Here is a 115,343-nt window from a genome sequence, read left to right as displayed (position 1 = left end):
GCTGAATATCCTCATGGGCACCGTTAAGTTTGATAGTTGTGGTAAGAATGTTTTTTCCTACCAAAAACAAAGCGAATAAAAACAGTAATGCGGCACTAAGCAGTGTTAACTGCACAAGCGAAAATCGTTTTAGCAAATTCACGAAACTTTCCTTATCTGGCCTCCGGCCTGTATCGATATGCAACACCACTTAATTTGCTGAAAGGTGTTTTTAGCTAAGTATAGTAAGCGTCAGGAAATCAGCGAGTTTTGCTGAAAATAATAATTCTCCTTACCAGACCGGGTGCAGAAGCGTGCTGCAGCGGTGATCTTCACAAGATGTTCGCGGGTAAATTATTTAGTATTATTTTTTCCGCGCGAAGCGCAATGAATCAATGAGTCAACCCAACAGCACTACGCAGCCGCTAAGACGAAGCGTCGCTTTCCCATTAAATCTGCTGAACAAACGCATTTTAGTACCAGCTTTGGTATTGGGCTTTTTGTTTTGGCCGCTTACCCGTGAAGTAACGACACAGGTGCTCGCTGACGCCTTTTTTCAAGTCGGCGCCTACGTTTACGCATCTTTAGCGGTATATTATTTTTGTACCCAGCGCGTTTCCACTGAAGCAATTAATCGGTTCATAAGTCGCCACCCGCTAACGGAAGTGTTTATTGCGGCGGTGCTTGGTGCGTTGCCGGGGTGCGGTGGAGCAATAATCGTCGTCACCCAATACACTCGTGGTGTAGCCAGCTTTGGAGCCGTGGTTGCCGTGCTAACAAGTACCATGGGCGACGCCGCGTTTTTATTGTTAGCGCAACGTCCGTTAGACGGGCTGAAAGTGATGGCAATTGGTATGGTAGTTGGCTCGATTACAGGGTTGCTGGTGAACCGGTTTCATAATTATCAACCAGAGTCCAACAAGCCCAATGGGAATAGTGGAGCTGATTTACCTGAAGAACAACGATTCCTGAGCAACCGTATTACACGCGTGTCTACCAAGTTTTGGCTCATAGTCTCACTGCCCGCTCTCGCTATTGCGGTGGCATTATCGCTGCAGATTAATCCGGCAGATTTTTTGCCTGTTGATGGTGCGCTGATCACCGCTGTTGGGGCGGGCATGGCGTTAATCAGTTTGCTGCTCTGGGCTATCGACGGCGAGGGAGAAGATTACGCCTCGATGACGAGCGAAGCGCCAACTTCTCAACCGCCAGACTGGAAGCGAAAAGCCGCTTTAGATACGCAGTTCGTACTAGTTTGGGTAACCCTGGCATTTATGCTTTTCGAAATCAGTATGCAGTTATTTGAGTTTGACCTGGTAGACAGTTTCCGTTCGCTGGGAGTGGGGGCTGTAATACTTGCGGTTCTGATTGGATTTATGCCAGGTTGCGGCCCACAAATTCTGGTCACCACGCTTTATCTCAACGGCGCGTTACCGTTTTCCGCCCAAATAGGGAATGCCATCAGTAACGATGGAGACGCCCTTTTTCCTGCCATTGCTTTGTCGCCAAAAGCGGCATTACTAGCAACGGTGTATTCGGGGATTCCAGCGTTTGTGGTGGGGCTGGGCTATTACTACCTGTTTGAAATGCGTTAGTGAACTAACTATGCCCGATAGGATGATGAAATTCATCACATAGTTTAGTTGTCATCCTAGTGAGAAACTCGGTAGCATGTCTATTCTTGCTGGTGTAAACCAGCGAAAAGTCGACCGGGCATCGGCTTTTTCACCACAAGTAAACCGTTCTAACCCGCGCCGACGTATCTACTGCAACCTGCACCCTTGTCTCTGACGCAGGCAATCATTATTTCGGCTTAAGTAAAGCGGGTGAAACCTATACACGAAAGTTAATGTTTGGTAAAACAACCACAATCTTATAAATGGGAAGTAAACGATGAAAAAACTAATTGTCGCCGCAACAGTACTGTTTAGTGGTTTTGCATTCGGTGAAGAGTGCGCCGCGACTATCGAAAGTAACGACATGATGCAATTCAACATGGCTGAAATGTCAGTGCCTGCTAGCTGCTCAGAGTACACAGTTACCCTGAAGCACACTGGTACTCTGCCAAAAGAAGTAATGGGCCACAACTGGGTTCTGTCTAAGACAGCTGATGCCCAAGCCATTGCTGGTGACGGCGTTGGTGCTGGCCTGGCAGCAGATTACCTGAAAGCCGGTGACGATCGCGTTATTGCATATACTAAAGTGATCGGCGGCGGTGAAGAAACGTCAGTAACGTTTGACGTAAGCAAACTGTCTGCAAGTGAAGCGTACACGTTCTTCTGCTCTTTCCCTGGCCACATCGGCGTAATGAAAGGCACACTGTCTGTTAAGTAATATGTAACGACGAAAGAAAGGTCAGGTCACTCATGGTGTCTGACCTTTTTTGATCCTGAACCCATTTATTATTTCTTCACTAAGGCGCATACTCTACCCTGCTATCAGCCCTATGCCACCCACCAGGCAGCAACTGCCTGAAATCTGTACTAAGATAAAAGTCTGTTAGCAATCCCGGTTAGTATTACTTCTTAAAGGTTTTTCCATGTTGTCCCGTTTAGTTCTTATTAAAGGCGCACTCCTTTGCGCGTCTGCGTGGTTGGCTGCACCGTCTTACGCGTCTGATATCAACTTTGATTTCAGTGGTTCCTACCGGTTACGCTATGAAACGCTACAGAATCCGATCTTTCCCGTTGATGCCAGTACGCGAAGCCGGTCGAATGATCGAATATCGTCTCGGGTGTTACTGAAAGGGCAGGCGAAGTGGGAGCACTGGAATGCAACGGTGGAAATTCAGGATTCCCGTGCATTTCTCGATGACAATGACCCCAGTTTAATGTCGTCGCAGGTAAATACTCTTGAACCACTGCAGTTTTTCTTGCGTTACAGTGACGTAAATGAATATGTGAAGTCGGTAACCGTAGGGCGTATGACGCTGGATCACGGCAGCCGCCGTTTACTGGCCCGGGGTGTTTATCGTAATACACAAAATGCCTTTGACGGCATTTCTGTTGATACAGAATACCAAAAATGGGCAATTCGCGGTTTCTACTTGCTGCCGGTAAGTCGTTTGCCGTCAGCGTCTGCACTCATCGAGGACAATGAACGGGCATTCGATAAGAGCTACAGTGAGCGCAAGTTTTTCGGCTTCTACGCCACATCACCAGACAAAGCCTGGAACCTGCAAAGTTACTGGTTCAAAGAGCGTGACGGAGCGGATTTAGCCACTCGCAATCGCGATTTGTATACCTTAGCGGCGGAGTATTCTACAACCATCGGTAATGGTTGGAAGGCCAATGCTGAACTGATTGGTCAGACGGGCACGACCCGGCAAACTACGGCTGCAGACGATATGACAGATTTGGATGTGAGAGCCTGGATGGCCCATGGTCATATTGGTAGAAAAGTGAACGATTCGACCTTTGTACGCGCAGAAATAGACTTCGCCAGCGGTGACAACAACAGTGATGACGATACTGTTCATTCCCCAGATAGTTTGTACGGTGTACGCCGGTTCGATTTTGGCCCCACCGACGTTTATCAAGGGTTTCGTCGTAGCAATATTATCGCGCCTGGCCTGCGAAGCGTCACTAAAGTCGATAAACACGAAGTTATGGTGGGCTACAAAGCCGTTTGGTATGACAAGGTGGAAGCGGGTGCTGATGACTTTATGGGTCAGCAACTTGAAGTTCGCTGGCGTTATAAAGCGCTACCAGATTTAAGATTAGAATTTGGTGGCGCTTACTTGCATAAAGGCGATGCCCTGGAAGCAGGTGATTATGCCGACGACAGTCAATTTGCCTACACCGCTTTTCTCTACTCGTTCTAAATTTTGTTGAGCGCGCAGCATTTGCTGGTTGTCATGCAACTGGTAAACTACGCGCTTCTTTCATTGACCTAGTTTTCACTTCGAGCACGTACCCTTTGGCTAATCCGACTTTGCATAATTCTGTAATGGCCTTGCGCCTGGATGAACTGTCACGTTCTACCCGTCCGTTTGTTACACGTGGGAGTCGGGTTGTTCGTTGTGATGGGTGTTTACTGCCACAGAAACAGTGTATTTGCTCGGTGCGTCCCGCGCCGGTTGCTGAAAGCGCCTTTCTTTTTCTGATGGCCAAAGGCGAGTCATACAAACCTTCCAACACCGGCCGATTAATTGCGGATGTGGCGAAACACAACTTTGCCTTCAGTTGGTCGCGAACCGAGCCGCAACCTGAATTATTGGCACTGCTAAACGACAAGCGATACATGCCAGTAATCATTTTTCCTCATGAAAACGCTGCACCTGAACGGTGTATTCATATTGCCCCTGAAGCGACAGGAAAAACCCCGCTTTTTATTATGCTCGATGGTACCTGGCGTGAGGCCGGACGCATGTTCCGTAAGAGCGCGTACCTTCAGAATTTGCCTGTTTTGGGTATACAGCCTCAGGCATTGTCAGATTACGCATTGCGGGAAGCCACAAGGGATTTTCAACTGTGTACTGCTGAAGTCGGCATTGAGGTGCTAAAGCTGGCGGGCGAGCCTGCCGCAGCAGCTATTTTGCAAGACTACTTTAGCCACTTCAGAGAAAAATATCTGGCGGGTAAACCGCATAGTAAGGCGCGAACGTAAAAATAGGCGTAGCCACAGTGAATTTTTGTGGCAAACTGAAATTGTTGTCGCAGCATGGAAGAAGTATATGACGTTATATCGCCCGTTGTTCAAGCATATTCGTAATCACACTGCACTTTTCAGTGAATTGCACCGGTACCGCGATCTGGCGGTAGAGGCGCAGGGTCTGAAAAACTATGTATTCAATAAAACCCCTAAGTTTATTGCTGCCGATGGTAGTCGTCTTACCATCGAGCCCGAGCGCAGTATTGTGATGCCTAATCTACATCACTTCCAAGGTGTTAGAAGCAAGCTCGCCAATGCCATTCCGGGCCTCTCTATGGTAGAGCACAGTGAAATTGGTTATCGCTATCCCACCGCTGCTTTGGCCGGTCTTGAAGCGCCATTTATTAAACGCATGCGCTCTGAGTATTTCCATAGAGTGGATGAAGATCGCAGTATTTGTCGTCCGGTAAACCTGTCTTACGGCATTAAAAGTCGGGGCAAGGGAGACAACCGTCAGGAGTATGAAGTGTGGATGCCCGAAGAGGCGCCTGATCAATCTCCACTGCCATTGCTCATCGACCGTTACGGTGAAGATTTACCCCATGACGTAAGAGAGTTCGTTGAACAGCCTTCACGTGTGCACGGTTGGATGGGTGTAAAACGGGCGGCATTTGAAGCCCTTTATCAGAACCCAGACGTTTGCGGCGACCTGGTTATTTGCGTAGCGCTGAGTGTTGATACGTACAACATTGGTGCGCGCCCGGATTTATCGTTTTCTCCCGAGGCGGAAAGCTCTATTGCAGTAAGCAACGCCGAACTGGAATGGGAAGTAGAAGGGTACTACGCACCGCGCAATGCTGCCTTCGACCATGATGCTGTGTGGGCCGCCATTAACCATACGTTGGAAGCCGTGAATGCGCCGCTTCGTGATATGTATGGCAACGACATTATTCCGCTCACAGAAAGTAAAACAGAGCGCATATTGTCTACCATTAAGGGATTGGGCGTAACTCGTGAGGAAATCGACGAGCTGGATTTACAGCCCTGGGAATTCCTCGCGACCGAAAGTGACCGTCTGAAAGGCCATGATCCTAGTCGTACGGTAAATCTGCTTGGTCGACTGAATCGTCTCTTCTATCAGCCAGACCGCCAATTGCCATCACTGAACTGGATGCATGATTTAATTTCCTAAGACTAGTGCTTTAGCATGCGTTGGGTGAACCAGGTTTTAAAAGCCGGCAGGTTTTCCCAGCGCAGTGCAGCATTTACCTTTACGCCGTTTTCGGCAGGCTGAGTGAAGCCGTCATCGGTCACCATGAGACTTACGCTTTCTGTGGGAAGCCATGGATGGTCGGGTAGGGCGAGATACACAGCAACGGTGTCGAAAAGCACAGACGTGCGCGCATCGAGGTAATCGGCTTTGTCCCAGGTAACTCGCTCGGCCCAAATGGGGTAAATGTCGAATAATGCAGAAAGCTGTGGGTCGTGACTGTTCTTAAGCGCTTGATACTGAATACCATCGACAAGCATGTCTCGGCATGTGTCTAGCGGCGCAATACTAATATCAGCAACATTGGCGTTTAGTACGTGTTGAAAAGCGGCTACGTCGCTCTGTACATTGTATTCTGCCACCGGTTTGTCATCGTAACCTTTGTAAATGCTGCCGTGCATGCCAACAAGTCGCATTTTTGTTGCCAGTTCTGGTGCGCGCTGTAAGACTTCGGCGATATTCGTCATGGGCCCGGCCACAATAATGGTAACAGGGTTTTCAGCGGCTTTTAGCAAACTGATAATTTCTGCGATGCCGTCTTTTTTTATATGGCCTGGGTAGGTTGTCGTTGAAAAATCGTTTATCCACGGGCGAAGAAACTCCGCCGTAGCCTGCGCGGGGCGGCCGGGAGCAACAGGAATGTCTGTTCTTTTGGAAATTTGCAGAAATTTTGCCGCTACCTTCGCTCGGTAGTGTGTATCGCCAGACACCGTTGTAATGAGTTTAAGATCCAGTTCCGGGCTTTTAAGTATAAGAGAGAGTGCAAATACGTCGTCGATGTCGCTGCCAATGTCAGTGTCGAAAATAACGGGCAAGGGTTTAGCGCTAATCAATGCAGAAAATAAACATAACGATAAAGTAAGATAAGCCCGTATCGTAAATATTGGCGAAATCATGACGTTAGCCTTATAGGTAATTGATCCTTTCTGCCCTAGAATAACAATATTATTTAAGTTGATTCAGCTTTGTTTACCCGAAAAAGCACCGGGTTAGCAGCAAAGCCATTTATCCGGAGTTCCCGTGCTTAGCGAACTATCTTTCGGTGGTATGCTTTTCAGCCCAATGGTCGTTATGATCCCGCTGGCGTTTGTCCTGTCTTTGCTCACCCGCTACGCCTTGTATGCTACCGGACTTTATCAGAAATTGTGGAAACCACCCTGGTTCGAAGTGGCACTGTTTGTGTGCTATCTGGCCCTCACGGTGAAATTGCTGGCAGGTTAAAATGCAAAAAATCATCAGAGTTATTATTACGTTAGCGGTTATCGTTGCGGCCGTCGTGTCCGGTCGCTGGGTGTGGGATCATTACCTGTATTCACCCTGGACCCGAGATGGCAAAGTGCAGGCTGATATTATTACCATTGCGCCGGATGTGTCTGGCTGGGTGACAAAGCTCGCCGTTCAAGACAATCAGCAGGTGAAGAAAGGCGATGTGATTTTTCAGGTCGATGTTAAACGTTATCAGGCTGTGGTGGACGAATTACAGGCCCAGGTTCGAAACGAAACTCTGGCACTGGAGCTGGCTCGGCACGAATTCAGCCGGCGGGAAAAATTGCATCAAAGCAACAGTATCAGCGCAGAAGAATTAGAAAGTAGCCGCATCAGTGCTGACATGGCACAAGCCTCACTGGATTTAGCCAAAGCCAATCTGGCCAGTGCGCAAATCGACCTGGAACGGGCATCCATTACCTCACCGGTAGATGGCACAATTGTGAATTTGACCCTGCGGGAAGGTAATTACGTGTCTCAGGGCTCGCCGGTGCTCTCCGTAGTCGCAGCCAACTCCATTTATGTCACCGGCTATTTTGAAGAAACCAAGCTGCCCCTTATTCATGAAGGCCAGAAAGCGACGATTACGCTGATGAGTGGCGGTAAACCCATTACCGGTACGGTGAAAAGCATTGGTAATGCCATTGCCGATACAAATACCTCTGCCAACGGGCAGTTATTGCCTCAGGTGCAGCAAACCTTTAACTGGGTTCGCCTTGCGCAGCGTGTTCCCGTGGATATCGAACTTAAGGAAATTCCAAAGGATACCCGGCTGGTGGCGGGGATGACGGCATCAATCCGGTTAGCATCAGACGGAGAGTAAATCTTGTCTCCCATTCTGGCGACTTATCTTAAGCCAAGCCGTGCGTCGTTGATTTTTGCGCTGAAAGGCGTGATCTCCATGAGTATCTCACTCTACGTGGCCATGTGGATGGATCTCGACCGCCCGTACTGGGCACTGGTCTCTGCAGTATTTCTGCAAGTGCGCCCAGAAGCTGGCATGGTGCTGGAGAAAACGGTTTGCCAAATCCTCGGAACCCTTATCGGCGGCGCGTATGCCTTACTGGTGCTGCATTACTTCAGCGGCTTCCCTGAAGTAGCGTTAACCTGTTTAGCACTCTGGCTGCTGCTGAACTCCAGTCTTTCAGCGTTCATGCGACGGATAAACTTTATCTATTTCTTTGCCATGATGTGCGTGACGCCTTGCATCATCATCCTGCTCACCATGTCACAACCGGCCACGGTAAGCAGCCAGAGTATTTTTGATATCGCCCAGTCACGGGTTGCCGAGCTGATCATAGGTTCACTGTGCGCCATGGTAGTAGCGGTATTCCTGTGGCCTCAGCGGGTAGAAAACGTGCTGGTAGTGCATGCGAAAAATGCGATTAATCAGACTATGGATTATCTTACGCTGGAGTTAGACCCCAACGGTTCCCACGAAGAGCGCCATAAGAACATCGATAGTGTTTTGCAATCACTGACAGCGCTTAACGACGACTCAAGCGCGGTGAAATTTGAAGGGCCGACGGGGCCTGGTAAGTCTCGGGCGGCCACGGTAATTTGTAATAAGGTGTTGTCGTTGATTGCGGTCGTGCAGATTTTCGGACGACTACAGCGTAATAACCCTGAACTGCTATCTGACAGCATGCAGTCGTTGCTAGGACAATTGCGTGGCGACCTTGCCCTCATCGGCAGTTTGAAGAGCTTCGATGAATGCTATGAAATTGCGCAGAAACAGCGTCGGAACTGGAGCAAACTTTTTCAGTCTCAGCCGCTGACAACGCTGGAATTCAGGCTATGTAAAACCGCTCAGGAACTGGTTTCAGATTTGGTGCTTATTCTGCGTGCCTACCGGGCGCTAGAGCAAGGTAAGCCCACTAGCCTGCGAGCAGAAAGTTTAAAACCTCACCGCGATTGGCTGGTGGCGTTGACCACAGGGTTTCGGTCCTTTTTGGTATTTAGTCTGGGCGCGGTATTGTGGGTAGGAACCGGTTCACCCGCTTCCGTTATGCTAATTATTCTACCGGTTATCTTTTCTATCATGTTTGCGCGACTTGCGCCGGTCATTGTCACCAAAGCAATAAGAGGTATTTTAATTGGTGCCTGCGTGGCCGTGCCGGTGGCTATTTTCTATGCCCTTAACCTGATAGCGCAGAGCAGTGGCGACTTTCCCATGCTCATTCTCATTCTTGCGCCGCCCTTTTTCCTGGGTTTAATGCTGCTTGCAAACCGAACTACTATCACGCTGGGCATTGGTTTTTGCATCCCCTTTGTCATTCTTGTGCAGCCCGCCAATGACATGAGTAACTCACTGTCCATTGATTTCACTGCCAGCAGCGCGCTGGCCATTTTATCTGGCATCATGCTGTTATACTGGGTTTTCAAACTGTTTGCGGGCCCTGGTGCAGAGTGGATGCAGCGGCGTTTGCTGTCTGTCACCTACCAGGATTTGCTCAAATTAGGTAGCCCTGGTCATGATGAGGAATGGTTTAACTCGCGAATGTCAGATCGCTTATTACGATTAACCAGCTATGAGCAGAATATGACTTCCGGATATCGAACCCTAACCGATCTTGGTCTTACCGGGCTGAATCTGGGGCATGTCTCCATGCGTATGCAGCGACAGTTAACTGGCGTAAGTGAGCATTCGCTTACGCAGATGAAACGCCTTTGGCAGCAAGCGTTAGCAGAATCATTTCTGGCTGCATCGAAAGGGGATAAGCGTGACCACCTTGCTGGTATTAATCAGCGCATATTGGAAAAACTGCGCTCGGAAGGCGCGCCTCAAGAAAACTTGGCTCTATTACACGGTATTTTCACCCGCCTGCATTACACGTTCCAGCGCACTGCTGACATGATCAACGACGCCAAAACGTAAATTCATTCAGAACCAAAAATGCAATTTGGTAAGGCCAAAGTGGGTTTTAGATTTGTTGGTAGGGGATTTTTGTTGTATCTTAACTAAAATTGGCATGACCAAAATGGATTGAGATATGATTGAAACATGGCGCTGGTTTGGACCATCCGACAGCATTACTCTGGAAAAAATTCGTCAGGCGGGTGCCACCGGCATTGTTACTGCGTTGCACGAAATTCCCACCGGCGACGTGTGGCCTCTGGAACTGGTTAAAAGCCGCAAGGCTGAAATCGAAGCGGCAGGCATGAACTGGGATGTTATCGAAAGCATTCCTGTTCACAACGATATCAAGAGCCGTACTGGCGATTACAAACAGCTAATCGAAAACTACAAGCAGTCTATTCGCAATGTAGGCGCAGCAGGCGTGACTACCGTGTGTTACAACTTCATGCCGGTTGTGGACTGGACCCGCACAAACCTGACTTACCAGTTACCCGATAAAAGCTATGCGCTGCGTTTCGAGTACTCTGATTTTGCCGCCTACGACGTGTTCGTGATGCAGCGCAAAAATGCAGAGAAAGACTACACGCCGCAAATGCTGGAAAAAGCCAAAGCGCGCTTCGACGCCATGAGCGAAGAAGAGCGTGAAGGTCTTGAGAAGAACATCATTGCCGGTTTACCAGGTGGTGAGGGCTCTTACGACCGCGAAGGTATTCGCGATACCATTCAACAGTTTATCGACATGGGGGAAGACGGCCTGCGCACCAGCCTGTGCGAATTCCTCGAAGCTATCATCCCAATAGCGGAAGAAGCCGGTGTGAAAATGTGTATTCACCCTGATGATCCGCCGTTCTCACTATTTGGCCTGCCTCGCGTAGTGTCCACTCAAAGCGATGCAGAACGTTTACTTAAAGCCGTAGACAGCCCGGCAAATGGCCTGACCATGTGCGCCGGCTCTTACGGTGCCCGTGGTGACAACGACCTGATTGCCATGGTAAATGCGTTCAAAGACCGCATTTACTTTGTCCATCTGCGCAATGTGACCCGCGAGGAAGACGGTTCTTTCTACGAAGCCGCTCACCTCGACGGCGACAACGACATGGTAGGGCTGGTACAGGCACTGCTTAATTGTGAATCGTCCATTGGTTGCCAAATTCCTATGCGTCCTGACCACGGTCACACGTTATCTGATGAACAGGGAAAAGAAGGCTTGAAGCCGGGATATTCGTATCTTGGCCGTCTTAAAGGTTTAGCAGAGTTGCGGGGATTGATTAGGGCGGTTTCTTATATGTCGGCAAGATAAAATAAAATGGCGCGACCAAGTGATCGCGCCGAAAATAACCCAACGGAGACGGGTTACATGAAACTTATTGAAGCAAGAAAGATTATTCTTCGGTGAGTTCTGCTGTCCAAAATGCGATATTTTTACGATTCCAAGTGTAGGTTCCAAATATCAGGTTGCCGGAATGTATGGTAGCTGGATAGGAAAACTCGCTCTCCGGTGTTTCATCTAGCGTGACTATTTCTGGCCAGCTTTTGCCATTGTCAAACGAAACTGCTGCATTAATTGGCGTGCGCACGCCGTCAGTGGGAAGGTTATTGAGCGTAAGCACCAGTTCACCTCCTGGAAGTTTGACTATATCGATACCCGAGTTGTTGCTAGGAAGTGGCGAAAGGTAAAGGGGAGACCAACTGGCTCCGTAGTCTTTCGAATCACTGCGGAAAATGACGTCTTCTGTGCTACGCGTCAGCATATGCACATGGCCAGTCTCAGATTCCCAGACTGTTGGCTGAATTGCTCCCCTGTCGGTAATACGCACATTTTCTGTCGAAATAAACGAACTGGCATACCAGGAAGTGCCCTGATTAAATGAGACATCAGCGAATACGTTCCAGTGGCCATCCTTCTCATCTGAGTTTCCAGCAAGCAAAGCACCGTTGGACAACTGTACTGGCTTAGCTCTCACCGGTCCTCTCGCAAGTGGGCTGTCCTTTTCAATTATCTGTGCTTTACCCCAGGTTTTTCCATTATCGGTAGACTTTTGCAGCCAGGTTGTCCATTTTTCAGGCGTGGGGCCAACTTTAAAAAACAGTAAAATATCACCGTTCTTTTCAGTAAAAAGCACCGGATTCCAGTGCGGTTCATCACTTATTTTGGCTACTCTAACAGGTGCCAACCAATCACCATTTTTACCGGAAGACAGCCAGATGGCGACATCAGACTTGCCCTCCGCTTCACCAGCGAACCAAGCTACAAGCAGTTCGCCGCTGGTAGTTTGCGTAATGGTTGACGCATGCACCTGCTCAAACGGCAGCTCACCGCTAAGCACAAAGCTCTGAGAGAGTATTTTAAGGTGTTTTTCCGCAGCGAGGCCTGGAAAAGCCAGCGCTGTGAGAAAAGACATGGTGAGCAAAATGGTAGTATTTCGCATTATAAATCCGGGAAAAATTTGTCGAAGCCAGATTTAGTCGCTGACAACGCCTCTACTTGAGACAGGCCATCGGGATATTCCTCTTGCTCAATCACAATCCAATCTGCACCACCGTCATTCACTGTAGCGGTAAAAATGGTCGGCCATGCAATGTCGTCCTGGCCAATGATTGGCTTAAGGCTGCTTCCTTCTGCGGCATAAGACTTAAAGTGAGTCGTGAGAACGCGCCCCGGGAAGGCTTTGACGAATTCTACTGGGCTTTTACCAGCGCCAATGGTCCAGCCCACATCCTGCTGTAAAACCACGTCTTTCGGCGTATGGTTGCCAAGGTATTCGATAAATGTGGTGTCTTGGTAGGGCGCCCATTCTTCGAGGTGATTATGGAAGCCCACTTTCATGTCTTCCTTCGCTAGTTTTTCAGAAAGCATGGTGAGGTCGTCTGCAAACGCTTGAACCTGGTCGTTGAACGCTCTTTCCTCTGATGGAATGATCAGTACACTCGCACCCAAATCGCGATAGAAAGTAACTGTATTTTCATAATCATCCATCAGGGCTTCGATAGGTACATGCGCACCACTCGCCACGAGGCCAATATCGCTCAGCCAATTTTTCAATCCGGCAGGGTCATCTGCAAATTCACCGAAATAACCCGCAAATTCAACGCCATCAAACCCCATGTCAGCGATTTGCTGAAGCGTGCCTTTAAAGTCGGTTTTCAATGCATCGCGTACGGAATAAAGCTGAACACTGATACCAGGAACCTTAGCCATTTCTGCTTTAGCAGATTGTGTTGTTGCTGATGCTGCCGGCCCTTCAGTACCAGTATTGATCTGAGGTTCTGTTTCACCGCAGCCACTTAATATTAAGCTGGCTGAAAGTGTGCCTGCGAACAACATTTTGTGGATAGTGGACTTGGTAAATCGTGTCATTAGAGTCTCCCTGCTTTAACTTCGCCGACCGCATAGTCGACGGCTCTGGCGGTAAGCGCCATGAATGTAATTGATGGATTTCCCACGCCGGATGAGCAAAAGCTCGATCCGTCAGTGACGAATAAGTTCGGCACATCGTGGGATTGATTGTAACCATTTAACACAGAATCTTTAGGATCTCGCCCCATGCGAGCAGTTCCCAATTCGTGAATAGCAAGACCCGGAGGTTGCCCCAGTACATGGGTTTTAATGTTGTTGTATCCCGCTTTGGTAAACATCCTTGTGGCTACTTCCAGTGCATCGTCTACCATCGCATTTTCATTGTCTGACCATTGGCAATTAAAGTGCAACTGCGGAATACCCCACTTGTCTTTCTTGCTGGTGTTCAGCGTGACTTGGTTTTCTCTTCTTGGCAACATCTCGCCTTGCGACTGCAACCCAATATTCCATCCACCTGGGTTGTGAAGTTTGGTTTTAAAGTCTTCGCCAAATCCGTCAGTACTTCCCATTGTTTGCCAGTCAGAACGACTGGCACTTCCAGCTAGGGCATAACCTCGTTTGAAGTTTTTGTGATAACGCCCAGGTTCGTAATGAAAGTTCGGAATATAGAGCGCAGCGGGTCGCCGACCGGTATAAAACTCATCGTCGTAACCGTCAATTGTGGCTGAAACATAAGCGTTATAATTGTGGTCCATGAGATACTGACCGAGTACACCTGAGCTATTAGCCATACCATTAGGGAAATGTTTTGACCTACTGTTCAACAACACTTGGGTACTACCGATGGTGGAGGCGCATAAGAAGACGATTTTCCCGAAGTATTCTCGTTGTTTCAGCGTGTCGCTATCGATAACTCTTACGCCGCGCAGCCGGTTAGTTTTTTCATCATAGATTAGGCTTTCAACCACGCTGTTGGGAGCAATGTACAGATTTCCTGTTCTTGCTGCTGCGGGCAGTGTTGCGCTCTGTGTTGAGAAATAAGCACCAAATGAGCATCCTTTTTGACACTCTTCACGTGCCATACAAGGTCCTCGTCCAACATCCAGATGAATTTTCTGTGGCTTCGTAAGATGCGCGCCGCGACTTATGATCACCGGCTTATCCGGTTCTTCAACGGCCATCTTGGCCACAAAGTCTTTTTCCGGCACCGTCATCTCAAATGGTGGCAGGAATATCCCATCAGGAAGCTGAGGCAAGTTCTCGATACTGCCAGCTACCCCGACAAACTTCTCCACATAGTCGTACCAGGGGGCGAGATCTTTATATCTGATAGGCCAATCATTGCCGTGACCATCCTTCTTATTCGCTTCGAAATCGTATTCACTGTAACGATAAGAATGGCGGTGCCATAACAGTGATTTTCCTCCGAGTTGATTCCCTCTTATCCAGGCAAATCCGGTATCTTTTTCCGTTGTGTAAGGATAATCACGGTCGTTGGCGAAGAAGTGTTTGGTACCATCGTGAAATGCGTAGCACCTGCGCTGTACCGAATATTGATCTTCAATCAGGTTGCGATCGACCTTCATCCTATTCGGGTATTCCCAAACTGGCTTGCCTTCCGTGATGTAGTCTTTGCGGTGCTCTACAATACGACCGCGCTCTATCATCAGAGTTTTAAAACCTTTTTCTGTGAATTCTTTGGCAGCCCATCCACCGGTGATCCCTGAGCCAATGACAATGGCGTCATAAATTTCTGAAGATTCATCAATGATCATGTCTTTGTTCATACTACGTTGATTCCTCAGTAATAAGCTTTGGAGCTGAAGGCGGAGCCCACTTTTGAAAGAGGGATCGAGCCTTTAAATCCGCCTGGGATGGGGTCGTATTTAAGCTCCTTAGTTGCGCCCTGCATGGTGGTGTAATACCCGAAGACAATCTGGCCTTTGATAAACTTAAAAGCGCTACGGTCAGCTTCAGAGAACGGTGCAGAAGCGGCTTCCAGATCGGTAAGCAGAGCTATTTGCTGTGTCTTATCGAGACCAGAAAATAGCGTGTTGCCATATTGCTTTCCGGCGTTACTGATTTTACTTAAAACGCTTAACGAAGCCTGTTGCTCCGTTTCGGAAAACACCACTCGTAGTTGGTGATCAATAAAGTGGTGGCAGTTAACGTCTGCAGCGCTTGGCGTTTTCGTTGCTGGAATGGTCAGCGCACATATCTGTCTTAGCGTTTCAAGTTCAAGAGTCGGAAATAACGGCTTATTGCTTACCGCAGTGGCTGTTACTGGCTTACTGGCCATAGCGACCGGACTCATAATGGCCGCAGCGGTGGTAGCACCACTGACCGCCGTCAGTAATTTTAATAATTCTCTTCTATTAGGCATGGTATTTACTCTTACACAAAGGACGGTGGGCGGTCATCGGCTGCTGAGCCATAATTCTTATTTGGCTTATCGCCCATGATGAATTTGAGCGTACCGCCCTTAATGACAGTGCTGTGGTCGATGTAAGTTTTGCTGTACGGCTGTCCGTTGAATGTGGCCGACTGGATATAAAATGCGCTATCAGAGACGCCTTCAGCCTCAATTGTCAGCCAGGTATTTCGGGACACCTCTAAACGTACACGGGAGAACATGGGGGTACCAAAAACATACAGTCCGGTTGTTGGGTCCACCGGATAAAGACCTATGGCGCTCATTAAATACCAGGCACTCATTTGGCCACAATCTTCATTGCCGGCGAGCCCGTCGAAAGCATTCAGATACATTTCGTCACAGATTTGCTTTACCCGTAGTTGAGTTTTGTAGTGTGCGCCGCAATAGGCATAAAGATATGCAACATGATGACTGGGCTCATTGCCGTGCGCGTACTGGCCTATCAGCCCGGAGATGTCAGATAACTCACCGTCGCTCATCTCAGATGAAGCGGTGAACAAAGCATCGAGCTTGGCTTCAAAGCCCGCTTCACCACCGAACAGTTCCATATAGTTGTATATATCATGCTGGTTTAGGAAGGTTGCCTGCCAAGAGTTGGTTTCGGTGAAGTCTCGCCACTTTGTTTGGTCGTGGCCCAATGAATCAGGGGTGAAAGGCGTTACCCAACTACCGTCCTCTTTTTTACCGCGAACAAATCCCACAGATTTGTCGAAAACATTTCGGTAGTACTTTGAACGATTTCTCAGTACTTCTGCATCATCATGCGCGCCAGCGGCATCGGCAATTTTAGCCGCTGCCCAGTCGCAATAAGCAAACTCAAGGGTGCGAGATACCGCCTCATTGTGCATATCAGCAGGTATGTAATGCATCTCTCGATAAAGACCAAAACCATGCACATCATCAACGAACGCGCGCTGGCGAATAAATTCATAGGCCGCCTTTACGTCTACGCCGGGTACCTTTTTCACAATGGCTTCAGCAAGCACTGACGCGCTGTGATACCCAATCATGGTATCCGTTTCACGGCCCTGCAATGGCCAGATTGGTGCGCCGGCAGGGCTTTGCTGACCCATTCTCACCAGGCAACTCATCAGTCCGGGAACCCGCTCGCTGCGTGTTAGTGTCAGAAAAGGATGCAAAGCTCTGTAGGTATCCCATAGGGAGTAGGTAGAGTAGTTTTCCTCACCGCGTTTTAGTTCGTGGATCTCGTTGTCCATACCACGGTAACGGCCATCCACGTCAGAAAATAATGTTGGCGCCAGCAGCGCATGGTAATGAGCCGAACTGAAAATAACTTGTTTAGTGTGGCTTTGCGCTTCGAACTGCACCCGTGATAGCTCTTTTTCCCATGCGGCAGCAGCTTCACTGCGCACCCAATCAAAGTCAAACCCGCGAATTTCCCGTTCCAAATTTTTCAAAGCGCCATCGGTGTCAACAGCTGAAATGCCGGTTTTTACAAGTAATGGAGCGTCGCCGGCATCATCAAAACTGAGCAGGGCTTTCAGATACTCGCCGTCTAATCGGTCTTTAACACCGGGCTGCTTTTCGTTGTTAGAAAAAAATGAGATATCGGCGAAAGGGCGGGAAAATTTCATTGCGAAAAAAATCCAGCGACCTCTAGCCCACTGAAATACCTGTCGTCCGCCAACTAAAGTATCGTTACCAATCACACGGAAGTGCGCATTCTTCACGCGGGTTTCGTTCTGATCGGTCCACCAGTCTTGTTGGCCGTGCACAAGGTCTATAAGAATGTGGCCGTCAGCACTTTTCGGAAAATGGTAGCGATGAATACCCGCCCGCTTAGTTGCGGATAACTCTGCTTTAACGCCGCTGTCAGTAAGCTCCACACTGTAGTAACCAGGGCTAGCCGTTTCGGTTTCACGGTTGTAGCGGGAGCGATAGCCTGCATCTGGATTGTCTAGTGGTCCGGGCTTAATGTGAGGCTTGCCAGTTTGCGGTACCACAAGTACATCTAGCATATCGGCACAACCAACACCGGACAGATGGGTGTGGGAAAAGCCCATTATAGAACCGTCTTGCTGATGGTATCCCGAGCATGAATCCCAGCCACGGTTGCTCGTGTCAGGTGACAATTGTACTGATCCAAAAGGGACAGTGGCGCCTGGATAAGTATGCCCATGTCCGCCAGTACCGATAAAGGCATTCACCGCGCCTACGGTTTTACTACCTGTAATGTAATCTGTACCAGCGCCGTTCGGGGTTTTCGCTACATTGGTTACAGTGCAGCCTGCGGCAAGAAGGCCGGTGGATGCCACCGAGCCTGCCATAAATTGTCTACGTGAAGGCATGAAGGTCTCCTATCCGAGTAAGTGCGGTTTGGTATTATGAATGTTCAGGATTAACTCACCGAAAAGTGTGTTCGCCCAGGCAAACCAGGGGCGAGTGTAGGTGGATGGGTCATCTTTGTTGAACGATTCATGCATAAAACCTGTACCAGCATCGGTGGTTTTTAGCGTGTGTAAACTCTCGGCTATTTCGATGTCATCTGACGTGGTCATCGCTTTCATGATGTGTGACATAGGCCATATTAAGTCGAGTCCGGCATGAGGACCGCCGATACCTTCTCCTTTTGTGCCTTTGAAGAAGTACGGATTGCGGGAAGACCAAATAGCGTTACGGGTGTTGCGATAAAGTTTATCCTGTGATGTTGTCGCACCTAGATAGGGCAGGCTGAGCAGGCTGGGAATGTTGGCATCGTCCATGAAAATACTGTTGCCGTATCCATCTACCTCGTATGCCCAAACTTTATTGCCGTCTGCATCTGTGATTACGGCATGTGTATGTAATGCATTTTCCACTTCATCCGCAAACGCCAGGCATTCCTGTCTAAATTTTGCGGGCAATCCAGTCGCTTCAGACATTTCGGCCAATTGGCGCAGTGAAACAACGGCAAAATGATTCGACGGTACCAGGAATGGGTACTGACAGGCATCGTCAGAAGGCCTAAAACCTGAGTGAATCAACCCAACTTTCTGAGTGGGATAACCGTAGCCGTGAAATGGCAACGTTTCAGTTGGTGTGTTGGTCACACGCTGGAAGTGATAGGGGCCTTTGTCGTCTTTGCGCTGCTGAACTCTCAGCGTTTGTACCAGGGTGGTCATTGCCTTTTTCCATTGCGGATCAAAAGGGGCCAGGTCGCCGGTTTGTTTCCAGTAGCCATGACTAAGACGCACCGAATAGCAAAGCGAGTCAATTTCCCATTTTCTTTCCGCAACGCCGGGCTTCATGTCAGTATAATCTTTAGCCGACCACTCTAGATTTGTATCGGCTGTGGGATCACGCATGAACGCATTGGCATAAGGGTCAATCAAAATAGATTGTGCATGACGGTTTATAAGGCCTCTGAATAGTTTTTGCAGCGCTGGGTCTTGTTGCACATAAGGCAAATAGGGCCAGACCTGTGCACACGAATCCCGAAGCCACATGGCATCGATATCACCGGTGATGACGAAGGTATCGTCTTTGTTATTTGCAATAGAGTGAAATACCGTGGTGTCTAAGGTATTCGGAAAGCAATTTTCAAATAGCTGTGCAAGTTTCTTGTCAGCGATTTTGGGCTTAACCTGTTTGATAACGCCTTCAACCGCATCGCTGTGAAAGCGTCTTTCAGATTTAGGTGGGCGCATAGTCGGTAACGCGCTGCCCGAGACTGCCAGGGACTGATAGACAGGAGATACAGCGCCAGCGGCGAGCATCCCTTTCAGCATTGTTCTTCTTGTAAGCATGAATATTCCTGTAAAATTGCCGTGGTTTAAGCACGGTCCCAAATGGGATTAGGGCTGCCTGTCACACCACAGCCGGAGGCTGGTTCGAGATCTAAAACTACGATTTCGTTCTCACCTTGATTCAGCCATGGAGCAGGCACGAACAGTGAACGTTGAGGGCCTACAGACCAGTAGCGTCCCAGATTACGGCCATTCACCCATACATAGCCTTTTCCCCACTCACGAACGTCGATATAGGTGTAACCTGTTTCGTCTAATGTAAAGCTGCCTTTGTAGAAAGCCGGCCCGTTCACATGTAGCTCAGAGAATTGGAGTGCCGATAGATCATCGAGAGGATAGGCCGTATGCTTCCAGCCGTTAAGTTCCTTGCTATCGAGGGACACCGGGCCAATTAAACCCTTCTGATCTTTTCCAACCCAGGGGCCATAGTTCACCCGGCCCATCACATCAATAAGCATGTCGACGGTGTCGCCTTCAGTACCCGTAATGGTTAACTCTGTCTGCTCGAAGCGGCGATCCAGTGTGCCCTGTTGGCTACCTCCCACCGTTACTATTCCATAGTCGCGGATATCTGCACTTTTGAGTATGCCTTTGCCGCTGAAAGTGAGCTGGTGTTCATAGCGCATTAAGCCATGGTCATAGCCCAGGGACTCTAATGTTTGGGGGTGTTTTTTTACGCCTATGTGCTCGGCGACTTGCGACAGAGAGGCCGTTTGGCTAAGGGGTACGCGAGGAAATCTAAGTGCCTTTTCTGGCGCAGGTTCGGGTTTAAATTGTTCCGCAGGCAGGTACTTTTGGAACAGCGCTTTAACTTTATAAAACTTTTCAGTTGGACGTCCCGCTTCGTCGATTAATGCATCATAGTCATAGCTGGAGATATCTGGCGCGAAGTGACTGTCTGGCTGAAAATTCGCGCCGGCGTAAAAGCCCCAGGATGTGCCACCGTGCAACATATAAAAGCTAATTGAAGCTTCTTGTTCCATCATCCACTCGAGGCTTTTCAACAACGGTTCGGCAGGCATCTGTGCATGGGATTCACCGAAGTGATCAAACCAACCGCCCCAAAGCTCGCCGCAAAATAATGGTGCGTCAGGTCGACGTTTACGGAACTTGGCAAATTCAAGATGAGCCTGGGAATAGGTGCCAAAGTTCATCGCCGCAGTAACACCTGGTAAGACACCGCCGTCCATCACATCCGCGCCATCGGCCGTATAAAATAGGCCGTCGAAGCCTGCGGCTGACAGTGCCTCATGCATTTGGCGCATATACTCATGATCATCGCCGTAAGAGCCATATTCATTTTCAATCTGAGTGAAAATAATTGGGCCGCCATTGGACAAAAGCAGCGGCTTAACTTCTTGCGCTAAGCGATTTAGCCATGTTTTTACAGGGCCCATATACGATGGGTCCTGGCTTCTTGGCTTTACGGTATCGCCGGTCATAAACCAGGACGGGAAACCGGAATTATCCCACTCTGCACATACGTATGGTCCGGGGCGGAGACACACCCACAGACCTTCCTCTTGCGCTTCACGAATGAAGGCCGCCACGTCCAGGTTACCGGAGAAATCGTAAACGCCGGGCGTTTTTTCATGGGCGTTCCAGAATACGCAGGTTGACACTGTGTTCAGCCCCAGGCTTTTCAGCTTACGGAAACGATCTTTCCATAGTGCTCTGGGAATGCGCGGATAGTGCATTTCACCACTTAAGATACGAAAGCGCTTACCGTCCAATTCAAAATGATCACCCACAACCTCAAATCGCCCACCTTTGGCGTTCGCTGCTAGCGGCACAAAGCCAGTGAGCAATGAGCCCAGTCCCATAGCAGGGATACTTTTTAATAGATCGCGACGTGTTGTCATCGATTGCTCCGTTAGTCTGCTGAAACAGTGGGACCGGTGATAGTGAAACTAAGGGTCTGACCGGCTGTGTCAGCGGGCTGTGAGCCACCAACAAAGAGTTGATATTCACCTGCTGTAATTTCCCGTTGCCCCGTCGCATTTACCAAACTGAGTTTGTCTGCAGGTACTGTGAAACTAATCTCTTTTGTTTCACCGGCTTGCAAAGAAACACGTTCAAAATTAACCAGTTCATGCAGTAAGCCTGTTTCCGATTCTGGCGGAAGAAGGTATGCCTGAACCACTTCCTCACCAGCGATGTCGCTCTGATTGGTAATATTCAGGGTCACAGTCAGCGGGCTGCCAGCTTGAATACTTGCAGTAGAAAGGGCAGCGTTTGAATAAGCAAAGGAGGAATAACTCAGGCCATGGCCGAAGGGGTAAAGTGCATCACCGGTGAAGTAACGGTGTGTCCGGCCTTGCATGTTGTAATCTGCAAAATCAGGTAAGTCGTTTTCAGAACGATAAACTGTAAGCGGTAACCGGCCTGATGGGTTGTATTCGCCGGACAGAATATCTGCAATTGCTCTACCACCAGATTCTCCGGGGTACCAGGCCTCCAACACCGCAGCAGCATTTTCATCAGACCAGTTAAGGGCAACAGCACTACCAGAAAGGTTAACTACAACCAGCGGCTTGTCAGTGGTCTTCAGAGCTTTGAGCAGGTTAAGTTGAGGTTCGGGCAGTGTCAGTTTGATTCGGTCCCCACGGTCAAACCCCGGGATGACTATCGACAGTTCCTCGCCTTCCAAATCAGGAGACAGGCCGGTAAATGCAACCACGACGTCCGCTGCTTTCGCTGCGGCTACGGCTTCGGCTACCTGTACTTCTGCCGGTGCCTGCCATTGCAGGCGCACCCCCCAGTCTCCGCCCTTATGAGAGAAATCTAGTTGCAGTGGTTGCGGTTCGCCGTTATCGAAATGAACCGTTGCAGATAGCGGCGCGCCTTTTTCTGGATGTTCCACTACTGGCTTACCGTCTACATAGAGAGTGAAAGCGTCATGGAAATCAGCTTTACACTCCCAGCAATCTTCCAGGTGGACGGATAATTCATAGTCGCCCGGCCCCGGCGGCACAATCATGCCCGACCAGCGCACTGAGTAGGGTTTACCCTTCAGTTCAGGAAGTGGTGAAGTGTTTTGCAAATCAAGGTTTACGGTGCGAGATGTACTTGTAGCAACCGGCTTTCCGGAAAAGTCTGTATTGGCATAATAGGTGGCGGTAAGTCCCGGCTCACCGTCAGCGGTTTTCAGGGCCGTTTCCGGAATCGCAACACCCAGGCCGTTTGCCAGGGGCGACCCCTGAGCATAAGATACTTGTTCCGCACCGAATGCAGCGCGCAATCCTTCAAGCGGCGTTACGGCGCCAGCAATAATGCCGCTGTAGTTGCCGCGCAGTGATTCGAGCAGATCGGCATTAGGGCCAATTACTGCGACCCGTGTTTCTGCTCCAAGCGGCAGGACGCCATCATTTTTCAGCAGTACCACCGATTTTCTGGCTGCTTCCAGGGCGATGTCAGCATGGGCTGCAGAATGGAGCTGGTCAGCGCCAATATTATCGTAGTGTGTTGGTTGCCCATCGATGCCCAGTTTGGCTCTGATGTTCCAGAGTCTGCCCAGCGCTTCATCGATACGTGACTCTTTCACCCAGCCTTTTTCAACAGCCTCGGTTAGTGATGCGAAGCCTGTTCCGCAGTTTAGATCGACGCCCGCGTTAATCACTTCAGCAGCATTTTGTGCCATGGATGAACGGTAGTGGTGGAACTCATTCATGTCGTACACCGCACCGCAGTCAGTCACTACATAACCTTCAAAGCCCCATTTATCACGCAGAGTACCGTCAATCAAATTCGGGTCGCCGCAAACCGGTACACCTTTGATTGCGTTATAGGCACACATTACAGAACCCACCTGACCTTCCTGAACCACTTGCTGGAAAGCCGGTAAAAAGGTGGCGGCCAAATCATAATCTGTGGCTTTTGAATCAAACCCGTGACGAATACCTTCCGGGCCTGAGTGCGCAGCAATGTGTTTCACACTGGAGATGGTTAACGGATTTTTTGGATCAGGACCTTGCAGACCCTGAACAAAATTAACGGCTAATGCACCGGTGAGTGACGGGTCTTCACCAAAGGTTTCCTGACCGCGGCCCCAGCGGGGATCCCGGAAGATATTCACATTAGGCGACCAAATTGTGAGGCCGTAGTATCGGGCGTGGGTTTGATCTTTTGGAATGCTGTTGAATTTGGCGCGAGCTTCCACACCGACCACGTTGCCAATCTCTTTCAGTAACGGTTTGTCCCAGGTGGCGGCAAGGCCGATTGCCTGGGGAAAGACAGTCGCTTCACCGGCTCTGGCGATGCCGTGAAGGCCCTCGTTCCACCAGTTGTAGCCCACTACATCCAGACGGTCGATGCCTTTGGCGACATCCTGAAGCTGTGAAACCTTTTCTTCCAATGTCATCTGAGTGATTACAGATGGTTCTTTGGTAACCATCTTTTGCTCAGATTTCTGTTCAGTACATGCTGTCACGGAAATCGCTGCGATTACGCTGGCGATAGCACTAAGTTTTAATCTGGTATGTTGCATTATTCCCTCAACATCTTAGTTTGGAAAAACGCGCCGTCTACGCGGCGCTGTTGATGTATTTATTTACGGTTGCAGTGTCACGCTGCCAATGGCGTGAAATGGGCCATCTAGAGGGGAGGCAAACAGGAAGCAGAGGTCGTGCTCACCCTGGATATCTTTCTCAAGTTGAACTGTCAGTTGATTCTGGTTAGGCGATACCGCCGGATTTTCCAACGCAACACGGGCAACTTCTTCACCGCTTTCACACTTGTCCAGATAAACAATCAGATCACCAAACTTCGATTCCCAGGGATATGATTTCACCATGTGGGCTTCGTGTGCGAGTGCGTAGTTTCGTGCCAGTCTGGCTTTATCAATTTTCATGCTCGAAATTCCGGACATTTCTGCCTCTGGATACACAAAGCAGTCATGGAAAATGTCGATATCATAAACCGGAGACTGGGCGCCGGAGTCAGCAGTAAGTGGCACACGCAGACCAAAATCACCGCCGTAGCAGGTTCTGAATTCGCCGGATACCCGGGTTCTGAGTTTTTCTTCAGTAGGCGTGTAGTTGCGGGTTTTCGCCAGAACACGACCTTGGTCATCGAAAGTTGCTGAACGCACCCGGTCACCAAAAGCAACTTTAATCGGCTTGCTGTAAAGCGGTGACGAAGCCGTAGGCTCTGAACCATCGGTGGTATAGCGGATATTTCCCGATTGCAGTTGGTTGGAAATAACCAGCTCGCCAGTGCCACTGGCTAGCATACTGTTTCGACCGTCTTTAAGGCCAAAGTCGGCAGCGTATTCACCGTCGCCAGCTACGACATTTTGCTCGTCGTATCGGGCAATTTGCTCAGGCATGCGGTCAAGAAACGATGACCAGCTGGTTTCCGTTACCGGCGTCCATGCAATTTCAGCTATGGCTGCAGCGCGTGGGAATGCAAGATATTCCAAATACCAGGGCGTCATGATGTATTCACTCCACAGATGACCCTGAACACCAAGAATATGCTGCTTTTCCTCCACGGTAAGAGCGGCAGGCGTAATATCCGTTTTGTAAATTTTTGATAGGCCCGTTACAGAGATACGCCCCGACGGATCGTCTGCACGGTGTGTGGCAAGATGATTTATGTAGAACAATGACTGAACCACATCGTGGCCTTTTTGGGCCGCTTCGATTGCGCCGCGGTTTCCACGCCAACTCATGATGGTGGTAGAAGAAGGCACATTTCCTTCTAATACTTCATCCCAGCCGATCATTTTGCGGCCATGCTCTGCCAGGTAGTTGCCTAGCTGACTCATAAACCAGCCCTGCATTTCAAAACCTGTCTCGATGCCCAGTGATTTCATTTGCGCCTGAACTTCCGGCGACGCTTCCCATTGGTCATTGGGGGCTTCATCGCCACCTAGGTGAATGTATTCGCCGGGGAATAAATCCATCACTTCATCCAGTACGTCCTTGATGAATGCCATGCTTTTTTCGTTCGGATTGAACAGATAGTAGTTAATACCCCAGTCAGCGGATACTTCAGGCTTGTCACTGGTTACACCAACGATCTCAGGGTAAGAGGCAACGGCCGCCTGGGCATGACCAGGCATATCGATCTCAGGGATTACGGTGATTTGTCTTGCCGCTGCGTAAGCAACGATTTCGCGGATATCATCCTGGGTGTAGAAGCCACCGTAGGTGCCCTGGGAGTATTCTGGGTTACCGTTCGAAGGTGGTTTACGCCACGCACCAACTTCAGTCAGCTTGGGGTATTTTTTAATTTCAATACGCCAACCTTGGTCGTCAGCTAAGTGGATGTGCAGCTTGTTGAATTTGAGTTGTGCCATTTGGTCAATAAATGACTTTACCGATTCCACAGGAACAAAGTGGCGGGAAGGATCCAACATGAGACCTCGCCAATCGAAGGCTGGCCAGTCTTCGATATGAACACCTGGAATAGTGGCATTGTTACCAAAATCTGCGTTTGAAGACGCTAATTGCGCAAGCGTAGCGATACCGTTAAATAACCCCGCTTCCGCGTTGGCGGAAATAGTGATGCCCTTTTTTGTTACATCAAGAATATACGCTTCATCAGAGGCGAGTTCTTCTTTGGTTAGTTGCAAGCGAACGCCTGCCTTGGAACAGCTTTCTTTCGTCAGTGCGAGCCCCTGGGCCTTATTCATAAAGTATTTGAGCATGTCTGCGGAAGTCTGAATATTGTCTGCGGCACAAACAGCTGTTTTTGACGTCAGGGTAAATTCCGAACCTTCATAAGCAATTTCGGCAGGCCAAGGGATCAGTGAGAGGTCCTGTTGGTCAGCGTTCGCTGCCATTGTTGTCTGACTGAACAAGGCTAGTGGTAATGCGGTTGCCAGAAGATTTTTTTGAATTTTTTTCATTTAATAACTCGAACTGGTTTTGTATTCATTGTTGCTGGTATACAGCGGAAAGGGGGCATTGCGCCCCCGAATCGGATTAGAAGTTAAAGCTCGCACCCAGTGAGAACTGACGACCATTTTTGTAAAAGCTCGTAGGAGCGATGGTCACAGATGAGTACTGGTAGTATGTTTCATCAAGCAAATTCGAAGCCTGTACGGTGAAAGAAAGGTTCTCGCTCCACTCGTAGGTACCAGAGAAGTCTAACTGCGTGTATGACGCGGTATAGTCCTGCGATGCCAAACGACCAATTTGCGTGAAATATTCACTTCGGTAGCCATAGTTCAGACGAAGCTGCAGGGGGCCTTTTTCATAGTAAGGCGTTACGTTTACTGTCAGGTCTGATAGGTAAGGCATGTAATATTCATTACTGGGTACGTCAGCATCTGCAAACGTAGCATTGGTCGCAATACCAAAGCCCCAGCCCAAATCGAACTGCCCCTGAAGCGCTAAGCCATATACTTTCGCCGCTTCAGCATTAATTGGTGACGAGATAAAGTAGGTACCTGTATTGCCTGTTAGCGTGTTGTACAGCTCTTGTTCTGTTGTATCAGTTACGATGTAAGACGATACGTCACGGAAAAAGATTTCCGCTGCAACCATGTCAGTTTCACGGAAATAATATTCAGCTGACATTTCGTAGTTGGTTGACTCATACGGCTTGAGATCAGGGTTACCGCCACCGCCAGTCAAGGTGGTATCGCTTAATTCAAATGCACCAGCAAGATCGCTGTAGCGTGGACGGGCTATTACTTTCGCTGCACCGGCTTTTAACAGGAAGTCTTCAGTTACTGAATAAACGACGTTGATAGAAGGCAGTGCTTTGGTGTAGCTGTTTGATATAGATTCTGCAGACCAGGTTTGGGAATCTGAATCATATTGCCAGAAGTCAGAAACATCTTCGGTTCTAACTACACGCACACCTACATTACCTTTGAAGTCCTCCCATTCAAAGTTACCTTGAAGGTAACCGGCAACGACGTCTTCTTTAACTTCAAATTGAGAGCCGTAGTTGTATTCGAGTGGGCCTTGAACACCAGAGTTCATCATGTCGAGAATGCCGTCTTTAGTGAGAATGGCATATTGCGTTGAGTTGCCGCCAGCTCCCAGACCATCCCATAAACTAGATGGAGAGAGTGTCCAATCCCAGTCACTCAAATCGGTCGCTTCGGTAAGATAAACGCGAGTTGAGGAGGCATCTACCCAGTTTTTGTGCGTGCTCGCTTTGGCACCAAATAGTACTTTGGTGAAAAACCCACTGGCGACGTTATATTCGAAATCAATCTGCCCATAAGTTTCTTCGTCGTTGTAAAGCAGATCGGCAATAACGCCTATTTGCAAATAGTCGTCAGTTACACCATTAACTGTCATTTCAGTTAGGTCAGTACGCGAGAAGGTGGTTGGATCTGAAGGATCGGCAACGTATTGCTGGAAGGTATGGCTTTGATCGAATTCGAAACTGTAACCACCCTGATGATGGAAATTAGTTTGATATTCAGGCGATTTACCACCGGTTGCTTTGGTATAACCCACGTTACCGGATACTTTCCAGATATCGTTTGTCCACTTACCTGCAAGGTTGTAGCTTTCTGTATCAACCTCTGATTCACGGTAGATTGGGTCTAGCTGCGCAGAATTTGATGATGTGCCGGCGATAGTTCCTGAGGTAACGATACCCTGATTAACCGTCAGATCGGTGGCATCACCACCTACCCAAGAAGCTGCTGTGTACTCAGATTGGTTGAAGTTGGTGTAGTCACCATAAATCTGCATAGTGGTGAAAGTAATTTCCGAGTCGTCACTTGGTTTCCATTGCAGTGCACCATTTAAACCAAGGCGCTCACGCTCTTGATTGAAGAAGGCGAAGTTAATACAGCAAGGTACCCGTGCATCCATTAGCTCGTTGTAAGATTCCACTGTAGGTGCAGCACCGTTGATATTGGCACCAGTCACACCTGTCACATTGCCTTCAGCATCGGTGGTAGTATCAAATGCGTTTGCGAAAATGTTGCCGCCAGAATAGCCAAAGTATTCAATACCCGCGCGGTATAGTGTTTTCTTATCGTATTGAGCGGAAAGCAGCACACCAAAGGTTTCATCATCGTTTTTCCAGCTATACAAGGCTGAATAACGACCATTACCTTTTTCAGAGCGGTCATTGTAAGAATAACCAACAGAAGCTGAAAACGTGTTCGCGTCTAAATCAAATGGTTTACGTGTATCGATGAGTACGGTACCACCAACAGACCCTTCATCGATCCAGGCTTCCGGGTTTTTAAATACTCGGGCCTGACCAATGATCTCAGGTGCCAGCATAGCGTAGTTGAAGGTTCGGCCTGATACGTCGTTGGGGTTACCACCCCAGTCTGCAGATGCGATGGCATGGCCGTCAATAAAAATTCGGTTCAGCGCAGGGTCAGTACCATGTATCGAGACTTTTTCGCCTTCACCGAATTGACGATCTACTGAGAAACCGGGTAAGCGAGAAAGTGTTTCTGCAACGTTGACGTCTGGTAATTTACCGATGTCTTCAAGTGCAATAACATCGCTGATAGTGTCATTGTCTTTTTTGAGTTCGCGCGCGCTGAATAAGCTACTACGGATCCCAGAAACTTCTATTTTCTCTACTTCATCATTATCTGGCACGTCAGTTTCCTGAGCAGATACACCTGCATGTATGCATGCACCTGTAATGAGCGTTGCGAGTAGTGTCTTTTTAAACGGTCTGAATGTGCGTGTTTTAGTCACGATGATATTCCCAATATTTATAAATATATATTGTGGAAACCGGTCATCTAACTAACCTCATCAACAGTTATCTGCTGACAGTAGATGCGAGTTTTCCCTGTATGCCCTTCAAATAAAAGAAACGTTTATTGTCCTGTTATGGTAATAAATTGGACTCAAATAGGTATCCTTTGGTTAATATATATTCACATTGGTCACATGGTGTCAATTCATAATATTTAATAATTTCGACATTTTGTTGAAATAAATAGTTTAACTTTTTGATTTTTATGCATTTAAAAAAATAATCCTCACTTTTGTTATGGATATAACCAATACTGTAAATGGTATTTCATATGCAGGTTGAAAGTATTTTTATTTAATTTTTTGTCCTTTTTTTGAACTTTATGCTTGACGGAAAGAACTATTTAGATGAAATTAAAATCAGTGGTACTAGATTGGTTTTAGACTAAAGGTGATTTTTACTGTTTGGATTGGCATTTTGACGAGCGTTACGGGTATTAACTTGCTTTAGAGTTAATACCAATTTGCGATATGCTAGCGCGTGAACAAATATTAAGCAGTAACTCTGTCGAAACTTGCCTGACTAGCGTTGCATAAAACTGGAGAGTAAGAATGGCCTTTGTCGATCTGATTGGAAAAATACCAGAAGACGATCCTTCACCTTTGTACATGAAAATACAGAAGGCGATAAAAAACGCGATTGTCAGTAAAAAAATAGCCATAGGCGACATTATTCCGCCCGAAAGAGATCTTGCTGAAGCGCTGCAGGTTTCCCGAATAACAATTCGTAAAGCCATAGACGTTCTGGTGAACGAAAAGCTGCTTGAGAAAAGACAGGGCTCAGGAACGTTTGTTGCCAATCGCGTAGAAAAGAGTTTTTTAAAAATTTCCTCCTTTACAGAAGACATGCTTTCAAGAGGGTACACGCCTCACTCGGTAATTATCTCTAAAGAAGAGGGATTGGTATCACCCATGGAATCTATGTCTTTGGGTATACCCCCGGGAGCCAGTGTTTATCGGATTATTCGCATTCGTTATGCCGATGACATCCCTATGGCGTACGAGATTGCAACAATTGATAAGGAGTGCCTCACCAGTTTAGATGCAGTGGGTGAATCCCTTTACGACGCGCTGGAAAAAGCAGGTAACCGACCAGTGCGTGCTCTGCAGCGTCTGCGAGCGATTGCATTTAAAAGTGAGGTGGCAGCGAAACTCAATATACCCGAGGGCTCACCGGGCCTTTACATAGAAAGACGTGCTTTTTTAGCGAATGGAAGACCTTGCGAATATACCCAGTCTTTCTATCGTGGCGACACATATGACATGGTTGCCGAACTTAATTACGTAACATAAACGGAGAATTCATGGACTTAAACCGACGTAAGCTGATGATCGGCTCTGTGGTGGGAACATCACTAATTTATGGGCTGTCAGCCTGTAGTTCAGTCACTGGTAAGCAGTCTAAACCAGGTAAAATCGTCGGTATTAAGCCTTTCGGTGCTTTACCTTCACAGCGCCAAAGTGATTGGCAGGACCTCGAAACCTACGCGTTTCTCCACTTCTCCGTGAATACGTTCACCGATCGCGAGTGGGGATACGGTGACGAGAGCCCTGAAATTTTCAACCCAACTGATTTTAGTGCTGCGCAAATTGTTTCCGCGGCAAAAGCGGGTGGTTTGAAAGGGCTCATCATTACGGCTAAACACCATGATGGTTTTTGCTTGTGGCCTTCAAAATACACAGACCACAGTATAAAAAGCTCGCCATACAAGAATGGTAAAGGCGATATCGTGGGAGAGATTGCCAGTGCCTGCAAACAGCAAGGCCTCAAGTTTGGTGTATATCTTTCGCCCTGGGACCGTAATCACCCCGAATATGGTCGAGCAGCCTATGTCGAGTACTATCATAATCAATTGGAAGAGCTGACTACCCTTTACGGCCCGTTGTTTGAAGTGTGGTTCGACGGCGCGAACGGTGGTGATGGTTACTACGGTGGCGCCCGTGAAACCCGAAAAATCGAAGCGGCTACCTATTACCAGTGGGATAAGGTACGTGCCATTGTCCGTCGTAACCAGCCTCATGCTGTAATGTTTGCGGATGCAGACATGGACGTGCGCTGGGTTGGTAACGAAAAAGGCATTGCCGGCGACCCGTGCTGGCCAACCATGGACCGCACGCCTTACACCATGCCCAAAGGTAACAGTGGTGTGAGACTTGGAGAGTTGTGGAACCCAGCTGAAACGAACACATCTATCCGCCCAGGATGGTTCTGGCATAAAGATGAAAACGAAAGCGTTCGCTCACCGGCTAATCTATTCAACCTCTACATGACTTCTGTTGCTCGAGGTACAAATTTGCTTTTGAACCTGCCTCCCGATCGCACTGGCCAGATTTATCAAGCCGATGTTGATTCGCTGAAGGGCTTTAAGGCCATTCTGGATAAAACCTATAAGACCAACTTTGCTGCCGATGCCAGTGTGGAAGCGTCATCTGTTGCTGCCGGTACCAGTGCTAAACGCGTGTTGTTTGACGGTGGTGTGTGGGCAGCGGATGAAAGTGACACCGCAGGCGCCTGGATCACGCTGACGCTACCCGAAGCGCGGACGTTTGATTTTATTCGTATTCGAGAAGTGATCGAATACGGCGTGCGCATTGACCAGTTTGTGGTTGAAGCTCGCGTCGCTGGACAATGGCAGGAAGTAGCGCGCAAGGTTTACATTGGTCACCAGCGCTTACTGAAACTCGATGCGCCTATAGTGGCAGACAAAATTCGTTTGAAAATCATTTCAGCAAAGGCTTCGCCAGTGATTTCGGAGATCAGTTTGTTCCGGTTACCGGAGTTTATCGAAGAGCCAAAAATTATCCGAGATCAATCAGGCATGGTCACAGTTATCAATGCCGAACCGAATCTTACCATCCTCTATTCCACTGATGGCAGCCAGCCATCGAAAGTCTACAAAAGTCCATTTCCGTTGAAAGATGGCGGCGTGGTTAAGGCACTTTCACGTAAAGGTGAAGTGGAAAGCGCTGTGACTACACAAGCCTTTGATGTGGCCCCAGTTGACTGGAAAGTGCTTGTACCTGCTGGAGGAGAGTATGCGTTTTTGCTATCGGGTGATGCAGGTTGGAGTTCGCCGGTCTACAGCGGAATGCCAGGTAAACCCATTGAGATCATTGTTGACCTGGGTAAATCCTATTCTCTAACTGGCTTTACTTTGCGCCCGGCATCGCAGAATCCGTATGACGCAGGCCCACCTGCCTATTATACAGCGTATGTTGGCAGTAAGCCGGGAAGCTGGAAAGCGGTGGCAGAAGATGAGTTCTCCAACATCGCCGCCAACCGAGGTGAGCAGAAAGTCCGCTTCGGAAGCATCCAAGAGGGTCGCTATTTACGTCTTGTATTGCCTAAGCCGGTTAAAGGCTCGAGCACTATAGCCATCGGTGGTGTCGGTATTCTGACCCGTTAAGTTGCCAATACGCTTTTGCATTAGCGCAAATCAGCGGAGAAGAAGGATACAAAAGTGACACCAAGAAAACTGTTCATGGGTATCGATGGCGGGGGAACGAAAACCTTTGCCAGGCTCGAAAATGCAAGTGGCAAATTGCTAGGCGAAGGGTTATCTGGCTCAGGTAACCCAGCACAAAATAGCGAAGTAGCGCTAAATTCGATTTTAGAAGCTAGCGCGACTGCTATTGAGGCCGCTGGACTGCCCCGAGAAGCCATCAGCGAAATATATGTGCATATGGGGTTGGCCGGTGTGTCGGTACCCAAATATGCTGAAATCGCAGCGAATTGGGAATTGCCTTTTCGAGACGCGCGAATTACTACTGACCTGCATATAGCCAGTGCCGGTGCACATGAGGGGAAAGAAGGTTCCATTCTGATCACCGGTACCGGTTCCTCTGCATTCGCGGAGGCCAACGGCGAGCACTTTATTCTTGGTGGACACGGCTTTCCAATTGGCGACAAGGCGAGTGGGGCATGGCTGGGATGGAAAGCGATTAGTTATACGCTGGAAGGCTTTGATGGCCTTCAAGAAACCACGGCACTTTCCTCCGCGGTTACAAAAAGTCTTGGCGTATCTTCGGCATCCAATATTGTCGCGATGGCGCTCCACTACAAGTCCCGAGATTTTGCCACTTTGGCGCCTCTCGTGATTGAACACGCACGAAACGGTGACCCATTGGGTATGACGATAATGCATGAAGGTGCAGATTATCTTACTCGTCTAATCACAAGACTGTTAGAAATTCAGCCTGCTCGTTTTTCCATGATTGGCGGACTCGCACCTCTTTGGCAAGAGTGGTTGCCAAATCACATTCAATCACAGATCAAACCTGCCTTATTATCGCCGGAAGCAGGTGCTGTCAGGCTGGCAAGAAACACATTTTTATAAGGTTAAACTATGAATACTCCAACCAAAATGGCCGTAGAAACGTTAGAAACGCCAGAAGTAATAAGACGCCAACTGGAAAAGAACGCTGGGCTGTATCAGCAGTTAGCAGCGCAGCTTAAAACGCTCGCACCGAAATTTGTTTATATGATTGGTCGAGGTACCTCAGACCACGCTGGTGTATATGGTAAGTATCTCATTGAAACAGAGCTAGGTCTTCCTGTGGCTTCTGCGGCTCCTTCTGTGACCAGTGTGTTTGGTAAGAAACTAAAACTCGAAGGTGCACTGGTATTTGTCATTTCACAGTCTGGGCGCAGTCCAGATATTATGGCGCAGGCTCAAATGGCAAAAGATGCGGGGGGCTTCTGCGTTGCGTTGGTTAACGATGAAAGCTCACCACTGGCCGACATCGTTGATATCTTCATTCCGTTGCAGGCTGGTCCTGAAGTTGCAGTGGCTGCCACTAAAAGCTACCTGGCTTCACTAAGTGCACTGCTTAGTATCGTGGCCGAATGGAAAAATGACGCATCCCTCAAAGCGGCAATTGATGGATTGCCTGCACAAATGGAACAAACCATTGCTCTGCAACCGGTATTAGACGAGACTTTACTTGGCGCCATTGAGCGTTGTGTAGTGCTTGGCCGGGCATTTGGCTACGCTATCTCCCGCGAGATCGCACTAAAACTGAAAGAAGTTTGTGGAATTCAGGCGGAAGCGTTTAGTTCGGCAGAGTTTTTACACGGCCCCATTTCTTTGCTCAATCGTGGGGTTGCAACATTAGACGCTTCAGTTAATGATGCATCGCTACCATTTCACCGGGATCAAATTGAAGAGATAAAGCGTCGCGGTGGAAATGTTAAAGCACTTTTTCTGCCTGATGAAAGTGTGCACTCACTTGTGGCTCCATTGCTTACCATGCAGCGTTTTTATCTTGATATCGAGCAGGCCGCGAGAAATATGCAGATGGATCCCGACAGTCCGATAGGGCTAAAGAAAGTTACTGAAACGGTATAACAGTATGCAAGAATATTTTTCCAGACAGTTTTTCGATGGCGATTTGCTTCGAAAAAATGTCTGCTTTTCGGTCGCTGACGGCAAGATAATTGCCGTTAGAGAGTCAGAGAAACCCGGTCAGGCCACTGAAATAGATGGGCTCGTTGTGCCGGGGTTCGTCGACATCCAGGTAAATGGCGGTGGTGGAGTGCAGTTCAATAGTGAGCCCACGGTTGAATGCTTGGTTAAAATGGCCAATGCTCACCTGCAAACGGGTTCAGGTAGCATCATGCCTACCCTCATCACCGACGACCTAACCGTTATGTGTCAAGGCGCGGATGCGATAGCTGAGGCTCGCAAAATATTGCCATCAGCTATACCTGGCGTTCATTTTGAGGGGCCACACCTGAGTGCCGCTAAAAAAGGCATGCATAGCGCGTCGCACATTCGCCCGTTGTCAGATGAGGAATTAGCAATATTCGCTCGTGATGATCTGGGCCAAGTAGTAGTCACGGTCGCGCCGGAATCGGTAACCACCGACGATATCCGCAAACTAACAGATCTTGGCATTATTGTTTCTCTGGGCCATACCAACACGAATGCAGAAAACTGCTTGCAAGCATTTGACGCTGGGGCGCGTTCTGCGACTCATCTTTACAATGCCATGTCGCCGCTTACTAGTCGTGAGCCTGGCCTGGTTGGAACGGCAATGTATCGTGAACAGGCTTATTGTGGCCTGATTGTAGATCATCAACATGTTCATCCCATCAGTGCCACGCTGGCGATTCGCCTGAAAGGTGACAAAAAGTTGATGTTGATCACTGACGCTATGGCACCAGCCGCAAGTGATATCGATCATTTCGTTTATCAAGACGTGAAGGTGGTACGTGATGGCCCAACGCTAAAACTGGATGATGGGACGCTGGCTGGCTCTGTCCTTACTATGGAAGAAGCAGTCAGAAATACTCACTTTGATCTCGGTATCAGTTTGCAATCCACATTGAGAATGGCAACGTCGACGCCAGCAGAATACCTGGGCCTGTCGTCGTTCATCGGCAACCTCAAGCCAGGATGCCAGGCGACATTTATGTCTTTAACACCTGAACTTCAAATCGCCGGGATTTGGCGAGACGGCAAGCAGCAAAAGTAGCTGATAACGATAATAAGAAGGAAGAAGAAAATGACAACAACGCATAAAGCGCCGTCGACAATATTTCCTATGATAATCATAGGCACACTGTTTTTTGTTTTTGGATTTATAACCTGGCTTAACGGTGCATTGATTCCGTTCCTGCAAATTGTTTGTCAGTTGAGCAGTGGCGAGGCGTTGTTCATCACTTTTAGTTTCTATATTGCCTACGTCGTTATGGCGTTGCCCATGTCTTTTGTGCTGAATAAAGTGGGCTATCGGAATGCCATGTCAATTGGACTCGGTTTAATGGCGCTGGGTTGTTTGCTATTTGTGCCTGCAGCAGAGGGGCAACTCTTTGTTCTATTTTTGCTTGCGCAATTTATCGTCGGTTCCGGTCTGACAATCCTTCAAACTGCATCAAACCCTTATATCGTTAAAATTGGTCCTGCAGAGAGTGCCGCTGCCCGTATTTCAATCATGGGCTTGCTCAATAAAGGGGCTGGCTGGCTAGCGCCAAAAATCTTTATCGCACTTGTGCTTGGTGCCTTTGCGGGTATCACCGCTCAAAGTGTCGCTGAAATGGATGCCGCAGCACGTGCAAGTCAGATTGCAGAACTTGCTGACAGTCTGGTTCAGCCGTACGTTGGCATGGCTGTTGGCTTGATTTTACTTGCGATTGCATTGCGTTTTTCAGGTCTGCCTGAACTGGATCTTGAAGCCGAAGATGAACATCTCTCAGAAGTGGGGCAGGGTACTGGCAGTATCACGCAGTTTCCGCAACTGGTACTGGGCGTGGTGGCGCTGTTCTTCTATGTTGGCGTTGAGGTTATTGCCGGAGATACTATTGGTTTAGCGGGCTCAGAACTTGGCGTGCCTGGCGCTATTGGCCTCACGTCTTACACGATGCTATTTATGGTGGCAGGCTATCTACTTGGTCTGGTGCTGATCCCACGAGTCATGTCGCAACAAAAAATGCTCATGTTGTCGAATGTTCTCGGCATCGTTTTGGCTGTCATTATTCCGTTACTGGATATTGAAAGTCATGGCATATCAAATGTGCTGTGGGGCTGGTCGGGGGCCGCAACATTGCCTGATCCAATTACCGCAATTGCGTTGCTTGGCCTTGCTAATGCCATTGTATGGCCAGCTATATGGCCGCTTGCATTAGATGGTTTAGGTCATTTCACCGCACGCGGCTCAGCATTGCTCATTATGGGTATTGCTGGTGGCGCCATTCTGCCATTGTTTTACGGTCACCTTGCTGAATCTGTAGGTGTGTTACACGCTTACTGGATGACCGTACCTTGCTATGCCTTTATTCTGTTTTACGCAGTGAAGGGCTGTAAGATGCGTAGCTGGAAATAAGTACAGCCGTTATTTTAAAAAGGGAAGTGCTGCCACTTCCCTTTCTCTACTGCTGCTGCATCAGCGCCGTATAAAACTGTGTTGCTCTTACCAGATTCTCAATACTTACCCGTTCATTGGTGCCATGAAAACCCGCTAAATCGTCGTTGTTGATCACCATTGGGTTGAACCGGTAAGCATTAGTGATATCGCCATAAAAGCGGCTGTCGGTGGCGGCAATGGTGAGTCCAGGAGTGATAATTGCCTCGGGATAGACCGCGCGGGTGGTTTGTACCAACTGGGTGAATCCGGCGTTGTCGGTGGCGGCAACGGGTGAGGCTTCGATGAATTCGCCTACCTCTAATTTTACACGCTCGTCGTCAATCGCGGCAGTAACCCAGTTCACTACATCCTGAACCGTATCACGGGGATGCAGGCGGAAGTTAATAGTGGCGGTTGCTGTTGCCGGTAACACGTTAGATTTCACGCTACCAGAGAGCATGGTAGGGGCTGTTGTGGTGCGCATCATAGCGTTACCGCTTTTAGTATCGTCAAGCACGCTGCTCAGCAACGGTTTAAATAGCCATAGATTTGCAAAGAGTAAGCGCTTACTAAAGTCCATATTACGGGCGATATCGCCGTACATTTTTTCGCTGATCCCTTCAAGGCCGCCGGGTAACGGGGCGCTTTTCAGCTTCACCAATGCTTCTGCAAGTACCGTTACTGCCGTATCTACCGGCGGCATAGAACTGTGTCCACCTTCACCGTGGGCGATAAGCTTCAGCGTCAGATAGCCTTTTTCAGAAACATTAATGCTCGCAATACCTTTATCTACACCGGGCACAATGCCATCGAGTACAAACGAACCTTCATCCAGCGACCACGCTGGGCTGATATTGTTATCACGGAACCATTGCGTCACCGCCACCGCGCCGTCCTCGCTGCCGAGTTCTTCATCATGGGTGAGGGCGATATAAATATCCTGTTTCGGCGTAAAGCCGGTTTTCAGTAGGCCAGATACCGACGCCATCAGAGAAATTACTGCACTTTTGTCGTCGAGAGCACCACGGCCCCATATGTACCCTTCGGCAATATCACCGGCGAATGGGGAATGAGACCATTCATTCTCGGTACCAGGATTCACCGGCACCACATCATAGTGAGCGGAAAACAGAACCGGCTGCGCGTTTCCTTCTTTACCGTTCCAGCGAAGTAATAAGGTGTGAGTGTTGATACGGGTAAGGCTGAGCTGTTCAAACATATCAGGGTAAGTATGCTCGAGCCACTGCTGAAATGCCCTGAAGCCAGCGTAATCATCCGGGTTACCGTTTTCCCAGGAAATAGTTTTAAAGGTAATGGCTTCGGAAAGCTGCTTTGCCAGCGTGCCGGCGTCAGGCTGAATGAGCGCCATTGGCTTTAACGGCGCGTTCTCAACGGGAGTATATCGCACGGCATTGAAGATAAGAATGCCAAGCAGGCCAACCAGCAAAACCCCGACAATTTTAAAAAAACGCAGCATAAATAAATCCTTTCAATGGCGTCCTGCAAGTTACGTCATTCAATAGTAAATGTTTTGAAAAAAGCCGTTAACGCAGTCATTCAGCGCGCCATATTCGTTACAAGAGTGAATCAATAACCATTTTCACAGCCTGCCGCAGAGAAGGAAAGGCAATATCCTGTAGCTTAACCTGCTCAGGTTGCAACCACTTTACAGCGGCAATTTCTGCTGCCTGTAGCATAAACTCAGGCTTTTTATCCAGCTGCGCAATATAGAAGCCATCACACGTGTGATAGCGCACTCCGGCATAATCGTAGACGTTTGGCGCTGACATCAGATATTTCCAGTCAGTAATATGAATACCCAGTTCTTCGCGGGTTTCGCGTACTAAGGCTTGTTCAAGCGACTCGTCAAAATCGACAAAACCTCCGGGTAAGCCCAGTTTTCCTTTGCCCGGTGCTTTTCCTCGCACAGTGAACAAAAGTTTGCCGTCGTGAACCAGAACTCCTGCCACCGCTGTTGCTGCATTAATAAAATAGGTGAAGTCACAGTGGTCGCAGTTATAGCGGTTTTCGGTTAGCCGAAACGCATCACTGGCACAAGAAGGGCAGAACTTAAAAGGCTTTGGATTCATCAAGCGGAAGTAGTCATACACGTTGAAGCTCTCAGCATGCCAGAAAGCGCCAGTGAGTGCCAAAAATAAGATCAGCTGATAAAGGATTGAATCAACGACGTTAATTTAATTTCGTCCATAAAAGTCACGAACAATATGCCCAAAATCACCCTTTCGATTTAATCGTTAATTACATCCATTACATGGTGTTAACTGTCGGTTAACAATATTCTTGCCGCGTTAATATCTGAGTGTGAAGCGAACAAATGAAAAAATTATCACTTGGGCTGTTATGCCTGGCAGCAGTATCACAAGCTAACGCGCAATCTGATGAAGTGTCGTCGGCAAACCAGAACACCACTTCGTTGGAAGAAAGAATTACTTCGTTGGAAAGCGAACTGGCTTCTTTAAAAGCCGACACCGAAGCTGACAACAAATGGCTGAATGTGGGTGGTCGACTACAGATCGACTTTAACGCCTTTGATGGTGCCTATAATGCCGAAAACGATGGCGCGACGGCGACCAAATTATTTCCCCGTCGTGCACGTATTTCTGTCGACGGCGAACGTGGCGACTTTGAATACAAAATGATTCTGGAGTTTGCTGATGAAACCGCAGAAATCCTGTTGTTGCGTTTCGAGTATCACGGATTCGAGAACGGCCCGACCATTAAGTTCGGTAAAATTCGTGAAGATATCTCTTTAGCGGCGTTATCGAGTTCAAAGCACCTGGCGCTGATTGAGCGTTCAAGTGTGGCGAATACCATGTCACCGTACTTCCGCTGGGGTGTGGCGGCAAGTCAGTACTTTGAAAGTACCGGTTTGCGCTATGCCTTCGGTGTGCATAAGAACGATGCGTTCAGCGCCAGTGGTAGCGATGAAGATGGTGCTATGACACTGGCTTACACCGGCCGTTTAACCTGGAACACGCCTCTGGCGGATGGTCAGCTTGTTCACCTGGGCGGCTGGGGTTCATACCGTGAATTCGGCGGTGACGAACTGGGTGCGCGATTTGCCCGCGCTGGCATTCGCGAACCTAATACCCGTTTGGTGGACTATGCCGCTGGCGGAGAACAGGTCGCGCTGGATCACTTAAGCCAATACGGCCTTGAAGCCGCATACCAGCACGACAGTCTGCTGGTGCAAAGTGAATACGCGGTGCGTGACATTGCGACGCAGGACCCAGCTTCAATTCTCGATGGTGAAAGCTACCAAGGCTACTACGTAGAAGCCAGTTATATGCTCACTGGTGAAACCAAAGAATATAAAGCTGGCGCAGGTCGCTTTAACCAGCCGAAAGGAGTCGCTGATGCGTGGGAAATCGCCGCCCGTGCATCGTCGATGGACGCCACCAGCGAGTTTCAGGGAACTAAAGCTGAAAGTTACACGCTGGGGGTGTCCTACTACATCGATACAGACACCAAGATCATGCTGAATGGTGTTCATAGCAAGGTATCCGGTCCGGGTACAGCCGCTCTGGTTGGCAATGAAACTAGCGGCAACGCGTTAACAGCGCGCTTCCATTACGATTTCTAAGGAGGATTGTGTGCGATTATTTCTGATTAGCTTATTTACACTGCTTTGCCTAAGCAACACTGCGATGGCCAAAGATCATTTTCTGATCCCAGGTGGGCCAGGCGGCGGCTGGGACACCACAGCCCGTGGTATTGGTGAAGCGTTGATGAAATCAGGCTTATCAGATAACGCCTCATTCCAGAATATGTCAGGGGGCGGTGGCGGTCGTGCTATCGCTTACTTGATTGAAATCGCTGACCGTCAGGGCGATATGTTAATGGTGAATTCAACGCCTATCGTTATTCGTGCCCTTACCGGTCAGGTGCCATACAGCTACCGCGATGTAAAGCCCATCGCCAGCATCATTGCAGACTACGGCGCGTTTATTGTGCGTGCTGATTCACCACTGAAAACCTGGGACGATGCAGTAGCAGAACTGCGTAAAAACGTGCGTTCACTCACCATCGCTGGCGGCTCTGCCCGTGGCAGTATGGACCATTTGGTTGCTGCGCTGGCGGTAAACGCGGCGGGTCTTGAAGGTTCACGCATTCGCTACATCCCTTACGATGCCGGCGGTCAGGCAAAAGCCGGTCTGCTTTCCGGTGAAGTGCAAATGCTGTCTACCGGTTTAAGTGAAGCGTTGGAAATTGCTGAAAGCGGTCAGGCCCGGATTCTGGCCATCACCGCGCCGGACACCATTCCTGCTTATCCTGAACTGCCTACGCTAAAGTCTCTTGGCTATGACACCAGTTTTGTAAACTGGCGTGGCTTATTTGCCTATCCGGATGTACCTGACGAAAAAGTGCAGGAATACATCGACTTATATAGCAAGCTGCTGAAAACCCCGGAGTGGGCAGCAGTACGCGATCGTAACGGCTGGATGGACTTATTCCGTACCACCGACGACTTTGAAGCCGATCTACAGACCCAGGAAAAGCAGCTCAGGGAGCTGATGACCGAACTCGGCTTCATTCAATAGGAGAACACCATGTTATTAAGATTCGTATTAGGGCCTTTGTTGTTCCTGATGTTCTTCACTGTTTACGGCATTTATGCGTGGCAAATTCCATTGCTGCCGTTTGAGCAGTACGAAGCGGTGGATTCGTCCACGCTGCCAAAAATTTACGCCGGACTCGGCGTTATTTTCAGTTTTCTGGGGGTTATCGCGCAGTACATTAAGTACCGCGATGAAGGCGACGACCATGCGCCGCTGGGTCTGAAAAAAGAAAATATTAAAACCATTGCGTTGGTCATCTTGTTGATGGTGATTTACAGCGCACTGCTGGAGCCGCTGGGCTTCATCGTTTCTACCTTACTGTTCCTGATTGCAGGTTTCTGGGTCATGGGTGAACGCCGGGGACGCATCCTGTTGCTCTCCTCAGTGCCTATGGTTGTCATATTCTGGCTCGTCATGACCCAACTTCTTGATATCTATCTCGCCACCGGCACTTTCTGGAGTTAATGATGTTTGATGCACTCATGGTCGGCGTAGACGCGGCCTTTCAATGGAATAACGTGATGTACGTGGTGGTGGGCTGTCTGGTGGGTACCTTCATTGGTATGCTACCGGGCTTAGGGCCTATCACTGCAATTGCCCTGATGATCCCTATCACTTACAGCATCGGCCCCAGCTCGGGTATGATCTTAATGGCCGGGGTTTACTATGGCGCCATTTTCGGTGGCTCAACCAGTTCTATTCTGATTAACGCGCCAGGTGTTGCCGGTACCGTGGCCTCGTCATTCGATGGTTATCCTATGGCCCGCAAAGGCATGGCCGGTAAGGCACTTGCCATTGCCGCCTGGTCGTCGTTTACCGGTGGTACTATCGGTGCAGTAATGCTGATGGTGGCTGCACCTACGCTGGCTGAAGTTTCACTCAGCTTTTATTCTGGCGACTACGTAATGCTGATGTTTGTGGGCTTAACCGCTATCGCCGCGTTCTCCAGTAACGGTGAATTCCTCAAAGCCATGATGATGACCATCTTTGGTTTGGCGCTGTCGACCATTGGTATCGACCCGTCTTCCGGTACCGAGCGTTTTACTTTTGGTCAGCCTGATTTACTCGATGGTTTAAGCTTCCTGCTGATTGCGATGGCCACGTTTGCACTGTCTGAAGCGCTGATGAATGTGATCAAGCCCGACAAACAGAAAGACGAAGACATGGGCAAAGGCAACCTCGGTAGCTTTAAGCTCACCAAAGGCGACGTAAAAGAAATCGCACCGTCGGTAGGACGCTCCTCTGTACTTGGCTTCCTGATTGGCGTACTGCCAGGTGCAGGCGCCACTATTGCCAGCTTCATGGCTTACGCAGCAGAGCGTAACCTGGCCCCCGCAAAGTACAAGAAAGACTTCGGTGAAGGTGCCAAGCGTGGTCTGGCTGCGCCGGAAGCGGCGAACAACGCTGCCTGTACGGGCTCATTCGTACCGCTGCTAACGTTAGGTATTCCAGGTTCTGGTACTACGGCAATCATGCTGGGTGCGCTTATCGCTTACGGCCTGCAACCTGGTCCGCTGTTGATGCAAGACAATCCGGACGTATTCTGGTCGGTTATTGTTTCCATGTACTTCGGTAACATCGTACTGCTTATTCTGAACTTGCCGCTCATTCCGTATCTGGCCAAAGTGTTGGTGTTGCCGAAGCCGTTGCTCACCATTTTCATTCTGTTCTTCAGTTTGATTGGTGTGTATCTGGTATCGTTCAATACCTTCGACTTGTTCATGATGATTGGTTTCGCCTGTATTGCCTTGTTGCTTCGCCTGTTGTCGTTCCCCATGGCACCGCTGTTGTTAGGTTTCATCTTAGGCGATATGATTGAGCGCAATTTCCGCCGTGCAATGTTGATTTCAGACGGTTCTATGAACTGGCTGTGGGAACGTCCGCTTACGCTGACCATTTTCATCATTGCTATCGTGGTGTTGTTTGTTCCACTGTTTGGCTTTATGAAAGGTCGCTTAAACAAAACAACAGCGACACCTGATTAAATAAGACAATCACAACCGAGGCCACCTGTTGAAACTGAAACTCTCTCTTAAGGGGAAACTGGAAACCTGGCTGGTGGCCTGTATCGCTTTACTGAGTATGTCAGCGTTACTGGTGCTCACACTGGTCAGCAAATATCAGGTGGCTTCGGTTATTCGTGAAAAAACGGGTCAGCAAGCATTGGCTATTGCCCGCTCTCTGGCTAGTCGACCCGACCTTACCGCCGCAGTAGAAAAAGAGTATTTTCCTCCCGCGCTACGCAAAGAACTCGCATTGCTACAGCACGGTTACGGTGCCAGCTTTGTGGTGGTAGGAAACGAAGATCAAATTCGTTTGTTTCATCCTATCGAGCAAAAAATTGGCGACACGATGATAGGTGGCGACAGCGACGAAGCATTGCAGGGCAATTACTATATTTCACAGGCTACGGGCTCGTTAGGGCCGTCTATTCGCGGTAAAGCACCAGTACGCAATGCCAGTGGTGAGATCATCGGGCTGGTGTCGGTGGGCTATCTCGATGCCTCTGTCGATATGGCTGTAGGCAAGCGCACTCTACTCATCATTGTGATTGCCGTTGCTATACTCATTCTTTCTATCGTGGCTGCCATGTGGATAGGCCGTCAGGTGCGCAGTAAACTCTTTGGCCTGCAGCCGGAAGAGATTGGCCGCTTGTATGCCGAGCAGAATGCTATTTTCAACACTGTGCGAACCGGGATTATTGCGGTGAGTACCGACGGTAAAATCCAGCGTATTAATCAACGGGCGAAAGACCTGCTTTATCCGGCCGACAGCGCCGAACCCGAGATGCTGCAAGATATCTTTTCTCAGCATGCCGAGTTTTTACTTCGAGATCCCGAGCCGAATATTACGGGGTTTGAACTGTTCGCCAATCAGCAATCGCTGGTGTTATCTCGACTGCCCATGAGAGTAGACAATCAGACCACCGGCATACTCATCACACTGCGTCCGGCCGATGAAGTAGAGCACCTCTCACGACAATTGGCCCGAGTCGAAGCTTTCGCTGAACTGCTGCGGGTACAAACCCATGATTATTCAAACAAGCTGAATACCCTGGCGGCATTACTGCAGATGGGGAATACCGACAAAGCTATGGAGTTGATTAATGCGGAAAGCCAAGGCGTGCAGGCTCAGGTTCAGCAATTACTGCAACAGGTGCATACGCCGCTGATTGCCGCGTTATTGTTTGGCAAGTACCACAAGGCAAGGGAATGTAACGTACCGTTTGAAATCAATGAAGACGTTCACCTCGACAATTACGAGAACGAACAGCTGCTGGAGTGTCTGGTTTCTATTTTCGGTAACTTGATCGATAATGCCATCGAAGCTGCTCAGCGCTCTGACAAACCCGAAAAGCAAGTAACGGTTACTTTAGAGGAAATGGGGAGCAACATTGTATTTGATGTGGAAGACAGCGGCGACGGTATTGATCCCGCCAATGCAGAGCGTATTTTTGCGCCGTCTTACAGCAGTAAAAGTGATGCCCGGCATGGCGTGGGCATGTATCTGGTAAAAACCTATCTTGAAGCCTGTAACGGTACCATTGAAATAGGTGAATCCGAACTGGGAGGTGCACGCTTTTCGGTGTACATACCCAAACCCGAAGGTCAGAGTTAGTTATGCCGTATTCCTGCGTTATCGTTGAAGATCAGCCCGAAGTTGCCCAGTTTCTGGCACAGCAGTTAATTGCCAGTGGTCGCTATACCATTATGGGAATGGCCAACGATACACGCACAGCCAAAGCGTTGCTTAGCGCCATGCAACCAGATTTGTTGCTCATGGATGTGTATCTGCCCGACGGTAACGGCTTGGATATTCTCCGTGATTTCCGCGATCAAATGCAAAAATGCGAAGTCTTTCTGCTTACTGCAGCCAAAGAAGTACAGGTACTGGAACAGGCCATGAAGCTTGGCGTCACCGATTTTCTGGTAAAACCTATTTTGCTACCTCGCCTCGAACAGGCGCTGAAAAACTTCGAGAACCGTCAGCAGCAGCTTTCCCACGCGCCAGAACTCACCCAATCGGTGGTTGATCAGTTCTTCAGTCGACAGCACAGCCATAGCGTACAGCGTTTACCCAAAGGCGTAGACGGCCTAACGCTGCAAAAAATTCAGGACGTATTTAAGTCAGATCCTAAAGCCGCTCTCAGTGCTCAGCAGGTGGGCGATAAAATTGGTGTAAGCCGTTCCACCGCCCGCCGTTATTTAGAGTACTTGTTGGAAACGGAAGATCTTATCGCTGAGCAAATTTATGGTTCAGTCGGCCGACCAGAGCGCTGTTACAGACTGAAGCCGTAGCGTTCGCTCATCACTGGCGTATCCTGAAATTATCTCTGCTGCGCCATGAACTCCAATTGTTAACAAAACGTACAACCTTCATGTAATGTACACTTTGTGAACACTAAAGGGAGTTTGCTATGTCTGCGTTAACCCGTCGTCGCTTTATCCAGTTGACCGGTTCCGGTTTACTTATCGCCAGCTCACCCACTGTGTTTGCCCGCTCGCCCGGCAAGAAAATTGGCGTTGCGTTACTTGGGCTAGGCAATTACAGCGGTACTCAGCTTGCCCCTTCCCTGCAGATGACCGAACACTGCGAACTGCGCGGTATCATCACCGGTACCGAAAGCAAAATCCCGCAGTGGCAGCAAAAGTACGGCATCAAAGACAGCAACGTATATACCTACGACACCATGGATGCTATCGCCAACAACGATGACATTGATGTGATTTACGTGGTCACGCCCCCGAGTACGCACAAAGATTTTGCTGTGAAAGCGGCGAATACCGGTAAACACGTGTGGTGCGAAAAGCCCATGGCCATGGATGAAGCTGAATGCCAGGCAATTATTGATGCCTGCAGCAAGAATAACGTGAAACTGGCGATTGGTTACCGCATGCAGCACGAACCTAATACCGGCCGCTTCCAGGATTATTTAACGTTGAAGCCTTACGGCAATATACAGAGCATAGAAAGCTTTTCCGGTTACGCCGGGCAGGGGCGCGAGGCAGACAACTGGCGCATGAAAAAAGCCATGGGCGGCGGGGCGCTTTACGACATGGGCGTGTATGCCATTAACGGCGCCCGGTTTCTAACTGGCAGAGAACCACTTTCTGTTACGGCCTACCATCCAGAGAAAATGTATCCCGAGCGATTTACCGAAGTGGACGAAACCACCATGTTCACCATGGATTTTGGTAATGGCCTGAAAGCCGATTGCGGTACCAGCGTGGTGAAAGGTTTTAATCACTTCAAAGCGAACTGCGAGAATGGCTGGTATCAGCTTAAACCCATGCAGAGCTATAGCGGCGTAACCGGAACCACCAGTGATGGCAAAACCTTCCCGCCTATCGATGGCAAGCAGCAAACACTGCAGATGGATAATGATGCATTGGCCATTCTCCAGAACCGGTCAGTCGCGGTACCCGGAGAAGAAGGCTTGAAAGATATCCGCATTGTGAATGCGATTTTTGAGGCCGCTCTCACCGGGAAAGCAGTCTCATTAGGTTAATCAAAACACCATACTCAGCAACCCGGCGAAGATAAACGCGATGGTGCCCAGTAAAGTTTCCATTACTGTCCAGGTTTTGAGGGTGGTTGTCTCGTCCATATCCAGCAAACGGGAAACCAGCCAGAAGCCAGAGTCGTTAAAGTGTGAGAGTACCGTTGCACCACCAGCGATGGCGATGACGATAAAGCAGTAATCTGCCTCTGAGAGGCCTGGCGTTGCTGCTACTATCGGGGCCATTAGCGCCGCAGTGGTGGTGAGTGCCACCGTGGCAGAACCTTGAGCTACTCGTAAACAGGTAGAAATCACAAACGCCGCGACGATTACCGGTAAGCCGGTATCCTGAAGCAGGTCTGCCAGCGCCTCACCAATGCCGCTGCTGCGCAGTACACCACCGAACATGCCGCCGGCACCGGTAACCAGAATCACGCTGCAAATGGGCGCCAGCGAATCACCGCACAGCTTTTCCACGTTTTCCTTGCCCAGACTTTTTGTGAATAGCGCCAAACACAACAAAAGGGTGATAAGCAGCGCAATCGGTGTCTTACCCAGCGTGCGCAGAATGTGAACCCAGGTCTGGTCACCATTAATCACACCGGATACCTGCAGAGTGTTTAAACCGGTATCCATGAATATCAGCAGAACCGGGGTCAGCAGCACCAGCAGTACTGTGGCGAAAGAGGGTGGAGTTCTCTGAAACGAGTCACCTGCCTGAGAATTAATATTCTTAAACATCTCTGGCAGCGGCAGCACGGTTTTTTCACCCGCATACAATGCAAATAGATAAGCGCCGAGATACCAGGTAGGAATAGCTATCACCAAGCCAATAAACAGCAGTAAACCAATGTTCGCGCCCAGTAAATCAGCTGCGGCTACCGGGCCGGGGTGAGGTGGTACAAAGGCGTGCATCACGGCAAACGCACCGGCTGCCGGAAAGGCATATTTAATGGTAGAGCCGCCGAACCGTGCAGCAACACTCAGCAGAATGGGAAACATCACAATGAGTCCGGCATCAAAGAAAATCGGAAAGCCAAACAGTAAAGACGCAACACCAATGGCAAAGGGCGCGCGTTTCTTCCCAAAACGGTTTATCAGGCCGTCGGCTAACACTTGGGCGCCACCTGTGACTTCCAGTAACTTACCTATCATGCAGCCCAAGCCAACCAGCAATGCCACCGACGCCAGTGTGCCGCCAAAGCCACCAATCATTACCGGCACAATGTCCTCACTCGCAATACCCGCTATAGCTGCAGTAAGTACACTTACCAGGATAAGTGCTACGAACGCATGTACACGCAGGCGGATAATTAAAATGACGAGCAATATCACCGCACCTAAACCAGTGAGCAGTAGGTGAGTCGGGTTTGAAACCATAGTTGCATCCATCGTGAACTCTCTTTTATGTAATTCGTTATTCACAACTCTTTAAGTTACCGGTAACATGTTACCTGTTCACCGCCAAAGGTAAACAAATTTTTAACACCGAAATGTCAATTGCGGAGCAAAAGTCGGTATGAGCGAATCGAGCAAAACACTGAAATCATCCGGGTTTTCCATTGTAGTGATGGGCGTGAGCGGCTCAGGTAAAAGTACAGTGGGCGAAATGTTGGCATCAGCGTTATCTGCGACTTTCATTGATGGTGACGATTTGCACCCTAGAGCCAATGTGCAGAAAATGGCGAAAGGCGAGCCTCTCAACGATGACGACCGTGCTCCTTGGTTAACGCGTATCAACGATGCGGTGTACAACTTAGAGCAACGTAGCCGCAAAGGTGTCATTGTATGTTCGGCGCTGAAAAAGCGCTATCGAGACAAAATTCGTGAAGATAACCAAAACTTACTGTTTGTATTTTTAGACGGTCCTAAACACGTGATCCTCGACCGCATGGCTACCAGAGCGGGGCATTTCATGAAACCTGACATGCTTGATAGCCAATTTGCTGCGCTTGAACGGCCTGGTATCAACGAGCACGACGTTCTCACTGTAACCATCGATACCGCGCCCGATGCGATTGTAGAGCGGGTGATCGGTTTGCTCCGTGAACGAGGCGTAAGCGTAGCTAACTCCTAAGTGGCATTGGAATTTGTGAAAGTGTCGAAGTGAGTACTTACTTTTACTAAAGTGTTCTTCCAGGCGTAAGGCTGTGAGGTAGCGTAATCACCGTTTCCTTTGGCGTTTCCCCTTGTAACACCGTCATGATGAGTGATGCTGCCTGCTCGCCCATCTTGTCACGGGGCGTGATCACACTGGTAAGTGGCGGTGTCATTGCGGCACCAATATTCAGTGCGTTGTAGCCGACTACCGCCAAATCGTCTGGAATACGGAGTTTGTTTTGCTGGCAATACAGCATTACGCCTATAGCTACGTCGTCGTTGGTGCAGAATACGGCATCCGTTTTCGGATAGTTAGCCAGCGCACGGGCGAGTAATTCTGAGCCCAAGGTAAAGCTCGAATGTTCAGAGGTAGATACCGTCACTGGCGTTTTGCCCGCTTCCACCATGGCCTTTTCATAACCGCGCTGACGCAGCATGGTGCGGGTATCCATCCGTGCAGCCAGGTAAACCGGGTGTTGTTTACCGCTGGCTAGTATTCTGTTCACCACATCATAACCGGCCTGCTCGTGGTCGAGGCCTACCGCCATATCCACCGGAGATGATGGTACTTCCATGGTTTCTACCACAGGAATCGCAGCCTGCTTCAGCATTTGTAGCGTACGGGCAGTGTGACCGCTTTCGGTAAGAATAAGCCCGTCTACCTGATACGACAGCATCATGTCTATCTTATCTTGCTCTACTTCAGCGCTGTAGCCAGTGTGAGCAATCAGCGTATCGTAACCGTGCTGGGCAGTTGTGGTTTCTACTCCTTGCACTAAATCGGCAAATACCTGGTTCGACAGCGAGGGAATAATAATCCCTAAAGTTTTACTGGAGGATTTCGACAGAATGGCCGGAACACGGTTACGAATGTAGCCTGATGTTTCAAGCGCTGCCGCGATTTTCTCGCCCGTTGCCGTCGCCACCGAATCAGGCGCGCGCAGATAACGGCTTACCGTCATTTTGGTAACGCCAACAATGTCGGCAATATCCTGCAATGTGGGGCGTCTGGCAGGCATAAAATTCTCAATCAGGCTTATATTATGAGGGTAATGTTACATGTAACATTGAATGGATGAAATGATACTTGGGGAGGAAATATATTTCTATTTGGAAAAGAAATTGAATCGTGCTTTGACAAAGTTATATATGAATAAAAGTACTGGCGAAGCTATTCGAACTCTCGAATGTATTCAAATACTAAAAATTCTCACGTTTCTGTGTTGTAGGTTGCCCCTTGTCATCCATAAAATTCTCAAGAGTTTGAGCATCAAACCAGTCAAACCAATCACACCAGGCATATTCTCCCTAAACAATATTTCGTCTCTAAAATGCAGACATACCGGGCTTAGACTACTCTGAGTACTGTTTATTCAGCTCTGAAAAATCGATTTTTTGGGCTGCTTCAGCAATGTCTTGCCGAAAATCATCAAGCAGTGCACGACGTTCTACATCTTCGTGCATGTCGAGCGCGTCTAGTAATGATTCCATGATTAATCTCCTGAGAAAGTTTGAAAATAGTACAACAAATTTCTGGAAAGCGCTACGGTGATTGAATTTTGCGCATACTCTTGCTAAGTGGTTTCAGCGCATCGCCTCGTAAATGAACCATCGAATTATAAGCTCTTAGTAAGGTAGCTCCTTGTCTTGTTAACGGGCGCACAAGTTGCACGAATAACTTAAAATGTTCATCGTTACTTCTGAACATACCGGGTTTGTCACAGTAAATATTAAGTACACCCCGCAATGTCTCTGTAGGATGATTATCTGTGTAGTGATTCGACATTATTGGCAAAGACACAATAGACCGGGTTTTTGAAACGTTGGTAAAGTACTTGAGCCCTTCCTTTTGCAAAGTGCCGGGTAGGTAAGTTGCGCTTTTTATAGCCTGATGCGTGTCAGGTATAAACTGCTGTATCTGCGTACCTGCTGCCATTGGAGCGCCAATCATATTGCAATCTATTTTTGAATTATCGTCATTCATGTAAAACGCCGGCAGCAAGAAATTTTTTGTATCTGTATCTAAACTATCAACGGAATTTACTTTAAAATCAGTGTTCGCAGGAACAGTTACATTCAGTTGTTTACTGTTGACAAGATATGTCGAGGGCTTCGGAACTGGCCCGGAAAATCTGGGTGTTTTCTCAATATCGTTCTTTAAAGCTGCAATCAGCATGTCTTTTTCATTTGGCGAAACCATATAAAGAATATTGGCGCGATACGAAACATTATGGTCGGCTATATTAAAATTTCTTGCCAGGCCACCTACTCCAATCGCAAGTGTTCTCAGTGCGTCTTCAAGTTCCTTGCGTATGTCGCCAAATTCTTTTTCGATTTCATCTAAAGCGTTTTGATCTAGTTCCTCTAAAGAAGCGAGTTTCTTGAATTCAGTGACTTTGGCACCAGCTTGCTTTTCGAGTTTTGTTGCCAGGGGAAGAATGTGCTCATAACATTTATCCAGATCATCAGCGAATTTGGGATGTACAAACGATTGCAACGCGTCTAATAATCTGTCTTGTTTTTTCTCTATGGTTGCCGCGCTACCACGCTCCCTCAGCCGGTAGGCAAATGCATGTGAAACCAGAGCGGTAAACAAGCTGAATGTTATAGCGGTTCCAACTAATGTTTCAAATGAGATTGCTACAGGGGGCCGTGCTTCCTGTTCAATGTTACCAGAATCATTTTCAGTATTAGCGGCAAGGGTTGGTGAGCTATCTGTTCTGCTGTTAGCCGCAATGTGGCGTAATTCATTTAAGGCAGTAAGTTCTTCATGAAAAGAAGTAGCTTGAATAGATGTGATAAGGCCAATCATAGTTAACAGGCCTACGGATAATTGCAGGGTTAGTGCGTCTGCAAGAGCACTGGTGAGTCTCGAGTTGTGCTTAATAGCGGACATAGTAAGCCTGGCAGCAAATAACAGACATACTTGAGCAAATATGAAAATAAAGAAGTCTTCAGCACCGGTAAAGCCATTCTGGTATCTCAGCGCCAATTGGAAGAGGCTGAAATAAAATGCTGACACTAGAAGAATACCAAGCACTGAAATCATTAGGCCAATGAAAATCGGTGAACGGGCCCGCTGCCATTTATGCCTCAATGCGTTTCTGATACTTGTATTGCTTTCCATTGCAAAATTCCATCCTTAAAAACCATGAGTATTCTAAATATCAAACAGTTATACAATTGAGTAACACAATTACCGTCAATGCTCTTGTACGCAGTAATGGTGACGCTAGCCAGCTCATTAGAGTTTGATTAGAGGTTAATAATAGTGAGCTGAACCGTGGTTAACTAAAACTGACTGAAAGTGCAGTTCGGATTTGTATCCAAATGTGACAATCGCTTTTAAATTCACCTGCTATCCCCATATCATGGTAAGACACCGTGAGTACACAACCGATACAGGTATGAATGAAGAGTTTTCTTAAGAATGTGTTGTCACCCTTAGAGCCGTTGCTTGAGAGCATGAACTCGGCGGGGGACTGGTTTACCCGCGAGCATCATCGCTTCACTATCACCGGCCTGAGCCGCAGTGGTAAATCTATGCTGTTTACCAGCCTGATGACTATTCTTAAGTATCGCAGTGAACAGCAGTACCAGTGTCTGCCGCTACTCAAGTACCTGCCCATGGAATTGGTCGACAGCATGTGGCTGGAACCTATCGACAATTTCCCTTTGTTTCCCATCGACGAGCACACCGCCTCCCTTGAAGCAGGTAATTGGCCAAGTCCCACAGAAAATGTGTACGGGTTCAAAATGGTGGTGCGTTTAAAGCAAACTCATCAACTGAAGCGCTATTTGTTCCCACACACTCACGTGGTGTTCGAGTTTATTGATTATCCCGGCGAGTGGATCACAGATTTGCCCATGCTAGGGCGCGAGTATGCCCAGTGGTCCGATTCGGCGCTGGCACAGCAGATGACCGATCCACAGCGATTCTACGCCAAAGCGTGGCATGCATTGCTGGAAAGTGTGGATTTTGATGCCGAGCCAACGCCCGAAGCCATGCAGACCCTTACTGAGGGTTACAGAGAATATCTTCTCAACGCGAAGAAAGCGGGTATTGCGATGTTGCAGCCCGGTAGCTTTTTGCTCGACGGCAGTGGATTTAATTGGGGGGAAAGTGGCTTTACACCCTTACCGGCCAAAATTACCAGCGATATTACCCACCCCTGGACGAAAGCTTTTACCCGAAACTTCACTCTGTTCCAGAAAGAATGGTTACAGCCACTGCGCAAAAGCACCTTTCGCGAGGCCGACCGGCAAATCATTCTTATCGATTTGTTCGAGGGTTTAAATCATAGCAAGCAACATTTGGCGCAACTGAAAGAAACGTTGAGTCATTTGGCAGATGTGTTTGTATATGGCGAACCTGACTGGTTCAGCAAACACGTGCTGCGTAAGAATGAAATTGGTCGGGTGGCTTTTGTGGCAACAAAAACCGATTTAGTACCGGAATCTGAAAAGCAGCATTTACTGAGTTTGTTGAAAGATGTCTCTGGCGGCGCCACGGCAAAACTCGCTCGGGATGGTGTGGATTTTGAACATTTTTTAGTGTCAGCCATGCAGGTTACCGACGAAGGCAGTAAGCCTGCGTCGCTGCGTTATACCAACGAACATAAGCAGTATGTGGAAGTGCAGTTCGAGCCGGTACCTGATGCCATTAAAGGCATGTCGGCAGATGAACATTATCCTGCACTTAAGCCACCCGTTCCAGCTGACTATTTGCCACGCATGCTAAATGGCCGTGGACTGGATAAGTTACTGCAATTTCTTTTACATAGAAATGGGTAAAGCACCATGAGTGATACCGATTATGAAGCGCCGCAATACCGTTCGCGAATTATAGAAACGCCGCTGGAGCAGTCTGCTCCCAGTCAGAATATGCCAGCAAAGCTGGACACCACAGAGTGGGATGTCGACGGACAGCGTGGCCTTTCGTTAAAAGTGATCACTGCCATTTTAGGTGGCCTCACGTTCGTGGGTTTTATGGTGTTCGATGCCATTCAATCTATCGCGACAAATTTTGCCGATCATCCTATTAGCTCCGTCGCTTTAGGATCGCTACTCGGTGCGTTTGTGCTGGCTCTGCTTGCGCTTATCGCTGGAGAGTGGCGCGGTTTTAGAGCCGTGGAAGCCTACATTGACGTGCCACTGGATTTACCCACGCTAAAACAGGTCGATGACAAACCTGCGGTGTTAAAGACTATCCATTCTCATGCGAGCAGATTCGGTAAAGACAGCTTCGCCGCCCGAAGCTACAAACAGTTCCAGCAAGCACTGCACGCTGAGATGAATGCCGCCGATGTGGTGGGGTTGTATGAAAGCATGGTGGCGGTGCCGGTAACAAAAAAGGCAGAAGAGATCTTACGAAAAGAGTCCGTTACCAGTGGCAGTCTGGCATTTATCAGCCCAAACCACCTTATTCAGACGCTGGCCATTTCGTGGATAAGCTTTCGTACCATCCGCCGCATTGCCCGAGTGTTCGGGTTACGCCCCGGCACGGCAGGCAGTTGGCGCTTATTCAAAGTACTTGCACAAAATCTGGCAGCACAAAGTCTGTTTGATATTGCCACCGACGAACTGGCTAACCAAATTGGCGGTTCGCTGGCGGCAAGGGTCGCGGAGAATTCTGCTGAAGCGGTAGCAGCCGGTGCGTTGAATGTACGTTTAGGACGCACATTGATTAAGTTACTGCGTTAGCATTTTCGCGTGCGCTAGCAACAGTCCCTCAGGTCTGATTGGCTCATCTTTCAGACCTTTACCCGTGTCAGCTCGATTTGAGTTTGTACACGGGTTTTTTATTTGAAAATTACTTCGTTCACAATGCTTTTTTCGTCGGCGCGACAACATTCGCAAATATCAAACCTGCAATCAGCGACATAAAAATCAAAAACACTTCCTGACCCACATGCTCTGCTGCCACAAAATCCTGCCCCGAAATAAAGGAATTCAATCCGATATAGGTTTTAGAGCCCGGTACCAGCACGATTAAGCCGTGCATACCAACGATCGTGTGAGGCTGACGCGCGATGCGGGTAAAAAGGTTAGCGAATACACCCAGCGCGAATGCACCCACGAAGGTATTCATGCCTGCACCCATAAAATCGGCACTCCATACTGACGCACCGTAAGCGATGAAAGCGGCGGCGACTCCCCACGGAATATGTTTTGGTCGTGTACGGAAAATAGCAACGAGGGAAAGGCTTAGCAGGAATACCGCAAGCCAGGTTCCCCATTCTGGTAATGACTCTGCTGGCACATAGATGTTTTCACCAAACAGAGAAAATCCAACAGTAACCCCAAGGAAGGCGCCGAAATACAGCTTAAACAATTGCATTAGTGCATCCATCACCCTGGCAGTACCCGATACCATGTTTCTGGAAGCGAGTTCAGATAAGCCCATCGTAAGTGCAAGACCAGGCACCAGTACGATTACCGATGAGAGCACGATGAGTGGAATATTAATGCCAGGGTCGATATAGCGCCCAATCGCGCTGGCCGCAATACCCGCCATAAAGCTGGTCATGGGCTCCAGCATCATGTTCACTCGTTTTGAACGCAGTGCCCACAAATACCAAACATAAGACAGTAACCCTAAAAGACCGGACCAGCCAATTTCCGGCCAGCTCGCACCCATTAGCATGGCAAAAGCGCCGGTAGACAGTGTAAAGGAACAGCCTGTTATCCACTTCCCGTAGGGCGAGGGCATGGCATCTATTTCAGACAATAGCCGATCAGCTTCTGTTAAAGAAACATCGCCTGCCAACAGTTCACTGGCAAGCCCATCTACATGAGAGAGTGAATTTAGATCAAGCTCGCCAGGCTGTAGGCGTGCCGCGTGAGTATATTCATCCTCGTGGCCATCAGACCAGATTACAAAGGTGAGTGACGTAGGGGTGGCAATAATGGATGCGCGTACACCGAGATAGGAAGCGACCTCCAGAAGATAAGCTTCAAGACGAAATGAAGGGGTTCCGTACTTGTGCAACATTTTTCCAAGACGGACGATAAATCGACGTTTCTGGATGAATTCGGCAGTGTGCAAAAGAATATTCCATGCGTTAAAAATAAAGCCTACTAAATTGTAGGCTACAGCATAGAAATCATAACTGCGTATCAACGAGATTGATACGCCCTGATAAAAAATCAGCTATAAAAACAAAGATAAGCTGTTGTCACACTCACCTTCACATCAAAAGATTCGTTCGCTGCAACATTGAATTCGGTGCCGGTTTTGAAAGACTGAAATTCGTCTGAACCAGGAAGTTTAACTACCAGCTCACCTTCAACCACTTTCATCAGCTCGTCTTTTGACGTACTAAATACGTACTCACCTGGCAGCATTACGCCAGAGGTACACGGGCCGTTTGCTGATTCGAAAGCGATGGATTTAACGTTATCGTCGAAGTAGCTGTTTACACTTAATGACATGTGAGTTCCTTGTAGTTCTATAAATCGTTAAGGGTCACAGTGTGCCTGAGTGCATCCTCTACATCTACCCAATAGCGACTTAAGTCGCTATCGAATTCTGCTTAATCAGATTTAAACGATATAAGGCGAATGAAAAACGCCGATTAATCATTCGTACCGGTAAGTTGTGGCGTCCATCCATTCAGGATGTTGAACATAGAATGCAATTCTGCCTTGTCTGACGTGAGTTGCGGGCGTTTGTCATTGGTGAATGCACCTTCACCGCTGCTGTTGAACTCGGCAAAGCGCGCTTCAGTGTACGGGCTGAATTCTTTTCTACCGCCCTCTTTAGTCGAGCCGCCCATGGTGGCCCAGCCGTCCTGGGTGATGTGTGCGTCCATCCAAGTGTCGATAAACACGGCTTTACCTTTAGCAAACGGGTTTGCATAGCGTCCATCGGCAAACGTGGTGGTTGGATGCCAGGGACGACCTAAAGGCACAGAATTATCTGGTACGCCTTCTTCACGCAGCAGTTTGCAGTTTACAAAGGTTAATCCGAAGGTGTCTGAAATTAACGTGCTGGGGGCGGTAACGAAGCCTGTGATGTCCATGTCTTTGCCGCGAGGACGGGAATAAATATCAACACTATCGAAATACGCATTCCCGTTCCCAAAAATGAAGTCTACATTGCCGCGAATCTCGCCACCTTTGATATAGCTGCGTCCACCCTGTACGTAAAGCGTATCCTGATACCCGAGCAACGCGACATCTTCTACCACGGTTTGATCAGTATATTCGCCAATTCGCAGTGCCACGGCTTGCATGCCGCTTACTCTGGCAGGATCGTCTTTGGCTTTCGCGTCTTGATCGAGAAAATCAAAACTGTTTTCAATGGTGAGATGGGCGATGTGTACCCGTGGGCGGTTTATTTCCACCGTTGCGCTACGGAAGGTGCCCCAGGTCTCTTCGCTGTCGCGGGAAACGGCTTTACCGGCGTAACGGTCAAATACAATTTTCGTGTTGGCTTTACCCGCACCAATGAGGGTGATGTCAGGTTTGTCTATTACCACCCGTTCGTAATATTCACCCGGTGTAATGGCAATGGTCCAGCCACCTGTTTCCGGGGCGGCGTCTACCGCCGCCTGAATAGAAGAAAAATGTGTGTCGTCAATGGCAGTGTTAGCGACGATGGCATTAGCCTCGACATTTTCTGGTAGAAAATGGGTGGACTTCTGCTCACTGCATCCGGCTACAGCCAGTAATAGCACCATTAACAAACTACACATTTTAGACATCGGGTAACTCCACGGTCTTGCCGTTAACTCTAATATTCTGTTGAGAGATATTGTCTATATTCTCAATTACAGATTTTTTATCAACCTTCTGGAAGATAAGATTTTTAAGAGATACGCCCGTGATAGGCGTATGATCATAACCGCGCAGCACAAAAGCCCGTTGAGCATGTTGTACATACAAGTTCTCGATGGTGATATCTTCCAGTTTCGGCGTGAAGTTACCCACGTCGCCTTCTTCATAGTAGAAGTTAATCACCACGGCATCTTTAACCTGCCCAACCCGGAGCTGACGATAGTTCAGGTTCTTCAGGTGCCCACCACGAATAGAGTTGGTTTTGATGCGGATAGCACGGTCGAGATCCGGGCTGCTCATTTCACAATTTTGCGCATAAAGGTTGCGCACGCCACCGGAAATCTCACTGCCAATCACCACGCCGCCGTGACCGGCCTCCATGGTGCAGTTGTTGATTAGAATGTTCTCACAGGCTTTGCCCACGCGGCGACCATCGGCGTTACGGCCTGATTTAATCGCAATGCAGTCATCGCCAGTGTCGAAGGTACAGTTTTCGATCAATACATCGGTACAAGCTTCAGGGTCGCAACCGTCTGAGTTGGGGCCGTAGCTGTGGCAGTAGATGTCACGCACGGTCACATTGGTACATAGCACCGGATTCACCAACCAGAACGGAGAATTACGAATGGTCACACCAGAAATTAATACGTTTTCACAGCGATAAGGCTGAATGAAGGGCGGACGCAGATAGTTTTCTTCGAACGTGCGCTCGCTTACAGGTACTTCATCTTCTGCCATCTGACGCAGCACATCTCGGGTGTATTTCTGGTTTGCCACTGGATGGTCGCCCCAGGTGGCATCTTTCCATTTGCCTTTCCACGGCCACCAGTTATCTACACTGCCGCCGCCTTCCAGGGTGCCTTCACCGGTAATCGCCACGTTAGTTTCTTCAAAGGCGTAAATAAGTGGAGAGTAGCCCATAAGCTCCGTGCCTTCCCAACGGGTAAACACGTAAGGCTTGTAGCGCTGCGGTTCAGGAATGAAATGCAGCACTGCGTCTTTGGCTATATGAAAATTGATGTTGGATTTAAGGTGTACCGGGCCGGTATAAAATTCACCTGCGGGTACTTCTACCGTACCGCCGCCTTTAGACGCCACGTCTTTGATTGCGCTGGCAATGGCTTGGGTTGAATCGTTGTCGCTGCCTGCTTGCGCGCCATAATCGGTAATGCGCACATGAAGGGATGGGAACGTTGGTGCAACAATACGTTTGCGGATAGCGCGCGCGTCTTCATTCCAGTCGAAATCTCCGCCAACGATGGGCTGGCTGACGGTACTGGCACAACCGCCGAGTCCGAGTATGCCTGCGCCTGCTGCGCTGCTGCCTGCAAGTTTAAGTAAAGCGCGTCGTGATGGTTGAAATCCCATTAGTTTACTCCCGAGGAATGTGTTGCATTGGTGTTCGCTATGTTACGCAAAAAATGGTCCATACGGGTTACCGTTTCGCTAAGGTAGGGCTCGAACAGCCAAAATGTATGAATGTTATTGTCGTACTGAAAATGTTCGCTGGCGATACCTGCCGCTTTGAGCTTTTGCAGTACCTCGTCTTTACCGGCAGTAAAGCGCATCTGGCCGCTACTGATGATCAGCATGGGCGGCGACTCTGCATCGATATGTTTTGCCGTAGAAGCCTCTTCCCATTTGGCTTGCGTATCTTCATACGCGCCGCCAAACCACATACCGGCCGCGGATTTGTCCTTGCGCTTATTTTCGTTGGCAAGGGCTAATGGGTGGGTGAAATCCAGTACGCCGTCAAGGTCGACGACAGCGTGTACGCGGGTGTCCGCGTCTGGAGTTTCACCCTTAAACAGTGTTGTATTGGCCGTGTTGCCAATCAGTCCGGCCATGTGGCCACCAGAGGAGCCGCCACCAATAGCAAGCTTGCTCGGGTTGAAGCCAAAGGCGGCAGCATGTGCTTTTACATAGATAATCGCATCGTTAATATCGTTGAGGCCCGCGGGATATTGGGCTTCCATTGATAGCCGATACTCCGGGGTAAATACCACATAACCACGCTGAGCCAGCAAATTGGCCATGGCGTAAAAGTGACTCTTATTACCTGAACGCCAACCACCGCCATGAATCAACATAATGGCCTGTTGATTGGCTTTGTCTGCAGCGGGCTGGAATACATCGAGATGCAGCTCCCGATCATCGGCCACTTTATAGCGGCGGTCGAACAGCACTTTCTGGCCTTCGGTGAAGATAAGTACAGGCTCAACGAGCTCTGGATGCTTATCGCGGTAGGCATAGAAACGCTGGGATACGCTGTAGCTGTCGTCTACAGGGTAGTCTTTTGCCTGCACGGCTGTTGTAAACAGCCCACTGGTGCTGAGTAAGGCCACAAGCTTAGCTGTTCGCATTATTGATTTATGGTTAAACATAACGGGGAGCATGAACCTGTTATCTCCGTCTTGGTATAAACTGAAAGTCATCTACCACTAGCGATGCCCGCTTGCTTTGGGCCTTCATTTGCACACCGGCAGACGCGTTGTTGTCGGCATCTGCAGACACACTGAACAAACCGGTTTTTGCACCGACCCACCGGCCTCGACGCGCTTTAAACTGCTCGCCAACCACGGTAAATCTTTGTTTTTCATTGGTTCGGTAGCTAAAAATGGCAGTGGCATCGTCGGTCATTATGTAACGTAATTCCAGTGACGATGCATTAACAGGGCCATAGTCGTGAACCGATTCATCACAGCCAGTGCGGGCGTTTTTACACTGTACATATACCAGGTGCGTTTCCGTTTCCTGTTTATAATTCGTCATCGGCTTCACGCCAATCCAGGCGTAATCTTCACCGAACAGCAATAAGCCACCTTCGGCCTGTAGTTCGGGGTCCTGTAGAATAAAGCTGCTTCGCACCTCATAGGTTTGTGCTGGCAGTTTCTGTAGCAATAACGACGGTGTCATCCAAAGGTTGTCGCCGGTGTCTCTGATTTTTGGTTGTGCGGTAAGGGTAAGGCGGCTGGTATAGGTATCGATGTGATACCAGTCACTTTGCGGATTCGCATTCCACTGCCACTGAATGCCCAGCTCGCCGGAGAAATCATCACTGGTGGGTTGCGGCTTTAGGTCGCCGGGCCTATCCGTAGCGGGTTTAGTGTAGCGATATACCGGTTCCCCAACGCCATCTCCGTCTGAATCGGTACCGATAACTGGCCAACCATTCTGCCACTGCATGGGTTGTAGATGCACAATGCGTCCATACGCTTTGCGAGATTGAAAATGAATAAACCAGTCTTCATTTTTATTGGTGTGCACCCAGCTTCCCTGGTGGGGGCCGTTGATCAGCGTGTTTCCCTGATCCATCACTGTGCGCACAGAATAAGGGCCGGCGATGTTGTCAGAACGGAAAACCGACTGCCAGCCAGTTTCCACACCGCCGGCCGGGGCGAAAATGTAATAGTAGCCGTTACGCTTATAGAACTTAGGGCCTTCTAGGGTGCGGTAGCCTTCAATGGCGTTACCGTCTACCACGTGGGTATAGTCTTCGCCTACCCAAGAAGTGTCTGGCGCCATTTCCCGCAGACTCAGCACGTTATTAAACCCGGCACGACTCTTAGCCCAACCGTGGAGCAAATACGCTTTGCCGTCGTCATCCCAAAGTGGAGTAGGGTCGATAAGGCCTTTACCTGCCAGAATGCGTTTGGGTTCGCTCCATTCACCGGCCGGATCGTCGGCGGTAACCACATAAATCCCAAAATCAGGGTCAGGGTAAAATATCCAGAATTTCCCATCATGAAAACGAATGTTCGGTGCCCATACACCATTCCCATGTTGAGGTTTAGCAAATACATCAAGTGGTATTTGTTTAGGCAGGGCGTAGTTGATGAGTGTCCAGTTGACTAAATCGGTAGAGTGCAGCACCGGTAAGCCCGGTGCGGCATTAAAGCTGGATGCGGTCATGTAGTAGTTTCCATCTACCGCCACCACGTCTGGATCAGAGTAGTCGATGTGCAAAATGGGGTTCTTATAGTTCCCGTTCTGCAAATCGCTGATCCACAGGCGCTCGTCGGCAGCCGAGTGGCTTTCACTGGCTACTGTTGCAGCCAGTGCTACGGAGGATGTGGCAACCCCCACGAAACTACAAAGCAATAAGGGACGCACTACATGACGTAACCGCATAGCCGCTCCTTACTTATTCAGTTCAAGTGCAGCGAGGATAAACGGGCCCACACCTTTTGCATCGTTGGCGCGAACGGGTTCACTCATGTAATACTCGAATGAACCATCTCGGTAAGGGTTGCCTCCTAAACCGGCAACGGCACAAATTTGTTCGAAGCTGATCACGTTGTTGGTTGGGTCAACTGAAATCATTTGGTCTTCAATACCTGCAAAACCCTTCTTCGCGTAGGTGGTATAGTCTTTCGGCAACACATTCATGTTAACACCTTTAGCTATAGCGTAGGTGAGCATGGCGGTACCGGAACCTTCCAAATAATTTCCTTCTTTGTCGCCTAAATCAGTGACTTGATACCAAGCCCCGGTTTCATCCTGATACTTTACAGCGTGATCGACAAAGTTCTTGAAGCGCGAAACCAGCCACTCTCGTTTTTCGCTCTGACTCGGTACCACTTCCAATACGTCAACAACGGCCATGGCGTACCAGCCTAAAGCCCGTGACCAGTGATTCGGCGACAGGCCTGTATCGTTATCGGCCCATTTTTGATCGCGAGATTCATCCCAGCCGTGACGGGGCAGGCCGGTATTCTTTGCGTACAGGTGCTTTTCAATTAACTCAAATTGCTTATAAACATCATCCAGTTCTTTCGGATCGCCATAGCGCATGATGTATTCAGCGTAAAAAGGGGCGCCCATGTACAGGCCATCCAACCACATTTGTGACGGGTAGCGTTTCTTGTGCCAGAAGCCGCCTTCGCTAGTACGCGGATGGTCGTTTAACTGGTCGCGCAGGGTGTCGGCGGCCAGCTTGTATTTTTTGTCACCGGTTTGGTCGTACAGGAAGAATAACACTTTGCCCGGGTTAACCATGTCGATGTTGAATTTGCTGCGTACGTAGGTGTTGATGGTACCGTCTTCATTTACAAAGCGGTCGTAGTAGGCCTTGATGTAGTCGAGGTATTTTTGCTCGCCAGATTGTTCGTAGAGTTTGGAAAATGCCAGCAGGTTAAGACCGTGCACGTAGTCCCATTGAGGTTTTTCATCCCAATCAATCATCCATGCTTCGGGGAAGCGCACCATTTCCGATTCGGCCATGCGCACAGACCAGGGTTGAGTATTGTCCAGATAGGCTGCGCTATCGGTAGCGAGGGCTGAAACTGGCGCGCTTAGGGTGGCCGCCGCGAGCAATACGGAACTAAAGAACTTACGCATTGGAACTCTCCAAAATTAACAAATTAAATACTTTATGTGCTACCGGTAGCATAATGCTTCAGGGGTTAGATGTTGTCAAGTTGTTATATTTACGCAGAACAATATAACAAAAAAGCCTCAAGGCCTTTAGAAACGTACGCTGTAGCGAATTTTTCAGTAATAGAAAATAACACCACAGTTGAATAAAATTAATTGAAATCAACGGATTTATCAGACTTTAGTATAAATTGTGACGGTGTTTACAATTTTTCAATAAAAACTATTGCCACCGGTAGCAATTGGATCTAGCATGTAAAACAATTGTAAAGCAGACCTCTGTATCTAACGCGGCTTTGCAGGAAAAATAAAAGCCACCGGTGGCGATGTAAATGTCAACCAAAGTGGCTGAGAGGATTCGGGCTACACATCAAGGTGTAGTGAGATAGTAACGAAGAATTATCCGTGAGGAACACTCATGAACTTTGCCAAAGGTTTCAAAAAAGCGCCACTTAGCTTAGCAGTTACAGCAGCTTGTATTACATCTATGGCCGTACAAGCACAGGAAACTACATCTAACACTGCTACCGACGATATCGAAGTCATTTCAGTTCGCGCCAGCAGCTATGCAGATAGCTTATCGAAAGCTCTGTCGTTGAAACAGTCTTCTGCCGGCTCGGTTGATACTATTCTTGCTGAAGACATTGCCGACTTCCCTGATCAAAACCTGGCCGAAGCGCTGCAACGTATTCCGGGCGTAGCCGTTACCCGTGAAGCGGGCGAGGGTCGGGAAATTACCGTTCGTGGCCTGAACTCTACTTTTACCCGAGTACAGTTGAATGGCATGCAGGCGCAATCGCTGGCTGCCGGTACCGGTGGTGTGCGTACCAGCCGTGGTTTCGACTTCAACGTATTTGCTTCTGAACTTTTTAACCAGCTTAGTGTTTATAAAACCACCTCAGCAGAGCTTGATGAGGGGTCGCTAGGTGCCACCGTCGCATTGCGCACCGGCCGTCCCTTTGATTTTCAGGATAATGTAGTGGCCGTGAATGCTCAGGGCGCTTATAATGATCAGTCACAAGAGCTTACGCCGCGTATGTCTGCCCTTGGTTCCTGGACAAACGAAGATGATAACTTCGGCGTACTGTTCTCTGCGTCATTCTCAAACCGTAATGTAAACAACGCGGGCTCTGATACCGGGCGCTGGGAAGACGACACCTTTGGTGCCTGTTCGGCCTGTACCAGTGATGCAGATGTTGCCGCAGTGAGCAGCGCATGGCACCCGCGCTTCCCGCGCTTTGCCGATAAAACCCACGATCAGGACCGCTTAGGTTTAACCGCAGCTGTCCAGTTCGCCCCCTCTGAAAACACGATTATTTCTGTTGATGCATTGTATGCAAATATCGACGCCCATCGCGATGAGCCTTTCATGGAAGCTATCTCGCTGGCCCGTACCGGTGCAACAGGCGTACAGCAGTCTGACGTAACGGCTTATCAAATTGACGGCAACAACACCATGTATGCCGCCACTATTGCTGATGTGGATGTACGTTCTGAGTTCTTCCAGGCAGACTGGGAATCGGAATTCACTCAGTTCAGTGTGAGCATTGATCACCACTTTACAGATGCGCTGAAAATGTCACTGCTGGCTGGTTCGTCTAAATCTGTATTGGATAACCGTGAAACTACGGTGATTTACGAGCATTTCAGTGACAACGACGAACGTAAAACGCTTGAGTATGCTGAAGCAAGCTCTGCGGTCACGTACGACTTCTCCGATATGCTGAACCCCACCATCGGCTATAGCTTTGACACAACGGATCCGGCTAACTGGGAAGTGTCTGAATTCCGTGACCGTATCTATGACGCGGAAACGTCAACCGATACAGTGCGCGGCGATTTGGAATATATCCTGACCGACGAACTGACGGTAAGCGGCGGTGTAACATGGCGTGAATATGGCTACGAAATCGAAGGTGTGCGTGCTGACGCTTCATTTGCTTCAGTGGATGGTTCTGACGGCACTGTAGACAATTCTGCTTGTGGTATCAGTAACGTGGTAACCGATGCAGACGGTGGTGTGGTGTCTTTTGGTGGCCAGAGCTTCTTCATGGCGGATGGCGCCAGCATCAGCGACTTCGTTAACAGCGGCTGCTGGCCTTACAATGTGCGTCCGGGCGATACCCGTTCGGTAACGGAACAGTCGCTGGGTTATTACGTGCAGGCCGACTTTAACACTGAAGTGGGCGGCAAAATTCTGCGCGGTAATGCCGGTGTTCGTCATGTAAAAACCGATCTTGAATCAACCGGTATTGTGAACGGTACCGAAGAAGTTACCGTTGAGCATGATTACTCTGACACCCTGCCATCGGTTAACCTGGCGCTGGAAATGACAGATGAGTTAATTCTGCGCGCAAGCTGGGCAAAAGTGATGTCACGTCCGAATCTGGGTACCCTGAGCCCGGGCGGCAGCGTGTCGATTTTTGGTGATTACCGCGTGTCTTACGGCAACCCTTACATCGAGCCTTTCCGTGCGGATGCAACAGACCTGGCGGTTGAATGGTACTTCGATGAGGGCGCGCTGTTCTCGGTAGCGTATTTCCAGAAAGATATTGAATCACTGCCTACCACTGAAACTGTGCAAGTGAGTTGGGCGGAAACAGGTCTGCCAGATTCACTGCTGGGTGCAGAACTGGACAACGTGATTGATGAAACGTTTGAGGTGCGCCGCACCGTGAATGGTGAAGGGGGGGATCTGAATGGTTTCGAAATTCAGTACCAGCAGCCACTTACGTTCCTACCAGGTCCTGAATGGATGCAGAAGTTTGGTGTGCTGGCTAACCTCACGCTGGTGGATTCAGAGGTCACTTACGGTGAAGGTCGTGTAGGCCCGCTAACCGGCCAGTCTGATGAATCTGCAAACTTCACCTTGTACTGGGAAGATGAAGTGTTCAGCGCCCGCGTGTCAGCAGCCTACCGTGGTGAGTTTTATACTAACCTGAGCAGCACCGACGAGCGTAAATGGCGTGTTATGGATGCCACCACTTATATCGATTTCTCAACCAGTTATAAATACTCAGAGAACCTGAAATTCACTCTGGAAGGAATTAACTTAACGGATGAAACCATTGATGAGTACATCGATGCTAATGCAATGCGCATCATCAACAGTCAGGCCACAGGTCGCCAGTTCTTCCTGGGTGTGAGCTACAGAATGTAACAGAGTGTAGTGTGTCTTAGGCCATCAGCGATGATGGCCTTTTTTTATAAAAAAGGATTCGCAATGAAAAAACTAATGCTTTCCCTGCTAATCGCCGCTACGTCATTCGCGGCCAGTGCACAAGATCCTACCCGTACCACCTTGCACCTTATCGGCGATTCCACCATGTCGGTGAAACCCAACCTGTACTATCCGGAGCGCGGCTGGGGCATGGCGCTGCCGGGCTTTATGTCGCAGGAACTGGAAATTCTGAATCATGCGGCCAACGGCCGCAGCACCAAACGTTTCATCGATGAAGGCCGCTGGGGCAAGGCGTTGTCCGAGATGAAAGAGGGCGACTATGTGCTTATTCAGTTTGGTCACAACGATCAGAAAAAAGAAGATCCTGCTCGCTATGCCTCGGCAGAAAAAGACTACCCTGCGTATCTGCATCGCTACATCAAGGATGTGCGTGATAAAGGCGCTACACCGATGATTGCCAGCTCTATCTGCCGTCGCTATTTTGAAGAAAATGGCGATGTGCGCTACACCATGACCGATTATGTGAATGCGGCGCGAGAAGTGGCCAAAGAAGAAAACGTAACCTTCTTTGATATGAACAAGTTTACCTGTGATTATCTGCAGGAAGCAGGCGATGAAGCAACGGTGAAATTTTTCTTACGTATCCCACCTGGCATTTACACCCGCTATCCGGATGGTAAAAGTGACGACACCCATTTAAATACCCTGGGGGCTGCATGGGTAGCGCAATTTTTCATTAAGGATTTAAAAGCGAAAGCGCATCCGCTGGCTAAATATGTATATCGGGAAACGCTGTAATCCGGAAGACCCGGACGCGTTCCCCGACGGCAGTGATTTGAATAGCAAAGAGGGCGACGTTATTGTGCAATCATATCCTGGTTCACAATGAAGTCGGCTTCACCTTTCTCTACATCACTCAGGCTCATCCACGACTGTGTCACCGGATTAATGGTGACCTCATTACCCTCAACCTTGATATCTAAATCAAGAACAGCCTTGAATCTGAATCCTTTTGGTAGGCGCACAAATTGATTGTCGCCTACTTTATATAACGCTGATTTGTCCATGTTCCGCTCGGGTGGTGATGTGTATATAGGAAAAAGTAGTAGACAGTGTGGGGAAGTCAAGGAAGGCGGGTGAAAATAGAGATAAAGCCACCTTAGTTAAATTAGTGGGTCCAGTTCTCAACTTGCAAACCACTGACACGATTAAATTCGCTAACATTGTTCGTAACTATAGTGCAGTTTATGGCTAAGGCATTCCCGGCTATAGCAGCGTCGTTTGAACTAATCGGCGTACCAGCTTTTGCAAGCTCCTTTTTAATTCGTGTTGTTGCATCAACAGCATCTTTATCCCACGGGACCACCGCGTCAATTCTTTCCATGAATTCTGAAATGACAGCAGGAAGTTTAGGGGAGGCTTTTTTACCAATGCTGCCGAACATTAATTCAGAATATGTAATAGCAGAAATAACGATTCTGTCTTTGTTTTGTACGTGGGCCTGAAGCGCTTGTAATACTTGTTCAGGCCTCTTCCTTATGATGTAAGAGCAAATATTTGTATCAAGCATGTAGGTGCGTTTCATAGCACTACGCGACCTTCAGTAATTACATCCGGTCTTTCAGACATAAAGTCTTCATCGACGCTATCAATGGCGGAGAAGCTCGTCCAAGATTTTCTTAACGGACGAAGTATAACGCTGTCACCTTCCTTAATAATTTCGACCTCTGAAATGCCATCGAATTCAAAGTCTTTAGGCAGACGCACAGCCTGGCTTCTTCCATTTTTAAATAAAGATGCAGTTTTCATGGTATACCCCAAGTGACATATGACAGACATATGCAAGTATGGAGATTGTTTGAAAATAAATCAATGTACGGAAGTACGGGTTTTTGAAGTAGCTTTGGGGGAATTAAACGCCCCCCAATCAGGAGAGCGCTGCAATATGCTTGTAGAAAGCTTCTTTTTCGACAATGGCGCCGGGATAGCTAATTACCGTTGCAGCCACTTTGGCACCGAAGCTGGCAGAGTCAGTAACATCTTTACCAGATAAGCGCGCTGACAAATACCCGCCATTAAAGGCATCACCGGCTGCGGTGGTATCTACAACCTGCTCAACCCGTTCTACAGGAACGATACAATGGGTTGCACCTTGGTAAATATGCACGCCTACTGCACCGTTTTTCACGATGATCTCTGCGACACCTAATGCAGCTACGTGGGCATGAATGGCGTCTACATCGGTATGACCATAAAGCGCGAGATGATCATCGCCGCCAGGAAAGGCAATGTCTGCATGACCGTAGGCTTTGTCGATCCAGGTCTGTGCTTCTTGTTGGTCTTTCCATAGGCGAGGACGGTAATTGGGGTCAAAGACTACTTTGCCGCCGGCCGCGCGCACGCTATCAACTAGGTCGAACAGTTTTAAGCGCTGGGCGTCATCCAGAATCGCCAGTGAAATACCGCTGAAGTAGAATACATCTGCATTATTCAGGCTGCCATTGAACAGATTCATGGTTTGGGTTGCGGCAGAGTTCGCGCGCCAATAGGCAAAAGTACGTTCGCCATGCTTGTCGGTGCGCACCATATACAGGCCCAGGTTGCGGTCGTTACTTCGATAAACCTGGTCTGTATTGATTTCTTCCTCACCCATCTTGAACAGTAACTCGTCACTGAGAAAGTCGGCGCCGATGGCAGTGAGATAGCTCACCGAAATGTCGTGAGCGCAGCGTTTCAGATAAACGGCGGTGTTGTAAGTGTCGCCGGCATAACCTTTGGACAGCGTATCTGCTCCCCGGTTAACCAGTTCTACCATGCACTCGCCAAAAATGACGATTTTGCTCATGGGCGATACTCTTCAAATGCGGCGATAGCCTGTTTACATTTTTGGGTAATGCTTTCCCAGTTTCCGCTTTTCACATCGCTGGATGGGATCATCCATGAACCGCCAACAGCAAACACATTGTTCAGTTTCAGGTAATCACCTACGTTATCGCCAGACACCCCACCGGTAGGGCAGAATTTTATCTCTTTAAAAATGCTACTGAGTGCTTTCAGCATGGGAGCGCCGCCGCTCAGGTGAGCCGGAAAGAATTTGAGCTCTTTCAAGCCGTACTCGCTGGCCATAAGGATATCGGCCGGATTGCTGGTGCCGGGAATAAACGGGACGCCAGAACTCATTAGTCCGTCGAGTAAGCGGGAGCTTAATGTTGGCGTAACTAAAAACTGGCTACCCGAATCAACAGCTTCTTTCGCGTGCTCTGGTGTAAGTACTGTTCCCATACCTACTACCATATCGGGTAAAGAATCACGGATAGCCGCAACGCAGTCGGCAGCGGCATCAGTACGACGTACAACTTCCAGGTTTTTCAAGCCACTGGCTTGAACGGCACGGGCGATATCCAATGCTTCATCTACGGTATCGGCTTGTAGGATCGGAAGAATTGGTGTGCCTTTAACGACTGACAGAATCCCTTTCATTACAATTCTCCTAATTGTTGCGCCATGTTTTCAACGCGGATGTTTTCTAATTTGCTCACTTGATCATGCACCGCTTGGCGGAAATCCTGATTGTCGGTTAACTCGGCAAATACATCGTTCAGGTTCAGCACGGCATCAGTAAGCGCTTCAACGTCACCTTTGTTGGCTTCGGCCAGGGATAACAGTTGCTCAGCTTTGGGATCGGTAATGGTTTCGCCGGCCAGCTGACGCTTAGCAATAAACAAAATCCAGGCTGCAATTGGCACGCTTAGCAGTTTGATGCTGCCGCCGGCCTTTATTTGGTCGCGCACGGTATTAAGAATACGGAAAGGCAGTTTCTGTGAACCATCCCACGCAATCTGCGACAGCATGTGGCGAATATGGCGGTTGTGATAGCGATTCAGAATGTCATCGGCGTAGGCCGGTAAATCCATTTTGTCGCCCACTTCAATGGTTGGCAGAATTTCTTCTGTCAGTAAACGGCGGATAAACGCTTCGATTTCCGGCTTGCTAATGGCTTCGAATACGGTGTCGATGTCGAGCAGTGAACCCACGTAAGCTAACGAAGAGTGAGTACCGTTCAGCACACGCAACTTGGCTTTTTCAAACATGTGAACGTCGTCAGTGAACGTTACGCCCACCTTTTCCCATGCTGGGCGAGGGCCGCTGAATTTGTCTTCCACAACCCATTGAGTAAAAGCTTCGCGTTGTATTGGCCATTCATCGGTAACGCCTAGAGCCGCAGACGTTTGGCTAACCAGTGCTTCGTCAGTCGCCGGGGTAATACTGTCTACCATGGTGTTCGGGAAACAGATATTTGCTTTAATCCACGCAGCCAGCTCGCTGTCTTGCAGTTTGGCAAACGCGACTACCGCGGCGCCAAGCTTGCTGCCATTGTCCGACAAATTATCGCAGCTGATCACGGTAACTTCATCGGCACCGGTCGCTTTGCGTTTCGCCAGTGCTGCTACAATCAGCCCGATGGCTGAAACAGGCTCTTCGGGGAAATCTTTGTCATGAACGATGTCAGGGTGAGACGCATCCAAATTGCCCTGATTATCCAGGCAGTAGCCTTTCTCGGTAATCGTAGTGGAAATGATGTGCGTGGTCGGGGCAGTCAGCGATGCCATAATCGCATCGCGGTCGTCGGCAAGCACAAACACATGATTCACGGAGCCGATGATTTGAGTGTAAGGCTCGTTGTCCAGTACGACCAGCGCGTACAGGTTATCCTGTTCAGCCAGCTTTTCTTTCAGCGTTTTGCTGCGCATAGACACACCGTCGATGCGCCAGTTGCCGCCGTGGGCCATGGCTAAATCGGTGTACACCGCTTGGTGGGCGCGGTGAAACGCCCCCGGGCCAATATGTACAATGCCGCTGGTGGTGGCGTTCACATCGTACTGTGGTTGCTTAACGTCTGCCGGTAAATCGGCCAGCGTGGCAAAATTAAGACGAGCCATTCCGTTACCCCAGGTTGTAGGCGTTTTTCGCCAGATTGTAAGACAGTTGCTGTGCCAGTTCGGCGGCTTCCCAGTCGGCTACGCGGTGCTCAACCACCAGTTGCGCGAGGAATCGGCAGTCAATGCGGCGTGCCACATCGTGACGGGCCGGAATAGACAGGAACGCGCGGGTGTCGTCGTTAAAGCCAACGGTGTTGTAGAAACCAGCGGTTTCAGTCACGTTATGGCGGAAGCGCAGCATGCCTTCCGGGCTGTCGTGGAACCACCACGCCGGACCCAGCTTCAGGCACGGATAGTGGCCAGCAAGTGGCGCCAGTTCGCGGGCGTATACGGTTTCATCCAGCGTAAACAGAATAATATTGAGGTTCTTCTCGTTACCGTATTTGTTCAGCAGCGGTTTCAACGCGTTCACGTAGTCGGTCTGCATTGGGATATCGTGACCTTTATCGCGGCCGAATTTCTTAAACAGGCTTTCGTTGTGGTTGCGGAAAGAGCCCGGATGAATTTGCATTACCATACCGTCTTCCACACTCATGCCCGCCAGTTCGGTGAGCATTTGTGCGCGGAACAGTTCCTGTTCGGCGGCAGAGGAGTCGCCTGACAGCACTTTGCTGAACAGGCTTTCGCATTCCGCGGCAGATAAATCTGCGGTGGCGGCAGTCGGGTGACCGTGATCAGTAGCCGTTGCACCATGTTCGCGGAAGAACTGACGACGCTGACGCAATGCCGCCAGATAGCCGTTCCAGCTGGTGGTGTCTTCACCGGTGATTTCACCGAGTTTCGCTACGTTAGCCACGAAGTCTTCGCGGGAGGCATCGACCACATCGTCAGGGCGGAAAGTGGTAATAACGCGCTTGTCCCAACCGGTACCTTTAATGTGTCCGTGGTGAGTCAGAGAATCCAGTGCGCCTTCGGTGGTGGCGATGAGTTCAATGTTGAAACGGTCCATCAACGCGCGGGGTTTGTACTCCGGCTTCGCCAGTTCGGCAGTGATGAACTCGTAGTAATCCATGGCATTATCGGAGCACAGCATATCGCTCAGGCCGAACACGTTTTTAAATACGGTGTCGAGCCACATACGAGACGGCGTGCCAGGGAATAAATAGTAGTGATCAGCAAACAACTGCCAGATTTTGCGCGGGTCAGCTTCTGATTCACCGCCGTCCCAGCGACGAATGCCTAACTGCTCAAGGGTAATGCCCTGAGAATACAGCATACGAAACACGTAATGGTCGGGAAGAATAAACAATTCGGTGGCATTACCGAAGTTTTCATCGTAGGCAAACCAGCGTGGGTCAGTGTGTCCATGTGGGCTGATAATAGGCAAATCGCGGACCGACTGATAAAGCTCGCGGGCAATTCCCCGGGTCTTTTCATCTACGGGGAACAGCCTGTCTTCATGTAGTAAAATCGGTTTCATAACATTCTCTTTTATTAAAGGGTTACGCCTCGTTTCCAAATGGCAATCTCGTGACTGCCATTTTTCTCATTACAGGTCAGCTGGCCTGACGCCGTACTGAGACAAAGTTGGTACAGCTGTGCAGCGCAGTCGTCGATACTGACGCCTTGCAGCACTTGTCCCGCGTTGAAGTCAATCCAGTGTGGTTTTTGTTCTGCTATTCTGGAATTTGACGATATTTTTAGTGTGGGTACAGGGAACCCGAGCGGTGTACCGCGCCCGGTAGTGAATAAAACAATGTGTGCGCCACTGGCGGCCAGGGCGGTACTACTAACGGCGTCGTTACCCGGCGCCTGTAACAATGACAAACCTTTTTGATTTACCGGCTCGCCGTACTTAAGTACGCCACAAACCGTTGCCTGACCACCTTTTTGCACCGCACCTAAGGATTTTTCTTCCAGGGTGGTTAAGCCGCCCGCTTTATTACCCGGTGACGGATTTTCATAAACCGGCTGGTTGTGGTCGAGGAAGTATTGCTTGAATTCGTTTACCAGTGACACGATGTCTTCGAACACCGGTTCGCTGATGGCGCGATCCATGAGCAGTTGTTCGGCACCGAACATCTCCGGTGTTTCTGTTTGCAGTACGGTACCGCCTACATTGGTGAGAATATCGGTCATGCGGCCAACCAGCGGGTTTGCGGTGATACCGCTAAATGCATCGCTGCCACCACATTTCACGCCTAGTACTAATTCTGACGCTGGAACAGGTTCGCGTTTATCTCTGCCCACGGTATTGAGCATTTCGTAAACCAATTTAATGCCTTCCTCAATTTCATCTCCCACTTGTTGGGAATTAAAATAGCGAAGACGGTCTTGTGGTTTATCAACCAACTCGAGCATGGCAGAGAGCTGGTTGTTTTCGCAGCCTAAGCCCACAATCAATACTGCGCCTGCATTAGGATGGGAAGCCAGCGCCGCAAGAATCGCACGGGTATCGGTAAGATCATCGCCTAATTGTGAACAACCGAAGGGATGCGTGAATGCGCGGAAACCATCGCATTCATTGGTAAATCGGCGCTCACACTCAGAGGCAATACGTTCAGCGGTGCGATTGACACAGCCGACAGTATTGATGATCCAAATCTCATTACGAATACCTACTTTGCCATTCTCGCGGCGGTAGCCCATAAAGGTGGCATCTGATGGCTTGCTCCCGGTGGCATTTTTTGCCGGTGTTTTCCAGGTGTAAGCTTCCTGTCCACTGAGGTTTGTTTTTAGATTGTGGCTATGAATGTGGGCGCCGGCAGCGACATCTTGCAGAAGGTGGCCAATGGGGAAGCCATACTTCATGATATTGTCACCGGCATGCATAGCCTTTAGCGCAACCTTATGACCCGCCGGAACCGCATCCGTCAGAGTCAGTCCCAGATTTTCGTTATGGGTGCCCGCGTCTAAATCCATTGTCGCTACAGCAACGTTGTCTTGCGGGTGAACCTGAATCAGCTGGGTTTGGTCTTGCATACTATAAACTCCTCAATGTGAACGGCATCGGCAATGAGAAACGGGTTGGGAACGTTTTCTTAACATTGCTGCCACCGGTGGCATTGTAGGTCAGAAAAGTAGCGGAATCAATCTTCATCAGATAAATTCCGCTACTTTTCTGCTTTTCGGGTGGATTCGCGAATGATGAGGTGTGGTTTCACCAAATAGTCTTCCATCTCATTGGTGGGCACATGCTCAATCATGGCGATAATTTTCTTCGCTGCCAGCGATGCCATGGCAGTCACCGGGCGCTTTACCGTTGTAAGCGAAGGAATGACTCTTGAGGCCAGTAAGTTGTCATCGAATCCGGCGATAGACAGCTCTTCGGGAATGCGAATGCCCATCTCATGGGCGACTTTCAGCACACCCGCTGCCATTTCATCGTTATTCGCAAATATGACTGCAGGGCGAGACGTCTGGATCAACAAGTTGCGGGCACATTCGATGCCACTCTCGTAGGTATTTTTACCTTCGATAATCCGATTGGGCTGCAGTTCGATGCCTAACTCTTTTAGCGTGTCGCGGAAACCTTCTAAACGTTCTAATGAAGAGTAATAGGCCTGCGGACCACTAATGATGGCAATATCGCGATGGCCGAGAGACACCAGATAACGGGCGAGATCGCTGATAGCGGCACGATCATCAGAAACCACGATGTTGGCGTGGTCGTCTAAATCAACGGAAGCCATGCGGACATAATTGATATTGTTTTCACGTAATGCGGCAGCCAGTTCTTTCGATTCTGAAACAGGAGGTAAAATGGCGACGCCGTCGATATTCGAGCGCTTGACGAACTTTACGCAGTTCTCCACAAACGTAGACGAATTGTAATTGCAGGGGTGAACAACCAGTTCATAACCCTTTTCAGAGCAGACACTCAGCACACCGCGCTGAACCTGGTCGATGAACAGGGCATCGGGGTTGTCATAAATCAAACCCAGAAGATATGAGCGACTTGCGGCGAGCCCGCGAGCCTGTTTGTCTGGAGAAAAGCCTATCTCATCAATGACTTTCTGAATTTTTTCACGCGTATTTGCACCCACATTCGTGGCGCCATTTATTACCCGCGAAACGGTTCGTTTTGATACCCCTGAAAGGCGGGCGACATCATTGATAGTCGGACGTTTATCCATGCTTTTCACTTATTATTTTTAGTTCAGGCTAACTCGTTTTTCGTTCGACTGCATTCTAGCCTTTATTAGTTGTTGTTTATAGTCTTAAAACAGCAAGCCCTACCAGTGGCAGGGCTTCGAATTTCCTTAAAAACCAAGGGCTGCAGGCAGAGCCTCGGAGAACCAGGCAACGTAGGTTACCAGCATTAATACCACAAACATGGCAGCGTAAAGTGGTAACAGTGGCTTGATAATGTTTTCCAACTTGGTCTTTGCGATTGCACAAGTAATGAACAGTACCGCGCCTACCGGTGGTGAACATAAACCGATAGATAAGTTAAGTACGATCATAATGCCAAACTGCAGCGGTGACATACCCAATTGCATGGCCACTGGCAGGAATATCGGCGTAAAAATAAGTACTGCTGGTGTCATGTCGAGGAACGCACCCACAACAATCAACAATAAGTTGATCAGTAGCAGAATAACAATTGGATTGTCGCTAAGTTCCAATAACGCCTGGCTTAGCGTTTGCGGAATATTCTCGAAAGACAGTAACCACGACATAGCGGTAGAAGCGGCAATAAGCAGCATGACGATGGCAGTGGTTTCTGCAGATTTAAGCAGAATATTTGGCAGTTCTTTTACTTTTACTTCCTTGTAGATCCCTACGGAAAGTAACAATGAATAGACCACTGCAATAGCGCCGGCTTCAGTTGCGGTGAACACCCCACCTACAATACCCCCGATAACCAATACAATCAGGAACAAGCTTGGCACGGCGGCGAAGAGTTTCTCGACGACAATTTTGAGCGGCAGACGATCTGACAGTGGGTAGCCTTTTATTTTTGCCCAGATGTAGCACACCAACATCAATGCGAGTCCTACCATAATACCGGGCACGTAACCCGCCATGAACAGGGCGGCGATAGAAACACCGCCGCTGGCAATGGCATAGACAATTAAAATATTACTGGGCGGAATGAGCATGCCTGTGGTAGCAGCAGCGGCAGTCACAGCGGCAGAGAAATTAGGGTCATAGCCCTTCTTTTTCATTTCTGGCAGCATAAAACTACCAATAGCCGAGCATGCCGCCACGGCTGAGCCGGAAATAGCGCCGAACAGCATACACGACACCACGTTAACCAATGCCAGACCACCGGGCAGGGCACCGATAAGCGCCATGGCGCATTCGATGAGTCGCTTGGCAATTCCACCCTGACCCATGATCAGACCGGATAAGACAAAGAATGGAATGGCCAGCAGGGCGAAACTGTCGAGACCACCCGCCATACGCTGTGCGATGGTAGTCACCGCTGGTTCAAACTCGATGCTGAACAGCATGGCAACCAGAGTGGCCAGACCGATACTCATGGATACCGGCACGTTAATCAGCAGAAAGAAGAAAAAACCGACGATAAGAATGATTGCAGTTAATTCCATTACAGCGGCTCCTGCGATGCGTCTATCCAGAGGTTATAAATATTGATGAGGGCGTAGAACACCATAATGGCGCCTGAAATAGGCAGCACGGTGTATATCCAGCCCATACGTACGCCAAGAGCGGCAGAGATTTGGTCCAGCTCTAGGGTCAAGCTCACTAGCGCGTTACCGCCAATGATCAATACCATTACGCAGAATGCGACCACGAGCAGTTCAACAAATGTCATGATTAAGCGGCGCACGGTCTCAGACTGTTTGTTGACGATGAGGTTGAAGCCTAAATGTACTTTTTGGCGATAGGCATAAGCGGAACCCAGAATACCGATCCAGATAAGCAGAAACCGGGATAATTCTTCGGTAACAGAGGCCGGATCTTGCAGTAGGTAGCGAGAAATTACCTGCCATACCACAACTAGCAGAATGGCGGCCATGGCCAGAATGAGCGCTGCGGCCAGCGTTTTGTCGATTAACTTCACTAACTGTCGCATGAATTACATCGCCTTAATTTGTTCAAGCAAGTTACCCACATCGGTACCTTTAAAGCTGTCATGGAACGGCTTTACGGCGTCGACGAAAGGTTGTTTATCTGGATAAATCACTTCAACGCCATCGGCCTTCACTTTCTCCAGTGATTCCAGCGTAGATTCCTGCCACAGCTTGCGTTGGTATACCACCGAATCTGCCATGGCTTGTTGCACCCATTGCTGCTGCTGGGCGGTGAAATTGTTAAATGTACGAAGCGACATCAGCATCACGTCAGGTACCGAGGTGTGTTCGTCTAGCGAGTAGTAGCGCGCAATTTCGTAATGACGGGACAGGTAATAACTTGGCGGATTATTTTCTGCGCCATCAACTACACCTTGCTGCAGTGCGGTGTATAGCTCGCCCCAAGAGACTGGCGTGGCAGCCCCACCCAACGCGCGCACTGTTTTTACGGCTGTAGGGCTGTTAAGCACGCGAATTTTCAGGCCTTGAAGATCGGCAGGTGAGTGAATAGGGCGATCGGTCGTATAAAAGCTACGACTTCCTGCGTCGTAGTAACCTAGCCCTTTCAATTTAAACGCTTCGACACCGGTAAGCAGGCCTTTACCTACGTCGCTGTTCAGTACTTTCCAGAAGTGGTCGCTGTCGCGGAACACATAGGGCAAGCTGAAAATCTGCATTTCAGGCGCAAAGCCTTCCAGTGGGCTGGCAGACACTTTCGTCATGTCTAACGAACCGATTTGCAGCAGCTCGATCATTTCACGTTCGGTACCAAGTTGGCTGCCAGGATAAATCGCAACCTGCATAGTGCCGCCAGAATATTCACTCAGGCGTTCACCAAAATACACCATGGCTTTGTGTACCGAGTGCTGGGTGTCCAGCGTATGACCTAAACGTAAAATGGTCACATCGCTAGTTTGTTTACTACCGCATCCGAAAAGCAGGGTTACCAGAGTGGCAACAAGGAACAGCGGTGTAACCTTAAGGCGCAACATACTCACCTCGACTTCTTATCTGAGCTCGTTAGGCGGAAATTTATCCATATCGTCATAGTCCAGGTTTTCACCGGCCATGCCCCAAATGAACGCGTAGTTTGCTGTGCCACAACCACAATGAATCGACCAAGGTGGAGACAAAACGGCTTGCTCGTTGGCAACGAAGATATGACGGGTTTCTTTGGGCTCGCCCATGAAGTGACTCACCGCCTGACCTTCAGCAATGTCGAAGTAGAAATAAACTTCGTTACGACGGTCGTGCTGGTGGGCGGGCATGGTGTTCCACACGCTACCTGGCGCCAAACGGGTAAGGCCCATTTGTAATTGACAGGTATCAACCACGGTATTGATCAAAAGCTGGTTGATTTTGCGTTCGTTGCAGGTTTCCGGGCTGCCCAGTTCAAGCACGTTGGCGTCGCCTTTACCTACTTTCTTACATGGGTAAGCGTGGTGTGCAGGTGCGGAATTCAGATAAAACTTGGCAGGTTGGCTGGCATCGTTTGATGCAAATTCAACATGCTCATTACCCATACCGATGTACAGGGCTTCTTCGCGCGCTAATTCGTAAACGGTATCACCCACAGTGATGGTGCCGGTGCCGCCTACGTTAATAACACCCACTTCGCGGCGGGCGGTGAAGAAGTGCATTTTCAACTGGTCGTCGAGGGTTTCCAGCTTCAGTGGCGTATTGGTGGGTACAGCGCTACCCACCATGAAGCGCTCATAGTGGCTGTATATCCAATAGATTTTGCCCTCCTGCATCAGCTTGTCTGCCAGGAATGCATCACGCAATTCTTGCGTGTCGTAGCCTTTAACTTCTCGCTGTCCTACAGCGTAACGAATTTCGTGTTCGGTGCTCATGGTGCCTGTCTCTTTTCTGTTATCGGGCTAAAAAGCCGCCATCAACGGCAAGTACATGGCCGTTCACATAGTTGCTGGCTTCGCTGGCAAGAAATACCAGTGCGCCTTTAAGGTCTTCGGTTTCTCCCCAGCGGCCTGCCGGGATACGGGCAATAATTTCTTTGCTGCGACCTTCGTCGTCTTGCAGGGCCTGGGTGTTGTCGGTACGAATGTAGCCAGGTGCAATGGCATTCACCTGAATGTTGGATTTACCCCATTCGTTCGCTAGTGCTTTGGTGAGTCCGGCGATAGCGTGTTTGCTGGCGGTGTAGGCAGGAACGGTGATGCCGCCGCTATAGCTGAGCATCGATGCGGTGTTGATAATTTTTCCGCTACCTTGCTCAATCATTTGTTTGCCGATTTTCTGACTGAGCAGGAATGCTGAATCGGTGTTTACCCGCAAAACGTGCTGCCATTGCTCCAATGGAAAGTCTACCGCTGGGCTGCGGAAAATCGTGCCACCGTTGTTCACCAGAATGTCGATACCCCGCCACACGCTCAGTGCATCGTCTGCCAGTTTCTCTACCGCAGCGAGATCGGATAAATCCGCGTGGAGTTCGGCTACCATAACGTCAGTTTTCGTTTTGATGATGTTGATGGTTTTTTCACAACCACCTTCACGGGAACTGGCGCAGATCACATCTGCACCGGCTTCTGCCAGAGCGACCGCCATCGCTTGACCAATTCCTCGGCTTGCGCCGGTAACCAGTGCGCGTTTTCCCTTCAGACTGAAGTTGGGCATGACTTTTCCTTTCTAATTAAGCGTCGAATTTGGCCGGTGTTGTAAACGGCTGACGAGCACTTATGTCCGCTCAAACCATTATTAGCACACCGGATTTACAATGTTAACAATATTTAAAATAATTGCCACCGGTGGCAATTGTCAATATATTAGTGCAAAGTATTTGCTGACTTACTGACCCCTACACGGAGCGCAAGATGAACAAAAAGACACTATCGCTGAGTATTCTACTGGCCTTTTCTGCTGCCGCCTGCAGCCCGGATAAAAGTGCGGAAACTGCTTCACAGAGCCCGCAAGTAAAGACTTCTGAGCAATCTGAGGTTGCATCTTTATCGGTATCGAATCCACAAGGGGGTGCTGCATTGCCACAGTTGCTTTCTTTTCCGGCTAGCGATTTTTCTGACGCCGACGCGGTGACAAAAAAAGTCGCTGATTTTCCTTCTGAGTGGGTAAAAAATGCACAGGGGGAGGATGTTCTTAACGTTTTAGTCACACTGGAACCCGGTCAGAAAGCCCCTATTGCACTGGTGGACAATGCACCCGAGGCACCGGATGTCGCTTATGCAGAACTATCTGTACGTAACGGTGGTGAATGGAACGGCAGTAAATATGAAGCGGAAGGATTTAGTTTCGAGAATGTGGAGTCTTTTACTGCGCCGCAGCAGCTCACCGACCATTCGTACTATTTACGTTACGAAGGACCGGGCTGGGAGAATGACCTAGTTGGCTACCGTTTGTATCTGGATTGGCGCAACGGTACCGATATCTTTGTGAAAACCGGTAATGAACCCGTATTACACCAGGTGGGTCAGGACGGTTACGACAATTACCATGAGCTGAGCGAGTGGGGCGCTGACGTTCTGAAAGTGGGTAAAGCGCTTGGGTTAGGTTCGTTCGGTCGTATGGACGGCGACAACGTTATGCACATGCAAAACGTGGCTGAAATGTCGTGGAAACTGGATAACGATGACAAGCTGTCTGCCGGTTTCACCGTAAATTACGATGGTTGGAAAGTCGCGGGTAAAACTGTTGATGCCACGGCACATTACGCGATTAACGCGGGCGATCCCTCAACGTTATTGACGGTGAACTTATCTGAGCCAGTAGATAACCTGGTGACGGGAGTCGTGAAGCACGCTGGCGTTAACTATGTAGAGCTTGAAATGAACGGCTACGGCGTGATTGCCACTTACGGTAAACAAAGCCTGCTAGGCGAGGACGACGAATTGGGCATGGCGCTGTTTTACAAAGTTGATGACATTAGCCGCAAGTTTGAAGCTGAGCACGATTATCTTATCGAGTTTAAACCTGCTACCGAATTGTCTTACCAATTCATGGCAGTATGGCCTTCGCATCCTGACAGCCCGAAAGATGAAGCTGGGTTCGTTGCGTTACTGAAAACGAAGCTGAAAGCGTTGGCAAGTCCAGTGACAGCCGGCTAATTTCGTTACCGTACGTACTTTTCAATAAAACGGGTGCGACACTTCGCACCCGCTTTATTTTATCTTCCGAATTGTTGCAGCCAGTCGGTCCAGACTGGCTCAATGCCCTGAGCTAAAAGGTTGGCAGCTACATCGTTAGCCGAGCGCGTGTCCTCAGTAGAAAATTGCTCTAGCGCATCACTTTTTTCGCTGTAGCCTCCGGGTTGGGTTTGCGATGCGGCAGATAGCTGGTTAATTGCCAGCGGCACCACACTATCGCGAAACGTTGCACTCTCTCTGGTTGATAAACTTAATTCCACTTCAGGAAAGCAAATCCGGTAAGCGCAGATAAGTTGAACAAGTTGCTTATCGGTGATGTCGCTTACGGGCGAAAACTGATCACCGGCGCAGGGTTTAATGCGGGGAAAAGCGATTGAAAACCGGGTTTTCCAGAACGCTTTTTGCAACAGATGAAGGTGCATTGCCGTCAATGCACTGTCCGTTCGCCAGTCAGATAAGCCGAGTAGTGCGCCCAGTCCTATTTTATTCATTCCGGCTTCGCCGAGGCGGTCGGGCGTTTCTAGCCGCCAATCAAAATCCTGCTTCTGACCACGCAAATGGTACTGCCCGTAATGGGCTCGATGATAGGTTTCCTGATATACCAGTACACTGTCTACGCCAAGCTTCACCAGCTTGCGATAATCATCGGTACTGAGGGGTTGTACTTCCATAGCAAGATGAGAAAAATGTGGCCTGATTAGCGGGATTACTTCATTGAAATAGGCCATCCCCGCTTTGGTTTCATGTTCGCCGGTAACCAGTAGCAACGAGTCGAACCCCATAGTTTTTATGGCCCGGACCTCGTCATTAATCTGCTTTGGACTTAGCTTCACCCGGCGAATTTTATTACTCATGGTGAAACCACAGTAAGTACATTCATTTGCGCACAAATTAGAAAGGTAAAGGGGCACAAACATCGACACGGTATTACCAAACCGCTGGCGAGTGAGTGCATTGGCTTTTTCTGCCATGCTCGGTAAGCTGGCTTCGGCTGCAGGTGAAATGAGTGCTAGAAACTCTTGCCATCCAGGAGCCGGGTGGCGCAGAGCAGAGTGCACATCGCATTGCGTCTTAGCATAGAGTGTTAGCGAAACATCATCCCATTCATATTGCCTTAGTGCATCTGCCGACCTCATGACAAGGTCTCCAAAAACTGGGTGAACGGACTCGTTGCCGATGCGTTTCGTTGCGCTAAAGGGGCGCCGGCCAGAAAACTCTCTCTGCCTGCCTCTACGGCTTTAGCGAAAGCCGATGCAGTAGCGACAGGATCGTTGGATGTTGCGATTGCCGTGTTTACCAACACCGCATCTGCGCCCATTTCCATCGCCTCGCAAGCCTGACTGGGACGGCCAATACCGGCGTCAACAATAACCGGCACGTTTGATTGTTCAATGATGATTTGCAGGAAATCCCGTGTTTGCAAACCCTGATTGGTGCCAATAGGTGCTCCCAGCGGCATCACGGCGGCGCAGCCCACTTCTTCAAGGCGTTTGCACAGTACCGGATCGGCATGACAATACGGCAGCACGTGAAAGCCGGCTTCACACAGCTGTTCTGCGGCACGCAGCGTTTCTACCGGGTCGGGAAGCAAAAAGCGCTGGTCGGGGTGAATTTCCAGTTTTACCCAAGGTGTGCCAAGCAGCTCTCTAGCGAGTTTCGCGGCATAAACGGCTTCGTCTGCTGTAGCGGCGCCAGAAGTATTTGGCAGCAGGGTAACGGGAAGCGTTCTTAACACCTGCAATGTGCTGTCTTGCTGGTGATGTTGGTTCAATCTTTTCAAGGCCAGAGTAACCATACAGGTTCGGCTAGCAACTAGCGCCGCTTTGAGAATATCCGGGTGACCAAATTTACCGGTACCAGTAAGTAATCGTGATGAGAATGACTGTTCTGCAATGTTAAGCATGCTTTAACCCCCAGCAACTAATGTAAATATATCAACCACATCACCTTCCTCTAATGTTTGCAGCTGCCAGCGAGATGTGGGAATAATCGTTTGGTTCACGGCCACAGCCAACGCGCCTTCCTGCTCGTTGAATCGTTGGATGATACTGACCAGTGAGCAATCCTCTGGTACCTCAAGCTGTTCATCGTTACAGTGAATGCGCATGGTCTTCACTCCTGTGGATTTTGGAACACGTTGGGCAATCCGGATTCTTCTGAATGTTGAACTGCCGCATTAGCAAGTTCTGACCATTAAAGTGATGAAGCGAACCCCATTCGGGGACGCGAATACCGCTTAGGTAAGACAATGCCATCATGGCCTGAAGTTGACCGGCAATGGCCACTACCGGACTGAATATGCCCTGCTCGAAGCATGTAAGTGACTGCTCACTGTTATATTCTGGGCATGCATAGCAAGGGCCTGTAATCCTAGGGTTAAAAGCGGTTGCAGTGGCGATAAAGCCACTCGCTGCTGCGCTTATCAACGGTACGCTGTGGGTGACGGCGAGCGCATTGATTGCTAATCGGCTGGTAAACGAGTCGGTGCAGTCGATGATCAATTGCGATGTTGTCAGGTGCGCATCGCGGGTGGCGACATCGTTGAAGTTGGTGATGCAATGTAAAGTGCAGGCAGATTGCATTGCCAACAGGCGGGTGCGGGCAACTTCTGCCTTTTTCTGCCCGATGTCTTTTTCCGTAAATAACCACTGCCGGGGCAGGTTGCTCAGCTCGATGGTATCGTCATCTATCAGTGCCATCTCCCCCACACCGGCAGCCGACAGTGCCGATGCTACCTGGCATCCCAGTCCGCCCACACCAAACAGGGTAACTTTGGCGTTGCTCAAACGACGCTGAGCGTGTTCATCGAAGTCATCAAGCAACAAATGACGACTGTATCGGGAGTATTCCGATGCGTTAAGCATGTGCAATTCTCCCTTTCAGTGCTTCTACCGCCCGGGGTACGTCAGCACTCTCGGTGATGGCGGTAACCACGGCAACGGAAGAAACGCCGGTAGCAACAACACTGTCGATATTGTGCAGCGCAATGCCACCAATGGCCACGGTTGGAATTTCTCCACAAAGTCTTTGATAGTCAGCCAGGCGTTGTGTGCCTTGGGGTTGTGAAGGCATAGCTTTGGTTCGGGTTGGAAAGATGTGTCCAAGTGCAATGTAAGAGGGTTTTAACGGTAACACCCGACATAGCTCTGCATAGCCATGCGTGGTGATACCAAGTCGCAATCCTGCCTGAGAGATAGCGGCTAAGTCTGCCGCTTCGAGATCGTCCTGCCCTAAATGTACGCCATAGGCATTGTGCTTAATGGCAAGTTGCCAATGATCATTAATAAAAAGCTGGGTACTAAAGGTTTCCGCCAGTTGAACGGCCTCGCGAATTTGTTCACTTAGGCTATCAGACACGCGTTTAATGCGTAATTGAATAATATCAAAGCCCAAAGGCAGTAGTTGTCTCAACCATTCCACGCTGTCTACCACAGGATAGAGCCCAGGGTTTGCCACGCGCAGTGGCGGAAATTTTAGTGCAAAGGGTTTGTGCCCCAGACCTTTAATCACTTGCGGAAAATGCAGTGACTGAGGAGGCGGAGGGCTTTTCATTAAGTGGCTAATTTCATCGTTCGCCGGCGTCGCGACGCTGAAACCGCTGGCTACCACAGCTTCGGCGTAGCAAATGGCATCTTCTGCATCATAGTGTAACGCCAACGCACTGGCGATAGCGGACGCAAGTAAGCAGCCTGAACCGCGCAAGGTACGGGCGGCTTTGCTGTGAGGAAGAAACTGCCAGGTGTTTTCCGAGTTGTAAAGTGTATCGCATAAGGGCGAAGGCTGGCTGCGATGGCCTCCGGTTACCAGAACATGGTTGCAGCCCAAGGTCAGTAATTGATGGGCAGCTTCAAGCTCATTACTGTTGGTTCGCAGCGCAAATCCGGTAAGGTATTCCAGTTCAGGCAGGTTAGGTGTGAGTACTGTCACGCGACTTATCAAGGTGGCAATCCCGTCGAATGAGAGTTGGCTCAGACTCCCGCCTGTGGAGGTTGTCAGCACCGGGTCCCACACCACAGGAATATCGGGGTGTTGGTTTAGTAAAGTGACTAGCTGATAGACCTGCGCATCGTTCGCCAGTGCACCCAATTTAATCGTATCGGGTGGTTCGGGGCAGAATGCCGCATCAAGTTGCGCGAGGAACATATCGTCAGATACCGCTTCGCAATGCAGTAGCTTGTTTTGGGTTTGCGCAGAAACAAGAGACACCACACTGCGGTGAACCACGTTGAAACATTGCACGCTGCGCATATCCTGATGTAGTCCGGCGCCACCACTGCTATCGGTGCCGCCAATAGTAAGCACTACAGGGTTCATATTTAGCGCTCCAGAGTGCTTGCGTTTACATAGAGTTCGCCGCCGGTGGAAGAAAACTGTTTTGCCATGGCGGCCATACCATGCTTTTTCTCTTCTGAAGACAGTTTTTCCTGCTGTGACTGGGCGTGATCGCGCACTTCCTGAGAAATCTTCATCGAGCAGAATTTGGGGCCGCACATAGAGCAAAAATGGGCGACCTTGCCCGATGCCTGTGGCAGCGTTTCATCGTGATAGCTTCTTGCGGTGAACGGGTCTAACGCCAGATTAAACTGATCTTCCCAGCGGAATTCGAAGCGGGCTTTCGACATTGCATTGTCGCGGATTTGCGCGCCGGGATGACCTTTTGCCAAATCGGCTGCATGGGCCGCAATTTTGTAGGTAATTAAGCCTTGCTTTACATCTTCTTTGTCAGGTAACCCGAGATGTTCTTTCGGGGTGACATAGCACAGCATGGCACAACCAAACCAGCCGATTAGCGCAGCACCAATGCCCGAGGTAAAGTGGTCGTAACCCGGTGCAATATCGGTAGTAAGTGGCCCAAGAGTGTAGAATGGCGCGCCGTGGCAGTGATTAAGTTGCTCATCCATATTTTCTTTGATCATGTGCATCGGCACGTGGCCAGGGCCTTCAATCATCACCTGCACATCATATTCCCAGGCGATTTTGGTTAATTCTCCCAAGGTACGCAGCTCAGCAAACTGGGCTTCGTCATTGGCATCGGCAACCGAACCGGGGCGCAGGCCATCACCTAGCGACAAGCTCACGTCATAGGCCGCGCAGATCTCACAAATCTCGCGGAAATGCGCATACAGGAAACTTTCCTGGTGATGATAAAGACACCATTTGGCCATAATGGCACCGCCACGGGAAACAATGCCGGTCACCCGTTCAGCGGTCATGGGTACAAACGCCAACAGAACGCCAGCATGAATAGTGAAGTAATCTACGCCTTGCTCAGCCTGTTCAATCAACGTATCGCGAAAGACTTCCCAGTTAAGCTGTTCCGCAACGCCATTGACCTTCTCCAGTGCCTGATAAATGGGCACCGTGCCTATCGGTACTGGGCTGTTGCGCAATAGCCATTCACGGGTTTCATGAATATTTCGTCCTGTTGATAAGTCCATTACCGTATCTGCGCCCCAACGGGTGGCCCACACCAGCTTTTCGACTTCTTCTTCAATAGACGATGTCACCGCAGAATTACCAATATTGGCGTTCACCTTCACCAGGAAATTACGCCCAATGATCATCGGCTCCGCTTCAGGGTGATTAATATTGGCAGGAATGATGGCGCGACCTGCCGCCACTTCCTGGCGCACAAATTCGCCGGTGATTTGAGTCGGAATGGTAGCGCCAAACGGCTCGCCTTTATGTTGGCGCAAGAGCTGGTCGTCATGAATGGTAGAGCGAGCCATGTTTTCCCGGATGGCAATAAATTCCATCTCCGGCGTGACAATGCCGCGGCGGGCATAGTGTAATTGCGTCACGATTTTCTCAGGCAGTGCTTTGCGAATAACCGGGCGCGCTTTAAAGCGAATAGACTCTGTCGTGATGTCTTTGTCTCTAGCCTGGGTGTAATCGGATTCAGACTTGTCGACAACGCCAGTATCATTACGCTCGGTAATCCAGGGGCCGCGAGTATCCGCAATACCTGCTGTTACATCCACTTCGCATTCCGGGTCACCGAAGGGACCTGACGCGTCATATACGGGAATGGGGGGATTAAGCTCTTCTGAATCGGCGTCGATGCGTGTAGGCGATTGCGCAATCATTCGCACCGGAACACGCATAGTGTGCGCTTCATCGGTGAGATAGTGACGATAGGAGTTAGGAAAATTCTCACCCTGAAGTGAGTGGATAAACGATTGTGCCTGTTGGCGGTTTAAGCGTCGTGTTGACATAGCATTTGTTCCTTGGTCGGTATTAAATGCTTGTCAGGAGTGAAGTCACAAAGCACAAAATCATAAAACCAGACGAACGCCGGGCTTGGTTTTGCCAACAGACGAATCTGTAGACAAACTACGTGATTTTGCATGCTTGTTCCCTTCGCAGGTATTAGCCTGATCAGGTTCAACGGATCCCGCAATGCGGTCTCAGCTTGTTTTCATCAGAAAACGAAGCACTCCGACAAGTTCTATTTTTACTATAATCACGGATTGAAAAAGAACACAAGCTTTGTCTCAACGTTAGAGATGTGAACTTCGACGATATGATGAGTAATGTCTCTGGTTCATTTATCCACTTTCTTGTACCCTTCCTGAAATTTTTAAAATCCGATTTGTTGGATTTTGTGAACTTGTTTTTAAACAGGTAATCACTAATAACTACAGAGACATCCTATGACATTGTGGGAACTTAATACCAAACAGCAGGCGCTCATTATCTCAGTGAAATCTGAATTGGCTGAGAACGTAAAAGAGCGACTTTCTGAGATGGGCATTCAAGTTGGCAGAGACATACAGTGCGTCAGAAAAGGCCCATTGGGAGGCCCTATTGTCATGCAATTGGGTGGCAGCGTGTTTGCAATCGAAGAAAATCTCGCCGCTCAAATTGAAATCGAAGCACGTAACTAACGCTCGTTTTTCCGCTGTCACAAGTAACAGGGTACGTATTCCATGCAACGCATTCTTATGGTCGGAAAGCCAAATTCCGGCAAGAGTCTTTTATTCAATCAATTAACCGGCCTGCGACAGAAAGTTGCTAATTATCCTGGTGTTACGGTAGAAGTAAAACGGGGTCAGTGTGCAGGTTTTGAAGTGGTTGACCTTCCCGGTACCTACACTATGCGCGGCCTCAGCCGCGATGAAGAAATTGCGATCAGGGAAATCACTCAGTCCATTGAGCGGGATGACACCTCGCTGGTGGTGTGCGTGCTTGATGCTACCCGTCTAGAGCGCAGTTTGGTGCTTGGACTGCAGGTTCAGCAGTTGGCGCGTGAAAACAACAAGTCTGTAGTATTTGCCCTCAATTTTATCGACGAAGTACGCCGGATTGGCGAAGATGTCGACACAAAAGCGTTAAGCAAAGAGCTCGGTAGTCCGGTGATGGCGCTGTCTGCCCGTACCCTTGATGGCCTGCACGAATTTAAAACCAGCATGCTGGAAATTGCTGCCGAGCCGGAAGAGCACAAGCCGTTTAATTCTATTGGCAAAGGTGAATCTGCAGTTCACAGAAGTCAGGAGTTAGCCGGAAAATACGGCCTGAAACTGGACGTTGTATTACGTAACCAAAACAGTGTCGACCGCTTTTTGCTGAATAGCTGGACAGGTTCAGTGGTGTTCCTGGCTGTGATGTTTGTATTGTTCCAAAGTATCTTCACGCTGGCAGCACCTTTGATGGACGGGATGGAATCGCTCATTGGTAGTGTCGCTGAGGGCGTAAGTGCAGTCACCCCCGAGGGCATTGTCACTGATTTCTTTAACGATGCGATTTTTGGCGGGCTAGGTTCGTTTTTGGTATTCGTGCCACAAATTATGGTACTTACTTTGATTATCGGCCTGCTGGAAGACAGCGGTTATCTGGCCCGTGCGGCGTTAATGTGTCACCGTCCACTCAGCGCGGTTGGCTTATCTGGCCGTAGCTTTATTCCTTATCTTTCCGGACACGCCTGTGCCATTCCTGCCATTATGGCAGCCCGTACTATTGAATCACCGCATAAACGCATGATCACTATGCTTACCATCCCGCTAATGTCATGTTCGGCCCGTTTGCCGGTATATGCACTACTGGTGGCGGTACTGGTGCCTGAAGACGGCACTTTCCTGGGCATTTTTGGAATGCAGGGCGCAGCGTTTTTCGGCCTTTATTTCTTCGGTATCGTGGTCGCGTTGATCGTGAGCCAGTTTCTTAATCGCTTCCTGCCCCGGGATCTTGAAGAATCGGATATGCCGTTTATTCTCGAACTGCCAACCTATCGCTTACCGCACTGGAAGCCGCTGACATTTCGCGTCATCGACAGTGGTTTGCAATTTGTCCGCCGTGCTGCACCAATTATCTTCATGGTATCAGTGGGGATTTGGATCCTAGGTTATTTTCCAATGGATTCGAGTTTGCAAGACAGTTGGCTGGGGCAGATTGGCCACTTTATCGAGCCGGTGTTTGCGCCCATGGGGCTAGACTGGCGCTACGGTGTAGCCATTCTGATGTCATTTCTTGCCCGTGAAGTCTTCGTAGGTGCACTCGGTACGCTATTCGGTATGGATGGCGCTGAAGACAATGTCGGTGGTTTGGCTGAGCGTATCCAGGCTGACGGCTTGACAACCGGCGCTGGACTGGGCCTAGTCTTGTTTTATGTAGTCGCACTGCAATGTGTAGCAACCGTCGCTATGTTGAAAGGTGAAACCGGCAGCAATAAACTCGCGTGGGGTTTATATGTGGGTTACGGCGTGCTGGCTTATTTAATTGCCGTAGGTGTTAACTTTTTCTTCTAGTAATTCATTGAACTAGCACTTTTTTATTAATTATCCGATTTCAGTGATGGGGTCGGATTTTTTATATTCGTAAATAAATAGTGGGAAGTGTCAGATTTATTTACATATTTTTATTGTAGAGAGTTTAAATCAATAGTTAATTATTGAAATTAAATGCCTTTTTTCTAATGGATCAATTTTTGCTAAAAAATTGCGGATTTATTCGGATTTTAAATCCGAATTCATTGTTTAACATGGAAAAAAAGGAATTAGTTGTGAAATTTAATAAATTATTATTAGCAGGCGCGACCGCTGCTGCTTTATTGGCGAGTAACGCACACGCCGTTCTGTTATTTCAAGGTTCTACCACGCCAACTGCCGACGTACCAATGACGCCGTCTGAAGCACGTGCAGCATGGGAGGCTGAACTGGCAAGCTTCGATATTGATACTCTTGCCGGTGCAAATGGTTCCGGTACCTTTACTTCTGCATTGGGTAACACTTATTCAGAAACGGGCAATGGGAGTATGATCTCTTCGTCAGGTTACAATGTGAGTGGTAATCGTAACGGAGCAGCTCTGATCGAATTTAATGTTGAGTTCCCTACATGGGTAAATGCAGTCGGTTTCGATGTATTTGACAACGACGGCGGTGGTATGACATTAACACTTACCGATGCAAATACCGGTGTTGAAACAGTATTTGATTTCACCTCCACGCCAGGCACTGGTCGTACCGAATTCTTTGGTGTTGTATTCGACCCAAATACCTATATTTCTGCTCTGCGCGTAGGCGGAACTGATCCAGGTGGCATTACTTCGTGGGATGATTTCACCACAGGTGTAGGTATTAACGCGGTAACGCCACCACCACCAATCTCTAATGTTAATGCGCCTGCTACTTTCGGTTTGCTGGCGCTTAGCATGGCGGCTTTCGGCGCACGTTCACGCCGTAACAAAAAGTAATCGCATTTTCGGCAATATACCGAATTTGCAAAAAGAAGCCCGCATTTGCGGGCTTCTTTGTATTTGAAAGCGAGAGTAGTTCGTGGGTAGTTTAGTTACTCAACTTCCATACTGCGCTTGTACATGGCGAGTGCGCCAGAATCGTCATGGCGGTGTTCACTGATGGTAGCGAGTGCTTCAAAATCTCGCGGATTCTCACGCAATTTCACAGCTTTCAGTAACACCTTCTCGGCCAGGATATCGTCACCGGCATTCATTGCAAGGTGACCAAGTACCGAAAACAGCTGTGGATTGGTGCCGTCTTTCTTAATCCAGTCTTCCAGTAAGCGAATTGCAGCAGCCGGATTTGGAATGCTGAGTTCTGCCATATAAGGCAATAGAATAGGGTTTGGTCCTTTCTTCTGCCATTCCACAAGACAGGCTTCGGCATCGTGGTGCATGCCTTGCTCAAGCAATTGCTGCACATAAGCAGCCCGGTACGCATCGTCGTGGCGGAGTTTACGTGGCATGTTGTCCCAGTGCTGACGCAGCGCGTTCGCGCCTTGCTTACTGGCGATTTCAGCAAACTTGCCTTTGGCGACTTTTTGCGCCCATACGACATAATCGTCTTTTAATTGCTTACGCCATTCAGGTAACGCACTTTCGAGTTCTTGCCAGTGGCCTAACTCTGCCATGGCCCGGGCGCGAAGACGAATAACTTGCGGATGCTGGCGCTTCTTCTCGTCTAATTCATTAAGTTTATCCAGCGCTGCCTGCGGCTTGCCTTGTTCTATTTCTAAACGGGCAGAGGCGAGGTGGGCTGCGGTTTTCGCATTATCGTATTCGGCAGCTTGCTCTAGCAGATAGCGAACCCGCTCGGGCTCGTTCAGCGCCTGAGCTACCTGTGCCGCAGCCAGGTAATTCACGCCATCGAAGTCGCCATCGGTGGTGTCTTGCAGGTACTTTTTCGCAGCCGCGAAGTCACCTTCCACCATGGCTTGAATACCTTGATACAGGCGACGTTGGCGTTTACGACGTGATAAGCCACCAAACCATTGCTTTGACCCTTTAAATAACCCTAATGTTGCACCAACGAAGCGCCATAGCACCCATAAGATAATTAAAGCAACGAATACGGTAATGCACAGGCTAACTACCGACATTTCGATATGCCATTGACCCATGGAAATTAAGACATAACCTTTGTCGCCGATAACCTGCGGCGCAATCAGCATGGCGGCGAGTACGGCCACCACGAGTAAAATGCCGTAAATCAATCGTTTCATAGCGACGCCTCGCTGTTGCCATAGGCACTGTTTACACGAGATTCAAGCAAGCGTTGCAGTGGTGCCATTGACGCTAGGTCTTCCGGCATATTTTCTTTCACATCCATTGATGCGAGTTCTGAAAGTGTTTGCTGTGCACCGACGACTTCTGCTGTGGCGGTATCGAATTTTTCCCTGAGTAATGTCTGTGCATTCGCCAGTGATTGGGTATAAAGATCATTGTCACCCGACATAGCGGCAGACTGCGCTTGCATCACCTGCAGTTTCAGCTGCTCTTTATACAACCAGATTTCTTCGGTGGTCATCAGTGGCGTGACGGGAGCTTCGGTGCGGCGTACCGAAATAAAGTCATCTACAATGGCGTGCCAGACTTTGGCTAAGTTATCTTTCCAGTCGCTGACTGACTCTGACAGCGCTTCATCGTTGGTGTTGTCTTCTGGTCGAGTAAAAGTTTTAACTGGCAGGCTATCGGCTTGCGCCAGGAAGCCTGAAAGTGACAAGGCCAGTTTAACTCGATCTACACCATTCACCTGGCGCAGGGTTTGAATATCCTGGGAAATGAGCCCACGAACCGGAATCACAGAAGGGTCAGATAACTCTTTCAAGCGTTGATCGGCATTCTCCAATAACATAATGGCCGTGTCGGTATCTTTCTCAAGCCACACTTTACGACCCGCCATACGTACTAAGTAATCTGCTTCGGCGAGTAGCCAGTCAGCAGGGCGACGACCTTCCATATCGTTTAACTGAGAGAGTAACTGTTCGGTTTGCAACTGCATCGCATCGGCTTGCTCAGACAGTTTACTTACCGTGCTAGCCAGTGCCTGCTTGCTCTTCTCCAGTTCGATAAGTTGGCGCTGAAGTTGTTCGTTTTCATTGTTCAGAGCGCCCAGAGTCTGTTTCTGTGATTTTTGCTCGCTGATAAGTTCGGCATTGCCGGTATCTTTCTGCCAGATAAACCAATAACCCGCTGCGCCCACACCTATCGCTACGCAAAGGGTAAACAAAATGGCAATCCACAAACCAGCATGGGAGGGATGCTTAGGTGGCTTGTTGTCTGCCGTCGACGCTGCCTTTTTGTCTGATGCATGAGCAGACGCTTTCGGCGGCGACTTTTCCTCAGATTTCTCCGGCGGCACTACAAGTACTGAGTCAGTTTTCTGTTTATCGTTATCAGCCATGGTTTACTCCCAATTATCCTTTATCCAAGCAATCAGCGCGTTATCACTGGCATCATTGCACACTCCAACGTTACTCACGCCCAGGCTTTTTAAGTGTGTTGCAATCCGCTCGCTGACGGTGAGCCAGCGTTGTGCTTGTAAAGTCTTTCCATCATAAAAGCGAAACAACTGTTCCGCCATTTCTGCACTGGTAGCCACTATGCCTGTGATCTGCTGCCACTGCCAATTATCTGTTAGTACGGGGTTATCTAACTTTTCCCGATGATACACGTCGAATACTTCTACGTGATTGCCCTGTGCAAGGAGCGTATTACTTAAAGTGGTTCGACCACCTTGTCCTTTAATAATAACGATTTGCCGCGACTTTGCATCCCGAAGTTGCGAAAGTGCCAGTAACCCTTCTGAATTTTGCTGTTCTGGCACCCCGGCATTAAAGCCCGCTTCCCGCAAAGCTACCGCCGTGGCATTGCCTACGGCAAACCATAAAATGTTGGAACGGATTTTTGAAGCAGGGGGAAGGGCGGCTACTGCAAATGCACTGGTAACGATGACATAGTCTGGCGGGGTGTTTATCAAGGTGTGCTGGCAGGCAGTAACTGCGTGATCGCAAGGCCCAATGGTAACCGGTGCACAGCCGGTTGTGGCAATACCCGCCCGACGAAAACACGCGACACTTTTCGTCAGTTTCTGCGCGGGGCGGGTGATCAGTATCATTGCGTAACGATTCAGCCTTAGTCGTGAAGCGCTTTTAAAATTTCACCAGCACCTTGAGCCAGTAGAGATTCGGCAACTTCAACGCCGAGTACCGCGGCTTTCTCACGTGAGCCGGTGGCAGACGCATAAAGTAATGTTTTACCGTCTACGCTGCCCACCATACCTGTTAGCGTGAGGGTGTCGCTTGCGAGCGTGGCAAAACTGCCGATAGGCACCTGACAACCCCCTTCCAAACGCGCATTCATGGCACGCTCGGCAGTCACGCGGTCTTCAGTATCCGCATGGTTCAGCGCACCGAGCAGGGCGATGAGTTCGATGTCGTCGTTACGACATTCAATGCCTACTGCGCCTTGACCCACAGCAGGGAGTGATAATTCAGGCGACAGTTCATGGGCGATCCGGTCTTGCATGCCAAGGCGAATTAACCCAGCTGCAGCCAGAATAATCGCATCGTATTCGCCGTTATCTAACTTGGCCAAACGTGTGTTCACATTGCCCCGGAGATCTTTGATAACTAAGTCTGGGCGATGTTTGCGGATCTGACACTGACGACGCAGGCTTGATGTACCCACTACTGCACCGTGCGGTAAATCATCAATGGTCGCGACAGTGTTAGATACAAATGCATCAAATGGATTTTCGCGAGGGCAAATCGTATGTAGTCCGAAGCCCTCCGGGAATTCAACAGGCACATCTTTCATGCTGTGAACGGCAATATCTGCACGCCCTTCCAGCATGGCGACTTCAAGTTCTTTAATGAACAGACCCTTGCCCCCGATTTTTGCTAATGGCGTGTCAAGAATTCGGTCACCTTGCGTGCTCATTGGCACCAGCTCCACGTGCAGATGCGGATGGGCCATCAGCAATTGTTCTTTCACATAGTCTGCCTGCCACAACGCCAGTGCGCTTTTGCGGGTGGCGATACGGATGGTGTTACGGGCAATAGGTTGTTGACTCATACGACGTCCTGAAACTGTTCACTAATTACTTTAAAAGCACAGGGAGATTGTAACTGAAAGCGAAAATCCTGCACCGGTTGTCTCCCATAACCGATATCAGGACTATTTATTCTGTGTGGTCTGCTTGGCAAAAAAATCAGGCAAGTACCTTTTGTAACCATGCACTAATATCTTCGACTTCCTGCAAACACACACTGTGCTGCATGGTGTAGGTTTGCCACGTAGCCGAGAAACCGTTCTGCTCCAGTGCATCAAATGCCATTTTTCCTAATGCCACAGGGACTACAGGGTCCTGCACGCCGTGCGCCATCATGACTGGCGTGGCTTTATTTTCCTGCACGGCTTCGTCAGCCAGTAATTCTGGCTTACACATATAGGTTGACAGCGCCATGATACCGGCAATTTTATGCTTGATGCGGGTACCCAGATGCAACGCAATCACGCCGCCTTGTGAGAATCCGGCCAGCACGATTTTGTCATAGGCAAATCCTGCCTCGTGTTGTGCTTCTACCAATGCATTAACCTGCTCCATGGATTCCAGCACGCCGGTTAAATTTGCGCGGTTATCCAAATCGAAGCTTTTAATGTCGTACCAGGCACGCATTACCATGCCATTATTAATGGTAACCGCCCGCTCTGGCGCATGTGGAAACAGGAACCGCACCGGCATCGACTCTGGGAGATGTAGTTCTGGCACAATGGGCGAAAAGCCATTGCCCGAGTCGCCCAAGCCGTGTAACCAGATCACGCAGGCCTGTGGGTTTTCACCAGTATTTACTTCAACGTACGGTAATAATTCTGCAGTCATAAATGTGCTTCAGTGTTGCTCTTGATAGCGTGAATGATTTCACGATTACTCAAATGATGGGGCTATGCTACCATTGCGGTCTGAAATCACCACATCATGATGAAAAAAAGCACAGACTATGGCTTCTTTACTCGGTAATTTATTTATTCTGGCTGCTCCCTCTGGCGCAGGAAAATCCAGTTTAATAAAAGCATTGCTTGAAAAGCATGACGGAAATCAACGTTTTCCCATGCAGGTTTCGGTTTCTCACACCACACGGGCACCGCGTCCGGGTGAGGTTGATGGCGTGCATTACCACTTTGTGTCTCATGAACAGTTCGAACAACTCATCGAGCAAGGTGTATTTTTCGAGTACGCCGAAGTGTTCGGTAATTACTACGGCACCTCTCGGGTTACCATTGAGCAAACCTTGCATCGCGGCATTGACGTCTTTCTGGATATCGACTGGCAGGGTGCCCGTCAGGTAAAAGCGCTGATGCCAGATACCTGCGGCATCTTTATTCTGCCTCCGTCCACCGAAGTACTGCGCCAGCGATTGAATAATCGGGGTCAGGATTCAGAAAGCGTGATTGATGGCCGTATGGAAGAAGCAGTGTCTGAAATGTCGCACTATAATGAATTTGACTATGTACTGGTGAACGACGATTTCTCCACCGCGCTGTCTGAATTGGAAGCCATTGTGTGCTCGCAGCGCATGCGTACCGTAAAGCAGCTGATCCGTCATGTGGATCTGATTGCTGATCTCATTGGTGAGAAAAGCTAGCTCAGGATTATAGGGATCTGACTAGGCGCGCGGAACGATCAGCGTGGGAAGCTAAGCATTTCAAACCCTCTGCAGCAGGGATGCTGCAGGGGAGCCCCCAGGGACGGGTTCACGGCGTGTTTGAAATGCTTGGCTTCCCTTAGCCAGTGAAGCGCGCGGCTCCAACAGATCTCAAAAGTACTATTACATCGTGGTTGTGTGTTGTATACTACGCGGCCATTTTTTAAGTTTTACGCCTAATTTCATTTTCGGAGAATTACATGGCCCGCGTAACAGTAGAAGACGCCGTAGATAAAGTTGGTAACCGCTTTGACCTCGTACTGGTTGCAGCACGTCGTGCGCGCCAGTTGGCTACCGAAGGTAAAGATGCACTGGTAGATGTGCAGAACGATAAACCTACGGTTACCGCATTGCGTGAAATCGAAGAAGGTTTGGTAAATGTTGATACGCTAGATCAAGATGATCTGCGCGATCAGGAAAGACAGGAAAGTGCGGATTTCGCTTCTGTAGCGAATATCCTGTCTGAACAGTAATCGGCAATACCGACTGCATTACAGACTACTAACGCCAGTGAACTAAAATAAAAGTTCGCTGGCGTTTTTGTTAGTGGCATTCCCCACCATACTCCATTATTCTGTTTCTATTAGCTTTATTTGCAGGAAAGTGATCTACACGTGTATTTATTCGAGGGTTTAAAACAAAAAATTTCTGAGTATCTGCCTGCTGATCGCGTTCAGCTGGTGCAGGATAGCTTTGTTTTAGCTCATGAAGCCCATGACGGGCAGATGCGATCTAGTGGTGATCCCTACATCACCCATCCGGTTGCAGTGGCTGGCATTCTTGCCGACATGCACCTGGATCACGAAACATTAATGGCAGCGTTGCTGCACGATGTTATCGAAGATACGCATTACAGTCAGGAAGACCTCGCTGAAGCATTTGGCGATACTGTCGCCGAGCTGGTGGAAGGCGTAAGTAAGCTTGATAAAATCGCCTTCAGCAGCAAGCAGGAAGCCCAGGCAGAGAACTTCCGTAAAATGATGATGGCCATGGTGCAGGACATCCGGGTTATTCTCATCAAACTGGCTGACCGCACTCACAATATGCGTACGCTGGGCTCGTTACGCCCAGATAAACGCCGTCGTATTGCCCGGGAAACCCTGGAAATCTACGCGCCCATTGCCCACCGTTTGGGTATTCACGATGTGAAGAACGAGCTTGAGGATTTGGGCTTTCAGGCCATGTATCCCATGCGTCATCGTGCATTGAAATCCGCAGTAAAGCAGGCCCGTGGTAATCGAAAGGAAATCATCGATAATATTCGTCAGGAACTGACAACCCGTCTCAGTGAACACAAGATTGACGGTAAGGTTGTCGGCCGCGAAAAGCATCTTTATTCCATCTACCGCAAAATGAAAAATAAAGAGCTGATGTTCAATGAAGTGATGGATATCTATGCGTTCCGGATTGTGGTTGAAAGCGTGGACAATTGTTATCGCTCACTTGGCGCGATGCACAGTTTGTACAAGCCCATTGAAACTCGCTTTAAAGATTACATTGCCATTCCGCGCACTAATGGTTATCAGTCATTGCATACCTCGTTGGTGGGCCCTCATGGTATTCCTGTGGAAGTGCAGATTCGTACTCAGGCAATGGACCAAATGGCAGATAAAGGGGTGGCTGCGCACTGGCTTTATAAAGAGCCCGGCGATAGCGACACCACCGCCCAATTACGCGCGCGTAAGTGGATGCAATCGCTGCTGGAACTGCAACAGAGCGCAAGCTCGAGCTTCGAGTTCATCGAATCCGTTAAAACGGATCTTTTCCCCGAAGAAATCTACGTATTTGCACCGGATGGTCGCATCATTGAGTTACCTATGGGCGCGACGGCTGTAGACTTCGCTTATGCGGTGCACTCTGATATCGGTAACACCTGTGTGGGTGTGCGGGTAGAACGCAGAAACTACAGCTTGAGCAAGCCGCTGGAAAATGGTCAGACTGTCGAAATCATCACCTCGCCAAAGGCGAAGCCGAATGCTAATTGGCTAAACTTTGTAGTGAGCGCACGCGCACGTACCAGAATTCGTCAATATCTGCGTAGGCAACATTCTCAGGAAGCGGTGAACATGGGTAACCGTTTGTTGCGTCATGCATTGGGGATGGTGAAATTAGATGACATCGCCCAGGAAGACATTGAACGTGTGGTGGCGGAAACAAAGCATCAAACCTTCGACGACCTGCTTACCGATATTGGATTGGGCAATGAGCTGAGTGCCATCGTTGCTCGCCGCCTACTTGGTGAATCGGCAGAAATTCCGGACAAAAAAGGGAATGTCGCTATTCGTGGTACCGAAGGCTTGTTAGTGCATTATGCCCGTTGCTGTCATCCTATTCCTGATGATGAGATTGTGGCCGTACTCAGCCCGGGTCGCGGTATGACCATTCACCAAACAGGGTGTAAGAACATCCGCAAGCTGGCAAAAGAAGAACCGCAGCGTGTACTGCCTATGCAGTGGGACGATACGCCGCAAGGTGAATTTAAAGCTTCTTTGCGTATTGAACTGTACAACCACCAAGGTACACTGGCTAATCTGACGAATATGATATCGGGTTGCGACTCCAATATTATCGGGCTCCAGACAGAAGAAAAAGAAAGTAATATCTACTTTATTGATATTGAATTGACGACATACAACCGCGTACATCTTGCGCGTGTGATGAAGAAGATCAGAACGATGTCAGAAGTACAAAAGGTCTCGCGTCACAGTCAGTCCCGACACTAATTTTTTGAACAGGATTCATCATGGCTAAATCAATTATTCATACCGACAATGCGCCTCAGGCAATCGGTACTTACAGTCAGGCAGTTAAAGCGGGTACCACTGTGTACCTTTCTGGTCAGATCCCTCTAGTACCTGAAACCATGGAAATCATTTCTGATGATTTCGCTGAGCAGGCCACACAGGTTTTTGAAAACGTAAAAGCGGTTTGTGAAGCGGCTGGCGGAACAATTAACGATATGGTTAAGGTAAACATCTTCCTGCCTGACCTGTCTCATTTTGCTACTGTTAACGAGATCATGGCGAAGTACTTTAACAAGCCTTATCCTGCTCGCGCAGCCATTGGCGTTAAAGAACTGCCTAAAGGTTCTCAAATCGAAATCGACGGCATTATGGAATTGCCGGAGTGATTTAAATTGTGTTGAGCCTGCGCATCACGCATTTTTAAGCCGCGTTTAACGCGGCTTTGTCTTTTGGCTTCCTCGATAAACGCAAGCTTTTTGACTATTTACTGATAAATTGAAATAAAAAAAGGCCCGAGAGGGTCTTTTTAACTTCAACTAATCAGGAGATTATCATGCGCTCTGTTTCTTTTATTGTACTACTGCTCTGTAGTAGTGTTTTTCACGTTTTTGCGGCGCCCGCGCCAAGCGCGTCGGAGGTACGACCGCTGCTTGAAGGGATGTCTGTGCCCGATGTAAAGGTGACCGATACCGACGGTTCGCCGTTCAGTTTAAAAGCACTATTGATGCAAAAGCCCTCCGTGGTGGTGTTTTATCGCGGCGGTTGGTGTCCCTACTGCAGCGCGCAATTGGCAGGTCTGAAAGACATTGAAAAGCCTTTGACCAAAGCGGGCTATCAAATTCTGGCGGTATCGCCTCAGTCGCTAGCGCAACTGAACGAGCAAAAGCTCGAGGAAACGTTTGCAGCACGGTTATTGTCTGACGCTTCGCTGTCGGCACTGAATGGATTTGGGATTAGCTATTACGTCGATGCCGAAACAGCTAAGAAGTACGATAGCTACAACATCGCGCTTACCAACGACAGTTCAGGTAAACCAGTACTTCCTGCGCCCGCAGTATTTATCGTCGATAAGCAGGGAGTCGTGCAGTTCAGCTATGTAAACCCCGACTACAAGGTGCGTCCTTCACCAAAGCTTATTCTGGCAGCCGCTGAAGCGCTGGTAGAGTAACTCGTCTCGTAGAATTTACTGGCCCTGAATACAGGTTTGACACTGTTGCAGGGCCAGCCTCTCGCAAACCGACTGTGAATGCCTTACACTGGGCCTATATACAGTTAATTTCTTTAAACATCATGCAGTCACTCGCTCATACACCGGTCACTGATCTGAAAAAGGTTGGCGCCAAGGTGGCTGAGAAATTGTCAAAAATTGGTCTCAATACGGTGCAAGACGTGCTGTTTCATTTGCCGTCCCGCTACGAAGATCGCACTCAGGTTTACGAAATCGAAGACTGTAAACCGTTCACGCATGTCAGCATTCAGGGTGAAGTGAAATCTGCCGACATCCAGTACGGCAAGAAACGTATGTTTGTGGTGAAAGTTTCAGACGGAACGGGCACAATCACTTTACGTTTTTTCCATTTCGGTGCTGTTCAGCGCACCATGATGACACCGGGGAATGAAGTTCGTTGCTTCGGTGAAATCCGCACGGGTAAGTGGGGGCTGGAAATGATGCACCCCGAATTCTCGTTAATTGGCGAAGACGACGATGACGTAGAAGAAACCCTGACGCCGGTGTATCCCACCACCGAAGGCGTTAAACAACTCACCTTAAGAAATCTTACCGAACAATCGTTGGCATTGCTGGAAAAGGGCGGCTTAACGGATTTGTTGCCAGACGGCATGTATGAAGGGCAGGTGACGCTGGCCGATGCCCTTCGTCTTGTGCATCGTCCACCACCGGATGTGTCATTGGAGATGATGGAAGAAGGTTTGCACCCGGCACAAAAGCGATTGATTCTAGAGGAGTTGTTGGCACACCACCTCAGCGTGTTGAAGGTTCGCCAGCAAGCCCAAGCCCAACCCGGCATACCTATCAACATAAATCATGACTTAATTGGGAAGTTGCTGGATAGTTTGCCATTTTCGCCCACAGGCGCGCAGCAACGGGTAGTGGCCGACATTCAAAAAGACATGAGTCAACCTTACCCAATGATGCGTTTGGTGCAGGGCGATGTGGGTTCAGGCAAAACATTGGTGGCGGCTTTGGCTGCGTTGTCAGCCATCGGTGCGGGTTACCAGGTTGCGCTAATGGCCCCTACTGAGCTCCTAGCAGAGCAGCACGCCAGTAATTTTCGTGGCTGGCTCGAACCGTTAGGTATCGAAGTCGGTTGGCTCGCAGGTAAACTTAAGGGCAAACCTCGTCAGGAAGTACTCACTCGCCTCGAAAGTGGCAATATTCAAATGCTGGTGGGCACCCATGCTATTTTTCAGGAGCAAGTGGAATACCAACAGCTCGCACTTGTCATTGTGGATGAACAACATCGGTTTGGTGTGCATCAGCGATTAGCGCTGCGTGAAAAAGGCGAGAAGCAGGGCCGTTTTCCTCATCAGTTAATTATGACTGCAACGCCGATTCCGCGAACACTGGCGATGACGGCTTACGCTGATTTGGATACCTCAGTCATTGATGAGCTGCCTCCCGGGCGTTCACCGGTTACCACCGTGGTATTACCCGATACCCGTCGTGGCGATGTGATTGCCCGGGTATACGACGCGTGTCATAACCAGGGGCGCCAGGCTTATTGGGTATGTACATTAATTGATGAATCGGAAGTGTTGCAATGTCAGGCCGCAGAAGATGCCGCCGTAACGCTTCGTACCGCGCTACCGGACTTACGGGTTGGGCTGGTGCATGGTCGTCTAAAGCCGGCCGAAAAGCAGTCTGTGATGGACGAATTTAAGCGCGGCGAACTCGACTTGCTGGTGGCCACTACGGTTATTGAAGTGGGCGTAGACGTGCCAAATGCCAGTATTATGATCATTGAAAACCCAGAACGACTCGGGCTCGCACAGCTTCACCAGTTACGTGGACGGGTGGGGCGAGGCGCGGTGGAAAGTCAGTGTGTATTGATGTATTCGGCACCCTTGTCGAAAACCGCCACTCAGCGACTTGGCGTACTGCGCGAGTCTAGTGATGGATTTTATATTGCCCAAAAAGACCTGGAAATCCGTGGCCCCGGAGAGCTTATGGGCACTAAGCAAACCGGGATTGCTGAAATGCGCATTGCTGATTTGGTGCGTGACGGGCAATTAGTCCCGCAAGTACAGAATATCGCCGAACGGTTATGGCAGGATTACCCGAGTCATGCACAAGCTATCATTAATCGTTGGATTGGATTTAAGGAACAATACGGGAATGCATAACATTTCTGTCTTTATTGCCCCAGCGCAAAGCGAAGATGAAAAAAACAAGCTACAACAGGTAGCAGAGAAATGGTCTTTTCCGGTGATAAGCGAACCGCCAGAAGGTCTTGCAGTAATCGTCGAAGATGGAAAGCTGTCGGTGAAAGATTTTGCTGAACCCAAACAACTTGGGGTTTTTGTAGACTTTCTTTCTGGCAGTAGTTTGTATCGCCAACAGCATGGCGGTGGTAAGAAAGAACCCATTGCCAAAGCGATTGGCGTAAAAGGCGCTGACACACCGACGGTCCTGGATGCCACACCAGGATTAGGCCGCGATGCGTTTGTTCTGGCGTCGTTGGGTTGCCGGGTGGTGATGATGGAGCGTTCACCTGTGGTCGCCGCACTGCTCGACGATGGTTTGTTGCGCTTGGCAGAGCAAGACCGTGAATTTGCCAAGCGATTCCGGTTAATTCACGGTAACAGCATTGAACAAATGGAAGTGTTAAATGAAGAGATTGATGCAGTTTATCTCGATCCAATGTTTCCACATCGGAAAAAATCTGCTTTAGTAAAGAAAGAAATGCGTGTTTTTCAGCAGTTACTCGGCAGCGATGACGATGCGGACGGATTACTGTTACCTGCCAGAACACTGGCAAAACAACGGGTTGTGGTGAAACGTCCTGACTATGCCGAGCCGCTGGCAGGCGTGGCGCCCACCATGGCGATCAAAAGTAAAAAACACCGTTTTGATGTTTATCTATCACCCAAGTAGGAGAGAAGTATGATTAGCGTTGGTAGTACCTTGCCGGAAGTCACCTTTGGCTTGTTAAAGGACGGAAAAACCACCAATCCTCACACCAATGACATCTTTGGTGGTAAGAAAGTAGTCGTGTTTGCAGTACCAGGTGCGTTTACGCCAACCTGTTCTGCGGCCCATTTGCCTGGTTATGTGGCATTGGCGGACAAAATTAAGGCAAAGGGCGTTGACGATATTGTCTGTATATCGGTTAACGATGCGTTTGTTATGGACGCGTGGAAGCAGGCTAGCAACGCCGAAGAAATTACCATGTTGGCAGACGGCAACGCGTACTTCACCAAAACCATTGGTATGGACATGAACACCGGTGATTTCGGCGGCGCACGCAGCGTTCGTTATTCTATGGTGGTGGAAGACGGTGAAGTGACACAGCTTTTTGTTGAAGATCCGGGCCGTTTTGAAGTATCTGATGCGGAATCTATGCTTAAAGTCCTGTAATTAATTAATGCCTATCTTATGTAAATCGGTTGTCGACTAATACTTTAGTCGGCAGCTGTTCGCTTTCTTCTTCGTAATATACTGAAAATCCAACATTAATAGTGCTTTTGAACAATGTTTGTAAGCACTGTCTACGTCATTATTTTTTCTTACTTATTGTGCACTAATCCATTCGTTCTGCTATGCTCGTATTAAGCGTAGTTTGCCTATATATGGTGGGGGTAAGGAAGTACTCCACGGTTTTTCAACCGTTATTCTGCAGCGTATGATCTCGCAGGATGATCAGAAACGCTCGAACGGTCCCAAGGAGGGAATACATGATGAATAAAGGCCAAAAATACGGCGTCTACCTGATATCAAAGTCGTTATCTTCTGATGAAGCCAGCGACGAACAGGTAATGCTGTTTAAACAATTACTACAAACCTGCGGCTACGAAGTTACCGAACTTACTGCAATTGAACAGCTCGAGCAGACATCTAATCAAGATCTGATTTTTTATGACGCCGCCTTGGCGGATGAAAAATTAGGGGCATTTTATCGCTATCAAGGTTATGCCCGTTGGATTCTTTTTAATCTTCAACCTGGTGACATTGACGAGTGCGAAGCAATTATCGCTGGCGTTGAAGGCACGTTCTATACGTCTGATACCCCAGAACTATTGCTTAAAGGGGTCCGTCGCCTGGCGAAAATGGATGTGTGGTTTAAGCGTAATTCAATTAACGAAGCTTTACGTCGTTTGCGTCAGCAAACCCGTAAAGCAAGCGCTGCAATAAATCGCCCTCAGGAATTGTCTAAATCGATGGTGCATCCGAAGCTGACTAAGCGCGAGGTGACAATTATTGAACTGGTTGCACAGGGTTCGCAAAACCAGGAAATCGCCGACCAATTGCATATCAGCGTCAATACGGTAAAAACGCACATTTACAGTATCTTTCGGAAAACGCACTCAAGAAACCGAATCGAACTACTGTCGTGGTCGCAACAATTCGTGAGTGATTACAGTAGAGTTTGAGATGAGCAAACGCAAAATCCGGTAGAGAAATCGCCGGATTTTGTTTGTCATAATCTATATTGTGGTACACGTAATAACACGATAGCCTGTATTTATTCGAAACAAGCACAACTTTCAATTCAAATCACCGCATTAGCTCATAAGTCACGTTGTAGACCTAGAACTCGATGCTATAACTGCTCGAAGGTATCTTTGCGGAACACGCACTAATACGTGTAACTCATCTGGTTACCATTAGACAAGTGTAGTCAAACAGAGCAAATAAAATCTGCTCTTTGTTAACGAATCAATAATTGTCGGAAAAGCTATAAAGAGAAGAATCCAGTGAAGTCGTTACCCCTGCTAAAAGGTTGACTGTGGAGACTTATTAGCTATTGAAGTGGACAACTGCGAAAATAATGAAAGGTAGAAGGAAAATAAGAGTCCATGTAGGCGTTTTCCTCATCCCAACTATTCCCTGTCAGGTCAAAACTAACCCATTAAATGTATCGCTCATCGTTTTGTGCTTCCATAATCATTTTGTTGTAATTTTAACTGCGTTTAAAAAACGAGCGAATGCGGCTTGCACGTATATGCGAAAAATATGTTTCATAAAAAAGTCGTAATTTGGAAATGTTGCTATGGATCTGTAAAAAACTTTGTGGCAACAATAACCTGCTGTTACCCCTGCTAATACTTGATATGTGGCGATCCTAAAGTGTGCTTACACACACCTAACTATAAAATACATATGGATCAACACTATGAAAAAGAAACTTTCTGCATTGACGTTAGCGATGCTGCCAGCGCTTGGAATGGCGGCTCCTACTGAAACAGTAAGCTATGAAGACGATTCTATTATTGTTGTGTATAAAGCTTCAGCGACAGAAGCCGATCGCAATGCTGCAATGGCCCTAATCAATCCAGGTAAAGGAAAAATTCAGGCCGGCGCTGCGCCAATCAAATCGCTTATGAAAGGCCGTGCTGCCAGCTTAAATATTGGCAACATGGGCGTTAAGAAAGCGATTGAAACTCTCAAAGGCCATCCTGCAATCCTGATTGCAGAACCTAACTACCGCCTGAAAGCTGATTACGTTCCTAACGACGAAGACTTCGATTTGCTGTGGGGCCTGAACAACGATGGCTCCAACGGTGGCGTTGCTGGTGCAGATATCAGTGCTGTGGAAGCATGGGATATTACTACTGGTTCATCTGACGTTGTTATCGGTGTAATCGACACAGGTGTTGACTACATGCACGAAGATCTTGCAGCCAATGCATGGACCAACCCAGGAGAAATTCCAGGAAACGGTATTGATGATGATGGCAACGGTTACATCGACGACGTTTACGGTATCGACGCAGTAAATGACGATTCGGACCCAATGGACGATCACTACCACGGTACACATGTAGCGGGTACGATTGGTGCTGTTGGTGACAACTCTATCGGTGTTGTAGGTGTAAACCACACTGTTTCTATTGCGGCATGTAAATTCCTCGACGCGAGCGGCAGCGGATATACAGATGATGCTATTGAATGTATTGATTACTTTACTGCGCTGAAGGAAGCCGGTGTAAACATCAAGGCGACAAATAACAGCTGGGGTGGTGGTGCTTACAGTGAAGCCCTGGAAATGTCTATCGAAGCTGGTGTAGCCTCTGACATTCTGTTTGTTGCCGCAGCCGGTAACTCCGGTAGCAACAACGATACTAGTCCGCATTATCCTTCCAGTTATGAATCAGAAGGCGTATTTGCAATAGCAGCAACAGATCGTACTGACGGTGATTCGTTCTACTCGTATGGCCCTACTACCGTAGACTTAGCTGCACCAGGTGTTTCAGTCTACTCAACAATCCCACCTGCATATGGCTATGGCGAGTATGAAACATTGTCTGGTACTTCCATGGCAACGCCTCATGTATCTGGCGCACTGGCGCTGGTATTGGCGGCGAATCCTTCACTGACAACACTGGAAGTGAAAGAAATCCTGATGGAATCCGGCGACGACAATGAAGCGATGGCTGAGAAGATCCTCAGCGGTAAGCGCTTGAACGTTGCTCAGGCTCTGGCAGATGCCGATCCAACACCTCGCTTCGGCTTTGAACCTGTTGTTTCAGACATCGAACTGACAGCAGGTGAAATGGCAGAATTTACCTTCATGGTAACGGCTGTTTCAGACTGGGAAGGCACAGTTGATCTGTCAGTTGCAGATTCATTAGGTACGGCCTACCTGTCTACCACGACTGCGATGCCTGGCGACATGGTAACGCTGTATGTACCAACCACAGAAGAAACGCCTTGGGGCACTTATGCCTTTAGCGTAACAGGTACTTCGGGTGAACTTACTGACTCTGAAAGCTTTAGCTTGTCTGTACTGCCAGTTGGCCTTTACGATGAAACCTTCAGTAATACAACACCAGTAGATATCCCAGACTCAGATCCAGCGGGTATCACGTCGGTAATCACTGTTGATGATGCATCTGTAATCTTCGGTGCTGAAGTGTTCGTCGATATCACCCATACCTGGATTGGCGACCTTATCGTTACACTGACATCGCCTTCTGGTACTGAATACGTGCTGCACAACCGCGAAGGCGGCAGTGCTGACGACATCTACGAAACTTATGAAGTAGAAGGTTTCAACGGCGAAATGGCCATGGGTGACTGGACACTGTTCGTGAGCGACAACGTGGGTTACGACACAGGTACCCTGAACCAGTGGGCGGTTACGCTGACCATGCTTGGCGAAGGTGACACTGAGACTCCGCCTTCTGCAGGCTTTGACTACGCTGTTAGTGATCTGACGGTTTCTTTCACTGATACCTCTACTGACCCTGATGACGATATTACCACTTGGGAATGGAGCTTCGGCGACGGTAGCACTTCTATGGAGCAAAGTCCTGTTTATACTTATGCAGAGGCCGGTTCTTATGAAGTGACACTGATGGTGACTGATTCAGAAGGTCAAACAGACTCAATGATGCAGGTCGTGACTGTTGAAGCAGCACCGGGTGAAAGCGATATCGAAACGATGCTGCGTCGTACCGTAATTCGCGGAAACCGCTATGTTGTTGCTTTCGGCTACAAAGGTGCGGTAGACAGCGAAGTATCTATCTACAAAGACGGCGTGATGATTGGTACTAAACCTGCCTATCGTGGTCGTGGTAGTTATGAAGACCGTGGTCGTGTAGACGGTGCTGAAGGCGCAACCTACAAAGTTTGTGACTCTTCAGGCTGTTCTGCAGAGTTCTATGTTCCATACGAGTAAGCACAAACGTTGATCCCATTGACGTAAATTAAGGCCTCCCTTGTGGAGGCCTTCATCGTTTTAGCCGTTTAACTTCAATATCTGCCACCAGCCCTCTATAATTCGCCCTTTCAATCGGGCGGAATTTATCAGTGATCCAAAAAGACGTAATTATCATCGGCGCAGGGGCGGCGGGCTTATTCTGTGCCGCTGAAGCGGGCAAGCGCGGACGTTCCGTAGAAGTATTGGATCACGGGAAGAAAGTGGGGCGTAAAATTCTTATGTCAGGTGGTGGCCGCTGTAATTTCACCAACATGTATGCAGAGCCGGCTAACTTTTTGTCTGACAACCCGCATTTTTGTAAATCTGCACTTAGCCGCTATACCCAATGGGATTTTATCGCTTTGGTAAGCGAGTACGGTATTCCTTATCACGAGAAAACCTTAGGGCAGCTGTTCTGCGACAATAGCGCCTCCGACATCGTAGATATATTGGTAAGTGAATGTGAGAAAGCCGGTGCAAAGATTACCACACGCTGCGAAATCCTTAGCGTTGAAAAAAGCGATTCCGGATTTGCAGTAAAAACATCGCAGGGCGATTATGCATGCGAGTCGCTGATCATTGCCACTGGCGGGCTGAGTATGCCTAAAATTGGCGCGACGCCCTTCGGCTACAAAATTGCTGAACAGTTCGGCCTTAAAGTGCTACCAACCCGCGCCGGACTGGTGCCGTTCACGCTTCACGATAGTGATAAACAGGCACTGGAGGCATTGAGCGGTATTGCTGTTGATACTTCAGCAACCTGTAATGATAAATCCTTCCGTGAGGCGATGCTGTTTACTCACCGTGGTCTCAGCGGCCCATCCATGCTGCAGGTGTCGTCTTACTGGCATCCGGGGGATACACTACACATCGATTTACAACCTACGGAAAGCGCGGCCGAATATCTCACTCAGGCACAAAAAGACAATCCCGATGCCCAGCTTTCAACAGTGCTTGGCCGTTACTATCCTAAGCGTATGGTGCAGACCTTCATCGAGATGAATGACTGGCCAAATGAGCCGGTAAAACGCCTTACTCATAGCCAGATTGAGCAAATTGATTCCACACTTTCCGACTGGCACGTGGCCCCAAATGGAACAGAAGGGTACCGCACAGCAGAGGTTACCTTGGGCGGCGTGGATACCGACGAGCTATCATCAAAAACCATGATGAGTAAGAAAGTCGACGGCTTATTCTTCATTGGGGAAGTGGTAGACGTAACCGGCTGGTTAGGGGGCTATAATTTTCAGTGGGCCTGGAGCAGTGCCTGGGCGGCAGGGCAGTTTGCTTAACAGAAAAATGTGAACATGTGATTAAATGCCTCTTTAATGCGATTTATCTCTTAAAGTGGCTGTTTCATGGTATTTTTATCCAGGGTAAATTAATCAACGATATTGTAAATTGTTGTTTACTAATGTAGCTATTCATATTTTTCCTTTCTGTATACCAAGATCTAAATAAGCGTTTTACACAATCAGACTAGCGCAGACCAAACTGGCTGTTATATTATAACGTCACTAGTTTCCTGTGGTGCCCGAAAAAAATGTCTGAAGTCGTGATTAACGCAGATAATCTCTGCGTAAGTGTGAAATCTAAAAAAATATTAAAAAATGTATCCTTCAGTGTAAATCGAGGGGAAGTCCTGGCTCTATTGGGTGGTAATGGCGCCGGTAAGTCCACCACTATCAAAACCTTTCTCGGCTTGATGCCGCCGTCATCAGGCGCCGTTTCGCTGTTCGGAGTCAATGTACATTCACAACCGCAAATTGTGCGCGACAAGGTGGCTTATCTGCCTGAATCTGTGATGCTGTATGCGCACCTAAATGCCATCGAAAATATTCGTTACTTTTTATCTCTGTCTGGCAAGGCAATGACAGACAACGAAATTGCCGGTGCATTGCAGCGTGTGGCTCTTCAAGAAGTTTCCTGGCGCTCGCCATTGGGGAGTTATTCCAAAGGCATGCGCCAGAAGACGGCAATTGCACTGGCGTTACTGCGTGAAGCGCCCATTTTGTTTCTCGATGAACCCACCTCTGGTCTCGACCCGGTTGCCATCGATGAGTTTAACCGTTTGGTTAAGCAGCTTGCAGAGCAGGGCGCAACGATCTTAATGGTGACGCATGATGTCTATGGCGCCTGTCATGTGGCTGACCGAATAGGGTTGCTGCGTAATGGCGAAATTGTCGGCATGTTCGATGCGCCAGAAAACGGCACCATCGACTCTGAAATCGTGCATAAAGCGTTTACCCAAGGGGTAAACTAATGAGTTCAACAGTATTAGCAATTGCCAAAGATGAATGGCGGTACTGGGGGCGCTCGTCACTTGCCCAAACGGTACTCGTTATTGCGGTTATTCTGGCTGCTGCTTCGGTATGGGTTACTCAATCGTCGGTTAGCCATAAAGCTGAACAGCGCCAGCATATGCAATCTGAAGCGAAACAGACTTTTGAAGAACAACCCGATCGCCACCCTCATCGGATGGTGCACTATGGTCATTACGTTTTCAGAACGCCCACGCCGTTGAGTACCCTTGATCCTGGTATCGATTCTTTTACCGGGAACGCTATTTTTCTTGAAGGACATCGCCAGAACGGTGCGACGTTCGCCGATCAGAAGCAGAGTAGCGGGTTAAACTGGCTCGGTAAGCTCACCCCGGCTTACGTAATGCAAGTGCTCACGCCATTGCTTTTGATTGTGTTGGGATTCGGTGTAATGACCCGGGAACGCGAAGCGGGAACACTGGATTTTCTAAAAGTACAGGGCGTGTCGCCACTTACCCTTATCTTAGGTAAAGCTACTGCGTTAACCGGAGCTGGATTAATGGTGCTGGCGCCGCTGATTGTTGGCGCAGGCATATCGCTTACTAACGGGGCAGCATTGTTGCCCGTTGTCGCGTTTCTGTTTAGCTATCTGCTTTATCTCGCGGTGTGGTGTGGCATTGTACTGTTGGTATCAACTCTCACAACCACCAACAGTGCCAGTTTTAGCGGTTTAACAGCGGTATGGATTTTACTGTGTCTGGTATTACCGCGTATTGCCAGTAACACCGCCAGCGTTGCTGTTGAATCACCAGGAAAGCTTGAGACTGACTTTGCTGTGCTTAAGAGCATTCGCGAAACTGGCGATGCGCACAATGCTAACGACCCCGCTTTCAAAGCCATGAAAGATAACCTTTTAGCAAAATACGATGTGGATAGTGTAGAAGAGCTCCCGGTGAATTTTAGAGGTATCGTATCGCAACGGTCGGAAGCGCATCATACCGAAATTCTGAATGACTTTGCTGAACAACAGATGCAGCGTGAATCTGCACAAGCCGATATCGCTCGGCGGTTTGGCTGGATATCTCCGGTTATTGCAGTGCAAACCGCATCGATGAAATTGGCCGGTACAGATTTAGAAAACTATCAACGATTCCTGCGCGAAGCGGAGGCTGTGCGCTTCGACTTTGTTCAAACACTGAATAAACTGCATGCTGAAGGTATGACATACCAGCAGGATGCGAATAAATACACTAGCGCTGAGGCGAAGAAAGCGGCAACAGTAAGCGCCGTGAATTGGCAGATGTTAGATGATTTTCATTTCACGCCTCTTTCAGCCCAGGCGCGTTTCGCTAACAGTGCGATGGCCATCGTACAGTTGTTTTTTGCCCTGGCTGTCGTCGTGGGTATGATTATATTTGCAGGTAGACGACTATGAGCTGGGTAGATATCCGTCGTGAAGCCGCCTTTGTTTTACGTAAAAAAAGCGTTCTGTTTATTCTTTTGGCAGGTTTTTTACTGTCATTGTTTTCCGTCTGGACTGGCAGTGTCGAAGTGGCTCAGCAATCAGCCACCATCGAGCGACTGCTTGAGGCCGACGAAATCGACCGTGCTGATGTCACTAAACAACATCATGATTACGGTTATATTGCTTATTACACTTTCCATCTAACGTATGCGCCTCCATCACCGCTGGCTTTTGCTGCCTTAGGTGTACGCGATGTTTATCCGTGGAAACACCGGGTGCGTATGCTGGCTCTGGAAGGACAAATACATGAGTCCGATACTCAAAATCCTGAACTGGCATTGGCTGGACGCATTGATTTTGCCTTTGTAATAGCCGTGTTCGCGCCGCTATTACTGATTTTACTACTGCATGATCTACGCGCTTCTGAACGTGCTGCCGGAAGACTGGATTTTCTTGTAACTACTGCACGCAGCTCGTTGAGCCTTTGGCCTTTGAGAACGGCAATAATCCTATTGAGCTTGTGGCTGGTGCTAATTATGCCCTTTATCGGTGGCGCGGCAGTCAACGGCGTGTCGTTCGGTTTAATCCTGCTGGTGACTTTCAGTGTGTTTGTGTACATGCTCATCTGGTCGCTGCTCGCCTACTGGGCAGCCCGCTTTAGTTATCCTGCCCCGGTTTTGGCATCTTTCCTTCTCGGTTTTTGGCTGCTTTCAACCTTTATCATTCCAGCTGTAGGTAATGAGGTTATCGATCATAGGTATCACGGCCCCGAAGGCGGCGATATTCTGATGACCCAACGAGAAGCCGTGAACGACGCGTGGGACTTGCCCATTGAAACAACCATGGATGCATTTGTCGCTTCTCATCCTGAATGGGAAGGGAAGACACAAGTGAATGCGTTGTTTGAATGGAAATGGTATTTCGCGTTTCAGCAGGTTGGTGATGAAACGGCGTTGCCGCTGTCTCGGGCTTACCAACAAACCGCAGAAAGCAAATATGCTGCTGCGGGTAAGGTTGCCTGGCTTTCACCTGCCACTTTGTTTCAGCGCACACTCACGCATTGGGCGGGTACTGATGCGCCTGCTGCCTGGGAATACGAACAGCAGGTCAGAGATTATCACGCCGAGCTGCGCCAGTTTTATTATCCGCTGATGTTCAATGGAATTGAATACAGTGAGGCTTCGCTTGATAGTCGCCCTGTTTTTTCCCCTATAAATTAAAGCTATTACGAGAAAAATTAAAATGCGTAAGTTACATGTAAAACCTGCGAAAAGCCTATTAGCGCTAGCCGTGCTGACGAGCTTTTCTACATTGCCAGTTTGGGCCCAAACCGACAACAATGATGGCGATAGTCTGGAACATATTTCCGTTGTGAAACAACGTCAGGCATACAGAGGCGATGTACCGCTGAAGGAACTGCCACAATCTGTCGACATTATTTCCGAAGCAATGTTAGATGAAATGGGCATTGTTGACCTGCAAAGTGCACTTAAGTTTACCAGTGGTATCTCGAGTCAGAATAACTTTGGTGGCCTTTGGGACAGTTTTGCGATTCGTGGTTTTGCGGGCGACGGCAACCGTCCTTCCGGGTATCTGGTGAACGGGTTCAATACCGGTCGCGGTTTTACCGGGAAACGCGATGCGTCCAGTATCCAGTCTATCGAAGTACTGAAAGGGCCGGGCTCTGCACTTTATGGTCGTGGTGAACCAGGCGGCACTATTAATATCATCACTAAAAAACCAGCCTTCGCTGAAGAAGGGTATGTTGAAGCCACTGTAGGTAGCTACGATCTCTATCGCGTAGAAGGTGACTACACTAACGCTGTGACAGCTGATATCGCATTTCGCGCTAATGGCGCGTACGAAGATGCAGGCAGCTTCCGGGATGCGTTGAACAGTAAAAAATTGTTTTTTACGCCGTCGGTTGTTTATCAACTGAATGAAGACACCAGCTTCTTCTACGAATTAGAAATTATCGACCAGGAAGCATTATTCGACCGTGGTATCCCTATCCTCAATAGCCAGTTTGGGCTTGTGCCTATCGATACGTTCTACGGCGAGCCTTCAGATGGCCCAATGACTATCGAAGGCATTGCGCACCAGGTTTCCATGCAGAGTAAAATTAATGAGAACTGGAGTATTAACGGTGGTATTAGTTACCGCGATTCATCGTTCGAAGGGTATTCCACTGAACCTGAAGTGGCTCCGGGTCGTCAGCAACTATTAATTGATGGCGAAACATTAAGTCGCCAGCGTCGGTATCGCGACTACGACACCACAGATTTATCAGGCCGCTTTGAACTGAGTGGTGAGCTGAATACCGGCAATGTTACGCATCACGTTCTTGTTGGCGCCGACGCCTACGACTATGATTACCACCAGTCGCTTAACCGGTGGCGGACAACTGCTGACGATACCACTTACAATGTCGATTATCTGAACCCACAATACGGGTTATCTTCTCCCGCTGATGCGCCTCTCTCCCTGGTTACGGATGTACAGGAAGACCAGCAAGCTTATGGGATTTATATTCAGGACCAAATCGATGTTTCTGATGAGTTTAAGTTGCTGGTGGGCTTGCGGTTTGATGATTTCAGCCTGGATAGTCATAACCTAATTAGCGATGTGGTGACATCTCAAGACCGCTCCGCGACAAGTCCAAGGTTGGGCGCCGTGTATGTACCTAACGACAATTACTCGTTTTACATAAGTTACTCGGAGGGTTTCAGACCGAACAGCGGCGCCGATATCAACGGCAATTCTTTTGAACCTGAAGAGAGTATCTCTTATGAAGGTGGCTTAAAGTTCAGCACCGACAATGAATCAATTACCGGCACGATTGCGGTTTTCCACGCTGAGAAGTCGAATATCCTTTCGGTAGATCCGGTTAGCGGTGCCAACTTTGCAGTGGGCGAAGTAGAAAGTGAAGGTGTGGAAATCGACCTGAATGCGGCATTGGGCGACGCCACAATGTTAACGGTTTCCTATGCTTACATCGATGCTG

General features: G+C 49.0%; 96 protein-coding genes and 1 riboswitch (2 of these 97 running past the window's edge). Of the genes, 46 read left to right on the top strand and 50 right to left on the bottom strand.

Features of this window, described 5'->3' with window-relative positions:
* Positions 1–142 carry the beginning of a methyl-accepting chemotaxis protein gene (locus ACXAGX_RS11450; RefSeq protein WP_474838436.1) on the bottom strand. It extends 1,841 nt beyond the left edge of the window, so only the first 142 of its 1,983 coding nucleotides appear in the window; it begins with the start codon at positions 140–142; the stop codon falls past the left edge of the window.
* Between the two features lie 232 nt (positions 143–374).
* On the opposite strand from ACXAGX_RS11450, the gene ACXAGX_RS11445 reads away from it, so the two are divergent.
* The 5 genes from ACXAGX_RS11445 (at position 375) to ACXAGX_RS11425 (ending at position 5,764) form a co-directional block, all read left to right on the top strand.
* On the top strand, positions 375–1,574 hold the full coding sequence (locus ACXAGX_RS11445; RefSeq protein WP_474823858.1) for a putative manganese transporter: 1,200 nt from the start codon (positions 375–377) through the stop codon (positions 1,572–1,574).
* A 298-nt stretch (positions 1,575–1,872) separates the two neighbouring features.
* Positions 1,873–2,313, top strand: a complete 441-nt coding sequence (azu, locus tag ACXAGX_RS11440; protein ID WP_474838435.1) for an azurin — start codon at positions 1,873–1,875, stop codon at positions 2,311–2,313.
* Between the two features lie 205 nt (positions 2,314–2,518).
* A complete protein-coding gene (locus ACXAGX_RS11435) occupies positions 2,519–3,802 on the top strand; it encodes an alginate export family protein (protein WP_474838433.1) in 1,284 nt (427 codons plus the stop codon).
* Positions 3,803–3,927: 125 nt separating this feature from the next.
* Positions 3,928–4,587 carry a tRNA-uridine aminocarboxypropyltransferase gene (locus tag ACXAGX_RS11430; RefSeq protein ID WP_474838652.1) on the top strand — a complete coding sequence of 220 codons (660 nt, stop codon included), beginning with the start codon at positions 3,928–3,930 and terminating at the stop codon, positions 4,585–4,587.
* Positions 4,588–4,654: 67 nt separating this feature from the next.
* Positions 4,655–5,764, top strand: a complete 1,110-nt coding sequence (locus ACXAGX_RS11425; RefSeq protein ID WP_474838431.1) for a hypothetical protein — start codon at positions 4,655–4,657, stop codon at positions 5,762–5,764.
* Positions 5,765–5,766: 2 nt separating this feature from the next.
* On the opposite strand, the gene ACXAGX_RS11420 is transcribed toward ACXAGX_RS11425, so the two are convergent.
* A complete protein-coding gene (locus tag ACXAGX_RS11420; protein ID WP_474838429.1) occupies positions 5,767–6,738 on the bottom strand; it encodes a nucleoside hydrolase in 972 nt (323 codons plus the stop codon).
* A gap of 124 nt (positions 6,739–6,862) precedes the next feature.
* On the opposite strand from ACXAGX_RS11420, the gene ACXAGX_RS11415 reads away from it, so the two are divergent.
* The 4 genes from ACXAGX_RS11415 (at position 6,863) to uxuA (ending at position 11,268) form a co-directional block, all read left to right on the top strand.
* Positions 6,863–7,063 (top strand): DUF1656 domain-containing protein, encoded by a 201-nt coding sequence (locus ACXAGX_RS11415; protein WP_070125951.1) that lies wholly within the window; start codon positions 6,863–6,865, stop codon positions 7,061–7,063.
* A 1-nt stretch (position 7,064) separates the two neighbouring features.
* Positions 7,065–7,931: an efflux RND transporter periplasmic adaptor subunit gene (locus ACXAGX_RS11410; protein ID WP_474823847.1), complete on the top strand. Its 867-nt coding sequence runs from the start codon at positions 7,065–7,067 to the stop codon at positions 7,929–7,931.
* Positions 7,932–7,934: 3 nt separating this feature from the next.
* The gene (locus ACXAGX_RS11405; RefSeq protein WP_474838427.1) at positions 7,935–9,986 is read left to right on the top strand and encodes an FUSC family protein; all 2,052 of its coding nucleotides are present in this window, start codon (positions 7,935–7,937) and stop codon (positions 9,984–9,986) included.
* A 115-nt stretch (positions 9,987–10,101) separates the two neighbouring features.
* Entirely contained in the window at positions 10,102–11,268 is a 1,167-nt protein-coding gene (uxuA, locus tag ACXAGX_RS11400) for a mannonate dehydratase (protein ID WP_474823843.1), read from the top strand.
* A gap of 82 nt (positions 11,269–11,350) precedes the next feature.
* Here the strand turns inward: uxuA and ACXAGX_RS11395 are convergent, their stop codons facing one another.
* The 10 genes from ACXAGX_RS11395 to ACXAGX_RS11350 form a co-directional block, all read right to left on the bottom strand.
* On the bottom strand, positions 11,351–12,397 hold the full coding sequence (locus ACXAGX_RS11395; protein WP_474838425.1) for a sialidase family protein: 1,047 nt from the start codon (positions 12,395–12,397) through the stop codon (positions 11,351–11,353).
* Positions 12,397–13,326 carry a sugar phosphate isomerase/epimerase family protein gene (locus tag ACXAGX_RS11390; protein WP_474838423.1) on the bottom strand — a complete coding sequence of 310 codons (930 nt, stop codon included), beginning with the start codon at positions 13,324–13,326 and terminating at the stop codon, positions 12,397–12,399. Before ACXAGX_RS11390 ends, ACXAGX_RS11395 begins: the two co-directional genes overlap by 1 nt.
* Positions 13,326–15,053 (bottom strand): GMC oxidoreductase, encoded by a 1,728-nt coding sequence (locus ACXAGX_RS11385; RefSeq protein WP_474838421.1) that lies wholly within the window; start codon positions 15,051–15,053, stop codon positions 13,326–13,328. The genes ACXAGX_RS11390 and ACXAGX_RS11385 overlap by 1 nt, the downstream gene beginning before the upstream one ends.
* A 14-nt stretch (positions 15,054–15,067) precedes the next feature.
* Positions 15,068–15,649 (bottom strand): gluconate 2-dehydrogenase subunit 3 family protein, encoded by a 582-nt coding sequence (locus ACXAGX_RS11380; protein ID WP_474838419.1) that lies wholly within the window; start codon positions 15,647–15,649, stop codon positions 15,068–15,070.
* A gap of 11 nt (positions 15,650–15,660) precedes the next feature.
* A complete protein-coding gene (locus tag ACXAGX_RS11375; protein WP_474838417.1) occupies positions 15,661–18,009 on the bottom strand; it encodes a GH92 family glycosyl hydrolase in 2,349 nt (782 codons plus the stop codon).
* Positions 18,010–18,018: 9 nt separating this feature from the next.
* Positions 18,019–19,446, bottom strand: a complete 1,428-nt coding sequence (locus tag ACXAGX_RS11370) for a glycoside hydrolase family 125 protein (RefSeq protein WP_474838415.1) — start codon at positions 19,444–19,446, stop codon at positions 18,019–18,021.
* 26 nt (positions 19,447–19,472) lie between these two features.
* Complete coding sequence (locus ACXAGX_RS11365; protein WP_474838413.1) at positions 19,473–21,308, bottom strand: beta-galactosidase; 1,836 nt, start codon at positions 21,306–21,308, stop codon at positions 19,473–19,475.
* An 11-nt stretch (positions 21,309–21,319) separates the two neighbouring features.
* Positions 21,320–23,932 (bottom strand): glycoside hydrolase family 3 C-terminal domain-containing protein, encoded by a 2,613-nt coding sequence (locus tag ACXAGX_RS11360; RefSeq protein ID WP_474838411.1) that lies wholly within the window; start codon positions 23,930–23,932, stop codon positions 21,320–21,322.
* A gap of 63 nt (positions 23,933–23,995) precedes the next feature.
* The gene (locus ACXAGX_RS11355) at positions 23,996–26,299 is read right to left on the bottom strand and encodes a beta-N-acetylhexosaminidase (RefSeq protein ID WP_474838409.1); all 2,304 of its coding nucleotides are present in this window, start codon (positions 26,297–26,299) and stop codon (positions 23,996–23,998) included.
* Between the two features lie 76 nt (positions 26,300–26,375).
* Positions 26,376–29,084: a TonB-dependent receptor gene (locus ACXAGX_RS11350; RefSeq protein ID WP_474838406.1), complete on the bottom strand. Its 2,709-nt coding sequence runs from the start codon at positions 29,082–29,084 to the stop codon at positions 26,376–26,378.
* Positions 29,085–29,699: 615 nt separating this feature from the next.
* Here ACXAGX_RS11350 and ACXAGX_RS11345 point away from each other — a divergent pair.
* From ACXAGX_RS11345 to ACXAGX_RS11320, 6 genes are read left to right on the top strand one after another with little or no spacing between them, the layout of a single operon-like run.
* Positions 29,700–30,440, top strand: coding sequence for a GntR family transcriptional regulator (locus tag ACXAGX_RS11345; RefSeq protein ID WP_474838404.1), 741 nt, complete (start codon positions 29,700–29,702; stop codon positions 30,438–30,440).
* A gap of 11 nt (positions 30,441–30,451) precedes the next feature.
* Complete coding sequence (locus tag ACXAGX_RS11340; protein ID WP_474838402.1) at positions 30,452–32,554, top strand: alpha-L-fucosidase; 2,103 nt, start codon at positions 30,452–30,454, stop codon at positions 32,552–32,554.
* A gap of 54 nt (positions 32,555–32,608) precedes the next feature.
* Positions 32,609–33,484, top strand: a complete 876-nt coding sequence (locus ACXAGX_RS11335; RefSeq protein ID WP_474838400.1) for a glucosamine kinase nucleotide-binding domain-containing protein — start codon at positions 32,609–32,611, stop codon at positions 33,482–33,484.
* A 9-nt stretch (positions 33,485–33,493) separates the two neighbouring features.
* Complete coding sequence (gene nagB-II / locus ACXAGX_RS11330; RefSeq protein ID WP_474838398.1) at positions 33,494–34,495, top strand: glucosamine-6-phosphate deaminase NagB-II; 1,002 nt, start codon at positions 33,494–33,496, stop codon at positions 34,493–34,495.
* Positions 34,496–34,499: 4 nt separating this feature from the next.
* The gene (gene nagA, locus ACXAGX_RS11325) at positions 34,500–35,624 is read left to right on the top strand and encodes an N-acetylglucosamine-6-phosphate deacetylase (protein ID WP_474838396.1); all 1,125 of its coding nucleotides are present in this window, start codon (positions 34,500–34,502) and stop codon (positions 35,622–35,624) included.
* Positions 35,625–35,654: 30 nt separating this feature from the next.
* Positions 35,655–36,971 (top strand): sugar MFS transporter, encoded by a 1,317-nt coding sequence (locus ACXAGX_RS11320; RefSeq protein ID WP_474838394.1) that lies wholly within the window; start codon positions 35,655–35,657, stop codon positions 36,969–36,971.
* Between the two features lie 46 nt (positions 36,972–37,017).
* Here the strand turns inward: ACXAGX_RS11320 and ACXAGX_RS11315 are convergent, their stop codons facing one another.
* Positions 37,018–38,469 carry a M20 family peptidase gene (locus ACXAGX_RS11315; RefSeq protein WP_474838392.1) on the bottom strand — a complete coding sequence of 484 codons (1,452 nt, stop codon included), beginning with the start codon at positions 38,467–38,469 and terminating at the stop codon, positions 37,018–37,020.
* A gap of 97 nt (positions 38,470–38,566) precedes the next feature.
* On the bottom strand, positions 38,567–39,145 hold the full coding sequence (locus ACXAGX_RS11310) for an NUDIX hydrolase (RefSeq protein ID WP_474838390.1): 579 nt from the start codon (positions 39,143–39,145) through the stop codon (positions 38,567–38,569).
* Between the two features lie 182 nt (positions 39,146–39,327).
* Between ACXAGX_RS11310 and ACXAGX_RS11305 the strand changes: the two genes are divergently transcribed.
* The 7 genes from ACXAGX_RS11305 to ACXAGX_RS11275 all read left to right on the top strand — a co-directional run bounded on the left by ACXAGX_RS11305 (position 39,328) and on the right by ACXAGX_RS11275 (position 47,081).
* Entirely contained in the window at positions 39,328–40,596 is a 1,269-nt protein-coding gene (locus ACXAGX_RS11305; RefSeq protein WP_474823808.1) for an OprO/OprP family phosphate-selective porin, read from the top strand.
* A gap of 64 nt (positions 40,597–40,660) precedes the next feature.
* Complete coding sequence (locus ACXAGX_RS11300; protein WP_474838650.1) at positions 40,661–41,554, top strand: Bug family tripartite tricarboxylate transporter substrate binding protein; 894 nt, start codon at positions 40,661–40,663, stop codon at positions 41,552–41,554.
* A gap of 9 nt (positions 41,555–41,563) precedes the next feature.
* Positions 41,564–42,037, top strand: coding sequence for a tripartite tricarboxylate transporter TctB family protein (locus ACXAGX_RS11295; protein ID WP_474838388.1), 474 nt, complete (start codon positions 41,564–41,566; stop codon positions 42,035–42,037).
* Positions 42,038–42,039: 2 nt separating this feature from the next.
* Positions 42,040–43,557 carry a tripartite tricarboxylate transporter permease gene (locus tag ACXAGX_RS11290; protein WP_474823804.1) on the top strand — a complete coding sequence of 506 codons (1,518 nt, stop codon included), beginning with the start codon at positions 42,040–42,042 and terminating at the stop codon, positions 43,555–43,557.
* A gap of 28 nt (positions 43,558–43,585) precedes the next feature.
* Positions 43,586–45,190 carry a sensor histidine kinase gene (locus tag ACXAGX_RS11285; protein WP_474838386.1) on the top strand — a complete coding sequence of 535 codons (1,605 nt, stop codon included), beginning with the start codon at positions 43,586–43,588 and terminating at the stop codon, positions 45,188–45,190.
* A 2-nt stretch (positions 45,191–45,192) separates the two neighbouring features.
* Positions 45,193–45,870 (top strand): response regulator, encoded by a 678-nt coding sequence (locus ACXAGX_RS11280; RefSeq protein ID WP_474823800.1) that lies wholly within the window; start codon positions 45,193–45,195, stop codon positions 45,868–45,870.
* Positions 45,871–45,989: 119 nt separating this feature from the next.
* Positions 45,990–47,081 carry a Gfo/Idh/MocA family protein gene (locus ACXAGX_RS11275; protein WP_474838384.1) on the top strand — a complete coding sequence of 364 codons (1,092 nt, stop codon included), beginning with the start codon at positions 45,990–45,992 and terminating at the stop codon, positions 47,079–47,081.
* Here ACXAGX_RS11275 and ACXAGX_RS11270 read toward each other — a convergent pair whose 3' ends face one another.
* Positions 47,082–48,464, bottom strand: a complete 1,383-nt coding sequence (locus ACXAGX_RS11270; protein WP_474838382.1) for a GntP family permease — start codon at positions 48,462–48,464, stop codon at positions 47,082–47,084.
* A 127-nt stretch (positions 48,465–48,591) separates the two neighbouring features.
* Here ACXAGX_RS11270 and ACXAGX_RS11265 point away from each other — a divergent pair, with 127 nt between their 5' ends.
* Complete coding sequence (locus tag ACXAGX_RS11265) at positions 48,592–49,149, top strand: gluconokinase (RefSeq protein WP_474823794.1); 558 nt, start codon at positions 48,592–48,594, stop codon at positions 49,147–49,149.
* Between the two features lie 46 nt (positions 49,150–49,195).
* Here the strand turns inward: ACXAGX_RS11265 and ACXAGX_RS11260 are convergent, their stop codons facing one another.
* The 3 genes from ACXAGX_RS11260 to ACXAGX_RS11250 form a co-directional block, all read right to left on the bottom strand.
* Complete coding sequence (locus tag ACXAGX_RS11260) at positions 49,196–50,191, bottom strand: substrate-binding domain-containing protein (protein ID WP_474838380.1); 996 nt, start codon at positions 50,189–50,191, stop codon at positions 49,196–49,198.
* Positions 50,192–50,525: 334 nt separating this feature from the next.
* A complete protein-coding gene (locus tag ACXAGX_RS11255; RefSeq protein ID WP_474838378.1) occupies positions 50,526–50,663 on the bottom strand; it encodes a hypothetical protein in 138 nt (45 codons plus the stop codon).
* 52 nt (positions 50,664–50,715) lie between these two features.
* Entirely contained in the window at positions 50,716–52,299 is a 1,584-nt protein-coding gene (locus ACXAGX_RS11250; protein ID WP_474838376.1) for a hypothetical protein, read from the bottom strand.
* A gap of 284 nt (positions 52,300–52,583) precedes the next feature.
* On the opposite strand from ACXAGX_RS11250, the gene ACXAGX_RS11245 reads away from it, so the two are divergent.
* Positions 52,584–53,966, top strand: coding sequence for a YcjX family protein (locus ACXAGX_RS11245; RefSeq protein WP_474823786.1), 1,383 nt, complete (start codon positions 52,584–52,586; stop codon positions 53,964–53,966).
* Between the two features lie 6 nt (positions 53,967–53,972).
* Positions 53,973–54,875: a DUF697 domain-containing protein gene (locus tag ACXAGX_RS11240; protein WP_474823783.1), complete on the top strand. Its 903-nt coding sequence runs from the start codon at positions 53,973–53,975 to the stop codon at positions 54,873–54,875.
* A 118-nt stretch (positions 54,876–54,993) separates the two neighbouring features.
* Here the strand turns inward: ACXAGX_RS11240 and ACXAGX_RS11235 are convergent, their stop codons facing one another.
* The 7 genes from ACXAGX_RS11235 to ACXAGX_RS11205 all read right to left on the bottom strand — a co-directional run bounded on the left by ACXAGX_RS11235 (position 54,994) and on the right by ACXAGX_RS11205 (position 63,293).
* Entirely contained in the window at positions 54,994–56,220 is a 1,227-nt protein-coding gene (locus tag ACXAGX_RS11235) for a threonine/serine exporter family protein (RefSeq protein ID WP_474823781.1), read from the bottom strand.
* Between the two features lie 101 nt (positions 56,221–56,321).
* Positions 56,322–56,606: a pyrimidine/purine nucleoside phosphorylase gene (gene ppnP, locus ACXAGX_RS11230; protein ID WP_474823779.1), complete on the bottom strand. Its 285-nt coding sequence runs from the start codon at positions 56,604–56,606 to the stop codon at positions 56,322–56,324.
* Positions 56,607–56,749: 143 nt separating this feature from the next.
* Positions 56,750–57,880: a pectinesterase family protein gene (locus tag ACXAGX_RS11225; protein ID WP_474838374.1), complete on the bottom strand. Its 1,131-nt coding sequence runs from the start codon at positions 57,878–57,880 to the stop codon at positions 56,750–56,752.
* The gene (locus tag ACXAGX_RS11220; RefSeq protein ID WP_474838372.1) at positions 57,873–59,321 is read right to left on the bottom strand and encodes a glycoside hydrolase family 28 protein; all 1,449 of its coding nucleotides are present in this window, start codon (positions 59,319–59,321) and stop codon (positions 57,873–57,875) included. Before ACXAGX_RS11220 ends, ACXAGX_RS11225 begins: the two co-directional genes overlap by 8 nt.
* A complete protein-coding gene (locus tag ACXAGX_RS11215; protein WP_474838370.1) occupies positions 59,321–60,316 on the bottom strand; it encodes an alpha/beta hydrolase fold domain-containing protein in 996 nt (331 codons plus the stop codon). Before ACXAGX_RS11215 ends, ACXAGX_RS11220 begins: the two co-directional genes overlap by 1 nt.
* A gap of 40 nt (positions 60,317–60,356) precedes the next feature.
* On the bottom strand, positions 60,357–62,084 hold the full coding sequence (locus ACXAGX_RS11210; RefSeq protein ID WP_474838368.1) for a glycoside hydrolase family 43 protein: 1,728 nt from the start codon (positions 62,082–62,084) through the stop codon (positions 60,357–60,359).
* Positions 62,085–62,093: 9 nt separating this feature from the next.
* A complete protein-coding gene (locus ACXAGX_RS11205) occupies positions 62,094–63,293 on the bottom strand; it encodes a glycoside hydrolase family 88/105 protein (RefSeq protein ID WP_474838366.1) in 1,200 nt (399 codons plus the stop codon).
* 454 nt (positions 63,294–63,747) lie between these two features.
* On the opposite strand from ACXAGX_RS11205, the gene ACXAGX_RS11200 reads away from it, so the two are divergent.
* Positions 63,748–66,489 (top strand): TonB-dependent receptor, encoded by a 2,742-nt coding sequence (locus ACXAGX_RS11200; RefSeq protein WP_474823766.1) that lies wholly within the window; start codon positions 63,748–63,750, stop codon positions 66,487–66,489.
* Positions 66,490–66,552: 63 nt separating this feature from the next.
* Positions 66,553–67,308, top strand: a complete 756-nt coding sequence (locus tag ACXAGX_RS11195) for a rhamnogalacturonan acetylesterase (RefSeq protein ID WP_474838364.1) — start codon at positions 66,553–66,555, stop codon at positions 67,306–67,308.
* A gap of 59 nt (positions 67,309–67,367) precedes the next feature.
* On the opposite strand, the gene ACXAGX_RS11190 is transcribed toward ACXAGX_RS11195, so the two are convergent.
* The 14 genes from ACXAGX_RS11190 to kduD form a co-directional block, all read right to left on the bottom strand.
* On the bottom strand, positions 67,368–67,577 hold the full coding sequence (locus tag ACXAGX_RS11190; RefSeq protein ID WP_474838362.1) for an AbrB/MazE/SpoVT family DNA-binding domain-containing protein: 210 nt from the start codon (positions 67,575–67,577) through the stop codon (positions 67,368–67,370).
* Between the two features lie 101 nt (positions 67,578–67,678).
* A complete protein-coding gene (locus tag ACXAGX_RS11185; protein ID WP_474838360.1) occupies positions 67,679–68,095 on the bottom strand; it encodes a type II toxin-antitoxin system VapC family toxin in 417 nt (138 codons plus the stop codon).
* Positions 68,092–68,319 (bottom strand): type II toxin-antitoxin system VapB family antitoxin, encoded by a 228-nt coding sequence (gene vapB / locus ACXAGX_RS11180; RefSeq protein WP_474823757.1) that lies wholly within the window; start codon positions 68,317–68,319, stop codon positions 68,092–68,094. The genes ACXAGX_RS11185 and vapB overlap by 4 nt, the downstream gene beginning before the upstream one ends.
* Before the next feature lie 118 nt (positions 68,320–68,437).
* Entirely contained in the window at positions 68,438–69,355 is a 918-nt protein-coding gene (locus ACXAGX_RS11175; protein ID WP_474823754.1) for a sugar kinase, read from the bottom strand.
* A complete protein-coding gene (gene eda / locus ACXAGX_RS11170) occupies positions 69,352–69,990 on the bottom strand; it encodes a bifunctional 4-hydroxy-2-oxoglutarate aldolase/2-dehydro-3-deoxy-phosphogluconate aldolase (protein ID WP_474838358.1) in 639 nt (212 codons plus the stop codon). The genes ACXAGX_RS11175 and eda overlap by 4 nt, the downstream gene beginning before the upstream one ends.
* A complete protein-coding gene (locus ACXAGX_RS11165) occupies positions 69,990–71,450 on the bottom strand; it encodes a mannitol dehydrogenase family protein (RefSeq protein WP_474823750.1) in 1,461 nt (486 codons plus the stop codon). The genes eda and ACXAGX_RS11165 overlap by 1 nt, the downstream gene beginning before the upstream one ends.
* A 4-nt stretch (positions 71,451–71,454) precedes the next feature.
* Positions 71,455–72,870, bottom strand: a complete 1,416-nt coding sequence (gene uxaC, locus ACXAGX_RS11160) for a glucuronate isomerase (RefSeq protein WP_474838356.1) — start codon at positions 72,868–72,870, stop codon at positions 71,455–71,457.
* 14 nt (positions 72,871–72,884) lie between these two features.
* On the bottom strand, positions 72,885–74,372 hold the full coding sequence (locus ACXAGX_RS11155; protein WP_474823746.1) for a UxaA family hydrolase: 1,488 nt from the start codon (positions 74,370–74,372) through the stop codon (positions 72,885–72,887).
* 131 nt (positions 74,373–74,503) lie between these two features.
* Positions 74,504–75,526, bottom strand: coding sequence for a LacI family DNA-binding transcriptional regulator (locus tag ACXAGX_RS11150; RefSeq protein WP_474823744.1), 1,023 nt, complete (start codon positions 75,524–75,526; stop codon positions 74,504–74,506).
* Between the two features lie 126 nt (positions 75,527–75,652).
* On the bottom strand, positions 75,653–76,948 hold the full coding sequence (locus ACXAGX_RS11145; RefSeq protein ID WP_474823742.1) for a TRAP transporter large permease: 1,296 nt from the start codon (positions 76,946–76,948) through the stop codon (positions 75,653–75,655).
* Complete coding sequence (locus ACXAGX_RS11140) at positions 76,948–77,436, bottom strand: TRAP transporter small permease (protein ID WP_070125908.1); 489 nt, start codon at positions 77,434–77,436, stop codon at positions 76,948–76,950. The genes ACXAGX_RS11145 and ACXAGX_RS11140 overlap by 1 nt, the downstream gene beginning before the upstream one ends.
* Positions 77,437–77,439: 3 nt before the next feature.
* Positions 77,440–78,426, bottom strand: a complete 987-nt coding sequence (locus ACXAGX_RS11135; RefSeq protein WP_474838354.1) for a TRAP transporter substrate-binding protein — start codon at positions 78,424–78,426, stop codon at positions 77,440–77,442.
* 15 nt (positions 78,427–78,441) lie between these two features.
* Complete coding sequence (gene kduI / locus ACXAGX_RS11130) at positions 78,442–79,287, bottom strand: 5-dehydro-4-deoxy-D-glucuronate isomerase (protein WP_474838352.1); 846 nt, start codon at positions 79,285–79,287, stop codon at positions 78,442–78,444.
* A gap of 19 nt (positions 79,288–79,306) precedes the next feature.
* Entirely contained in the window at positions 79,307–80,068 is a 762-nt protein-coding gene (gene kduD / locus ACXAGX_RS11125; RefSeq protein WP_474823735.1) for a 2-dehydro-3-deoxy-D-gluconate 5-dehydrogenase KduD, read from the bottom strand.
* A gap of 197 nt (positions 80,069–80,265) precedes the next feature.
* Between kduD and ACXAGX_RS11120 the strand changes: the two genes are divergently transcribed.
* Positions 80,266–81,510, top strand: coding sequence for a DUF4861 family protein (locus ACXAGX_RS11120; RefSeq protein ID WP_474838350.1), 1,245 nt, complete (start codon positions 80,266–80,268; stop codon positions 81,508–81,510).
* Positions 81,511–81,569: 59 nt separating this feature from the next.
* Here the strand turns inward: ACXAGX_RS11120 and thiH are convergent, their stop codons facing one another.
* From thiH to thiC, 6 genes are read right to left on the bottom strand one after another with little or no spacing between them, the layout of a single operon-like run.
* On the bottom strand, positions 81,570–82,685 hold the full coding sequence (gene thiH / locus ACXAGX_RS11115; RefSeq protein WP_474838348.1) for a 2-iminoacetate synthase ThiH: 1,116 nt from the start codon (positions 82,683–82,685) through the stop codon (positions 81,570–81,572).
* The gene (locus ACXAGX_RS11110) at positions 82,682–83,452 is read right to left on the bottom strand and encodes a thiazole synthase (protein ID WP_474823729.1); all 771 of its coding nucleotides are present in this window, start codon (positions 83,450–83,452) and stop codon (positions 82,682–82,684) included. Before ACXAGX_RS11110 ends, thiH begins: the two co-directional genes overlap by 4 nt.
* A 3-nt stretch (positions 83,453–83,455) precedes the next feature.
* Positions 83,456–83,656, bottom strand: a complete 201-nt coding sequence (gene thiS, locus ACXAGX_RS11105; protein WP_070125901.1) for a sulfur carrier protein ThiS — start codon at positions 83,654–83,656, stop codon at positions 83,456–83,458.
* Positions 83,640–84,413 (bottom strand): HesA/MoeB/ThiF family protein, encoded by a 774-nt coding sequence (locus tag ACXAGX_RS11100; RefSeq protein ID WP_474838346.1) that lies wholly within the window; start codon positions 84,411–84,413, stop codon positions 83,640–83,642. The genes thiS and ACXAGX_RS11100 overlap by 17 nt, the downstream gene beginning before the upstream one ends.
* Positions 84,406–85,863 (bottom strand): thiamine phosphate synthase, encoded by a 1,458-nt coding sequence (thiE, locus tag ACXAGX_RS11095; RefSeq protein WP_474838344.1) that lies wholly within the window; start codon positions 85,861–85,863, stop codon positions 84,406–84,408. The genes ACXAGX_RS11100 and thiE overlap by 8 nt, the downstream gene beginning before the upstream one ends.
* Positions 85,864–85,865: 2 nt before the next feature.
* Complete coding sequence (gene thiC, locus ACXAGX_RS11090) at positions 85,866–87,764, bottom strand: phosphomethylpyrimidine synthase ThiC (RefSeq protein WP_474838342.1); 1,899 nt, start codon at positions 87,762–87,764, stop codon at positions 85,866–85,868.
* A gap of 123 nt (positions 87,765–87,887) precedes the next feature.
* A riboswitch (TPP riboswitch) is annotated at positions 87,888–88,000 on the bottom strand.
* 202 nt (positions 88,001–88,202) lie between these two features.
* On the opposite strand from thiC, the gene ACXAGX_RS11085 reads away from it, so the two are divergent.
* The 3 genes from ACXAGX_RS11085 to ACXAGX_RS11075 all read left to right on the top strand — a co-directional run bounded on the left by ACXAGX_RS11085 (position 88,203) and on the right by ACXAGX_RS11075 (position 91,237).
* Complete coding sequence (locus ACXAGX_RS11085) at positions 88,203–88,436, top strand: FeoA family protein (protein WP_474823720.1); 234 nt, start codon at positions 88,203–88,205, stop codon at positions 88,434–88,436.
* 42 nt (positions 88,437–88,478) lie between these two features.
* On the top strand, positions 88,479–90,293 hold the full coding sequence (gene feoB, locus ACXAGX_RS11080) for a ferrous iron transporter B (RefSeq protein WP_474838340.1): 1,815 nt from the start codon (positions 88,479–88,481) through the stop codon (positions 90,291–90,293).
* Between the two features lie 254 nt (positions 90,294–90,547).
* A complete protein-coding gene (locus ACXAGX_RS11075; RefSeq protein ID WP_474838338.1) occupies positions 90,548–91,237 on the top strand; it encodes a hypothetical protein in 690 nt (229 codons plus the stop codon).
* A 95-nt stretch (positions 91,238–91,332) separates the two neighbouring features.
* Here ACXAGX_RS11075 and ACXAGX_RS11070 read toward each other — a convergent pair whose 3' ends face one another.
* From ACXAGX_RS11070 to ACXAGX_RS11050, 5 genes are all read right to left on the bottom strand, one after another.
* Complete coding sequence (locus ACXAGX_RS11070) at positions 91,333–92,502, bottom strand: heme biosynthesis HemY N-terminal domain-containing protein (protein ID WP_474823714.1); 1,170 nt, start codon at positions 92,500–92,502, stop codon at positions 91,333–91,335.
* Positions 92,499–93,683, bottom strand: a complete 1,185-nt coding sequence (locus tag ACXAGX_RS11065) for a uroporphyrinogen-III C-methyltransferase (protein WP_474838336.1) — start codon at positions 93,681–93,683, stop codon at positions 92,499–92,501. The genes ACXAGX_RS11070 and ACXAGX_RS11065 overlap by 4 nt, the downstream gene beginning before the upstream one ends.
* Before the next feature lie 3 nt (positions 93,684–93,686).
* Positions 93,687–94,397 (bottom strand): uroporphyrinogen-III synthase, encoded by a 711-nt coding sequence (locus ACXAGX_RS11060; RefSeq protein ID WP_474838334.1) that lies wholly within the window; start codon positions 94,395–94,397, stop codon positions 93,687–93,689.
* 17 nt (positions 94,398–94,414) lie between these two features.
* A complete protein-coding gene (gene hemC / locus ACXAGX_RS11055; RefSeq protein WP_425388386.1) occupies positions 94,415–95,356 on the bottom strand; it encodes a hydroxymethylbilane synthase in 942 nt (313 codons plus the stop codon).
* 136 nt (positions 95,357–95,492) lie between these two features.
* The gene (locus ACXAGX_RS11050; RefSeq protein WP_474838332.1) at positions 95,493–96,164 is read right to left on the bottom strand and encodes an alpha/beta hydrolase; all 672 of its coding nucleotides are present in this window, start codon (positions 96,162–96,164) and stop codon (positions 95,493–95,495) included.
* A 118-nt stretch (positions 96,165–96,282) separates the two neighbouring features.
* Between ACXAGX_RS11050 and gmk the strand changes: the two genes are divergently transcribed.
* From gmk to ACXAGX_RS10975, 15 genes are all read left to right on the top strand, one after another.
* Positions 96,283–96,927, top strand: coding sequence for a guanylate kinase (gmk, locus tag ACXAGX_RS11045; RefSeq protein ID WP_474838330.1), 645 nt, complete (start codon positions 96,283–96,285; stop codon positions 96,925–96,927).
* A gap of 260 nt (positions 96,928–97,187) precedes the next feature.
* Positions 97,188–97,460 (top strand): DNA-directed RNA polymerase subunit omega, encoded by a 273-nt coding sequence (gene rpoZ, locus ACXAGX_RS11040; protein WP_474823703.1) that lies wholly within the window; start codon positions 97,188–97,190, stop codon positions 97,458–97,460.
* Between the two features lie 141 nt (positions 97,461–97,601).
* The gene (spoT, locus tag ACXAGX_RS11035; RefSeq protein WP_474823701.1) at positions 97,602–99,710 is read left to right on the top strand and encodes a bifunctional GTP diphosphokinase/guanosine-3',5'-bis pyrophosphate 3'-pyrophosphohydrolase; all 2,109 of its coding nucleotides are present in this window, start codon (positions 97,602–97,604) and stop codon (positions 99,708–99,710) included.
* A gap of 20 nt (positions 99,711–99,730) precedes the next feature.
* Complete coding sequence (locus tag ACXAGX_RS11030; protein WP_070125887.1) at positions 99,731–100,117, top strand: RidA family protein; 387 nt, start codon at positions 99,731–99,733, stop codon at positions 100,115–100,117.
* Between the two features lie 167 nt (positions 100,118–100,284).
* Positions 100,285–100,899 (top strand): peroxiredoxin-like family protein, encoded by a 615-nt coding sequence (locus ACXAGX_RS11025; RefSeq protein WP_474823698.1) that lies wholly within the window; start codon positions 100,285–100,287, stop codon positions 100,897–100,899.
* Positions 100,900–101,021: 122 nt separating this feature from the next.
* Positions 101,022–103,094 carry an ATP-dependent DNA helicase RecG gene (recG, locus tag ACXAGX_RS11020; protein ID WP_474823696.1) on the top strand — a complete coding sequence of 691 codons (2,073 nt, stop codon included), beginning with the start codon at positions 101,022–101,024 and terminating at the stop codon, positions 103,092–103,094.
* Positions 103,087–103,845, top strand: a complete 759-nt coding sequence (locus tag ACXAGX_RS11015) for a class I SAM-dependent methyltransferase (RefSeq protein WP_474823692.1) — start codon at positions 103,087–103,089, stop codon at positions 103,843–103,845. The genes recG and ACXAGX_RS11015 overlap by 8 nt, the downstream gene beginning before the upstream one ends.
* A 9-nt stretch (positions 103,846–103,854) precedes the next feature.
* Positions 103,855–104,328, top strand: coding sequence for a redoxin family protein (locus ACXAGX_RS11010; RefSeq protein ID WP_474823690.1), 474 nt, complete (start codon positions 103,855–103,857; stop codon positions 104,326–104,328).
* A 317-nt stretch (positions 104,329–104,645) separates the two neighbouring features.
* Positions 104,646–105,341, top strand: a complete 696-nt coding sequence (locus tag ACXAGX_RS11005; RefSeq protein WP_474823686.1) for a helix-turn-helix transcriptional regulator — start codon at positions 104,646–104,648, stop codon at positions 105,339–105,341.
* A 743-nt stretch (positions 105,342–106,084) separates the two neighbouring features.
* Positions 106,085–108,592, top strand: coding sequence for a S8 family serine peptidase (locus tag ACXAGX_RS11000; RefSeq protein WP_474838328.1), 2,508 nt, complete (start codon positions 106,085–106,087; stop codon positions 108,590–108,592).
* A 131-nt stretch (positions 108,593–108,723) separates the two neighbouring features.
* Complete coding sequence (locus ACXAGX_RS10995) at positions 108,724–109,905, top strand: BaiN/RdsA family NAD(P)/FAD-dependent oxidoreductase (protein WP_474838326.1); 1,182 nt, start codon at positions 108,724–108,726, stop codon at positions 109,903–109,905.
* Between the two features lie 251 nt (positions 109,906–110,156).
* Entirely contained in the window at positions 110,157–110,876 is a 720-nt protein-coding gene (locus tag ACXAGX_RS10990) for an ABC transporter ATP-binding protein (RefSeq protein WP_474838324.1), read from the top strand.
* A complete protein-coding gene (locus tag ACXAGX_RS10985; RefSeq protein WP_474838322.1) occupies positions 110,876–112,309 on the top strand; it encodes an ABC transporter permease in 1,434 nt (477 codons plus the stop codon). The genes ACXAGX_RS10990 and ACXAGX_RS10985 overlap by 1 nt, the downstream gene beginning before the upstream one ends.
* Positions 112,306–113,559 carry a DUF3526 domain-containing protein gene (locus ACXAGX_RS10980; RefSeq protein ID WP_474838320.1) on the top strand — a complete coding sequence of 418 codons (1,254 nt, stop codon included), beginning with the start codon at positions 112,306–112,308 and terminating at the stop codon, positions 113,557–113,559. Before ACXAGX_RS10985 ends, ACXAGX_RS10980 begins: the two co-directional genes overlap by 4 nt.
* A 22-nt stretch (positions 113,560–113,581) precedes the next feature.
* Positions 113,582–115,343 carry the 5' portion of a TonB-dependent siderophore receptor gene (locus ACXAGX_RS10975; protein WP_474838318.1) on the top strand. 377 nt of this gene lie beyond the right edge of the window, so 1,762 of the gene's 2,139 nt are visible here — the first part of the coding sequence; its start codon is at positions 113,582–113,584; its stop codon lies off the right edge, out of view.

Source organism: Alteromonas sp. ABV4_515 (assembly GCF_056160345.1).
This window is presented reverse-complemented; position numbering and strand designations above follow the sequence as displayed.

Coding starts and splice junctions, on each gene's coding strand:
- kduI (WP_474838352.1), bottom strand. CDS start 79,287: ATGAGCACCGAACACGAAATTCGTTACGCTGTAGGACAGCGAGAAGTT.
- ACXAGX_RS11390 (WP_474838423.1), bottom strand. CDS start 13,326: ATGACACGATTTACCAAGTCCACTATCCACAAAATGTTGTTCGCAGGC.
- ACXAGX_RS11225 (WP_474838374.1), bottom strand. CDS start 57,880: ATGTCTAAAATGTGTAGTTTGTTAATGGTGCTATTACTGGCTGTAGCC.
- ACXAGX_RS11340 (WP_474838402.1), top strand. CDS start 30,452: ATGGACTTAAACCGACGTAAGCTGATGATCGGCTCTGTGGTGGGAACA.
- ACXAGX_RS11365 (WP_474838413.1), bottom strand. CDS start 21,308: ATGACAACACGTCGCGATCTATTAAAAAGTATCCCTGCTATGGGACTG.
- ACXAGX_RS11200 (WP_474823766.1), top strand. CDS start 63,748: ATGAACTTTGCCAAAGGTTTCAAAAAAGCGCCACTTAGCTTAGCAGTT.
- uxuA (WP_474823843.1), top strand. CDS start 10,102: ATGATTGAAACATGGCGCTGGTTTGGACCATCCGACAGCATTACTCTG.
- ACXAGX_RS11385 (WP_474838421.1), bottom strand. CDS start 15,053: ATGAACAAAGACATGATCATTGATGAATCTTCAGAAATTTATGACGCC.
- thiE (WP_474838344.1), bottom strand. CDS start 85,863: ATGAACCCTGTAGTGCTTACTATTGGCGGCACCGATAGCAGTGGTGGC.
- hemC (WP_425388386.1), bottom strand. CDS start 95,356: ATGAGTCAACAACCTATTGCCCGTAACACCATCCGTATCGCCACCCGC.
- ACXAGX_RS11430 (WP_474838652.1), top strand. CDS start 3,928: ATGGCCTTGCGCCTGGATGAACTGTCACGTTCTACCCGTCCGTTTGTT.
- nagB-II (WP_474838398.1), top strand. CDS start 33,494: ATGAATACTCCAACCAAAATGGCCGTAGAAACGTTAGAAACGCCAGAA.
- ACXAGX_RS11065 (WP_474838336.1), bottom strand. CDS start 93,683: ATGGCTGATAACGATAAACAGAAAACTGACTCAGTACTTGTAGTGCCG.
- ACXAGX_RS11410 (WP_474823847.1), top strand. CDS start 7,065: ATGCAAAAAATCATCAGAGTTATTATTACGTTAGCGGTTATCGTTGCG.
- ACXAGX_RS11315 (WP_474838392.1), bottom strand. CDS start 38,469: ATGCTGCGTTTTTTTAAAATTGTCGGGGTTTTGCTGGTTGGCCTGCTT.
- ACXAGX_RS11375 (WP_474838417.1), bottom strand. CDS start 18,009: ATGCCTTCACGTAGACAATTTATGGCAGGCTCGGTGGCATCCACCGGC.
- ACXAGX_RS11120 (WP_474838350.1), top strand. CDS start 80,266: ATGAACAAAAAGACACTATCGCTGAGTATTCTACTGGCCTTTTCTGCT.
- ACXAGX_RS11015 (WP_474823692.1), top strand. CDS start 103,087: ATGCATAACATTTCTGTCTTTATTGCCCCAGCGCAAAGCGAAGATGAA.
- ACXAGX_RS11140 (WP_070125908.1), bottom strand. CDS start 77,436: ATGCGACAGTTAGTGAAGTTAATCGACAAAACGCTGGCCGCAGCGCTC.
- ACXAGX_RS11030 (WP_070125887.1), top strand. CDS start 99,731: ATGGCTAAATCAATTATTCATACCGACAATGCGCCTCAGGCAATCGGT.
- ACXAGX_RS10985 (WP_474838322.1), top strand. CDS start 110,876: ATGAGTTCAACAGTATTAGCAATTGCCAAAGATGAATGGCGGTACTGG.
- ACXAGX_RS11000 (WP_474838328.1), top strand. CDS start 106,085: ATGAAAAAGAAACTTTCTGCATTGACGTTAGCGATGCTGCCAGCGCTT.
- ACXAGX_RS11185 (WP_474838360.1), bottom strand. CDS start 68,095: ATGAAACGCACCTACATGCTTGATACAAATATTTGCTCTTACATCATA.
- ACXAGX_RS11195 (WP_474838364.1), top strand. CDS start 66,553: ATGAAAAAACTAATGCTTTCCCTGCTAATCGCCGCTACGTCATTCGCG.
- ACXAGX_RS11355 (WP_474838409.1), bottom strand. CDS start 26,299: ATGAAAAAAATTCAAAAAAATCTTCTGGCAACCGCATTACCACTAGCC.
- ACXAGX_RS11320 (WP_474838394.1), top strand. CDS start 35,655: ATGACAACAACGCATAAAGCGCCGTCGACAATATTTCCTATGATAATC.
- ACXAGX_RS11395 (WP_474838425.1), bottom strand. CDS start 12,397: ATGCGAAATACTACCATTTTGCTCACCATGTCTTTTCTCACAGCGCTG.
- ACXAGX_RS11240 (WP_474823783.1), top strand. CDS start 53,973: ATGAGTGATACCGATTATGAAGCGCCGCAATACCGTTCGCGAATTATA.
- thiS (WP_070125901.1), bottom strand. CDS start 83,656: ATGCGCATTCACTGTAACGATGAACAGCTTGAGGTACCAGAGGATTGC.
- ACXAGX_RS11345 (WP_474838404.1), top strand. CDS start 29,700: ATGGCCTTTGTCGATCTGATTGGAAAAATACCAGAAGACGATCCTTCA.
- feoB (WP_474838340.1), top strand. CDS start 88,479: ATGCAACGCATTCTTATGGTCGGAAAGCCAAATTCCGGCAAGAGTCTT.
- ACXAGX_RS11215 (WP_474838370.1), bottom strand. CDS start 60,316: ATGCGAACAGCTAAGCTTGTGGCCTTACTCAGCACCAGTGGGCTGTTT.
- thiC (WP_474838342.1), bottom strand. CDS start 87,764: ATGTCAACACGACGCTTAAACCGCCAACAGGCACAATCGTTTATCCAC.
- ACXAGX_RS11250 (WP_474838376.1), bottom strand. CDS start 52,299: ATGGAAAGCAATACAAGTATCAGAAACGCATTGAGGCATAAATGGCAG.
- ACXAGX_RS11110 (WP_474823729.1), bottom strand. CDS start 83,452: ATGCTTAACATTGCAGAACAGTCATTCTCATCACGATTACTTACTGGT.
- azu (WP_474838435.1), top strand. CDS start 1,873: ATGAAAAAACTAATTGTCGCCGCAACAGTACTGTTTAGTGGTTTTGCA.
- ACXAGX_RS11445 (WP_474823858.1), top strand. CDS start 375: ATGAGTCAACCCAACAGCACTACGCAGCCGCTAAGACGAAGCGTCGCT.
- ACXAGX_RS11255 (WP_474838378.1), bottom strand. CDS start 50,663: ATGGAATCATTACTAGACGCGCTCGACATGCACGAAGATGTAGAACGT.
- ACXAGX_RS11425 (WP_474838431.1), top strand. CDS start 4,655: ATGACGTTATATCGCCCGTTGTTCAAGCATATTCGTAATCACACTGCA.
- kduD (WP_474823735.1), bottom strand. CDS start 80,068: ATGCCCAACTTCAGTCTGAAGGGAAAACGCGCACTGGTTACCGGCGCA.
- ACXAGX_RS11050 (WP_474838332.1), bottom strand. CDS start 96,164: ATGACTGCAGAATTATTACCGTACGTTGAAGTAAATACTGGTGAAAAC.
- ACXAGX_RS11270 (WP_474838382.1), bottom strand. CDS start 48,464: ATGGATGCAACTATGGTTTCAAACCCGACTCACCTACTGCTCACTGGT.
- vapB (WP_474823757.1), bottom strand. CDS start 68,319: ATGAAAACTGCATCTTTATTTAAAAATGGAAGAAGCCAGGCTGTGCGT.
- ACXAGX_RS11070 (WP_474823714.1), bottom strand. CDS start 92,502: ATGAAACGATTGATTTACGGCATTTTACTCGTGGTGGCCGTACTCGCC.
- ACXAGX_RS11370 (WP_474838415.1), bottom strand. CDS start 19,446: ATGCTTACAAGAAGAACAATGCTGAAAGGGATGCTCGCCGCTGGCGCT.
- uxaC (WP_474838356.1), bottom strand. CDS start 72,870: ATGAAACCGATTTTACTACATGAAGACAGGCTGTTCCCCGTAGATGAA.
- ACXAGX_RS11245 (WP_474823786.1), top strand. CDS start 52,584: ATGAAGAGTTTTCTTAAGAATGTGTTGTCACCCTTAGAGCCGTTGCTT.
- ACXAGX_RS11025 (WP_474823698.1), top strand. CDS start 100,285: ATGCGCTCTGTTTCTTTTATTGTACTACTGCTCTGTAGTAGTGTTTTT.
- ACXAGX_RS11190 (WP_474838362.1), bottom strand. CDS start 67,577: ATGGACAAATCAGCGTTATATAAAGTAGGCGACAATCAATTTGTGCGC.
- ACXAGX_RS11010 (WP_474823690.1), top strand. CDS start 103,855: ATGATTAGCGTTGGTAGTACCTTGCCGGAAGTCACCTTTGGCTTGTTA.
- ACXAGX_RS11175 (WP_474823754.1), bottom strand. CDS start 69,355: ATGAGCAAAATCGTCATTTTTGGCGAGTGCATGGTAGAACTGGTTAAC.
- ACXAGX_RS11155 (WP_474823746.1), bottom strand. CDS start 74,372: ATGCAAGACCAAACCCAGCTGATTCAGGTTCACCCGCAAGACAACGTT.
- ACXAGX_RS11100 (WP_474838346.1), bottom strand. CDS start 84,413: ATGCTTAACGCATCGGAATACTCCCGATACAGTCGTCATTTGTTGCTT.
- ACXAGX_RS11275 (WP_474838384.1), top strand. CDS start 45,990: ATGTCTGCGTTAACCCGTCGTCGCTTTATCCAGTTGACCGGTTCCGGT.
- rpoZ (WP_474823703.1), top strand. CDS start 97,188: ATGGCCCGCGTAACAGTAGAAGACGCCGTAGATAAAGTTGGTAACCGC.
- ACXAGX_RS11085 (WP_474823720.1), top strand. CDS start 88,203: ATGACATTGTGGGAACTTAATACCAAACAGCAGGCGCTCATTATCTCA.
- eda (WP_474838358.1), bottom strand. CDS start 69,990: ATGAAAGGGATTCTGTCAGTCGTTAAAGGCACACCAATTCTTCCGATC.
- ACXAGX_RS11360 (WP_474838411.1), bottom strand. CDS start 23,932: ATGCAACATACCAGATTAAAACTTAGTGCTATCGCCAGCGTAATCGCA.
- ACXAGX_RS11165 (WP_474823750.1), bottom strand. CDS start 71,450: ATGGCTCGTCTTAATTTTGCCACGCTGGCCGATTTACCGGCAGACGTT.
- nagA (WP_474838396.1), top strand. CDS start 34,500: ATGCAAGAATATTTTTCCAGACAGTTTTTCGATGGCGATTTGCTTCGA.
- ACXAGX_RS11150 (WP_474823744.1), bottom strand. CDS start 75,526: ATGGATAAACGTCCGACTATCAATGATGTCGCCCGCCTTTCAGGGGTA.
- ppnP (WP_474823779.1), bottom strand. CDS start 56,606: ATGTCATTAAGTGTAAACAGCTACTTCGACGATAACGTTAAATCCATC.
- ACXAGX_RS11290 (WP_474823804.1), top strand. CDS start 42,040: ATGTTTGATGCACTCATGGTCGGCGTAGACGCGGCCTTTCAATGGAAT.
- ACXAGX_RS11305 (WP_474823808.1), top strand. CDS start 39,328: ATGAAAAAATTATCACTTGGGCTGTTATGCCTGGCAGCAGTATCACAA.
- gmk (WP_474838330.1), top strand. CDS start 96,283: ATGGCTTCTTTACTCGGTAATTTATTTATTCTGGCTGCTCCCTCTGGC.
- ACXAGX_RS10990 (WP_474838324.1), top strand. CDS start 110,157: ATGTCTGAAGTCGTGATTAACGCAGATAATCTCTGCGTAAGTGTGAAA.
- ACXAGX_RS11380 (WP_474838419.1), bottom strand. CDS start 15,649: ATGCCTAATAGAAGAGAATTATTAAAATTACTGACGGCGGTCAGTGGT.
- ACXAGX_RS11060 (WP_474838334.1), bottom strand. CDS start 94,397: ATGATACTGATCACCCGCCCCGCGCAGAAACTGACGAAAAGTGTCGCG.
- ACXAGX_RS11145 (WP_474823742.1), bottom strand. CDS start 76,948: ATGGAATTAACTGCAATCATTCTTATCGTCGGTTTTTTCTTCTTTCTG.
- ACXAGX_RS11280 (WP_474823800.1), top strand. CDS start 45,193: ATGCCGTATTCCTGCGTTATCGTTGAAGATCAGCCCGAAGTTGCCCAG.
- ACXAGX_RS11295 (WP_474838388.1), top strand. CDS start 41,564: ATGTTATTAAGATTCGTATTAGGGCCTTTGTTGTTCCTGATGTTCTTC.
- recG (WP_474823696.1), top strand. CDS start 101,022: ATGCAGTCACTCGCTCATACACCGGTCACTGATCTGAAAAAGGTTGGC.
- ACXAGX_RS11210 (WP_474838368.1), bottom strand. CDS start 62,084: ATGCGGTTACGTCATGTAGTGCGTCCCTTATTGCTTTGTAGTTTCGTG.
- ACXAGX_RS11135 (WP_474838354.1), bottom strand. CDS start 78,426: ATGTTGCGCCTTAAGGTTACACCGCTGTTCCTTGTTGCCACTCTGGTA.
- ACXAGX_RS10980 (WP_474838320.1), top strand. CDS start 112,306: ATGAGCTGGGTAGATATCCGTCGTGAAGCCGCCTTTGTTTTACGTAAA.
- ACXAGX_RS11300 (WP_474838650.1), top strand. CDS start 40,661: ATGGCCAAAGATCATTTTCTGATCCCAGGTGGGCCAGGCGGCGGCTGG.
- ACXAGX_RS11220 (WP_474838372.1), bottom strand. CDS start 59,321: ATGGGATTTCAACCATCACGACGCGCTTTACTTAAACTTGCAGGCAGC.
- ACXAGX_RS11435 (WP_474838433.1), top strand. CDS start 2,519: ATGTTGTCCCGTTTAGTTCTTATTAAAGGCGCACTCCTTTGCGCGTCT.
- ACXAGX_RS11265 (WP_474823794.1), top strand. CDS start 48,592: ATGAGCGAATCGAGCAAAACACTGAAATCATCCGGGTTTTCCATTGTA.
- ACXAGX_RS11205 (WP_474838366.1), bottom strand. CDS start 63,293: ATGCGTAAGTTCTTTAGTTCCGTATTGCTCGCGGCGGCCACCCTAAGC.
- ACXAGX_RS11005 (WP_474823686.1), top strand. CDS start 104,646: ATGATGAATAAAGGCCAAAAATACGGCGTCTACCTGATATCAAAGTCG.
- ACXAGX_RS11420 (WP_474838429.1), bottom strand. CDS start 6,738: ATGATTTCGCCAATATTTACGATACGGGCTTATCTTACTTTATCGTTA.
- ACXAGX_RS11260 (WP_474838380.1), bottom strand. CDS start 50,191: ATGCCTGCCAGACGCCCCACATTGCAGGATATTGCCGACATTGTTGGC.
- thiH (WP_474838348.1), bottom strand. CDS start 82,685: ATGAGGTCGGCAGATGCACTAAGGCAATATGAATGGGATGATGTTTCG.